Source organism: Massilia mucilaginosa (assembly GCF_011682145.1).
GTDB classification, from domain to species: domain Bacteria; phylum Pseudomonadota; class Gammaproteobacteria; order Burkholderiales; family Burkholderiaceae_D; genus Telluria_A; species Telluria_A mucilaginosa.
This window is the reverse complement of record NZ_WHJH01000002.1, coordinates 225,026-309,204: the sequence shown is the minus strand read 5'-3', so window position 1 is coordinate 309,204 and position 84,179 is coordinate 225,026. Positions and strand designations below refer to the sequence as shown.

65 protein-coding genes, 1 other RNA gene and 1 pseudogene (1 of these 67 cut by a window edge) are annotated in these 84,179 nt (G+C 64.1%); 14 read left to right on the top strand and 53 right to left on the bottom strand.

Going from position 1 to position 84,179, the window contains the following annotated elements:
- Positions 1 to 273: 273 nt before the first annotated feature.
- The 14 genes and pseudogenes from F2P45_RS03875 to puuE form a co-directional block, all read right to left on the bottom strand.
- Positions 274 to 477, bottom strand: coding sequence for a hypothetical protein (locus F2P45_RS03875; RefSeq protein ID WP_166870680.1), 204 nt, complete (start codon positions 475 to 477; stop codon positions 274 to 276).
- A 202-nt stretch (positions 478 to 679) separates the two neighbouring features.
- Positions 680 to 2,772 (bottom strand): annotated as a pseudogene (locus tag F2P45_RS37195) (peptidase domain-containing ABC transporter).
- Positions 2,773 to 2,876: 104 nt separating this feature from the next.
- Positions 2,877 to 4,178 (bottom strand): HlyD family secretion protein, encoded by a 1,302-nt coding sequence (locus F2P45_RS03865; RefSeq protein WP_166870677.1) that lies wholly within the window; start codon positions 4,176 to 4,178, stop codon positions 2,877 to 2,879.
- Between the two features lie 233 nt (positions 4,179 to 4,411).
- The gene (locus F2P45_RS03860; RefSeq protein WP_166870675.1) at positions 4,412 to 5,242 is read right to left on the bottom strand and encodes a MipA/OmpV family protein; all 831 of its coding nucleotides are present in this window, start codon (positions 5,240 to 5,242) and stop codon (positions 4,412 to 4,414) included.
- Between the two features lie 24 nt (positions 5,243 to 5,266).
- A complete protein-coding gene (locus tag F2P45_RS03855) occupies positions 5,267 to 6,319 on the bottom strand; it encodes a S1/P1 nuclease (protein ID WP_166870727.1) in 1,053 nt (350 codons plus the stop codon).
- Complete coding sequence (locus F2P45_RS03850; RefSeq protein WP_166870673.1) at positions 6,319 to 7,533, bottom strand: phospholipase D-like domain-containing protein; 1,215 nt, start codon at positions 7,531 to 7,533, stop codon at positions 6,319 to 6,321. Before F2P45_RS03850 ends, F2P45_RS03855 begins: the two co-directional genes overlap by 1 nt.
- Positions 7,530 to 9,218 carry a bifunctional metallophosphatase/5'-nucleotidase gene (locus tag F2P45_RS03845; RefSeq protein WP_166870671.1) on the bottom strand — a complete coding sequence of 563 codons (1,689 nt, stop codon included), beginning with the start codon at positions 9,216 to 9,218 and terminating at the stop codon, positions 7,530 to 7,532. Before F2P45_RS03845 ends, F2P45_RS03850 begins: the two co-directional genes overlap by 4 nt.
- Positions 9,219 to 9,354: 136 nt before the next feature.
- Complete coding sequence (locus F2P45_RS03840) at positions 9,355 to 12,777, bottom strand: TonB-dependent receptor (protein WP_166870669.1); 3,423 nt, start codon at positions 12,775 to 12,777, stop codon at positions 9,355 to 9,357.
- 663 nt (positions 12,778 to 13,440) lie between these two features.
- Positions 13,441 to 14,940: an amidohydrolase family protein gene (locus tag F2P45_RS03835; RefSeq protein WP_166870667.1), complete on the bottom strand. Its 1,500-nt coding sequence runs from the start codon at positions 14,938 to 14,940 to the stop codon at positions 13,441 to 13,443.
- Positions 14,941 to 15,050: 110 nt separating this feature from the next.
- Positions 15,051 to 16,370 (bottom strand): guanine deaminase, encoded by a 1,320-nt coding sequence (gene guaD, locus F2P45_RS03830; RefSeq protein ID WP_166870666.1) that lies wholly within the window; start codon positions 16,368 to 16,370, stop codon positions 15,051 to 15,053.
- A complete protein-coding gene (xdhC, locus tag F2P45_RS03825) occupies positions 16,370 to 17,383 on the bottom strand; it encodes a xanthine dehydrogenase accessory protein XdhC (protein ID WP_166870664.1) in 1,014 nt (337 codons plus the stop codon). Before xdhC ends, guaD begins: the two co-directional genes overlap by 1 nt.
- Positions 17,383 to 19,719: a xanthine dehydrogenase molybdopterin binding subunit gene (xdhB, locus tag F2P45_RS03820; RefSeq protein WP_166870662.1), complete on the bottom strand. Its 2,337-nt coding sequence runs from the start codon at positions 19,717 to 19,719 to the stop codon at positions 17,383 to 17,385. The genes xdhC and xdhB overlap by 1 nt, the downstream gene beginning before the upstream one ends.
- A 10-nt stretch (positions 19,720 to 19,729) precedes the next feature.
- Positions 19,730 to 21,199, bottom strand: a complete 1,470-nt coding sequence (gene xdhA / locus F2P45_RS03815; protein ID WP_166870659.1) for a xanthine dehydrogenase small subunit — start codon at positions 21,197 to 21,199, stop codon at positions 19,730 to 19,732.
- 92 nt (positions 21,200 to 21,291) lie between these two features.
- Positions 21,292 to 22,224 carry an allantoinase PuuE gene (puuE, locus tag F2P45_RS03810; protein ID WP_166870657.1) on the bottom strand — a complete coding sequence of 311 codons (933 nt, stop codon included), beginning with the start codon at positions 22,222 to 22,224 and terminating at the stop codon, positions 21,292 to 21,294.
- Positions 22,225 to 22,345: 121 nt separating this feature from the next.
- Between puuE and uraH the strand changes: the two genes are divergently transcribed.
- From uraH to F2P45_RS03785, 5 genes are all read left to right on the top strand, one after another.
- Entirely contained in the window at positions 22,346 to 22,699 is a 354-nt protein-coding gene (gene uraH, locus F2P45_RS03805) for a hydroxyisourate hydrolase (protein ID WP_166870655.1), read from the top strand.
- Positions 22,700 to 22,766: 67 nt separating this feature from the next.
- Positions 22,767 to 23,327, top strand: coding sequence for an ATP-dependent Clp protease proteolytic subunit (locus F2P45_RS03800; protein WP_166870653.1), 561 nt, complete (start codon positions 22,767 to 22,769; stop codon positions 23,325 to 23,327).
- 187 nt (positions 23,328 to 23,514) lie between these two features.
- On the top strand, positions 23,515 to 24,795 hold the full coding sequence (locus F2P45_RS03795) for an HlyC/CorC family transporter (protein ID WP_166870651.1): 1,281 nt from the start codon (positions 23,515 to 23,517) through the stop codon (positions 24,793 to 24,795).
- A 223-nt stretch (positions 24,796 to 25,018) separates the two neighbouring features.
- Positions 25,019 to 26,746 carry a type IV-A pilus assembly ATPase PilB gene (gene pilB, locus F2P45_RS03790; protein WP_166870649.1) on the top strand — a complete coding sequence of 576 codons (1,728 nt, stop codon included), beginning with the start codon at positions 25,019 to 25,021 and terminating at the stop codon, positions 26,744 to 26,746.
- An 11-nt stretch (positions 26,747 to 26,757) separates the two neighbouring features.
- A complete protein-coding gene (locus F2P45_RS03785) occupies positions 26,758 to 27,984 on the top strand; it encodes a type II secretion system F family protein (protein ID WP_166870647.1) in 1,227 nt (408 codons plus the stop codon).
- Between the two features lie 190 nt (positions 27,985 to 28,174).
- Here the strand turns inward: F2P45_RS03785 and F2P45_RS03780 are convergent, their stop codons facing one another.
- From F2P45_RS03780 to F2P45_RS03770, 3 genes are all read right to left on the bottom strand, one after another.
- Positions 28,175 to 28,495, bottom strand: a complete 321-nt coding sequence (locus tag F2P45_RS03780) for a type II toxin-antitoxin system RelE/ParE family toxin (RefSeq protein WP_166870645.1) — start codon at positions 28,493 to 28,495, stop codon at positions 28,175 to 28,177.
- Complete coding sequence (locus F2P45_RS03775) at positions 28,492 to 28,782, bottom strand: type II toxin-antitoxin system Phd/YefM family antitoxin (protein WP_166870643.1); 291 nt, start codon at positions 28,780 to 28,782, stop codon at positions 28,492 to 28,494. Before F2P45_RS03775 ends, F2P45_RS03780 begins: the two co-directional genes overlap by 4 nt.
- A 69-nt stretch (positions 28,783 to 28,851) precedes the next feature.
- Positions 28,852 to 29,970 (bottom strand): acyltransferase family protein, encoded by a 1,119-nt coding sequence (locus tag F2P45_RS03770; RefSeq protein ID WP_166870641.1) that lies wholly within the window; start codon positions 29,968 to 29,970, stop codon positions 28,852 to 28,854.
- Between the two features lie 185 nt (positions 29,971 to 30,155).
- Here F2P45_RS03770 and F2P45_RS03765 point away from each other — a divergent pair, with 185 nt between their 5' ends.
- The 5 genes from F2P45_RS03765 to F2P45_RS03745 all read left to right on the top strand — a co-directional run bounded on the left by F2P45_RS03765 (position 30,156) and on the right by F2P45_RS03745 (position 33,978).
- Positions 30,156 to 31,049 carry a prepilin peptidase gene (locus F2P45_RS03765; protein WP_166870639.1) on the top strand — a complete coding sequence of 298 codons (894 nt, stop codon included), beginning with the start codon at positions 30,156 to 30,158 and terminating at the stop codon, positions 31,047 to 31,049.
- Entirely contained in the window at positions 31,050 to 31,694 is a 645-nt protein-coding gene (gene coaE, locus F2P45_RS03760) for a dephospho-CoA kinase (protein ID WP_166870637.1), read from the top strand.
- 79 nt (positions 31,695 to 31,773) lie between these two features.
- Positions 31,774 to 32,529 (top strand): cell division protein ZapD, encoded by a 756-nt coding sequence (gene zapD / locus F2P45_RS03755; protein ID WP_166870635.1) that lies wholly within the window; start codon positions 31,774 to 31,776, stop codon positions 32,527 to 32,529.
- Positions 32,530 to 32,543: 14 nt separating this feature from the next.
- Positions 32,544 to 32,729 (top strand): DNA gyrase inhibitor YacG, encoded by a 186-nt coding sequence (gene yacG, locus F2P45_RS03750; protein WP_126074530.1) that lies wholly within the window; start codon positions 32,544 to 32,546, stop codon positions 32,727 to 32,729.
- Positions 32,730 to 32,826: 97 nt separating this feature from the next.
- Entirely contained in the window at positions 32,827 to 33,978 is a 1,152-nt protein-coding gene (locus F2P45_RS03745; protein ID WP_166870633.1) for a sensor histidine kinase, read from the top strand.
- 19 nt (positions 33,979 to 33,997) lie between these two features.
- Here F2P45_RS03745 and F2P45_RS03740 read toward each other — a convergent pair whose 3' ends face one another.
- Genes F2P45_RS03740 through argJ form a run of 4 tightly spaced genes read right to left on the bottom strand, consistent with a single transcriptional unit; the run spans position 33,998 to position 37,844 of the window.
- Positions 33,998 to 35,254: a D-amino acid dehydrogenase gene (locus F2P45_RS03740; RefSeq protein ID WP_166870631.1), complete on the bottom strand. Its 1,257-nt coding sequence runs from the start codon at positions 35,252 to 35,254 to the stop codon at positions 33,998 to 34,000.
- Between the two features lie 57 nt (positions 35,255 to 35,311).
- Complete coding sequence (locus tag F2P45_RS03735; RefSeq protein ID WP_166870629.1) at positions 35,312 to 35,722, bottom strand: NUDIX domain-containing protein; 411 nt, start codon at positions 35,720 to 35,722, stop codon at positions 35,312 to 35,314.
- Positions 35,719 to 36,597 carry an ATP-binding protein gene (locus F2P45_RS03730; protein ID WP_166870628.1) on the bottom strand — a complete coding sequence of 293 codons (879 nt, stop codon included), beginning with the start codon at positions 36,595 to 36,597 and terminating at the stop codon, positions 35,719 to 35,721. The genes F2P45_RS03735 and F2P45_RS03730 overlap by 4 nt, the downstream gene beginning before the upstream one ends.
- An 8-nt stretch (positions 36,598 to 36,605) precedes the next feature.
- Positions 36,606 to 37,844 carry a bifunctional glutamate N-acetyltransferase/amino-acid acetyltransferase ArgJ gene (gene argJ, locus F2P45_RS03725; protein WP_166870626.1) on the bottom strand — a complete coding sequence of 413 codons (1,239 nt, stop codon included), beginning with the start codon at positions 37,842 to 37,844 and terminating at the stop codon, positions 36,606 to 36,608.
- Positions 37,845 to 38,115: 271 nt separating this feature from the next.
- Here argJ and F2P45_RS03720 point away from each other — a divergent pair, with 271 nt between their 5' ends.
- Both F2P45_RS03720 and F2P45_RS03715 read left to right on the top strand, forming a co-directional pair.
- Positions 38,116 to 39,312, top strand: a complete 1,197-nt coding sequence (locus F2P45_RS03720; protein WP_166870624.1) for a hypothetical protein — start codon at positions 38,116 to 38,118, stop codon at positions 39,310 to 39,312.
- 51 nt (positions 39,313 to 39,363) lie between these two features.
- Positions 39,364 to 40,668 (top strand): DUF945 family protein, encoded by a 1,305-nt coding sequence (locus F2P45_RS03715; RefSeq protein WP_187367134.1) that lies wholly within the window; start codon positions 39,364 to 39,366, stop codon positions 40,666 to 40,668.
- Positions 40,669 to 40,792: 124 nt separating this feature from the next.
- Here the strand turns inward: F2P45_RS03715 and F2P45_RS03710 are convergent, their stop codons facing one another.
- From F2P45_RS03710 to secA, 5 genes are all read right to left on the bottom strand, one after another.
- Positions 40,793 to 41,149 (bottom strand): DUF192 domain-containing protein, encoded by a 357-nt coding sequence (locus F2P45_RS03710; RefSeq protein ID WP_223164669.1) that lies wholly within the window; start codon positions 41,147 to 41,149, stop codon positions 40,793 to 40,795.
- A gap of 73 nt (positions 41,150 to 41,222) precedes the next feature.
- Positions 41,223 to 41,510: a hypothetical protein gene (locus F2P45_RS03705; protein WP_166870623.1), complete on the bottom strand. Its 288-nt coding sequence runs from the start codon at positions 41,508 to 41,510 to the stop codon at positions 41,223 to 41,225.
- 136 nt (positions 41,511 to 41,646) lie between these two features.
- A complete protein-coding gene (locus tag F2P45_RS03700) occupies positions 41,647 to 42,426 on the bottom strand; it encodes a hypothetical protein (protein ID WP_166870621.1) in 780 nt (259 codons plus the stop codon).
- Positions 42,426 to 43,430 carry an OmpA family protein gene (locus tag F2P45_RS03695; RefSeq protein WP_166870620.1) on the bottom strand — a complete coding sequence of 335 codons (1,005 nt, stop codon included), beginning with the start codon at positions 43,428 to 43,430 and terminating at the stop codon, positions 42,426 to 42,428. The genes F2P45_RS03700 and F2P45_RS03695 overlap by 1 nt, the downstream gene beginning before the upstream one ends.
- Before the next feature lie 110 nt (positions 43,431 to 43,540).
- A complete protein-coding gene (secA, locus tag F2P45_RS03690) occupies positions 43,541 to 46,291 on the bottom strand; it encodes a preprotein translocase subunit SecA (RefSeq protein ID WP_166870618.1) in 2,751 nt (916 codons plus the stop codon).
- Between the two features lie 225 nt (positions 46,292 to 46,516).
- Here secA and F2P45_RS03685 point away from each other — a divergent pair, with 225 nt between their 5' ends.
- Positions 46,517 to 46,981 carry a DciA family protein gene (locus tag F2P45_RS03685; RefSeq protein WP_166870616.1) on the top strand — a complete coding sequence of 155 codons (465 nt, stop codon included), beginning with the start codon at positions 46,517 to 46,519 and terminating at the stop codon, positions 46,979 to 46,981.
- A 21-nt stretch (positions 46,982 to 47,002) separates the two neighbouring features.
- Here F2P45_RS03685 and lpxC read toward each other — a convergent pair whose 3' ends face one another.
- The 26 genes from lpxC to rnpB form a co-directional block, all read right to left on the bottom strand.
- Positions 47,003 to 47,938, bottom strand: a complete 936-nt coding sequence (gene lpxC, locus F2P45_RS03680) for a UDP-3-O-acyl-N-acetylglucosamine deacetylase (protein ID WP_166870615.1) — start codon at positions 47,936 to 47,938, stop codon at positions 47,003 to 47,005.
- A 53-nt stretch (positions 47,939 to 47,991) separates the two neighbouring features.
- Positions 47,992 to 48,870, bottom strand: a complete 879-nt coding sequence (locus F2P45_RS03675; RefSeq protein WP_229504901.1) for a DMT family transporter — start codon at positions 48,868 to 48,870, stop codon at positions 47,992 to 47,994.
- Positions 48,870 to 49,319 carry a GNAT family N-acetyltransferase gene (locus F2P45_RS03670; RefSeq protein ID WP_166870613.1) on the bottom strand — a complete coding sequence of 150 codons (450 nt, stop codon included), beginning with the start codon at positions 49,317 to 49,319 and terminating at the stop codon, positions 48,870 to 48,872. Before F2P45_RS03670 ends, F2P45_RS03675 begins: the two co-directional genes overlap by 1 nt.
- 58 nt (positions 49,320 to 49,377) lie before the next feature.
- A complete protein-coding gene (locus F2P45_RS03665; RefSeq protein ID WP_166870612.1) occupies positions 49,378 to 49,884 on the bottom strand; it encodes a peroxiredoxin in 507 nt (168 codons plus the stop codon).
- A gap of 86 nt (positions 49,885 to 49,970) precedes the next feature.
- On the bottom strand, positions 49,971 to 51,431 hold the full coding sequence (locus F2P45_RS03660) for a HEAT repeat domain-containing protein (protein WP_166870610.1): 1,461 nt from the start codon (positions 51,429 to 51,431) through the stop codon (positions 49,971 to 49,973).
- Between the two features lie 208 nt (positions 51,432 to 51,639).
- Positions 51,640 to 52,845: a cell division protein FtsZ gene (gene ftsZ / locus F2P45_RS03655; protein WP_166870608.1), complete on the bottom strand. Its 1,206-nt coding sequence runs from the start codon at positions 52,843 to 52,845 to the stop codon at positions 51,640 to 51,642.
- A 129-nt stretch (positions 52,846 to 52,974) separates the two neighbouring features.
- A complete protein-coding gene (ftsA, locus tag F2P45_RS03650) occupies positions 52,975 to 54,207 on the bottom strand; it encodes a cell division protein FtsA (RefSeq protein WP_054266460.1) in 1,233 nt (410 codons plus the stop codon).
- 10 nt (positions 54,208 to 54,217) lie between these two features.
- A complete protein-coding gene (locus F2P45_RS03645; protein ID WP_166870607.1) occupies positions 54,218 to 55,057 on the bottom strand; it encodes a cell division protein FtsQ/DivIB in 840 nt (279 codons plus the stop codon).
- A 7-nt stretch (positions 55,058 to 55,064) separates the two neighbouring features.
- Positions 55,065 to 56,033 carry a D-alanine--D-alanine ligase gene (locus F2P45_RS03640; RefSeq protein ID WP_166870605.1) on the bottom strand — a complete coding sequence of 323 codons (969 nt, stop codon included), beginning with the start codon at positions 56,031 to 56,033 and terminating at the stop codon, positions 55,065 to 55,067.
- A gap of 2 nt (positions 56,034 to 56,035) precedes the next feature.
- On the bottom strand, positions 56,036 to 57,427 hold the full coding sequence (gene murC, locus F2P45_RS03635) for a UDP-N-acetylmuramate--L-alanine ligase (protein WP_166870604.1): 1,392 nt from the start codon (positions 57,425 to 57,427) through the stop codon (positions 56,036 to 56,038).
- Positions 57,424 to 58,509, bottom strand: coding sequence for an undecaprenyldiphospho-muramoylpentapeptide beta-N-acetylglucosaminyltransferase (gene murG / locus F2P45_RS03630; protein WP_166870602.1), 1,086 nt, complete (start codon positions 58,507 to 58,509; stop codon positions 57,424 to 57,426). The genes murC and murG overlap by 4 nt, the downstream gene beginning before the upstream one ends.
- A complete protein-coding gene (ftsW, locus tag F2P45_RS03625; protein WP_166870601.1) occupies positions 58,506 to 59,717 on the bottom strand; it encodes a putative lipid II flippase FtsW in 1,212 nt (403 codons plus the stop codon). Before ftsW ends, murG begins: the two co-directional genes overlap by 4 nt.
- Complete coding sequence (murD, locus tag F2P45_RS03620) at positions 59,717 to 61,237, bottom strand: UDP-N-acetylmuramoyl-L-alanine--D-glutamate ligase (protein WP_166870599.1); 1,521 nt, start codon at positions 61,235 to 61,237, stop codon at positions 59,717 to 59,719. Before murD ends, ftsW begins: the two co-directional genes overlap by 1 nt.
- Entirely contained in the window at positions 61,237 to 62,406 is a 1,170-nt protein-coding gene (mraY, locus tag F2P45_RS03615) for a phospho-N-acetylmuramoyl-pentapeptide-transferase (RefSeq protein ID WP_166870597.1), read from the bottom strand. The genes murD and mraY overlap by 1 nt, the downstream gene beginning before the upstream one ends.
- 1 nt (position 62,407) lies before the next feature.
- The gene (locus tag F2P45_RS03610) at positions 62,408 to 63,793 is read right to left on the bottom strand and encodes a UDP-N-acetylmuramoyl-tripeptide--D-alanyl-D-alanine ligase (protein ID WP_166870595.1); all 1,386 of its coding nucleotides are present in this window, start codon (positions 63,791 to 63,793) and stop codon (positions 62,408 to 62,410) included.
- The gene (locus F2P45_RS03605) at positions 63,793 to 65,343 is read right to left on the bottom strand and encodes a UDP-N-acetylmuramoyl-L-alanyl-D-glutamate--2,6-diaminopimelate ligase (RefSeq protein ID WP_229504900.1); all 1,551 of its coding nucleotides are present in this window, start codon (positions 65,341 to 65,343) and stop codon (positions 63,793 to 63,795) included. Before F2P45_RS03605 ends, F2P45_RS03610 begins: the two co-directional genes overlap by 1 nt.
- Entirely contained in the window at positions 65,343 to 67,127 is a 1,785-nt protein-coding gene (locus tag F2P45_RS03600) for a peptidoglycan D,D-transpeptidase FtsI family protein (RefSeq protein ID WP_166870593.1), read from the bottom strand. The genes F2P45_RS03605 and F2P45_RS03600 overlap by 1 nt, the downstream gene beginning before the upstream one ends.
- Complete coding sequence (ftsL, locus tag F2P45_RS03595; RefSeq protein WP_166870591.1) at positions 67,124 to 67,396, bottom strand: cell division protein FtsL; 273 nt, start codon at positions 67,394 to 67,396, stop codon at positions 67,124 to 67,126. The genes F2P45_RS03600 and ftsL overlap by 4 nt, the downstream gene beginning before the upstream one ends.
- Complete coding sequence (rsmH, locus tag F2P45_RS03590) at positions 67,393 to 68,355, bottom strand: 16S rRNA (cytosine(1402)-N(4))-methyltransferase RsmH (RefSeq protein ID WP_166870717.1); 963 nt, start codon at positions 68,353 to 68,355, stop codon at positions 67,393 to 67,395. Before rsmH ends, ftsL begins: the two co-directional genes overlap by 4 nt.
- 12 nt (positions 68,356 to 68,367) lie before the next feature.
- Positions 68,368 to 68,796: a division/cell wall cluster transcriptional repressor MraZ gene (gene mraZ / locus F2P45_RS03585; protein WP_054266448.1), complete on the bottom strand. Its 429-nt coding sequence runs from the start codon at positions 68,794 to 68,796 to the stop codon at positions 68,368 to 68,370.
- Positions 68,797 to 69,204: 408 nt separating this feature from the next.
- The gene (locus F2P45_RS03580; protein ID WP_166870589.1) at positions 69,205 to 71,256 is read right to left on the bottom strand and encodes a putative Ig domain-containing protein; all 2,052 of its coding nucleotides are present in this window, start codon (positions 71,254 to 71,256) and stop codon (positions 69,205 to 69,207) included.
- Between the two features lie 223 nt (positions 71,257 to 71,479).
- Entirely contained in the window at positions 71,480 to 75,610 is a 4,131-nt protein-coding gene (locus F2P45_RS35995; protein WP_267877333.1) for a putative Ig domain-containing protein, read from the bottom strand.
- A 121-nt stretch (positions 75,611 to 75,731) separates the two neighbouring features.
- Positions 75,732 to 78,425, bottom strand: a complete 2,694-nt coding sequence (locus tag F2P45_RS36720) for a putative Ig domain-containing protein (RefSeq protein WP_308613292.1) — start codon at positions 78,423 to 78,425, stop codon at positions 75,732 to 75,734.
- Between the two features lie 298 nt (positions 78,426 to 78,723).
- Complete coding sequence (locus F2P45_RS03520; protein WP_166870587.1) at positions 78,724 to 79,089, bottom strand: putative Ig domain-containing protein; 366 nt, start codon at positions 79,087 to 79,089, stop codon at positions 78,724 to 78,726.
- On the bottom strand, positions 79,004 to 80,623 hold the full coding sequence (locus F2P45_RS03515; RefSeq protein WP_166870585.1) for a calcium-binding protein: 1,620 nt from the start codon (positions 80,621 to 80,623) through the stop codon (positions 79,004 to 79,006). Before F2P45_RS03515 ends, F2P45_RS03520 begins: the two co-directional genes overlap by 86 nt.
- Positions 80,624 to 80,869: 246 nt before the next feature.
- Positions 80,870 to 81,222: RNase P RNA component class A (rnpB, locus tag F2P45_RS03510), an RNA gene on the bottom strand.
- Positions 81,223 to 81,390: 168 nt separating this feature from the next.
- On the opposite strand from rnpB, the gene F2P45_RS03505 reads away from it, so the two are divergent.
- Positions 81,391 to 82,824, top strand: coding sequence for a pectate lyase family protein (locus F2P45_RS03505; protein WP_166870583.1), 1,434 nt, complete (start codon positions 81,391 to 81,393; stop codon positions 82,822 to 82,824).
- 96 nt (positions 82,825 to 82,920) lie between these two features.
- Here the strand turns inward: F2P45_RS03505 and F2P45_RS03500 are convergent, their stop codons facing one another.
- Positions 82,921 to 84,179, bottom strand: the 3' portion of a protein-coding gene (locus F2P45_RS03500) for a hemolysin family protein (protein ID WP_166870582.1). Its footprint extends 64 nt past the window's final position; 1,259 of the gene's 1,323 nt are visible here — the last part of the coding sequence; its start codon lies off the right edge, out of view — the gene reads right to left on this strand; the stop codon is at positions 82,921 to 82,923.

Below are 84,179 nucleotides of genomic sequence, written 5' to 3'. Positions count from 1 at the left end.
GGAACGGAGGACGCCCGCCGCGTTCGCGGCCGGGACGTGGAGCCGCTTCGTCAACCGCATCGGCAAGCGCGACGAAGTCGACATGCTGCTCCATCACCTTGAGCGCATCACCAAGCTTGTTCAGCTTGGCTTCGCGCTCTTGGTCGGCAAACAGACTCGTCTTGATCATGAAATTAGGTCAGCAACGTGGAGCCGCTATGATGCCACGGCTGCGGCGGTTTTTCGAGGTGCCCTACAGTCTTAATACCGGCAATACGCCGATATAGTGCCCAGTCAATTATGAGTTACATCGTACAGCCAGCAGCCCAAATCGCTTCCCCACTCATTTAGTTGCCCGACTGCCTCCCCAAACGCCGCGTAGAAACTATTGAGCGAACCTTCGCATCCAACGCCCGATGTAGATACCTTGCACTTGATACTCTTGGAACGACTTCCACCAATCATCTCTAGAATTTCAACATTGTCGATTACTTGCATGACTACTCCTTGACAGGTTTTTAAGTAGTGCCGAATTGCACGACTTAGTTTTTTCCGGTTAATTACCAGACGAATTAACCAAATTACCTCTAATCATAAGAAGAATAATATGGCATGCAATCCCGCTTACTTGTTATTATTATCTCCAATCTTGCCATTCTAATTATTGCAAAATCGTAAATTCATTAGATATTCTTTAAGATTAGATGACCAGAGGTGCTGGACGTAATTCATGCATCTTGCCGCCATTTATGCCAACAACCCGATCCGCAGAGTTGATCGTTTCCGGGCGGTGCGCCACCATGATGCGCGTCAGTGCCATTGCACTCAAGGCTGCATTGACGAGCTGTTCGTTTTGAATATCGAGGTGACTGGTCGCTTCATCCAAGGCCAGCACTTTGGGAGATTTGTATAACGCGCGTGCCAAGAGAATTCGCTGTTTCTGGCCGCCAGACAAACTACTCCCCATATCGCCGACTAGCGTCTGATACCCCATCGGCATGGCAGCGATTTCCTCGTGTACAGCCGCCAGACGAGCGCACCGCGCGACACCCGCGTATTCACATCTGCTGTCGAAAAAACTGATGTTGTCAATAATGGAACCTGCCAAGAGAACATCATCTTGCATGACTGTGCCGACGAGTTTTCGATAGGCCTGCAAACCAAGCTGCCGAATCGGAATTCCATCGACCATCACCTCCCCTTCGGTGGGCGCAAGCAGTCCGAGAAGTATCTTGCACATCGTGGTCTTGCCACATCCGCTGGGGCCGACCAATGCAACGCTCTGCCCCGCCGGTATGTGCAGATTCACGCCATCCAGAATCCACGGTTCGCCGTCCGCATAGCGAAATTTCACATCGCGCAGGGTGATGCTGGGAGAAATACGGCTTAGGTCACTCTCCCACGTGATCGTGGGCTCCGCCGGCTCAAGAACGATATCGGATAGACGCTCGGCGTGCAGCCCAAGCATCTTCAGATTGATCAACATATCCACGAGGCTGACCATACGACCTGCGAATGTCGCCGCGTAACTGATAAATGCCATCAACATACCCACCGTCAGCGCATTGCGCAGCACCAGCCCCGCCCCAATGTAGAAAACGATCAGTCCTTGCAAGCCGATGATGGTACTGTTCGCCGCCTTGATCAGAATGGTGAGTTTTTCGGTCCTGGCGTCGCGATTGACGACATCCTGTTTGAGGTTTTGCCAGCGCGCCTTGCGCTCGGTCTCCCGCCCGAACAACTTGAGAGGAACGATAGCCCGTACGGTTTCCACAAAATGCGTATTTTCTTTTGCAGCGAGGATCAGGCGTTCCTGCGATGCGATTCTGAGCGGCTGGTAAAAAATCCATCTCAATGCCGCGTACAGCGCGACGCTGATGACAACGATCAGGGTGAGCTCCGCGCTGTACATCAGCATCATCCCCAACGCCAGCAATGCCATCAAACCATCCAAGACACTCTCTACAAAAACGCTCGTCAAGGTTTGCTGGATTGCGGCGATACTTCCGAAACGCGACAGCACGTCACCCAAATGACGTTTTCGAAAAACACTGCCGGCAGGCTGATCAGATGCGAGAAAACACGGGCCGACCACTGCAGGCCGACGTCGATACTCCATCTCATCAACACCATGCTGCGCGCGACACCGATCAGCGTCTGCGTTATCAACAAGAGAGCAAAGCCGACCACCAATATCTGCAGCAACTGGTGATCGCCACTGACGATCACCTCATCGATAACGTATTGATTGAACAGGGGCGAAACAAGCGCAAACACTTCCAGCGCAAGTGCAAGTGCAAACACTTGCAATAAGGCCCGGCGCAATCCCACGACCGGGCCGGTCAGCTGTTTGATCGACATCTTCCGGGTCGCGTCTTGTTGCTCGAATTGCGCCGTCGGCAAAAGTTCCAGTGCGATTCCGGTAAAGTGGTCCGACACTTCAGTCATGGTGAGAATGCGTTCGCCGACGGCCGGATCGAGAATGACGACGGTAATGATGCCGCGCAGGCTGCGCTTGATTTTCTTCAGTACGACAAAGTGATTCAGGTCCCAGTGCAGAATGCAAGGGCACTTCAAGGCACCCAGCTCTTCCAGCGCCAGCCTTAAAGGCCGCGCTGCCAGATGCATCGAGCCAGCGTGGCGCATTAGTTGAGCCAGGCTCGCGCCCTTGAGACTGATCGAAAAGCGCCGTCGTAAATCCGCAAGGTCGATATGACTGCCGAAATGGCTGGCCACCATGGCGAGACACGCCAGGCCGCATTCGCTCGATTCGGTCTGCAGGATAGTTTTCATCTCCGGCTCCTTCGAATTGACTTAACGCTGCGCCGCCGCCAGCAAAGGGGCCGCGATCCATTCCCAAATGCGTCGCCGGTCCTGGACGATATCCGCTTCCAGCGTCATCCCGGCACGCAGTGGCTGCACCACGCCATAGACATCGATGCTCTGGCGCGACAACTGTACTTTGATTCGAAACAACGCTTCGTTGCTGTTGCCCCCGGCGTGCTTTGTTGAGCATTGCTTAATATCGTGCTGGCCAGCTGTGGGGGAAGATCAGCGGGCGCAAAGGGCGCCTTGCTGATATCGACGATGCGCCCCTGATGCAGGCCGAATTTCTGATAGGGATAGGCTTGGTAACGGATCAAGACTGTCTGGCCTGCGGCGACAAAACCGATCATCCGGCTAGGTGCGTAAAGCTGGACTTCCAGAAGTTCCGCTTTTTGCTTGTCGTTCGCCTGAGGTATCAACACTGCCAGGGACTGAGCCGCGGCGACCGGTTGCCCGGAGCGGTAGGTAATCGTCGCCACCACGCCTGTCTGCGGTGCAAGTATCAGGCTGGTTTTCCGGCTGTGATTTTCGGCTATCTCCTGGTCGACGACGGCCTCCGAACGCTGCAATTGACTCGTTACGTTGTCCAGCTCGCCCACGCTGGTGGTACGTTCGGTAGCCAGGTTCAGCTTGCTCGCTTGCAGTTGCAGCCTTGCTCTTGTAAGCGTACTCATTCTTGCGCCAAGATCAATCAGTTCTTCCTGCTTTTGCTGCGTCTGTGCTGCCGAAACGAAGCCACTGCCTTGCAAGGTTTCGTATTTGGCCAAGCTCGACTTTGCGAGGTCGAGGCGCCGCTGCGCTAACGCGATTTCCTGATCCAGTTCCAGCGTCTCCGCATTGACATTCACCAAGCGCTCATCGATGGCGGCCGCCTTTTCGCGATGCTGCGCCACGCGAGTACGACGCTCGGATGCCAACGTGTTTTTCTGAATTGTTAACTGTTGAGCCACCAGCATGGAAATTTCTCCGCTGCTTCCCTGGCGTTCCGTCGACACCTCGAACAGCGGCTGCCCGGCGATAACGGCTTGACCTTCGTTCACGAAGCTGCGGGTCAGAATTCCCGTGTTCATCGCGGAGATCGTCAAGCTTCCTCCGACAGGCAAGGTCATGCCTGTCACCCGTGCTTTTCTGGTCACGGTGCCAAAGAAAATGTAGGCAAGCAGGCACAACGCAATGACCAGGGCCAAGCCTGCCACGATTCTCGCCGACATGGGCTGGGCGAGCCGAATGGCACCCATCCACTGATTGGAATGCGCTTGCGCCACCTCCTTGCGGAAGAATGTGTCGTTGACGGCGGATTGATATTCGGGAGGGGCGGCCTGCGGTGCATCCGGCGAGGCGCTACTGAGCGTGTTCTGGCAAATGTTCGACATTAGACAAGTCTCACTTCACTGCAGGCAACGCGCGTCGCCTTGCAGTGACACGGATTGCGTGAAGAAACGGAGTCTTACAGCCTATCGAACAAGCAGTCTCATATAATGACTTAACGTAAGCTTTCCCGACAATAAACTTAATGTGAGCTAGCTTGCGGTAAAACAGAAACTCATTCGCAGAATCGTGTGCTCATCGCGCTGCTCCGAAAAGGTAGCTGTGCTGGCAAAGCGAATTAGTCCCCGGCAAGCCGCGTTGAACGGCGCAAGGTCCACGCAAACGCCACGCCGGCCGAAGCGCCCGACTTCTTCTGCATCAGCGGGCTGTCTTCGTTGGCGGCACCGGCGTAACTCTCCAGACGCACAAAGCCGAACACGCGCACGTCCTCGTTGATCATGCGCGACGCGCTTGCGCCCACCCGGGTCAGCATCAGCCCCGCGTCGGACCGGTAAGCCGGCCGCCAGGACGTGGCGTACTGCGGCTGCACTTCGTAGAAGTAGCGGTTCACTTTCTTGTCCCCGATGACGACGCCCGCGTTGGCGTCAAAAGTCCACAGGCCGTCGGCGCTGCGCATCTCGAGCACCACCTTCGGTTCGAACGTGAAGCCCTGCGTGCGCACGCCGGCGCGCGCTTCGATCACGGCGCGCAGCGGGATGTCGAGGCGGATCCGGCTCGACGCACTCGGCTCGGCGATGCGCACCTTCAGGCGCGGACCGAATTCGAGCAAGGTGCCCAGGTTGGGCATGCCGGAGCGCGCCGCCACGTCATCGGAGCGGGCCGGCAGCGAGGCCGCCAGGCCGACATCGAGTTCGACCGCCTCGCGCTTGACCAGGCGCGCGCCGATGCCGGATTGGTCGGCGCGAAACACCTTGCCCCGGTAGATCAGGAACGGCAGCAGCAAGCCGCGCGATGAGCGGTCGGCCGAGCCGGGGTAGGCCGGCGTGGACGCAAGGCCGCCAAGGACGCCGGCTTCCCACAGCGGGAGCGCTTTGCTGTCGGCGAGTGCGGCGCTGGCCGCAATGGGCAGCGTCAGGAGAACTGCGGCGAATTGTGCGGCTGGTTTCATGCGGATGCTCGCTGTGGATGGCAGTTACGGCCAGATGGTTTGCAGCAGCGACGCCAGGTGGTAGCCACCCTTGATCAGCTGCGTCTTGGCCAGCGCGGAACTTGGCACCGGGTAGTTCGATCCCATCTCCAGCCCGAAGGTGTAGTAGGTCTCGCCCTTGCGGTTGGTTTGCTTGCCGATGGCACCGGGCGTCACGTCCGAATACGCCAGCTTGGACGCGGCCAGCGCATCGTCGGCCCACTGGTACGGCCAGCTGGTGGCGTCGCCCGTGTTCATCGCCACCACCGGTTTGCCGTCGATGACCTTCTGCGCGAACTGCTCCGGGGTCTTGGTGCTGATGCGGCGCATCGCGTAGTCGACCACGGTACTGTCCCAGTACGAATGGAACGGCCGGGTCGTCCACTTCTGCGCGCCAGGCGGCAGCGGCTTGGCTTCGCCCTCGATCAGCTTCGCGCTCAGCGACGTGAGCTTGTCGTCGTCGAGCAGCAGGCTGTTGCCGCCGCGCGAATCGTAGATATTCAGGCTGTCGACATCCTCGTGCTTTTTCGGCACCACGAATTTGCCATCCTTGCTCACAAATGCCGCGCCCACGTGCAGCGGCTGGTGGATGTCGCCGGTCATGTGCGCCACCAGCAGCAAGGCCTGGCGTTTGGTCAGTTTGTTGGGATTGAGCGCCGGGTCGGTCTTGCCCTGCAAGACGGCGATGGCCTGCTTGAGCGTTTGCACGATGTCGACATCGGCCGTGCCCACTCCACCGTCATGATAGTGCTCGTTCTGGAACGGGATGTCGGTGTAGTGATACTCGTTGTGGCGCGGGTTGACCGCCGTGTAGGCGTTCATCTCGGCGGTCGGCGGCGTGTAGCCGGCGCCGCCCTTGGCGCTGTCGGCCCACACGGTGATCGATTCGAGGCTCTCGCCGGGCAGCAGCAAGGCCGCCACCTGTTTTTCGGCGTTGCTGCCCTTGATCAGTTTTTCGGCGATGGCGCCGACCGCGCGGTGCCCTTCAGCGCCCCAGGCCAGCGCTTCCGCCGACACGAAGGCGCCCGCGAGCGCTATTACACAAGCCAGTTTCTTCATCATTGAGTTCCCTTGTTCGGTTTTGGATAGTCTTTGCCAATCTCGATCGGCGCCGCGTACGACGAGCTCCATGCCTGCTCGTGCAGCGCGCCGAGGCGCTGCGCCATCTTCTCGTTGCGCAGCACGACTTCGAGATTGCGCGACTTGTCGAAGTAGCCGCCGGCCCAGTTGCTGGTGCCGACCCAGGCCAGCTTGCCGTCGATTGTCATGGTCTTGCTGTGGATGACGCGCGCGAACGGAATCGGCCCGCTCGACGCCACCGGCAAGGTGACGATGCGCACCTCCACGTTCGGCAGCAGCGCCAGGCTTTTGAGGTAGGCGATGCCGGGTTGGTCGGTGTTCCAGTTCGAGACCATCAGCTTGATTTTCACGCCGCGCCCAGCGGCCGCGCGCACCGCGTTGTCGATCACGCCGTAGTACGGACGCGTGTTGTCAGGCCCGTAGCCAAGCGGCGCGTAATCGAGCAGCTGGATGCGCACTTCGTGCTTCGCATCGGCCAGCAAGGCCGGCAGCACCACTTCGGAATCGGCCACGCCGGGCGGATTGTAGGCCGCCGGGCTGGCGACCAGTTGCGCAGCCTGCGGCGCCACACTCGCTGACACCGCGCGCGGCACCGCCAGCTTTGAAGCCAGCAGCGACTGCGCCTGCCAGTCGCGCTCGAACACGGCCTGCACCTGCGCCACCATGGCGGCGTCGGTGATCAGCAGGCCTGTCTCGTGGATGTGGGTAAACGCGCGCCAGTCGAAATTCTGGCTGCCGATAAACGCCGCCTTCTTGTCCACGGCGAGGTACTTGGCGTGGATGATGCCGGTGCCGGTCAGCTGCGCGTAATCGAGCACGCGCAGCTCCAGATTGGGGATCTTGCGCAGCCGCTCCAGCGTGCCCGGATCGGACAGGCCGATGCCTTTCTTGTCGAGCAAAAAGCGGATCGTCACGCCGCGCTTGCCGGCCGCTTCCAACCGCTCGACTACCTTGTCGAACGGCGTGCCGCCCTTGCTGATGGCGTAGAACTGGCCGATCACGATCTCGCTGCGCGCCTCGTCGAACAGTTGCGTCCACACGGACGTACTGCTGCGCAGGTCGGCGTTGACGAGCGTGGTTTCCACCGGCGCGGTGTGCACCAGTTCATAGCCGGGGATGGAAAAGCCGGCCTGCGCCTGCGGTCCAAGGACCAGCGCGAGCAGTGCGGCGAGGCCGCGCCGAAGGAGCGTCATTGGACCGTTCCGATGCGGCCCGGAGGCGTGTCGCTGCCGGCCGGCTTGCCCGCCTTGTCCCGCTGGACCAGGAACTGCACCACGGCGTCGATATCGCGGATCTGCGTGTCGCGCTTGTTGGCGGCGGCGGCAAAAGCGGGGAAGCTGTCGCCGCCTTCGGCCAGGAAGTTATTGCCGGCCACGCGATAGATGGCGGCGTCGTCGAGCGCCTTGCCGTTCAGGGTGACGCTGTCGCGCATCACCCGCTGCCCACGCGGCGCGTCCTTGTTCCAGCGGTAGCTGAAACCGTCCGACACCTGCAGCACCGAGACGCTGCTCGCGCCCGGGCGCGCCCACTGCTGTTCGAGCAGCGCGCGGATCTGGGCGCCGCTCATGTCCATGGCCACGATGGTGTTCCCGAACGGGAGTACGATCTGCACGTCGCCGTAGGTGGCGGTGAGACTGGCTTCGACGTCGAGATCCTGGCGCATGCCGCCCATGTTCATGAAGCCGATCTGCACGCCCTGCGACCTGGTGGCGGCCAGCACGGCGTCGGCGATCAGGCCACCGAGCACGGTTTCGCCGCCGGGGCTTTCCTTGCGGTGGATCGAACGAACGGCCACGCGCGCCACCGGTCGCGCCAGTGCCGCTTCGCTGCGTTCCTTCGCTTGCTTGAGAAATGCCGACACGCGCGCATCGGGTGGATATTCGCCCGGCTTCATGATCACGTTGCGCACCGCGATGTCGCCCACCGCGCCGCTGGCCGGATCAACCATCATCTTGATGCGCGAGAGGACGTGGCCGCCCATCTCGCCCTGGGTTACCACGCGCCCGTCCACCTTGCACTGGAAACCGGTGTGCGAGTGGCCGCTGACGATCACGCGAATGGCCGGATCGAGCTTCTTGACGATGTCCACGACCGGGCCTTTGAGGGCGCTGCAATCGGGTTTGTCGAACGGTTCGGGCGTGTGCCCGCCTTCGTGGATCAGCACCACAAACACCTGTGCACCTTCGGCGCGCATGGCCGGGATGACGCGGTTGATCGCGCTCGCTTCATCTTCGAACGTCAGGCCGACGATGCCCGAGGCCAGCACCACCGAGGCGGTGTTGCGCAGCACGGCGCCGATCAGGCCAACCTTGACGCCCTTGACGTCTTCGATCCGGTAGGCCGGCAGGAACGGCTTGCCGGTGGCGTCGTCGATCACGTTGGCGGCTAGGTAAGTGAAGCCGGCGCCGCGGAAGTCCTTGCTGAACTGGCAGGCCTTTTCGGGACGCACCGATTCGCAGCCGCCGCGCTGCTGGCGCAGCAGTTCGGCGCGGCCGTTGTCGAATTCGTGATTGCCGACCGAGGAGATGCGCATGCCGGCCATGCTTAATGCTTCGAGCGCCGGTTCGTCGGCCCACATCGACGACATGGCGGGCGAGGCGCCAATCAGGTCGCCGGCGCCGACGAACAGCAGCTCCTTGTCTTCGCGGCGCCAGGCCTGGACGGCGGCGGCGATGGTGTCGATGCCGCCCGCCTGCGCGGTTTGCTGGCCGCTGGCGTGGATGCTGTTGTACTGGAATTTGGTGGCGTCGAGGTGGCCGTGGAAGTCGTTCAGCGCAACCAGGTTGATCTCGATCGGGGCCGTCGGGCGCGTGGCGCAGCCCGCCGACAGGAAGGCCGCGGCGAGCGCGGCGCAAAGGGGCCTTGAGAATAGTGTCATAGGTAGTAGGATAACCGAAGAGCGCAGCCCGCAGCGGACGCCAGGCCCTCTGGAATGTATCGGGAATGTATCGCGCGGGACGAAAAAAAACGGCCAGTGTCGCCACCGGCCGTTCCTCGAATTACTCAGCTATGCATCAGAATTCGTACTTGACGGTCGCCTGGATGGCCCACTGCGATTCGCCCTTGGTCTGGCGAACGTCGAGCGATTCGACGTTGTCGCGTACTTTGTAGATGTACTTGCCATTCGCATCGAGACCGACGTAGTCGACGAAGCTGCGCGCCTGGGCGCCGGCGCCCTGGAAGGCGACTTCATTGATACGGCCCCATTTCTTGTTCAGCAGGTTGCCGACGTTGAAGAAGTCGAGGCTGAACACGGCCTTGTTCTTGGCGAACAGGCCTGGCAGCTCCTGGGCAATGCGCATGTCGAAGCTGTTGGTCCATGGCGAGAAGTCCGTGTTACGGCCAACCACGCCGCCAGCGGCTTTCTTCAGCACGCTGTTGCTGTTGACCACGCTCCAGAACTTGTCTTCGTTGACAGTGCTGCCTGGCTTGTCGCCGTGGAACACCACCTCGCCCGAACCTGGCGCCGACGGGATGTACATCAGGTCGTTACCACCGGAGCCGTCGCCGTTCAAGTCGTTGTTGACGGTCCAGCTGTATGGCTTGCCCGAACGGCCTTCGTAGAACATGCCGAAGCGCGTCTTGTAGGCGCCGAAGAAGTTCTTCTGGAAGTTGACGATCGCGTTCACGCGGTTCTTGACCAGGTAGCTCGAATTGGCGTTGACTTCTTCGTTCGGATTGAATACCGAACGGCCGGTGAAGTTCGAGTTCGAGGTCGACGAGGTCAGTGGCGAAACTTCCTTGGCGTCCGTGTAGGTGTACGCCATCGACCAGCCCAGGCCCGAGGTCATCGGACGGCTGATCGACATGGTGGCCATGCCGCTGCCGCCCTTGTCGGTTTTTTGCGCCAGCAGCACGTTGGCGAACGATTCGTTGCTCAGTGCCTTGTTACGCAGGCCGCCGCAGGTGGCGCCGCTGTTGATCACGTTGCCGGTTGCGCTCCAGCACAAGGGGTTGTAACCCTGGCTGGTGTAGAACAGGTCGCGGCCGTCGCTGCCCTTGCGGGTGGCGGCGCCGAGGTTCAAGTTCTGGTAGTAGATCGCGTCCTTGGACTTCACGTGCAGGTATTCCGCGGAAAAGACCAGGCCGTACCATGGCAGTTCCATGTCGAAGGCGACGTTGGCTTTCCACACCGACGGCTGGCGCAAGCCTTGCGCCAGGATGTCGACGTTGGCCGCAGGCGCGGTCACGCCGGCGAAGTTGGTTTTTTGCTGGTCCGGATCGGCGCTGAAGATCGTCGCGCCGTTGCAACCTGCAAAGTTACCGGTGCCGCAACCGACGGTGGTGGTGGCCACGCCAGGATTCGAGAACGGGTTCGACAGCCATACAGCGGCGGCGTTACCCTGGAACAGCCCGGCGCCACCGCGGATTTGCATCTTGCGGGTGGTGTCGAGGTTGTAGTTGATGCCGAAACGCGGCTGTATCAGGTTCTGGCCGTCGAAGGTGTTGGTGTTGTCCAGGCCATAACCGCCGCGTTCGCGCGCGCCGGTCAGCACATTGCCTTCGATTTTCGCCGCGGCGATGGCGTTGTTGCGGCGCGGACGGTCGCTGATGCGGGCGGCATCGAGACGTACGCCGGCGGTCACGGTCAGGCGTGGGCTGATGGTCCAGGTATCCTGCACAAACGCGCCGTAGTTTTTCAGCGAGAAGTCGGCGACAGCGTCGGCCAGGTTCACGCCAGGTGCGGCAACCTGCACCTGGTACGAGCTTGGACGGCCTTTGCTGAAGTTTTCCAGGATCGCCTGTTCAACCTGGGCCGGGGTGGCGCTGCCGCAGGTGATCGCGCCGAAGCTGTAAGTCCAGGTATTGCTGCTGTTCTGGCAGCTGAACGAGTAGTTGCCGAAAATGTTTTGCTGGAAGGCGTTGTAGACCTTGTTATTGGTGTAGTCGGTGCCGAACTTGACTTCGTGATCGCCCAGGGCCCAGTTTGCGCCCAGGTAGATGTCGTCGGTCTTGGTGCCGAGAACGTTGCGGTGACGGCTGTTTTCGGTACCGAAGTTGAGCGAGCGGTTGGTGGTCGGCACCGATGCCGGCGTACCGTCCGGATTACGGCCGGACATCGACAGGCTGATCGACGGCAGGCGCGAGTTCAGGGTCGGCACGCTGTCGTAGTCGCGCTGCGATACCTTGAATTCGGTCGAGAAGTTCGGGGTCCAGTCCGAGGTCAGCTGGGCGACGAAGGTTTCGATCGACTTGTCTTGCGCATACCACTGCGAGTTGAGCGACAGGCCGGTGGCGGAAATGCCGGCGAATTGCGGCTCGGACTGCGAGGTCTTCGAGTAGCGGAACATGGCGCGGTGGTCGTCGTTGATGTTCCAGTCGACCTTGACCAGCGCATCTTCCACGTTCAGCTTGGCGCCGCTCGGTACATCGGTGGTGCCGGCATTGATGCCGAACCTGTCCTTGGCGATGCTCTGCGCGTTCGAAATGAACGCTGGCGTGAGGCCGACGTTGGTCAGCGAGCTGCCCAGCGGGCCGAAGGCCGGCGCGGCGCGGCTCGATTCGAGCTTTTCGTAGTTGGCGAAAATGAACAGCTTGTCCTGGATCAGCGGGCCGCCCAGCGTGAAGCCGGCGGTGGTGTCCTTGGACGATGGCGGCGCGTAGTAGGTGTTGTTGGCGTTGTTGTAGCGGTCGCCGGACATCTTGTCGTTACGGAACACGTAATAGACGCTGCCCTTGAGGGTGTTGGTGCCGGACTTGGTGACGGCATTGATGTTGCCGCCGGTATAGCCCTTTTGCGTGACGTCGTAGTTGGCGACATTGACCTGCACGGTCTGGATCGCTTCGATCGAGATCGGCTGCTTGGCAGTCGGGCTGCCGTTCGCTTCCAGGCCGAAGGTGTCGTTCACGGCCACGCCGTCGATGGTCAGCGAGTTGTAGCGCGAGTTCTGGCCGGCCACGGAGATTTCGCCGCGTTCCTTGTCGGTCTGCGCCACGCGCGGGTCGGCACGGGCGTAGTCTTGCAGGTTGCGCTGGATCGATGCCTGGGTGGCGATTTCGGTCGAGCCCAGGCTGGTGCCGGAACCCATGTTCGATTTCGAGAATTTTTCCGAACGGGCAGCCGAACCGGCGATGGTCACGGTCTGCATCGGCGCGCCCAGGGTGGCGTCGACCGATGCGGTCTCGGCCAGCTGGATGAACACGCCTTCGCGTTTTTCGGTGATGCCGTCTTTGGTGATGATGATCGTGTACGGACCGCCCGAACGCAGGCCGCGTGCCACATAGCGCCCTTCGCCATCGGTGACGACATTGCTGACGGAACCGGATTCGGCGTGGACGATGGATACGGTCGCGCCGCTGGCCGGCTTGCCGTCGGCGGCGGAAATGCGCCCGCCGATGGCCGACGTGGTGTTCTGCGCCATGGCCGGCAAGGTCGCCAGCGCGATCGATAGCGCCAGCGCCAGCTTGGTGACCTGCATCCGATTATGTTTGATCATTGTGTAACCCCAAAAAAAGACATGTTATGGTGAAAGGCGGCGAAGCCTTTCCTCTGTACTTTGTTGCAAATCTGCGCTGGCGGCGCGGATGGCGCCGCCACGAAAAACCAGTCGACGCCATGCTGAGCCGTCGTTATTGCTGTCCTTCAGGTCCGTCGAGCGAGCGCGCCCGACCGCGACAATGTCCTGCGCAGCGCGCAAGTCTACTGATTGAATATGTCACCAGCATGACCAAGTGGCGACTGGCAAGATTGCTTCGTGGATCATCCTCAGGCAACTATGCAGCAGTGGCGGCGCGGCTGACAAATACCATTTCGTTTATGCATTTATATATCGATCATATAAATTCGTGCATAAAGTAGTGCTAGATGGGGTTCCTGAGGCGTGTTTCCGGGCTTGTGGCCTTGGCGGGATTATAAATCCTACGTTCTGAGGTGAAATCCTTTCATACAGAATTTCGACAAACGTTTGTCCGGACACGCAAATGTGTAGCGGGACGGCCACACACTTTCCATTACGTAAATCATTTTTTACAACAAAATCGGGGAAGTTTGGGCTAACTCAAGATGGCACGACGGATTTGTGCGGAGTTTGGGAGACGGATGGGGGGAAACGGCAGAACGCCGTCGTCTCCGGCAGTGCCGGAGACGACGGGGAGACAGCTCAGCGGGCGCGCGGCCTGGCGCTGGCGGCCGCAGGCCAGGATGCGACCTGCGCTTCAAAGCGCGCAAAGCGCTCGTCGAGCTGGCGCGTCAGGCGCAGCTTTTCCTGCTGCGGCAAAAAGGCGTAGCGCACGCCGTTGTACGAGACCTTCTTGATTTCGGCGTACGAGGGCTGGTAGCGGCTGGCGAACAGCGTGTATTCCTGCGACAGGTTGTGGCGCGTGACGCCCGAATCGTCGGTCGAAATCACGTACGGCACGCCGAACTTGCGGTACAAGGTCACCGGGTGATTGGCGCCCTGGATGCCGGAAATGAAGGCATTGCTGGTCAGGTTGATCTCGACCGGAATATCCTTCTCGCGCATGGTCTTCATGATCGCGATCGCATTCGACTCGTGCGCCAGGTCGATGCCATGCCCGATCCGGTCGGCGCCGGCCACGTTCAGGGCCTGCTCGATGTGGAACTTGAGTCCTTCCGGCGGCACGTCGCCCAGCGCCAGCTCGCCCGCGTGCAGCGACAGCTTCACTTTCGGATACTGGGTTTTCAGGAAGCGGAACATCTTCATGTGCAGTTCATAATCGCGCATCGACGGCGCCAGGCTTTCCTGGCCGACGATATTGACGCCGACGATCAAGTCGCTCTGGCTGGCGGCCTTGAAGCCGGCCAGCATCGACGAGAACACCAGCGACGGATTGACCAGGCGCAGTACATACGCCTGGTAGCGCATCGTGAACTGCTCGTCGTCGATGTTTTCGTGGTTGGTCTTGATGCGGGCGACGTAGTCTTCCAGGCCCTTGTTGAAGGCCGGGTCCTTGTCGAGTTTTTCCATCCAGCCGCGCATGGCGGCGGTGAGCGCGGCATCGTCGGCGGCCTTCCACATGGCAGTGTCGGCGTCGCTGTTGCCGGTCATCGGCGCGAGCTTGAACATGGTTTCGATGTAGCCGACGTTTTCGGCGATGGCGCGCTTTTTCAGCTCCCGCAAGCCTTCGTTGAAATTATCATTCGAGACCGGGCCGAAGAAGCCGAAGGTCTGGAAGAACTGGCGGTCCGGCGGCGGCTGGATCGCGCCATGGTTGTAAAAGTCCTTGCTCGACCAGCGCTGCAGCAGTTCGCGGTAGGTGAAGTCGTCGGCCAGCACCTCGGCCGACGACAGGCAGGTGCGCTCGCCAGCGGGCAGCGCGCGCTGGGCGGCGATGACGGCCTTGTCGGTTTCGATGCGGTAGGTCTGCTTGTTGACGCACAGGCCCTGCTTGTCGAGGAAGTCGACGTATTGTTCGGCGTAGACGGAACCCGAGTAATGGTGGTGCAGGTCGGCGCCCTTGGGCATCTGCGAGAAGAACAGGGTCAGTTCGGACAGCTTCGGCTCGGCGCCGGCGATCAGGCCAGCCAGGTGGCGCGCGGTGGCCGCTTCGTTGGCCTTGGACGTGGCGGTCGGTGGCGCGGCATACGCGCTGGCGGCCAGGGCCAGGGCGATCAACAGGCTGCTCGTTTTTCGGATCATGGGTTCTTCTTCTCTAGTCGTTGAGTAACGCCGTCGTCCCCGCGCAGGCGGGGATCCATAGCACCTCTGCGCATCGGTGGTATGGACCCCCGCCTGCGCGGGGGCGACGGCTATAGGTCTGTGGCCCGCTCATGCACCTTGCGGCCAGCCGCATAGGTCGCACCCACGCACCGGTCGTCGCCCAGCAGCGCCAGCGCGAACAGCAGTTCCTCGAGATTGTTACAACGCTCCGTGCGGCGCGCCAGCAAAGGCGTCGCTTTCGGGTCGAGCACGATGAAATCGGCTTCCGCCCCCGCCACGAAACTGCCGATGGTCCCTTCGAGTTGCATGCTGCGCGCCGCGCCCAGCGTCGCCAGGTAAAACATGCGCGCGGCCGGCAGGTAGCTGCCTTTCAATCGCGCTACTTTATAGGCTTCATTCATAGTTTGCAACATCGAGAACGATGTCCCCGCCCCCACGTCGGTCGCCAGCGACAGCGAGACCCGCGCCGCGTCGGCCTTTTCAAAATCGAACAAACCGCTGCCGAGGAAGAAGTTGGAGGTCGGGCAGATCGCCGCCGCCGACCCGGTTTCGGCCATGCGCGCAAAGTCGGCGTCGTCGAGCCAGATGCAGTGGCCGAACATGGCGCGCTCGCGCATCAGCCCATAGTGGTCGTACACGTCCAGATAGCTGCGCGCGTCCGGAAACAGCGACTTGACCCAGCTGCACTCGTCCGCGTTTTCCGACACGTGGGTCTGGATATACGTGTCCGGATACGCCGCCGCCAGCTCGCCCGTCAAGCGCAGCTGCGCTTCGGTGGACGTGGGCGCGAAGCGCGGGGTGATCGCGTACATGGCGCGGCCCTTGTTGTGCCATTTCTTGATCAGGTCCTCGCTGTCGCGCACCCCGCCCTCGGCGGTATCGCGCAGGAACTCGGGGCAGTTGCGGTCCATGAGCACCTTCCCGGCCGCCATGCGCAGGTTGCGTGCCGCGCTGGCTTCAAAGAACGCGTCGACCGATTCGCGGTGCACGGTGCAGTACACCATGGCCGTGGTGGTCCCGCAGCGCAGCAGCTCGTCGAGGAAGAAGTCGGCCACTTCGCGCGCGTGCGCCGGGTCGCCGAACTGGCGCTCGGTCGGGAAAGTATAGGTTTCCAGCCAGGGCAGCAGGCCCGGCGCCGGCGAGGCGATCATGTCGGTCTGCGGGAAATGCAGGTGGGTGTCGATAAAGCCCGGCATGATCACCTTGCCGCGATAATCGACCACCCGCACGCCGTCCGGCAGCGTTGCAAACAGCTGCGCGTAGTCGCCGGCCGCCTGGACTTTGCCGTCGGCGACGATCAAGAGGCCATCTTCGTGCCACAGGCAGGCATCCTTGCTGAAGGCCGGGTCGGCGTGAAAATGCAGCAAGCTGGCTCGGTAGGCTTGCACGGTGCTTGGTACGATGGACATCAGATTCTTTCGGTGATTGCGGCCGACGGTATTGCCATGATGCGCTTGAACGCGCTGGGCGTCTGTTGCATGGCTTCCCACACGGTCAGTAATTGCGCGCAGACAGAAGCGGCGATCACCGCCGGCGCTTTGTTGGTGATGCCGGCCAGCCCGATCGGGCAGACCATTGTATCGATCCGCGCCGCGTCCACGCCGCGCGCAAGCAGGCGGTGTTCGAACTGGCGGCGCTTGGTTTTCGATCCGATCAGGCCGAACCAGCCCACGTCAGGCCGCGCCATGATCGCCTCCGTCAGGCGCTGGTCGAGCGCGTGGCTGTGGGTCATGACGAGGTAGCTGGCATTGGCCGGCGCGGCCGCCACCAGCGCTTCCGGCACGTCGGTCGCCTCCACGGTCACGTTTTCCGGCACCTGCCGGGGGAACATGTCGTCGCGCTCATCGACCCAGGTGACGGTGCATGGCAGGTGCGCCAGTGCGCGCACGATGGCCGTGCCCACGTGACCGGCGCCGAACAGCACCAGATGCGCGCGCGGCGCGATTACCGGGTCGACCAGCCAGCGCCGCCCGTCCGGTTCCTGCATGACGTAGGCGCCGCGGTCGCGCGCGAATACCGGCGGATGCGCGCCTGCCAGCTTACGCCCGTCGCCGTCGAACAGCGCGGTCTCCGGCGCGCCGTCGATGGCGATCACGCGCCAGCTGTCATCCTGGCGGCGCTGGCCGAGCAACGCCGCCTGCGCCGCATCGAACAGCTCGAACGAGAGGTGCACCACCCCGCCGCAGCACTGGCCCAGGCTCGGGCCGAGCGCATAGCGTTCGAAGTGGCGCGCGCGGCCACCCTTCAGCATGGCGCGCGCGGTCTCGATGGCGCGGTGTTCCAGATGGCCGCCGCCGATGGTGTCGACCACACGGGTCGCGTCGACCAGCATTTTGGCGCCGCATTCGCGCGGGCCGGAGCCTTCGACGATGGCCACGGTCACCAGAATGGCGGGACCGGCGGCGCTGAGCCAGTCGTCCATCACGCCGCCTTGAGCGCCGCTTCGACAGCGGAAATGGATTTGAGGATTTCTTCGCTGGTGGCCGGCGCGTTCAGCGGCGGCTGGATCTTGTGCCCGCCGACGCTGGAAATCGCATCGCGGATGGCGAAAAACACCGAGAACGGCAGCAGCAGCGGCGGCTCGCCCACAGCCTTGGAGCGGTGGATGCTGTCTTCGACGTTGCGGTTATCGAACAGGCGCACGCGGAAGTCTTCCGGGCAATCGGATACGCCCGGGATCTTGTAAGTCGACGGTGCGTGCGTCATGAGTTTGCCGGCCGGGTTCCACCACAGTTCTTCGGTGGTGAGCCAGCCCATGCCCTGGATGAAGGCGCCTTCGACCTGGCCGATGTCGATGGCCGGGTTGAGCGATTTGCCGGCATCGTACAGCGCGTCGGCGCGCAGCAGCTTCCATTCGCCGGTGAGCGTATCGACCACCACTTCGGCCACGGCGGCGCCGTAGGCGTAGTACGAGAACGGCCGGCCGTTCATGGTTTTCGGGTCCCAGTGCAGGCCGGGCGTGGCGTAAAAGCCGTCGGACCACAGCTGCACGCGCGCCAGGTAGGCTTTTTGCACCAGCACCGGGAAGGCGACTTCATGGCCGTTGACGTACACCGTGTCGCCAGCGAACACCACCTCGCCCGCCGCGCCGCCATACAGCTTGACCGCGTAGTCGGCCAGGCGCTCGCGGATCTGGCGTGCCGCGTCCTGGGCCGCCTTGCCGTTCAAGTCGGCGCCGGTCGATGCGGCCGTGGCCGAGGTGTTCGAGACCTTGCTGGTGTCGGTGGCGGTGGCGCGCACGTTGACGATGTCCACGCCCAGTTCATGCGCGACAACCTGCATGACCTTGGTGTTGATGCCCTGCCCCATTTCGGTGCCGCCGTGGTTGACGATGATCGAGCCATCGACGTACACGTGCACCAGCGCGCCGGCCTGGTTCAGGTGCGTGACGTTGAAAGCGATGCCGAATTTGACGGGCGTGAGCGCCAGGCCTTTCTTGAGCACCGGGCTGGCGTCGTTGAAAGCGTTGATTGCCGCGCGGCGGGCGCGGTACTCGCTGGTCTGTTCCAGTTCGGCGGACAGCGCGTGGATCACGTTGTCGACCACCACCTGGCCGTACGGCGTGACGTTGCGATCGTCGCGGCCGTAGAAGTTGAGGCGCCGGATATCGAGCGCATCGCGTCCGAGCGCGCGCGCGATGTCGTCGATCACGTATTCGATGGCGATCGCGCCCTGCGGGCCGCCGAAGCCGCGGAAGGCGGTATTCGATTGCGTGTTGGTCTTGCCGCAGGCGGCACGGATGTCGACGTCGGACAAATAGTAGGTGTTGTCGAAATGGCAGACCGCGCGCGTGGCCACAGGCCCCGACAGGTCGGCCGAATAGCCGGCGCGGGTGACCATGTCGACCTTGGCGGCGACGATGCGGCCGTCGTCGTCGTAGCCGACTTCGTATTCGTAATGGAAGCAGTGGCGCTTGCCGGTGACGAGCATGTCGTCGTCGCGGTCGGCGCGCAGCTTGACCGGGCGTTTGAGTCTGGACGCGGCGATGGCCGAGGCGGCCGCCCACAGCGCCGATTGCGACTCCTTGCCGCCGAAACCACCGCCCATGCGGCGGCATTCGACGACGATGTTATGCGAGTGCAGGCCGAGCGCATGCGCCACCACGTGCTGCATTTCGCTCGGGTGCTGGGTCGAGCAGAGCACCAGCATGCCCTTGTCTTCTTTTGGAATGGCGTACGAAATCTGCCCTTCCAGGTAGAACTGCTCCTGCCCGCCCACATACAGTTCGCCCTTGACCGAGCGCGGCGCCTTCTCGAAGGCGGACTGGTAGTCGCCACGGGCCAGGCGCATCGGCGGCAGCACGTACGATTGCGCGGCGCGCGCCGCTTGCGGCGTGAGGATCGCGGGCAGTTCTTCGTAGGTGACGTGGCCCAGGCGCGCGGCGCGCCGTGCATGGTCGTGGGTGTCGGCGACGACGATGAAGATCGGCTGGCCGACGTACATGACCAGGCCATCGGCCAGGATCGGGTCGTCGTGGATGATCGGGCCGCAGTCGTTGGTGCCGGGGATGTCGGCCACCGTCAGCACGGCCACCACGCCGGCGCTGGCGCGCACGGCATCGAGGTCGATGGCGGTGATCCTGGCGTGCGCCTTGGAAGACAAGCCAAGCGCCGCGTGCAGGGTGCCCTGCACTTCCGGAATGTCGTCGGTGTAGGTGGCCTGGCCGAGCACGTGCAGCGCAGCCGATTCGTGCGCGCGCGAGACGCCCACGCCGGTCCACGCCGCCGCTTTGAGCGCTGGGGTAGCTGCGTCGTTCATGGTGTTCTCCTTACGCGCGCACGGCAAAGGCGTTGACGGCATCTGCCGCCAGCGGGTTGTGTTGACGGGTCTCGAACCAGAAGCGGCGCAGCAGATTCTGCGCAGTCTTCATGCGGTATTCGCTCGACGCCCGCATGTCCGACAGCGGCGCGTAATCCTGCGCCAGCATGGCCATGGCGGCATCGACGGTGGCCTCGCTCCACGGCTGGCCGAGCAGCAGCGCTTCGGTCTGCGCGGCGCGCTTGGGCGTGGCGGCCATGCCGCCGAAGGCGATCCGTGCCTCAAGCACCGCATCGCCGTCGAAGCGCAGCGCAAACGCGGCGCACACCGCGGAAATGTCCTGGTCGAAGCGCTTGGCCAGTTTGTAGGTGCGGAACTGCACGCCATCGCGCGGCAGCGGCACGCGCACGGCCTGGACGAATTCGCCGGGCTGCAAATCTTTCTTCTGGTAGCCGAGGTACAGGTCTTCCAGCGCCAGCTCGCGTTCGCCGGCGGCGCCGCGCAGCACCACGCGCGCGCCTAAAGCGATCAGCCACGGCATCGAGTCGCCAATAGGCGAGCCGTTGGCGACGTTGCCACCCAGGGTGCCGGCGTTGCGGATCGGGAGCGAGGCGAAACGCTGCCACATGCTTGAGAGTTCGGCCGGATAGTGCGCGCTAACCGCCTTGTAGGCTTCTTCCAGGGTGACGCCGGCGCCGATGTCGATCATGCCGTCGCGCTGCGTAACGTGCTTGAGGGCGTCGACGTTGCCGAGATAGATGATGTCGCCCAGCTCGCGCATCTGCTTGGTGACCCACAGGCCGATGTCGGTGGAACCGGCCAGCAGCACGGCACCTGGCTTGCCGGCGCGGATGCGTACCAGTTCATCGAGCGTGCGCGGGGCGAAGAACGATGCGCCGCCGGCACTGTAGGTGGCCATGGCGCCGCGCTGCAAGGGCGCCAGCTGGGCGGCCAGCGCGGCGCGGTCGAAACTCACGGCCGGCAGTTCGCCCATGCGTTTGGCGGCGTCGATGATCGGGCGGTAGCCGGTGCAGCGGCACAGGTTGCCCGAAAGCGCGTCGTCGATCTGGCAGCGGCTTGGCTGGCAACCTTCCTGTTTGAGGTACATGCCCCACAGGGACATGACGAAACCGGGCGTGCAAAAGCCGCACTGGGAGCCGTGGCATTCGACCATGGCCTGCTGCACCGGATGCAGCAGGCCATTCGGCTGCTGGACATCTTCGACTGTAAACAGGGCCTTGCCGTCCAACGTGGGCGTGAGCTGGATGCAGGAGTTCACCGCCTTCATCTCGACCTGGCCGTCGGCGCCGAGCGACGCGACGACAACCGTGCAGGCGCCGCAGTCGCCTTCGGCGCAGCCTTCCTTGGTGCCGGTGCAGTGCAGGTCCTCGCGCAAATGCTGGAGGATGGTCTGCGTCGGCGCGGCATGGGTCACTTCGCGCACGGCGCCCTGATAGTAGAAACGGATCGGTGTTGACATTCTTGCCTCGGCTTTATCCCAGTATGCAAGGTTAACACCCATGGCATCCGCAATTATATCTATTTGCAGATGTGGCTTATCAGCAAAAAGCACTAGTAAGGGTGGGCCGCCTTCCAGTGTTCGGCAATATCGATGCGGCGCGTGATCCAGACCTTGTCGTGACTTTGCACGTAATCGAGAAAGCGCGCCAGCGCCGCCGCCCGCCCCGGACGGCCCACGATGCGGCAATGCAGGCCGATGGAGAGCATTTTCGGCTGGTTCAGGCCATCCGGATCGCCCTCCGCATACAGCACGTCGAAGGCGTCTTTCAGATAATCGAAGAACTGGGTGCCCGAGTTGAAACCCTGCATGGCGGCGAAGCGCATGTCGTTGGTGTCGAGCGTGTACGGTACCACCAGGTGCGGCGTGACGCCGCCCGCGTGCTCGACCCGCTGCCAGAACGGCAGGTCGTCGCCGTAGTGGTCGGCGTCGTAGGCAAAGCCGCCATGCTCGACCACCAGGCGGCGCGTGTTGGGCGAGTCGCGCCCGGTGTACCAGCCCAGCGGGGCGGACCCGGTCAGTTCGCGCATGATCCGCACCGCTTCAGCCATGTGGGCGCGTTCGGTCGCTTCGTCCACGTTCTGGTAGGAGATCCACTTCAGGCCGTGGCAGGCGATTTCGTGGCCGAGTTGCCCGAACGCGGCCACCGCCTCCGGGTTGCGCTTGAGCGCCATGGCCACGCCGAACACGGTCAGCGGCAGCTTGCGCTCTTCAAACATGCGCAGCAGGCGCCACAAGCCGGCGCGCGAACCGTATTCGTAGAGCGATTCCATGCTCATGTGGCGCATGGGAAAGGCCGCGGCGCCGATGATTTCGGACAGAAAGGTTTCGGAGGCGGCGTCGCCATGCAGCACATTGTTTTCGCCGCCCTCTTCGTAGTTGAGCACGAATTGCAGCGCCACCCGCGCCTGGCCCGGCCATTGCGGATGGGGCGGCGTGCGCCCGTAGCCGGTCAGGTCGCGTGGATAGTTGTCGTAAGTCGTCATGGGCAGGCTCGGGATGGAAACAGGTGCATGGAGGGTATAGTCCCCATCATATAGTGGCGTTCGCATGCCGGTATATGATCAGCCGGATAACATGCCTCATTTTGATCATATAGGAAGGATTATGGGAAAACTTAGTACGCACGTGCTTGACACGACGCAAGGCAAACCCGGGAACGGCGTGGTAGTCGAACTGTACGCGGTCACGCCCGGCGCGCGCACCCTGATCAAGACCGTCACCACCAACCGCGACGGCAGGATCGACACGCCCCTGCTCGAAGGCGATGCCATGCTGGCCGGGCGCTACGAACTGGTGTTTGCCGCCGGCGACTATTTTGCCGCCCAGGGCGTGACGCTGCCGGAACCGCGCTTCATCGACCAGGTGACCCTGGCCTTCGGCATCGCCGATCCGACCCAGAATTATCATGTGCCGCTGGTGGTGACGCCGTGGTCGTATTCGACTTACCGGGGCAGCTGAACGTCGAACAGAACCGTGCAGCCGGCAAAAACTTGCTATTCTTGGGCAGAAAGCTCCAGGAGAGAAAATGTCACTGCACATCGTTCACTTTATCGGCCCGATCAATCACAGCGCGGTGTGCAGCGTCCGCAACCTCTGCCTGCAAGCGCTGCAAAGCGGCGCCAGCGAGATCGAGCTGCACATGTCGACCGAAGGCGGCAACATGACCGCCGGCTTCGCGCTGTACTTCTTCCTCAAGTCGCTGCCCCTGCCGCTGACCACCCACAATATCGGCAGCGTCGAATCGGTCGGCGTGGTGATTTTCCTCGCCGGCGGCAAGCGCTATGCATGTCCGGGCACGCGCTTCCTGGTCCATCCACTGCACTGGGGCTTCGGTAGCCTGGTCGCGGCCGATCATTCGCGCGTGAGCGAGTGGCGCGACTGCCTCGATTTCGATGCCGAGCGCTATGCCTGCATTTTCGAGGAAGCAACCAGGGCGGCCGGGGTGCAGGATGATATCCGTACCAATCTGTTCGGCAACGCGCGCATCTACGACGCCACGCAGGCGGTGGCAGCAGGCATCATCCACAAGGCGGTGCAGGCGCGCCTGCCGGGCGCGGGGACGACCTCGCACTGGTGGAACGGCTGAGGTCATGAAAAGTTGCCGCACTACGTGACGCACTACGTGGCGCACATAACTCTGGTCAAACTTGCACGGAAACGGACCTTGACTTAAAATCAGCAGCTCTGCGGTTGCCGTTGCGGCGACCCACCATTCTGGGCTTGGCCCACTCAAGATGCTCCCCTGCTCTTCTACCACTGCCGCACGCTGACCCTTGGATACCGTGTCACCCTGGGTGCTTGTCGCCGCGCTGGTCTTCCTGATCCTGTGTTCGGCCTTTTTCGCCATGGCGGAAACGGCGCTCATGGCCGCCAACAAATTTCGCCTGCGCAGCCTGGCCAAGCGCGGCCATCGCGGCGCCCTCACCACCTTGTGGCTGCTGGAGCGCACCGACAAGCTGCTCTCGCTGATCCTGATCGCCAATACCCTGGTCAACGCCATGGCGACGGTGCTGGCGACCGCGATTGCGATTGTGCTGTTCGGCTATGAAGAGAGCGTGATCGTGATCGCCATCGCGCTGCTGGTGTTCGTGCTGATTGTGTTCGCCGAAATCGCGCCCAAGTTCATCGGCGCCACCTATCCCGAAACCATCTCCCTGATCGCCAGTACCCTGCTGAAACCGCTGATGGCGGTGGCCAAGCCGCTGATCTGGTTCGTCAACCTGTTTGTGCGCCTGTTCCTCACCATTTTGCGCGTCAAGCCGGCCGACAGCGCCGCCCAGAACCGCGTCTCGCCCGACGAATTGCGCGCCATCGTGCTCGAAGGCGGCAATTTCATTCCACAAAAGCATAAAAGCATCCTGCTCAACCTGTTCGACCTGGACACCACCTCGATCGAAGACATCATGACCCCGCGCGCCCAGATCGAGGCGCTCAACCTGGCCGTGCCGGTCGCCGAGCTCAAGGCCCAGCTGACCCGCTGCTATCACAACAAGCTGCCGGTGTATGAAGGCGAGATCAACCACATCATCGGCATCCTGCACGTGCGCCATGCGATCGCCCTGCTCAACGAGGAAGACGAACTGACCATCGGCCATTTCCGTGGACTCCTTACAACACCGTACTTCATTCCGCAGGACACCAGCGTCTTTACTCAGCTACAATATTTTCAAGAAAACAAAGAACGCCTCGGCATCATCGTCGACGAGTACGGCGAAGTGCAGGGCCTGGTCACACTCGACGATATCATCGAGGAAATGATCGGCGACTTCACCACCTCGGCGCCCGGTACGGCCCCCGGCGACAATGTCGGCTGGGATGCGCGCGGCGAATGTTTATTGCAAGGCACGGCGCCCCTGCGCGAGATCAATAAACGCCTGGGGCTGGCGTTTCCGCTGGACGGCCCCAAGACCGTCAACGGACTCATGCTGGAGCAATTGCAGGAAATTCCCGAGGGCCCGATCAGCCTGAAAATCGGCAACGTGGCGATCGAAGTCATCCAGGTGCAAAACCAGGCGATCAAGGTCGTCAAGCTGACCCGCCCGCCGGCGCGCTGAGACAGTCCCTAATCAGACTGTCACCAACAATTCCACTCCAGCCACAGAAGTTCTAAATGGCAACGCAACGTTCCATTTTGCCTACGTGGTATGGTTGCCTCCCCCATGCAGCAAACACTTTACAAATGTGATGCTCGGAGGCATGATCCAAGGCAGTTCGCCGCAACAGTCATTACTGGACGGCGCTTTGTCGTTTCCCGTACTCTTAAAACCAAGCGCGCATATGGCTGCAGTCCTCCCCAACACGACCCCCGGAACCCCGATGCCGGGCCTGGCCCGCGCCTTGATGCAGGCGGGCCGCCTGAGCGCGCAGCAAGCCGATTCGCTGCACAAGAAATCGCTGGCGGACAAGAGTCCCTTCATCGATACGCTACTGCTGACGGGCACCTTCGACTCGCGCACCCTGGCCGCCTTTTGCGCGGAAACCTTCGGCTACCCGCTGATGGACTTGCAGAGCTTTAATGTCGACGCCCTGCCGGCCAACGCCATCGACGGCAAGCTGATGCAGAGCCAGCGCGTGATCGCCCTGGCCAAGCGCGGCAACAAGATGTCGGTGGCGATTTCCGACCCGACCAATATCCAGGCACTCGACCAGATCAAGTTCCAGAGCGAAGCGTCGGTCGAGCCGGTGATCGTGCTGCACGACGTGCTGCTGGCGCTGCTGGCCAACCTGGGCCGCAACGCCGAAACCAGTCTCGCCGACATGGTGGGCGACCAGGAAGAAATCCAGTTCGGCGAGGACGACGCGCCGGCCCCGGTGGTCGACCAGGGCGCGGCCGACATCGAAGACGCGCCGATCGTCAAGTTCCTCAACAAGATCCTGACGGACGCGATCAACCTGGGCGCGTCCGATATCCACTTCGAACCGTTCGAAAAATTCTACCGCATCCGCCTGCGCGTGGACGGCATGCTGCGCGAGCATGCGCAGCCGCCGATCACCATCCGCGACAAGCTGGTCTCGCGCATCAAGGTGCTCTCCAAGCTCGACATCTCCGAAAAACGCGTGCCGCAGGATGGCCGCATGCGCCTGATCCTGTCGCCGACCAAGGCGATCGACTTCCGGGTCAGCACCTGCCCCACCCTGTTCGGCGAAAAGACCGTCATGCGTATTCTCGACGCCACCCAGGCCCAGATGGGCATCGACGCGCTCGGCTACGATCCGGACCAGAAGGAATTGCTGCTCGAAGCGATCCAGCGCCCGTACGGCATGGTGCTGGTGACCGGCCCGACCGGTTCCGGCAAGACGGTGTCGCTGTACACCTGCCTGAACGTGATCAACAAGCCGGGCATCAATATTTCGACCGCGGAAGACCCGGCCGAGATCAACTTGCCCGGCGTGAACCAGGTCAACATCAACGACCGCTCCGGCCTGACCTTCCCGGTCGCGCTCAAGTCCTTCCTGCGCCAGGATCCGGACATCATCATGGTCGGCGAGATCCGCGACCTGGAAACGGCCGACATCGCCATCAAGGCGGCGCAAACGGGCCACATGGTGTTCTCGACCCTGCACACCAACGATGCGCCGTCGACCCTGACGCGCCTGATGAACATGGGCGTGGCGCCGTTCAACATCGCCTCGTCGGTGATCATGATCACGGCGCAGCGCCTGGCGCGGCGCCTGTGCACCTGCAAGAAACCGGTCGAGACCAGCCGCGAAATCCTGCTCGCGGCCGGCTTCAAGGACGACGAGCTGGAAGGCGGCTGGAAGCCCTACGGTCCGGTCGGCTGCGACCGCTGCATGGGCGGCGGCTACAAGGGACGGGTTGGTATCTACCAGATCATGCCGATTACCCCGGCGATCGAAAAAATCATTCTGGCGCACGGCAATTCGATGGAAATCGCCGCGCAATCGGAGCTGGAGGGCGTCAAATCGCTGCGCCGCTCCGGCCTGATGAAAGTAAAGCAAGGCTTGACCAGTCTTGAAGAAGTTCTCGGCTGCACCAACGAATAGGAAAATACAGTATGGCACTCGCTCAAACCAAAACCGCCGCCGCCGTCAAGGAGTCGGTCTACGCCTGGGAAGGCAAGGACAAGACCGGCAAGACCGTGCGCGGCGAACTGCGCGCCGGGGGCGAAGCCGTGGTCAACGTGACCTTGCGGCGCCAGGGTGTGATGGTGACCAAGGTAAAGAAAAAGCGCTATCGCAGCGGTAAGAAAATCACCGACAAGGACATTTCCCTGTTCACCCGCCAGCTGGCCACGATGATGAAGGCCGGCGTGCCGCTGCTGCAATCGTTCGACATCGTCGGCAAGGGCCACTCGAATCCATCGATGTCCAAGCTGATCATGGAACTGCGCGGCGACATCGAAACCGGTACCAGCCTGAACAATGCTTTCCGCAAGTATCCGCTCTACTTCGACCCGCTGTTCTGCAACCTGGTCGGCGCCGGCGAACAGGCCGGTATTCTGGAAGACCTGCTCACGCGCCTGGCGATCTACAAGGAAAAGACCCTGGCCATCAAGGCCAAGATCAAGTCCGCGCTGATCTATCCGGTGTCGATCCTGGGGATCGCGTTCATCGTCACGGCCGTGATCATGATCTGGGTGGTGCCGGCGTTCAAGACCGTGTTCGAGAGCTTCGGCGCCAACTTGCCGACCCCGACCGTCATCGTGATGGATATTTCGGACTTCTTTGTCTCGTACTGGTGGGCGATTTTCGGCTCCCTGTTCGCCGGCCTGTACTTCTTCTTCCAGGCCTGGCAGCGCTCGGCCAAGATGCAGCGTTTCATGGACCTGACCCTGCTCAAGGCGCCGATCTTCGGCTCGGTGATCCGCAAGGCGGCGATCGCGCGCTGGACCCGCACCCTGGCCACCATGTTCGCGGCCGGCGTGCCGCTGGTCGAAGCGCTCGACTCGGTCGGCGGCGCCGCCGGCAATGCCCTGTACATGGAAGCGACCAAGAAAATCCAGAACGAGGTCAGCACCGGTACCAGCCTGACCGTGGCGATGCAGAACGCCAATGTGTTCCCGCCGATGGTCACCCAGATGGTGGCCATCGGGGAAGAATCGGGCGCGCTCGATTCGATGCTGGCCAAGGTGGCCGGCTTCTTCGAAGATGAAGTCGACGAAGCGGTCGCGTCCCTGGCCTCGCTGATGGAACCGCTGATCATGGTGATCCTGGGCGTGCTCATCGGCGGCCTGGTCGTCGCCATGTACCTGCCGATCTTCAAACTGGGCGCGGTGGTGTAATCGCCCGGCCGCAGGCACGCGCGCTTTCATGTGCGTGTGCCTGCCATCGTGTGCAGCGACTTTGCAGCAGGTGCTCATTCATTTGGAGTGCCTCTGCATTATTGCAATGTGGTTTCTGGCGCCTGGCGCAAAATGCTGCAGGCACTACAGTCAGTTCCAAAAGAAAAACCCTCACTTGGAGGGTCTTGTATCAAGGTCTGAGCATCCGGTCTACCAGATGGGCCAAGAAGTCCCGTTGTGTTGGGAGAAACATTCGGACATAGATCGTATCGCCCTTGACTTCATAAATTACCGTTACGCCTTCGACCATTCTTTGTCTGACGACCAACTCTAAAGTTGCACACTCATCCGGAACAACACCGGCCAGAGGATACTGCTTCATTTGTGCAAACAGATCGTTGAAGGATTGCTTGAACTGGTCAAATCGCGCAGCGGAATGCGTGTTCTTAAACCCCGCTCTTATCTCATTAAAATCAGTTCTGGCACTATCAAGAACAATAATTTTAGTCATTCGTCCCTATCCATCTCGTCCAGGAAATCGTCCTCCGAAACAAACTTGCCTTCTGCGATTTCTTTGGTGCCGAGTGCAAGCAACTTCATGAACGACATTCGCTCTTCGTTCAACTTCCTCTGCTCGATAGCCTCTTTATAGCTCTTGATACTGATGACCACCATCTTCGCTTCGCCGTTCTGGGTGATGATCATGGGACCTGTGTCCTCTTCGTCAAATTGTCGGACGATCTCGGTCGTGTGGGACTTGAGGTAGGAGATTGGCTTGATTCGGTCAGTGATATCCATCGTGCGTTCCTGGTTGGATGCAGACTAATGGACTAATTATAGTCCGAATTTAATCCACTTCAACGTCTGTCAACGCATGGGCGAGTCTCCCGAGCCCCACGGCGAATTTTGCAGGGCGATGCCGCTGCGCCGCATCAGCCAGCGGCGCAGCGGCGCGTCGACGCGCTGGTCCAGCAGCCAGCACAGCGGCAACAGCACGCCGGCGAAGACCAGCCCGGCCATGGCCATGAGCGCGGGCGACGGCGCTGCCAGCAGCTGGACCAGCGCGCCGTTGACCAGCCTCCCCAGCGGCACATGCAACACATACAGCGGATACGAGATGGCGCCCAGCAGCGCGCAGGCCCGCGCCGCGCGGCCCGACACCCGGCAGCCCATCGCCAGGTAAATCAGCATGGGAAAGGCCAGGGTCACGGCCGCGAGATCGAACCAGGGGCGCAGCGGCGCCGGCGGGCGCGCCAGCAGCACGGCCAGCAAACCGGCCAGCACCAGCGTGCCGCACAGCCAGGCTCTAGCGCCGTGGCGCAGCGGCGCCCGGCAGCCGCTGTTGAAATAGCGTAGCAGCGCAACGCCGGCAAAAAATCCGTAGCCCACCCGGCACAGGCCGACGTACATGGTGGCGGGCGAATAGCCGCCGTGCAGGCCCTGGCCGGGCGCCGCCTGCAAGGCCAGCGCCAGGCCCAGCGCCGAGGCCAGCATGAGGGCCGCCAGCAGCGCGCTGCCCAGATAGCGCAGCACGGCCGCATACGCCAGGTTCGCGCCCAGCTCGAAGAACAGGGACCAGGCCGGCGAATTGAGCGGAAACAGGTTCGGCTCCGACAGCAGCGGCAGCAGCAGCGCGGCGGCCAGCAGCACCAGCGGCAGGGGCGTCGCCAGCGAGGGCGGCAGCAGTCCCAGCAGCGCGGCGGCGACCGGAATCAAGCCGATCAGGCTGCCCAGCAGGTAGAGCGGATACAGGCGGATCAGACGCAGCAGCGCGAAACGGGCCGGCGCCAGGCCGCCGCGCAGGCGCGCCTCGTAGGCGTTGGCCACCACCACGCCGCTGAGCACGAAGAACAGATCGACCGCCAGATAACTCTGCGGAATGGTCCACTCGCCCCAAAAGTAGCCGGTATGGCGCCACATGACAATCAGCGCGGCCACCCCGCGCAATCCATCGAGCAAGTGGAAGTAGTGCTCTTTGGTAACCATAGGGACCTCGAACCGATACGCATGCGGACCTCCAGTATCGGTGGGCGCCGCCGCTGGCTATCCAAATGCGACAAGATCGGCCTTGCGCCCGGTCAGAAGGCCATCGTCCTTCCCCAAAGCGGGTGAAACCCCCTAAAATAGATTGTTGTACAGAACTGCTTGATCAATTCATAACGTGGAGCATCATGCTACCGGAAACACTTTTGTTCGCCGTCCCCGGCTCCCTGGGCCCGGCCCTCGTCGCCGGCCTGTTCGGTCTGCTGATCGGCAGCTTCCTGAATGTCGTCATCTACCGTCTCCCCAAGATGATGGAGCGCGACTATAACGATTACCTTGCGGGCGAATTCGGCTGCGGCTGCGGCACCCGCAAGGCGCATGCCGACACCTTCAACCTGATGGTGCCGCGCTCGGCCTGCCCGCATTGCGGACACCAGATCGGTGCGCTGGAAAACATCCCGGTGATCAGCTACCTGATGTTGGGCGGCAAGTGCAAAGGCTGCAAGGCCCCGATTTCGCCGCGTTATCCGATCATCGAACTGGCGACGGGCCTGCTGTCGGCCCTGCTGGTGTGGACCTTCGGCAGCGGGTATGCCGGGCTGGCGACGCTGGTGTTCCTGTACCTGCTGATCGCGATGACCTTCATCGACGCCGACACCCAGCTGCTGCCCGACGAGCTGACCTATCCGCTGCTGTGGATCGGCCTGCTGCTCAATACGCAGGCCCTGTTCGTACCGCTGCAGGACGCCGTCATCGGCGCGGCGGTCGGTTACCTGGCGCTCTGGTCGGTGGCGACCCTGTACGAGAAGCTGCGCGGCCAGGTCGGCATGGGCCACGGCGACTTCAAGCTGCTGGCCGCGCTCGGCGCCTGGATGGGCTGGAGCGTGCTGCCGAGCGTGATCCTGATTTCGTCGGCAGTCGGCTCGGTGGTCGGCATCTGCCTGATCGTGTTCGGCGGGCGCGAGCGCAATGTGAAGATTCCCTTCGGCCCTTACCTGGCGGCCGCCGGCCTGATCGTGATGCTGTACGGCAAACAGATCGCCGCCGTGACCGATGTCGTGGTCAAGCACTGGGTCCAGTAAGTGAACAGCGCGTCACATAGCGCGTCGCATGGCGGCAAGTTCAGCGTCGGCCTGACCGGCGGCATCGGCTGCGGCAAGACGGCCGTCTCGGACCGCTTCGCCGCGCTGGGCGCGAGCATCATCGATACCGATCTCATCGCGCACAGCTTGAGCGCCCCCGGTGGCGCCGCCATGGATGCCCTGCTGCACGAGTTCGGCCCGGCCTTCGTGACCGCCGACGGCGCCCTCGACCGCGTGCGCATGCGCGAGCTGGTGTTTTCCGACCCGGCCGCCAAGGCGCGCCTGGAAGCGATCCTGCATCCGCGCATCCGCGCCGCCACCGCCGCGGCGGCCCTGGTCGCGCGCGGACCCTATCTGATCTACGTGGTGCCGCTGCTGGTCGAGTCCGGCGGCTGGCGCGAGCGGGTCGACCGCGTGCTGGTCATCGATTGCCCAGAGGAAATGCAAATCGCGCGCGTGATGCGCCGCAACGCCATGAGCGAAGCCCAGGTGCGCGCCATCATGGCCACCCAGGCCAGCCGCGCCGAACGGCTGGCGGCGGCCGACGACGTGGTCAGCAACGATGGCGGCCTGGAGGCCCTGGACCGTCAAATTGCTCTATTGCATGCCCAATATCTGGCATTTTGCGGGAGAATGGCACGATAACCGGTGCGGCGTTTGTAATTTTGCGTCGCTTGGTTCAGAATCACGGGATTCTTCTCCTGCCATGTAAAGGGATGTCATTTTGATCGTCTACGAATACCCTTTCAACGAGCGCATACGCACGTTGTTGCGGCTGGAAGACCTGTATGAGAAGTTCAAGTTCTTTGTGCACCAGGAACATGCAATGCAGCATCACGTCGCCCTGGCCACCATTTTCGACATGCTCGAAGTGGCCGGCCGCGCCGATCTCAAGAGCGACCTGCTGCAGGAACTCGAACGCCAGAAGCAAAGCTTGCTGAGCTACCGGTCCAATCCGAACGTGGCCGCCGACATGCTCGACGCCGTCCTGCTCGAAGTCGAAACCGTCAGCGCCGCGCTGGTCGCGGCCCAGGGCAAGACCGGCCAGAACGTGCGCGACAACGAATGGCTGATGAGCATTCGCGGCCGCACCATCATTCCCGGCGGTGCCTGCGAATTCGACCTGCCGTCCTACTACGCCTGGCAAAAGCGCCCGGCCGAACAGCGCTTCAACGACATCGTCAACTGGTTCGCCCCGCTGGCGCCCCTGTTCGACGCCCTGGCCCTGGTGCTGCGCCTGCTGCGCGACTCGGGCGGCCCGGTCAAGATGATCGCCATCGCCGGCAGCTACCAGCAAATGCTCCAAGGCAAGGTCTACCAGATGCTGCGCCTGACCATGGATGAGGCGATGGGGGCGATCCCCGAGATTTCCGCCAACAAGTACATGTTGTGGGTGCGTTTCACCACGCAGGGCGGGGATCTGAAACCCAAGCCGCTGGAAGAAGACGTCCCGTTCGAGCTCACGCTCTGTAATTTTTAACCATTGATGTTGCCATGACCGTCGTCAGCTGCCCCACCTGTGCCAAAAAGGTCGAATGGACCGAGGCCAACAAGTTCCGCCCCTTCTGTTCCGAACGCTGCAAACAGATCGACCTGGGCGCCTGGGCCGAAGAGAAATACACCATCCCCGGCGCCGCCCCGTCCGACCCTCTGCTCGACGACGACAACCTGCCGCAGTAGCGTCGCGTTCGCCACAGCGGCGCCAAAGCGCTTACAATGGGGGACCTTCCCCACCTTGCAAAGGATGCAACACCATGTCAATGCCACGGGCATCCCGATGAGACTCGACCGTTTCATCAAAGAGCGCATGGAAGAAATCCTCACCGAGTGGCAGGCGTTCGCCCAGACCCTGCTGCCGGCGGCCAGCCAGATGACCGACCTGGCACTGCGCGACCACGCGCGCCAGATCCTGCAGGCGATCGCGCTCGACATCGAAACCTCGCAGAATCCGCAGCAGCAGATCGCCAAGTCGCAGGGCCGCGCGCCCGACACCGACGACGGCGAAAGCGCGGCCTCGATCCACGGCGCGCTGCGCCAGGCCAGCAACTTTTCCCTGCTCCAGCTGAGCGCCGAATTCCGCGCCCTGCGCGCCACCGTGCTGCGCCTGTGGCTGCCGCAGGTCCGACGCATGACCTCCGACGTGGCCGACGAAATGGTGCGCTTTAACGAAGCCATCGACCAGGCCCTGGCCGAATCGGTGGTGACCTATTCGGCGCGCGCCGACCACATGCGCGAACTGTTCCTGGCCATTCTCGGGCACGACCTGCGCGCGCCGCTGTCGAGCATGTCGATGGCGGGCGACCTGCTCAGCCGCAAACAGGTCGACCCGGCCCAGGCCGCCGAAATCGGCGCCAGGGTCAAGCGCGGTTCCCGCCTGATGAGCAGCATGGTCGACGACCTGATCGGCTACACCCGCACCCAGCTCGGCGGCGGCATGCCGACCGTGCTGCGCGAGGTCGATCTGGGCGACGTCTGCCGCGCCGCGCTGGCCGACGCCCACGCCACCCATCCGGCCACCCGTTTCGAGATCGAGGCCGACCAGGACATCCAAGGCCAGTACGACGCCGTGCGCCTGCACCAGCTGCTGACCAACCTGATGGTCAACGCCGCCCAGTACGGCACGCGCGGCACCGCCGTGCGCATCGTCGCGCGCGCCCATCCCGACGCGGTGACGGTGGCTGTGACCAATGACGGCCCGGTGATTCCGCCCTCGGCGCTGGAGAGCATTTTCAGCCCGCTGATTCAATTGCCCGGCGACGGCGAAGCCGAGGAACGGCCGCGCACCAGCCTGGGACTGGGTTTGTTCGTCGCGCGCGAAATCGCGGTGGCGCATGGCGGCACCCTGACGGTGAGCTCCAGCGCGGAGTGCGGCACCACGTTCACGGCGCACTTGCCGCGCGCGCCGAAGGCGCAGCTGGCCAACGCCTGAGCCGGCGCCGGCGGGGGCGTCAAGCCCCGTAGCGGCTCATGAACAAGCCTTCGGTATCGATCTCGGGCGCGCGTCCCGACACCAGGTCGGCCAGCACCCGCGCCGAACCGCACGACATGGTCCAGCCCAGGGTGCCGTGTCCGGTATTGAGAAACAGGTTGCGATAGCGGGTCGGCCCGATCACCGGGGTGCCGTCCGGTGTCATCGGACGCAGTCCGCACCAGAAGGTGGCCTTCTCCACATCGCCCCCGCCCGGAAACAGCTCGCTCACCGCATGCACCAGGGTGGCGCGGCGCGCGTCGTGCAGGCGCAGGTCGTAGCCGGCGATTTCGGCCGTGCCGCCCACCCGGATCCGCTCGCCCAGGCGCGTGATGCCGACCTTGTAGGTTTCTTCCATGATGGTCGACTCGGGCGCGCTGGCGGCGTCGACGATCGGCAAGGTGATCGAATAGCCCTTGACCGGATACACCGGTATCTTGATCCCCAAAGGCGCCAGCATCAGCGGCGAATAGCTCCCCAGCGCCATCACGAAGGCATCGGCCTTGAGTTCCCCCAGCGAGGTATCGACCGCCGTGACGGCGCCGCCCTCGTGCAGCAGGCGGCGGATCTGGACGCCGTTGCGGAAAACCACGCCCGCCTCAAGCGCCATCCGCGCCAGCGCCTGGGTGAACTTGAAGCAGTCGCCGGTTTCGTCGCCCGGCAGGTGCAGGCCGCCGACGATCTTGCCGCGCACCCGCGCCAGCGCCGGCTCCACCGCTTCGCAGCCGAGCGCGTCGAGCAGCGCATGCGGCACGCCGTAGCGCTGGAGGACCGCGATGTCGTCCTGCGCTTCATCGAGCTGGCGCGGATTGCGGAACACCTGCAAGGTACCCTTGCTGCGGTGGTCGTAGGCGATCCCGGTCTCCTTGCGCAGCGCAATGAGCGAATCGCGGCTGTACTCGGCCAGGCGCACCATGCGGCTCTTGTTGACGGCGTAGCTGGCCGGATTGCAGTTGCCCAGCATCTGGAACAGCCAGCGCCACATGCGCGGATCGAACGAAGGGCGGATCACCAGCGGGCTGTGTTGCATGGCCAGCCAGCGCAGGGCTTTCATCGGGATGCCCGGCGCGGCCCACGGCGCGGCCATGCCCGACGAGACTTCGCCGGCGTTGGCGAAACTCGTTTCCAGCGCGGCGCCGTCCTGGCGCTCGATGACAGTCACTTCGTGGCCGGCCCTGGCCAGAAAATAGGCCGACGTGGTACCGACCACGCCACTACCGAGCACAATAATTTTCACGGACTTCCTTGCGGTGCGTTGGTTTGCCGGAGCGGCAAAATACGGTGGCGAAAAAGCTTACGGGTAGCGCACCTGGTCGAGGCAGGCGAGCAGCGGAATGGTGGCCGGCAGCAGCGGCGAGACGCCGACCACGCCCTGCCACGCAAAGGCCTGCCCTTCCAGGCTTTGCGGTTCGCCCCGCCACTCGCGGCTGATAAAGAAGTGCAGGCGCACATGCGCGTGTTCGTACACGTGCTCGACCCCGCACCATTCGCTCGCGCTCAGGATATGAACGCCAAGCTCCTCGACGAATTCGCGTTTGAGCGCGTCGAGCAGGGCTTCGCCGCTTTCCACTTTCCCACCAGGGAATTCCCAATAGCCGTCGTACGGTTTGCCGGCCGGACGCTGGCCAAGCAGCACGTCGCCATTCGGTTTCATCAAAATGCCGACCGCGACATCGATCGGTTTTTTGGTCTTGATGTCGTTCATTCCGGCAGCCTTCCCGCGTAGTCGCGCGCGAACTGCCACGCCACCCGGCCCGAGCGCGAACCGCGCAGCAGAGCCCATTGCAGCGCTTCCGGGCGAGCTGCTTCGATCTGCTGCGCGCTGCAGCCGAAACTGGCCAGCCAGTGCGCCGCGATGTCGAGGTAGTCGTCCTGCTTGAACGGATAGAACGACAGCCACAGGCCGAAGCGCTCGGACAGCGAAATGCGCTCTTCCACCGTTTCGCCCGGATGCAGGTCGCCGTCGGCACCATGCTTGTAGCTGGCGTTGTCGCTGGTTTTTTCCGGCAGCAGGTGGCGCCGGTTCGAGGTGGCGTAGATCAGCACATTGTCCGACTGCGCCGCGATACTGCCGTCGAGCGCCACCTTGAGCGCCTTGTAACCGGCCTCGCCTTCTTCGAACGAGAGGTCGTCGCAAAAGATGATGAAGCGCTCGGGACGTCCCGCCACCAGGTCGACGATATCGGGTAGTTCGGCCAGGTCGGCCTTGTCGACTTCGATCAGGCGCAGGCCGTCGGCGGCGAATTCGTTCAAACACGCCTTGATCAGCGACGACTTGCCGGTCCCGCGCGCGCCGGTCAGCAGCACGTTGTTGGCCGGGCGCCCCTGCACGAACTGGCGCGTGTTGCGCTCGATCTGCTGCTTTTGCGGCCCCACGTTATGCAGGTCCGACAGCGCGATGGTCGCCGCGTGCTGCACCGGCTGCAGGTAATTGACGTTGCTGCCGGGGCGCTTGCGCCAGCGGAAAGCGACACCAAGGCGCCAGTCGGGCTCGCGCGGGCAGGCCGGCGGCAGCACCGCCTCGACCCGCTGCAGCAGGGCCTCGGCGCGGCGCAGGAATTGTTCGAGTGGCGTCGTCAAGGCGCGACTCAGGAACGGTAGTCGGCGTTGATGGTCACGTACTCGTGCGACAGGTCGCAGGTCCAGACGGTGGCGCTGTGGGCGCCGCGCCCGAGGCGCACGCGCACCGTGATTTCGCTCTTTTGCATCACGCGCTGGCCGTCCGCTTCCTGGTAGGCCGGATTGCGCCCGCCGCTTTTGGCCACCAGCACATCGTCGAGGTAGAGATCGAGGCGGGTCACGTCGAGGTCGTCCACGCCGGCGTAGCCGATCGCGCACAGGATGCGGCCCAGGTTCGGGTCGGACGCGAAGAACGCGGTTTTCACCAGCGGCGAATGGGCGATCGAGTAGGCGATCTTGCGGCACTCTTCCATGTTGCCGCCCTCTTCCACCGTGACGGTGATGAACTTGGTGGCGCCTTCGCCGTCGCGGATGATCATCTGCGCCAGCGAACGGGCGATGTCGGTCACCGCGGTTTTCAGTTCGGCGTACTCGGTCGAATCGGTGTTGGCAATGGCCAGGCTGCCGGTGCCGGTGGCGATCAGCATGAAGGAATCGTTGGTCGAGGTGTCGCCGTCGATGGTGATGCAGTTGAACGAATGGTCGGCCGCGTGCTTGACCAGTTCATTCAAGACCTCTTGCGAGACCTTGGCGTCGATCGCCAGGTAGCCGAGCATGGTGGCCATGTTCGGGCGGATCATGCCGGCCCCTTTGCTGATGCCGGTCATGGTCACGCTGTGGCCGCAGATGTCGACCGTGCGCGAGGCCGCCTTCGGCTGGGTGTCGGTGGTCATGATCGCCTCGGCGGCGTTGAACCAGTTGTCGGCTTTCAGGTTGCCGATGGCGGCCGGCAGCGCGCCGACGACTTTGTCGACCGGCAGCGGCTCGAGGATCACGCCGGTCGAAAACGGCAGGATCTGGTGCGGCTCGCAGGCGAGCAGCTTGGCCAGCGCGGCGCAGGTGGCGTTGGCGCTGGCAAGACCGGTCTCGCCGGTGCCGGCGTTGGCGTTGCCGGTGTTGACCACCAGCGCGCGGATCGGCGCGCCGCCGGCGGCCACCGCCGCCAGATTGGCTTTGCTGACCTGCACCGGCGCGGCGCAGAAACGGTTGGTGGTGAACACGCCGGCCACGGTGGCCGTGTCGGCCAGCTTCATCACCAGGATGTCCTTGCGGTTGGGCTTCTTGATGCCGGCTTCGGCAAAACCGATCTCGATCCCGTTGACGGGCTTCAGGTCGGCGGCGACGGGCAGAGGGGAATTAACGGCCATGGCGGATTCTCTAGCAGTGAAGTGGGAAGCCGCTATTGTAACGCTTGAAACGATATGCGGGATGCAACTGCAACGCACCCGCCCCGTCAAGCTGGATGGCAGCTAAAGCAATATTGAAATACCAGGCACGGCCAGGAAGCGGATATGGGTTCTTTCGCCATCAGCCACACTGATCTCTTGCGTTTTCGCAGACCGCAAAGAGTTGCACACTGTCATTATTTCCCTGCCATGGATGCGGTTCATGGCGCCATCCGGCCTTGAAAGGGACATCATGACGACATTTGCGCGCATTTCCCGGGGCACCCGCTCCTTCTTCGCACTGGCCTGCCTGTCGGCGGCCTTGTGCAGCCATGCCGCCGCCCCGGCCGCAACGGACAATCCGCCGGCGGATGCGGAAACGCGCGTGCACGAAGCGATCAGGCAGGAAACCGCGCGCTATCTGATGGCGGGCGACTTCCAGCGTCTCGAAGCGCTGTACCGCACCCTGAACCACGCCGGCCAGCGCACCCCGAGCGGGCTGTGGAAACTGGCCATCTTCTACAACCAGCTGCGCCGCTTCGGCACCCAGACCACCGACACGGATTATTGGGAGGCGGTGGAAGAGCAGGCGCGCGAATGGCAGGCCGGCTATCCGAAGTCGGTGCCGGCACGCCTGTTCGGCGTGTACCTGCAACTGGGCCGGCTGCACGTGGCGCGCGGCAGCGGCTTGTTCAGCAAGCTGCCGGAACAGCAGCGCGACGCCGTCTCGTACGGCGCCGAGGTGGCCATGCGCATACTGGAAAAAACCCGTCTCATGGCCGCCAGGGCCAACGATCCGGAATGGCACCGCGCCATGCTCAGCGTGGCGCCGTACGTGGACGGCATGTCCGCCGCCGGCTACCGCAAGAAGGTGCGCGAGGCGCTGGCGCGCCATCCGAACTATCACGCGGCCTATTTCACCGCGGCGCTGTACTCGCACCCGCGCTGGGGCGGCACGCCCGATGGCGTGGCGCGTCTGGCCCACGACGCCAGCCATGCCGCCGGCAAGGAGCAGCCGTCGATGTATGCGCGCATCTACTGGTTCATGGACCAGACCGAATATCACGGGCGCCTGTTCGACGCCGGGCGCGCCGACTGGCCGACCATGCGCGCCAGCTTCGACCACCTGGTCAGGCTGTATCCGGCCGCGTGGAACCTGAACGCATTCGCCTACTTTGCCTGCATGGCCAGGGATTACGCAGCCATGGACGCGATCCTGGCACGCATCGGCAGCGACCTGATCCCCGACGTGTGGGGCGACGATGGCGAGGCGACGCAGGCGCGCTGCGCGGCGCACCGGGCGCCAGGCGCGCCGGTCAACGTCATCCAGGCGGCGCTGCCGGGAGCGTGGAGCGGACTGAACGGAACGCCTCGCCAACTGGCGCAGGCCATGCCGGCCGTCCAATATGTTGCATATTCACCAGCACAGAAAATGCTTAATGACAAGTAAACACATTTGCCCGATAATGCTGAACATTATCTATTTGCCAATCTATTCCCAGTGAAAAAACTTCTCCTGTGCACGGCCCTGCTGGCCTCCTTCCCGGCCATGGCCGCCAACGCGACCGACAGCGCCAAGGCGCCCGCCGCCAAGATCGCGTCGAACATGGCCGAGGCCATGGAATCGGCCACATTCGAACTGGAACAGAGTTTCGGTATGGCCAAGGGCAATCCGATTCCCATCCTGGACAAGCTGGCGGTCTACGAGTTCAGCCCGCCGACCGCCGAGAAGCTGAAAAAAGTCTTCGGTTCGGCGCGTCCATACACGCTCACGCGCACGCCGGCCGCAGGCGGCATGATCGCTTTCGATTTCTCGGTGCCCGCGCACAATTACGCCGTCGTGAACGAACAAAGCTGGTCGTGGAGCGCGCTCAAGCTCAATATGCTCAGCGACGCGGCCGGCCGTACCCTGACCAGCACCGGCAGCTGGCCAGTGTTCGTGCTCGACAGTAAATCGGGCAAGATGACCGTCAACAACATCACCCTGGAAGGCAAGCAGACGCGCAACAGCGACGACGTCTGGATCGGCGCGGCGCGGGCCGATGCCAAGTCGATCGAGGTCAGCGGCAAGGACAAACCGTTCAGCATGAAGATGGAGAAGCTGTCGGTAACGTCCGTGGTTGAGCCGAACGGCAAGGACTACGACCTCGGTAGCGACTTGCGCATCGAGCTGATCACGGTCCTGGACGAAAAAATCGATGACTTGCGCGCATCCATGCGCATGAGCAAGCTCGACCTGAAAGCGTTCGAGCAATTAAGCAGTGATATCAGGAAAAAGACCAAGCCCGGCGCCGAGCCGAAGCTGGACGATTTCGGCCCGCAGATCAAGGCCTTCGCCAAGGGCATGTCGGCGCGCGGCACGGCCATCGAGCTGACCGAGATGAGCGTCGGCTACCTGGGTCACCGCGCGCTGTTGAAAGGCCGCTTCTCGCTGGGCAAGACGGTCGAGAAGGACTTCAAAACGACCGCCGCGCTGATCAAGAAAATGGATGCGCGCTTCGAGCTGCGCGTGCCGCTCGCGCTGGTGGCTGCCGTGACGCGCAAGATGACGGTGTCGCAGGCGGCCAAGCAGGCCGAAACGCCATCGCCCGAAGCGATCGACGCCACCGTCAAGTCGACCACCGACGTGTATGTGAACATGGCCGTCGATGCGGGCTATGCGCGGCTCGAGGGCGACGTGCTGGTGTCGATGCTCGACTACAAGGCGGGCCAGCTGAGCGTCAACGGCAAGGCCATCGCCCTGCCGGCCGGCGCGGGCAAGAAGCCGGCCGCCGGCGCCAGGAAACCGGCACGCCGCAGCAAGTGATCACCGGCTAAGCCCGAACAAGCCGCACGCAAGCGTCGCATCAAGCGGCGGCCATCGTCCGATGGCCGCCGCGTCCCCCTCTCCCCCGCGCCACGGCCGCTGTCGCTCCTGTTGCGTGCGCGGATCATCGAACCACGTCCAGACGGTGGTTCGCCAGCCTGGCCAGACGCTGCCCCACTGTCAGCCCGGCCCGCAACGCGCCACCGCCGGCCAGTTCAAGGCAGGCGTGCGCGCGCCGCATGGCCCTGACGCGCCACGGCTTGACGCCGCGGTGGATCGCAAGGATCAGGCCATCGCTGTCGAGAAACACGACATCGATCGCAAAGCGCATGAAGAAGGTGTGCATGTTGGAACAGGGCGCCAGCAACAGAGCCTCGTCCGGCGCCAGCGCGCGCCGCCCCAGCAAGCCGGCCAGGCGTGCGCCGAACGAGCGCGCCACCTTGATTCGCATGCCACGCACGTCGATGTAGTCATTATCCATGTTCATTTCTCCGGCTTGCCGCGGGCGGAAAGGACGCTGCGGGCGCCCCATGGCGTCCGCAGCCTCGTTCCTTTCAGTAAGTGCCCACCCGGCGCGACTTGGCCAGGCTAGGCTGAGGCGGCGCTACGGCAGCCAGATTGCGGTTCGAATTGGACCACACCTGCATGCACTCGGCACCGGTCCAGCTGGTCGCGTCGGGACAGACGCAATTGGTCCCTGCAAGATGGCTGTTGGCAGGACATGGCTTGTCCGAGCGCTGGACGATCAGCCCCGCCCCTCCCGGCATCTGGCGCGGCGTGCTCCAGACCGACGCAAGCAACAAGCCTGCAAACACGGCGACGGCGACAAAGATAGCTTTCATGATGTCCTCCTGATTGGCGGTGAAACCTCACCATTGCAGGAAGCGTCCCAGCTATTGTTGCGCTTCATCAACTCTTCATTTTTTACCCATAAGCAATTCCGCAAACGTGGCGCCCGCGCGACGCCGCCACCCCGCCTCAGCCGCCGCCAGCGGCCGCGCAGCTGTTTCCGATGCGCGTCCAGCGCACCCGCTGGCGTGCCTGCGTGGCCACCGACTTGCCCGACTTCGCCATCGCCGCGCGCACGGCCTCCGCCTCCCTGGGCGTCTTCGCATTGCGCAGCGCTTTTGCAAATTCGACATTCAGCGCCACCTGCTTTTCCGCCAGCTCGCGTTGCAAGCGCGGCAAATCAAGCAGCTGCTGCGCCGCCCTGGCGCGCGCTTCCGGCGTCTTGCCCTGTGCCGCCTCACGTTCGAGCACGGGGCGCATCCACCCCATGTCGGCCGCCGGATCGCTGGCCCGCGTGGCGCTGACGGTGTCGTAGTCCCACGTGACCTTGTCGATGCGCCGGATCGTCAGCGTCACCACCGCCGCCGGGCAGTTCGCGGTGTGCACCAGCACCCCATCGGCGCCCACCTGGCTCGATTGATCGGGGCACGACGCCAGCGCCACCGCCGACGAATACAGCGCGTCCGACGTCCTGCGCGGCCGGATGCAATGCGTCACCGGTCCCTTGCCTTCATAAACCTTCTCGCCCGAGTCGGCCCCGGCCACCCGTTCGCGCCGCACGATATCGCCGCTTGCGCCATCGACGCGCGTATCGACACGGTTGGCCGGCGCCGGTGCCGGCATGCTGCTGGTCGACGCCGAATCGAGCCGGTACAAGCCGGCCGGCGGCAAAATTTGTTCGATCGCCGGCGCGGCCGCGGCCACGCCGCCTGCCAGCAAGGTCGCAAGCATCACTGCCCGGGCCAGCATCAGCGCACCACCATTTCCACGCGGCGGTTACGCGCGCGTCCGTCGTCGCCGGTATTGCTGGCCGCCGGCGCCAGGTTGGCCACGCCATGCGGCTGCAGGCGCGCCGCCGCGATCCCGTACTGCCCGCTCAAGGCATCGGCCACCGCCTGCGCGCGCTTGCGCGACAGCCCAAGATTGGCCTCGACCGCGCCCTGGTTATCCGTATGCCCGACGATGAACACATTCATGCCCGGGTCGTTCTTGAGCGACCTGGCCATCTGTTCGAGCGTGTCCTTCGACTCCGGCTTGATCACCGCCTTGTTGGTGTCGAACAGAATGCCGTACAGGGCGATGCGGCCATCCTTCCTGAGCGCCGCGCCGATCGCGCTGGCGTCGACCGTCACCTTGCCCTGCTCCACACTGGCCGATTCGATCACCTGCATGAACTGCTGCGCGCGGCCCTTGCTGGCATCGCTCTCCTCGCCGGTACGCAGCGCGATCTGCACGTTCACCGTGCCATCCGGCGTCTGCTTGCGCGCGTGGATGTAGTGGAAGCCCGGCTTGTATTCGAAGATGCGGATGATGTACGGGTCGCTCCCGCCGTCGCCGGTCCAATGCACGCCCCGGGGCCAGCGCACCATGGTCGACTGGACCCGATCCTTTTCGCACTGGGCCGTCTCGCACTGGTACAGCGTCTCGAAGCCGGCCTCGCGCAGCGCCGCCTGGTAGTTGCGGAAGATTTCCAGCGACCCGCGCCCGACCGGCCCGAAGTACATCCGGTTCGAGACCTTCCCTTCCACGGCCAGCTGCACCGGTCCGCCTTTGCCGGCGACCAGGGTGCGCGCGGTCGCATGGTTTTCCGCGCCATGCAGGTACAGGGTCGATCCGGCGTAGCGCGACACCAGCGGGTGATCGGTCGCCCCGGCACGGTCGGTGTCATACCTGCCTGCCTGCGACAAGGACGATGCCAGCGTCAGCGCGATCGTCATCGCTGCGAGGGCGCCGCGGTTGACTGGAACGGTCATGAAAATCTCCTTATGGGATGGCGATATGGCCGCGCCAAAGACCGCGCAGCCGTAAAAAAGGGGAGGCGGAACATCACGTTCTGCCTCCCCTGTCGGTCATGCCGGGCGCTTTATGCGAGCTTGCCGTGGCATGCCTTGTACTTCTTGCCGCTGCCGCAAGGGCATGGGTCGTTGCGGCCGACCTTCGGTCCGAGCATCTCGTCTTCGCCAGGCGCGCCGAGGGGCGCCAGCAAGTCTTCCGGCGCGGTATCCGGATTGAAGTCCGCGTGCTGGTAGCTGACGTTTTCGACGTGCGACTGGTGCATCGCCGCCTCGGCCGCGTCGATCTCTTCGCGCGACTGGATCCGTACCGTCATGATCATGCGGATCACTTCGTTCTTGATCATGTCCAGCATCGATCCGAACAGCTCGAACGCTTCGCGCTTGTACTCCTGCTTCGGGTTCTTCTGCGCATAGCCGCGCAGGTGGATACCCTGGCGCAGGTGGTCCAAAGCCGCCAGGTGTTCGCGCCAGTGGCTGTCCACGCTTTGCAGCATGACGTTGCGCTCGAAGCCGCCGAACGACTCCTTGCCGACAATCGCGATCTTGCTGTCGTACGAAGCGTCGGCAGCGGCCAGCACGCGCTCGCGGATGTCGTCGTCGGTCATGCTGGTATCGGTGGCCAGCATCTGCGCCAGCGGCACGTTGAGCTGCCATTCGGTGGCCAGGGTCGTTTCGAGGCCGGCGATGTCCCACTGCTCTTCGACCGATTCTTCCGGCACGTAGGCATGCACCACGTCGGTGAACACACCGGCGCGCAGCGAGGCAATCAGTTCGGCGATGTCGGTCGTTTCCAGCAGTTCGTTACGCTGGGTGTAGATCACCTTGCGCTGGTCGTTGGCCACGTCGTCGTATTCGAGCAGCTGTTTGCGGATATCGAAGTTGCGTGCCTCGACCTTGCGCTGGGCCGATTCGATCGAGCGCGAAACGATGCCCGCTTCAATCGGTTCGCCTTCCGGCATTTTCAGGCGGTCCATGATGGCGCGCACGCGGTCGCCCGCGAAGATGCGCAGCAGCGCGTCGTCGAGCGACAGGTAGAAGCGCGACGACCCCGGGTCGCCCTGGCGGCCGGAACGGCCACGCAGCTGGTTGTCGACGCGGCGCGATTCGTGGCGCTCGGTGCCGATGATGTGCAGGCCGCCGGCGCCCACCACGTGTTCGTTGAGCGACTTCCACTCGCTGCGGATCTTTTCGGCCTGGGCCGCCTTGTCGGCGTCCGACAGCGCGGCATTGGCTTCAATGATCTGGATCTGCTTCTCGACGTTACCGCCCAGGACGATGTCGGTACCACGGCCGGCCATGTTGGTGGCGATGGTGATCATCTTCGGACGGCCCGCCTGGGCGATGATTTCGGCCTCGCGCGCATGCTGCTTCGCATTGAGGACGTTGTGCGCCAGCTTGGCCTTGTCGAGTATCCCCGACAGCATCTCGGAGTTTTCGATCGAGGTGGTACCCACCAGCACCGGCTGCCCGCGCTCGTAGCAATCGCGGATATCGATCAGCATCGCGTTGTATTTCTCGGCCGAGGACTTGTACACCTGGTCCTGGCGGTCCTTGCGCTGCGACGGGCGGTTGGGCGGAATGACCACGGTCTCGAGACCGTAGATTTCCTGGAATTCGTACGCTTCGGTGTCGGCCGTGCCGGTCATGCCGGACAGCTTGCCGTACATGCGGAAGTAGTTCTGGAACGTGATCGAGGCCAGGGTCTGGTTCTCGTTCTGGATGCGCACGCCCTCTTTCGCTTCGACCGCCTGGTGCAGGCCGTCGGACCAGCGGCGCCCGGTCATCAGGCGGCCGGTGAATTCGTCGACGATCACCACTTCATCGTTCTGCACCACGTAATGCTGATCCTTGTGGTACAGCGCGTGCGCGCGCAGGGCCGCGTACAGGTGGTGGATCAGGGTGATGTGGGCGGCGTCGTAGAGCGAGGCGCCTTCCGGCAGCAGGCCCATTTTGGTCAGCATCGCCTCGGCGTTCTCGTGACCGCGTTCGGTCAGCAGCACGGTGTGCGCTTTTTCGTCCTTGGTGTAGTCGCCAGGGACCGAGACCACGCCCTTGCCGTCCGGCGTATCTTCGCCGATCTGCAGGGTCAGCATGGCCGGCAGCGAGTTAATCTGGTGATACAGCTCGGTGTGGTTTTCCGCCTGGCCCGAGATGATCAGCGGCGTACGCGCTTCATCGATCAGGATCGAGTCGACTTCATCGACCACCGCGAAATTGAGGCTGCGCTGAACGCGCTCGCTGGCCTCGAACACCATATTGTCGCGCAGGTAGTCGAAACCGAATTCGTTGTTGGTGCCGTAGGTGATGTCGGAGGCGTAGGCGGCCTGCTTGACGCCGTGGTCCATCTGCGACAGGTTGATGCCGGTGGAGAGGCCCAGCCAGCCGTACAGGCGCCCCATCCACTCGGCATCGCGCTGGGCCAGGTAGTCGTTGACCGTGATGACGTGCACGCCCTTGCCGGACAGCGCGTTCAGGTAGGTCGGCAGGGTCGCCATCAGCGTCTTGCCCTCGCCGGTGCCCATCTCGGCGATTTTGCCGTAATGGAGGACCATCCCGCCGATCATCTGCACATCGAAGTGGCGCATCTTGAGCACCCGCTTGGCCGCTTCGCGGCACACCGCGAATGCTTCCGGCAGCAGCTGGTCGAGCGTTTCGCCCTTCGCGACGCGATCCTTGAACTGCGGCGTCTTCGCTTGGAGTTCAGCGTCCGACAGCTTTTCGATCTGTGGCTCGAGCGCGTTAATCTCGCGCACGGTTTTTTGATATTGCTTGAGCAGCCGCTGGTTGCGGCTACCGAAAATCTGGGTCAGTAATGACATGCTTGAATTCTTGAAAAAAACGCCGCAAAAAGAAGCCGCAATGATAGCAAAAACATATCACCCAACGGCCGACTATGCAAAAAAGACTGTGATTTTATCATGCGATACGGCCACACTTGGGGATATTGGCCCGGAACTCAAGGGACAGGGGCAAAACAAAGTTAATAAAATGACTCCGGGACGCGCTGGTGGCGGGGCGCCGCGCGCTGTGCTATGTTGCGCCTTATGCATATCTACGGAACCAAGACGCGCCGCACCTCGATTGTCGCTACCGATTTTCTCAAGCGTAACGACAAAATGGCGGCCCTGCTGCCGACGGCGATGCGCATGGCCAGCCTGCAAAGCGACTGCGCCAGGGCGCTGCCGCCCATGTTCGGCAACTGCGACGTGCTCTCGTTCGAAGACGCGCGCCTGGTGCTGGCCGTGCCCAGTTCGGCCGTCGCCGCCAAGCTCAAACAGCAGCTGCCCAAGCTGCAGGGGGCGCTGCAACAGCGCGGCTGGCATATCGACGAGATCAAACTGAAGGTGCAGGTCACGCGCAGCATTCCCCAGGTGGTGCACACGCACCAGCTGATCCTGCCCGGCACGGCGCGCTCGGCGTTCGAAGCGCTCGGCGACGCGCTGCCGAAAACAAAGGCCAACGCCACCCTGATCGCCGCCGTCAAGGCGATGGCGGCGCGCCAGCGCTAGCGCGGTGCGCGATGGCGGCGTCTAGGTAAGCGCCCACTCGCGCGCCATCTGGCGCACGTACGAGGCCGGAGCCGTGCCGGGTTTATCGAACGCGACAATTTCGTAGGCATCCGGATGCTTGAGCAGTTCGAGCAGCAGCAGGTTGTTGAGCGCATGGCCCGACTTGTGCGCCTCGTACCCTGCCAGCAGCGGGTGCCCGACCAGGTACAGGTCGCCGATCGCATCGAGGATCTTGTGGCGCACGAATTCGTCGTCGTAGCGCAGGCCATCGGAATTGAGGATGCGGTACTCGTCCATCACGATCGCGTTTTCGAGCGAACCGCCGCGCGCCAGGCCCATGCCGCGCAGGCTTTCCACGTCCTGCATGAAGCCGAAGGTGCGCGCGCGCGCCACGTCGTGCACGTACGAGACGTCGCCGAAGTCGACGAACGCGCGCTGGGTCGTGCCATCGACCGCCGGATGATTGAATTCGATGAAAAAATCGAGCTTGAAGCCGTCGTACGGGGTCAGGCGCGCCCATTTTTCGTTGGCGCCGCTGCCCTGGCGCACTTCCACGTCTTTCAGCACGCGGATGAATTTTTTCGCCGCGCCCTGCTCCTGCACGCCCGCCTGTTGCAGCAAAAAGACGAACGACGAGGCCGAGCCGTCCATGATCGGAATCTCTTCGGCCGACACGTCCACGTACAGGTTATCGATCCCGAGCCCGGCGCAGGCCGACATCAGGTGCTCCACGGTGGACACGCGCGCGTCGTCCTTGACCAGCACCGACGCCATGCGGGTATCGCCCACCACGCCGGCACTGGCCGGAAACTCCACCACCGGGTCCAGGTCGACGCGGCGGAACACGATGCCGGTGTCGATCGCGGCCGGGCGCAGGGTCAGCTCGACCTTGGTCCCGGAGTGCAGCCCCACGCCGACGGTGCGCACCAGTTGTTTGACGGTTCTTTGTTTTAACATCCGGCGATTATAGCGAACTTGATGGGCGGGCGCTGCCGGGTTCTTCCGATCGATTACGGATGCTCGGCCTGGGCGTGCGCGCGCTCGTGCCGCACCAGGTAGATGCCGCTGCCGATGATGATGGCCGCGCCGATCAGGGTGTACTGGTCGGGCAGGGTGCGCCACAGGAGCCAGTCCAGCCCCACGCCCCAGGCCAGTCCCGAATACTCGAACGGCGCCACGCGCGAAGCCTCGCCCGAGTTGAACGCTTCGGTCACCGCCAGCTGGCCCAGGAAGCCGCTGAGCGACAGGCCGCACAGCAGCCACACATCGGCGCTGCGCACCGCCACCCAGTTGGGCGCGGCCAGGGTGGTGGCGCCAATGGCCAGGAACACCATCAGCCACAGCACCATGTGCTCGGCGCGGTCGGTGCGCCCGACGATGCGGGTAGTAATCGCCGACACCGCGTAGCACAGTGCCGCGCCCAGCACCGCCAGCCCGCCCAGGGTCAGCATGCCCGCCCCGCTCGGGCGCAGCACCACCAGCACCCCGCCCAGGCCGACCGCAATGGCGACCCAGCGCGCCAGGTTGACGCTCTCTTTCAGGAACACCACCGACAAGGCGGTGATCAGCGCGGGTGCGATGAAGAAGATCGAATACGCTTCGGCCAGCGACAGATTGCGCAGGCCGAAGGCGAACAGCCCAAGCATGGTGATGCTCAGGGCCGCGCGCAGCAGGTGCAGCGGCCAGCGTACCTGCAGGGCGCTGGCGAACGCGCCGCGCCAGAGCACGTACGCGAACACCAGCGGCAGCGACGACAGGCCGCGCATGGCGGCCACCTGCAGCGCCGGATAATGCGCCGACAGCAGCTTCATCACCGTGTCCATCAGCGAGAACATGGCCACCGCGATCAGCATCGCGTAGATGGCGCGCAGATTTCCGCTACGCGCCATCACAGGCGCTTGACCATGAACAGGCTCAGTGGATCGGGCTGATAGTCGCCGAACGGCGCGCAGCGGATAAAGCCGTCGCGCTCATACAGGCCGATGGCTTCCGGCTGGCTGATACCCGCTTCGAGCATCAACGCGGGCAGGCCGGCGGCCGCCGCATGGCGCGCAATCTCGCCCAGCAGCTTGCCGCCCACGCCCTTGCCACGGCTGGCCGGTTCGACGTACATGCGTTTGACTTCGCCGTAGCCGCCGCGGTCGACGCAGGCGCCGCAGCCAAGCGCGCGGCCTTGCTCATCGCGCGCGACCAGGAACACCACCCCGCGCTGGCAGAGCGAGTCGACGTCCATCAGGTGGTTGCTCTCGGGCGGATAAAGATCGGCAAAATAGGCGTCCAGCCGTGCGAGCATGGCGATGACGTCGCTCTGGCGTGGTGTTTCGGTTCGAATATGCATGGCGATGTAAAAAACGGCGCCGCGGCGCCGTTTGTGCGACTGAGGTGGCAGATAGGTATTAAGCGACTTGCTTTAGCAGCGTTTCGGCGTTCGACACTTCAAAAGCGCCGCCCTGCTCCACGTTCAACTGCTTGACCACGCCATCTTCGACCAGCAGCGAGTAGCGCTGCGAGCGCGTGCCCATGCCGAACTTGGAGAAGTCGGCGTCCAGGCCGAGTGCCTTGCTGTAGGCGGCGTTACCGTCGGCCATCATGCGCACGATGCCGGTGGCCTTCTGGTCGCGGCCCCAGGCGCCCATGACGAAAGCGTCATTGACCGAGATGCACCAGATTTCGTCGACGCCCTTGGCTTTGAGTTCGTCGGCCAGCTTGACGTAGCCCGGCACGTGCTGTGCGGAGCAGGTCGGGGTGTAGGCGCCCGGCAGGCCGAAGATCGCGATCTTCTTGCCCTTGACCAGATCAGCTACCTGGAAGGTGTTGGGGCCGAGCGAGCAGCCTTCGGTTTCGGTCTCGACGAATTCAGAGAGGGTGCCTTCCGGCAGGCGGTCGCCGATTTTAATAGTCATTCGAGGCTCCATAATGTTGGGTTGATAAGACGGCTAGTATGCCTGATCCTTGCCGATCCTGCAGGCGTGCGCCCGCCGCACGCGCCTCAGCGGGGGCCGAGGGCGTGTGCCAGCGCCGCGGCGCGCCGCCGCACCCTGGCGTCGGGATGGGCCGCAAAGGCCGCGAACGACGAACGCGCGGGCCGGAATGCCTCGAACAGCCTGCAAATGCCGGAATCGGGCTGCGCGCAATATGGATTCACATTCTGCCAGGCGTCGGTGCGGAGAATCCACCCGTCGTTCAAGTGCTCGCCCACGTCCAGCAAGGCCAGGACCGCGCTGCGCCGTACCGCCAGCTCGGGGTCGCGCAGCGAACGCACCAGCCGCACGACCGCCTTGCGGGTGACCTCCGGATCGCGTGGACGGATCGTTTGCGCGCGCGCCAGGGCACGCAGCGCCTCGCCGCGCACGGCAGGGTCGCGATGCCGTCCGAGGCGGTTCAAGCTGCGCTCCAGCGCGGCGTGACGACGCGCCACGCGCCAGCGTTGCAGGATGATTTCCGCCCGGGCGCGCAGCGCGGATTCGGCGTCATCCGGCTGATCGACCGCGTAGTCCGATTCGCGCACCGGCGTCAACGCCAGCTGCGCGCGGATCGCCGCGCTGTCGCCGCCGCCGATGGCGGCGCGCAGATAATCGAGGCTGTCGTACACCGGCAGCGTGGCCGGATCGAGCGTGATGCGGTGGCTAACGCTGCGATGCCAGCCATCGTCAACTTCCAGGAAGGCGACGACAGCGCCGGAGTCGATCGTCAGCGGCACGCCGGCGTCGAGGGCAATCGTGCGCACCTGGTCGCCCAGCCCGAAGAACGACGCATCGGTCAGCAAGGGAAAGTCGACCGGGTCGGGCGAACCCGGCATGGGGCCGGGCTGCGTGTCAGTACGCAGCAACAGCGACAGCATCAGATGGCGATACGGCTGCGCCTGCGCGGGAAGCGCATATCTCAATTCCTGCCTGGCCGGCCGGCTGGCGCTCGGATAACACGGATCGGCATGGATGACCGTTTCCAGATGCGCGCCCGGCAGGGGCACCAGATCGACGGCAGCGCTTCGCATCTCGACCACTGCCGGGTCGATATGCACCCGTACCACCTGCGCGCCGCGCCGGATCGCGTACGTCTTGCCGGGCTCGAAGCCGGCGCGCGGCTCGACCCGGAACAGCGTCGCCTTGCGCTGGTTGACCTCGCGCATGGCCGCCAGCATGCGTAAGCGGCCGGGCGCCGCCAGCGGCCGCACGCGCAGCGCCAGGCCGGCCTGGCCGCCCTCCTCGTCGATCGTGAAGGCGCTGGCGTCGAGCGCGGAAGTCGACTGATAGACGACGCCCGCCGCGTTGGCGGGCAGGTGCACCGGCGCGCGTGGCGCGAGGGCGCGCGTGACAAAACCATCCTGCGGCTTGATCTGGTCGACCCGCACCTCATACGCCACCGAGCAGGCCGGCGCCGGCGGGCAGGCCAGGCACAGGATGGCGACGGCACCGCACATCGTTTTACCTGGAAAGAGTTCCTGCGTCATGTTTTTACCTGCCTTAAGTCCGCCGCGGTGCCAGGTCTGACGTTCGGACACGACCTCATCACTTGAGCGCCCGGTTCGATAGCTCGGAATTGTTCAGCTCGTGTCCGAATGTCAGACCTGACACCGCCGGGACAGACACCGCCGGGACAGCGCCGGCGCGCAAAAAAGCCGGGGCTCGCCCCGGCTTGTCATCAGGCTTGCTGCCCGATCAATCGGCTTGCTTGCGCAGGAACGCCGGGATGTCGTAGGTTTCCACGCCATTGCGCTGCATCGCCTGGACCTGCTCGGAGGCCTGCTCGCGGCGCCACACGGCTGGCTGCTTCATGCCTTCCATCGCGTGGCCGCTGGCCGAGCCGGAACCCATCGACACGCCCACCGTCGCGCCCACACCGCCGGCCGACATGGCCGGGCCGTTGTGGGTACCGGTGCGCAGCATCGGCTGCTGCACCAGCTGCATGGCCTTCTTGGCCTTGCCCAGGCCCGTCGCCACCACCGTCACGCGGATGTCGTCGCCCATTTCGTCGTCGTACGCGATACCCTGCGCGATCGACGCATCCGGCGCCGCAAACGCGCGCACGGCCGCCATGACTTCCTTGATCTCTTTACCCTTGAGACCACGGCTGGCGGTGACGTTGACCAGCACGCCGCGCGCGCCCGACAGGTCGATCCCGTCGAGCAGCGGCGAAGCGACTGCCTGCTCGGCCGCGATGCGCGCGCGATCGACTCCGCTGGCGGTCGCGGTGCCCATCATGGCCTTGCCCTGCTCGCCCATGATGGTCTTGACGTCGTTGAAGTCGACGTTGATGTGGCCCGGCACGTTGATGATCTCGGCGATACCGGCCACCGCGTTGTTGAGCACATCGTCGGCGTGGCGCATCCACTCGATCATCGATTCATCTTCGTAGATCTCTTCGAGCTTTTCGTTGAGGATGATGATCAGGGAGTCGACGTGCAGCGACAGTTCTTCGAGCCCGCTCTCGGCCACGTCCATGCACTTCTGGCCTTCGTACGAGAACGGCTTCGAGACCACGGCCACCGTCAGCGCACCGAGCGACTTGGCGATTTCGGCCACGATCGGAGCGGCGCCGGTACCGGTGCCGCCGCCCATGCCCGCCGCGATAAAGACCATGTGCGCGCCGCGCAGCGCGTCTTCGATGCGCGCACGCGATTCTTCGGCCAGCTGGCGGCCGACGGTCGGCTTCATGCCGGCGCCCAGGCCAGACTCGCCGATCTGGATGATGTTGTGCGCGCTGGACTTGGCCAGCGCCTGCGAATCGGTATTGGCCGCGATGAACTCAACGCCCGACACGCCCTTGTTGATCATGTGCTGAACCGCATTGCCACCTGCTCCGCCGACGCCGACGACCTTGATGACGGTTCCTAGTGCTGCGTTATCGACCATATCAAACTCCATGATGAACTCCTAATCAAAGTGCGGTTTCCAAGCGCCAGGACTCATAGTGGTATGAAACCTGGAGATTGAAAACTGCGTTAACCGTTAAATAACAAGAACCCGTGTGCGTATCGTTCCAACCGTACCGATTTAAAAATTCCCTAAAAACCATTCCTTCATGCGCTGCCAGACCGCTTTCACCGAGCCATCCTGGCGCGTCACGATATGCCCGCGCAGATACTGCTTCTTCGCTTCGAGCAGCAGCCCGAGCACGGTCGCGTAGCGCGGACTGCGCACCACGTCGGCCAGCTGGCCGCGATAGTCCGGCGTGCCAAGGCGCGCCGGCTTGAGGAAAATATCTTCCGCCATTTCGACCATGCCGGGCATGATCGCGGTGCCGCCGGTGAGCACGATGCCCGACGACAGAACCCCTTCGTAACCCGATTCGCGCACCACCTGGTGCACCATCGCGAACAATTCTTCGACGCGCGGTTCGATCACCGCCGCCAGCGCCTGGCGCGACAGGTTGCGCGGTCCGCGGTCGCCCAGTCCCGGCACTTCGAGCGATTCGTGCGGATCGGCCAGCACCTGCTTGGCCACGCCGTAGCGGATCTTGATCTCTTCGGCTTCGGAGGTCGGCGTGCGCAGCGCCATCGCGATGTCGTTGGTGATCTGGTCGCCGGCGATCGGAATGACCGCCGTATGCCGGATCGCGCCGTCGGAAAACACCGCAATGTCGGTGGTGCCGCCGCCAATGTCGATCAGCACCACGCCCAGTTCCTTTTCGTCGAGCGTGAGCACCGCGTCGGCCGAGGCCATCGGCTGCAAAATCAGGTCCGATACTTCAAGACCGCAGCGGCGAACGCACTTTACAATGTTTTGTACCGCCGACACCGCACCGGTGACAATATGCACCCGCACTTCCAGGCGGATGCCGCTCATGCCGATCGGTTCGCGCACGTCTTCCTGGCTGTCGACGATGAATTCCTGCGGCACCGTGTGCAGCAACTGCTGGTCGGTCGGGATGTTGACCGCCTTGGCCGTTTCGATCACGCGCGCCACGTCGGTGGCGGTGACTTCCTTGTCCTTGATCGCGACCATGCCGCTCGAATTGAACGAGCGGATATGGCTGCCGGCGATGCCGGCGTAGACATTGCGGATCTTGCAGTCGGCCATCAGCTCGGCTTCTTCGAGCGCGCGCTGGATCGATTCGACGGTCGCCTCGATATTGACGACCACCCCTTTTTTCAGTCCGCGCGACTCGTGCTGACCCAGTCCGATCACCTCGTGGCGGCCGTCGGACATGACCTCGGCCACCACCGCCACCACTTTCGAGGTGCCGATATCGAGGCCGACGATCAGGTTTTTCGCGTCTTTTGTCATGTGCTGTCGCCTACTGTCTTTGCTTGATTTTGCTGCTGGTTGATGTGCTGTTCGGTTTTACTGCTTTTTTTGGCGCGGCCTTCACAGGCTTGTGCGGATCTTCGGGCAGTACCAGGGCGGCGGCGGAAAGCGCCAGGCCGTTCTGATAGCGCATGTCGATCGTATCGATGCCGTCCTGCAGGCGGCTGGCCAGTTGCGGATAAATCCCCACCAGCCGCTGCACCCGCTGCTTGAGCGTCGTCTTGTCCTGCTCCCGTCCGAGCGCCACGATCATGCCGTTATCGAGTTTCACGGTCCACGCGTAGCGGTTCGACAGGTCCAGCTTTTCCGGCACCAGCGAAATCGGCGCAAACATCGCGCGCAACTCCAGGAAGCGTGCCAGCACTTCCTTCTCGCTGCCTTCCGGCCCGTCCAGCGCCGGCAGCGGATGGTCCTCGTCCGCCTCGGCCAGATTGGCGGTAAAGACATCGCCCTTGACCGACAACAGGCGCCCGTCCTCGCCCCAGGTGCCGAGCGCTTCGTGCTCCTCGACTTCCACGATCAGCTGGTCCGGCCACTCGCGCCGCACCGTGGCCCGCCTGACCCAGGGCACCGCTTCGAAGGCGGTGCGTACCTGTTCCAGGTTGGTCGTGAAAAAATTTCCCTTGATGCGGCCCACCACGCCGGCGCGCAAGGTGAGCTTGTTCACATGCTGCAGTTCCGTTCCGTGCACGCTGTCGACCCGCACCGTGCGCAGGGTGAACATGGGCAGCTGCGACAGCCACCACACGCCCGACGCCAGGCAGGCGATCACCACGGCGGCCATCAAGCCGCTCGCGGTTGCGTTCAAAGAGCGTACGTCATGCCACATTACTGTATTAACCCTGGCCCTGGGCCATTTTCAAGCGTGCCGAACGAACAATCTCGACACACAGGTCTTCATAGCTGATACCCAGCGCGCGCGCCGCCATCGGCACCAGCGAGTGACTGGTCATGCCCGGCGAGGTATTGACCTCGATCAGGAACGGCTTGTTGTCGCTGGCGCGCAGCAGCACATCGACCCTGCCCCAGCCTTCGCAATCGATGGCGCGGTAGGCTTCCACCGCCAGGCGCGATACTTCCGCGCTGGTCGCTTCGTCCAGCTGCGCCGGGCAAAAATACTTGGTGTCGTCGGTGAAGTACTTGTTCTGGTAGTCGTAGTTCCCGCCCGGCGCCACGATTTCGACGATCGGCAGCGCGCGCGCCTGCGCGCCGCGGCCCAGCACCGCCACCGTCAGTTCGCGCCCGCTGACGAATTCCTCGGCCAGCACCACTTCGTCGAAGCCGGCCGCCACGTCGTAAGCCGGTTTCAGTTCCGCCGCGGCGCGCACCTTGGTGATGCCCATGCTCGAGCCTTCGTGCGGCGGCTTGACGATCAGCGGCAGGCCAAGCTGCGCCACCACCTGCGCCAGGTCGGTGCCGGCGTCGAGCGAGGCGTAGCGCGGCGTCGGCAGGCCGCGCATCAGCCAGATCATCTTGGTGTAGATCTTGTCCATGCCGATCGCGCACGCCATCACGCCGCTGCCGGTGTAGGGAATGCCGAGCTGTTCGAGCGCGCCCTGCAGGCTGCCGTCTTCGCCGAAGCGGCCGTGCAGCGCGATGAACACGCGGTCGAATTCCTGGGCCGCCAGGTCGGCGATGCTGCGCTCGCCGGTGTCGAACAGATGGGCGTCGATGCCCTTGCTTTGCAGCGCGGCGTGCACGCCGTTGCCGGACATGATCGAGACGTCGCGTTCGGCCGAACGGCCGCCGAACAGCACGCCGACCTTGCCCAGTGCGGCGGCGTCGCCGGAATTGAATGCACTCATGCTCAAGCCTCCACGGGGTTAACCAGTTTATTCGGAATGCCGCTGATCGAGCCGGCGCCCATGGTGATCACGACGTCGCCGTCGCGCACCACGTTCATGATGGCAGCCGGCATGTCGGCAATCGCCTCGACAAAAATCGGCTCGACCTTGCCGCCCACGCGCAGCGCGTGCGCCAGCGCGCGGCCATCGGCGGCCACCACATGCGCTTCGCCGGCGGCGTAGACTTCGGACAGCAGCAGCACGTCGGGCGTGGCCAGCACCTTCACAAAATCTTCGAACAGGTCGCGCGTGCGCGAATAGCGGTGCGGCTGGAAGGCCAGTACCAGGCGCCGGCCCGGGTAGGCGCCGCGCGCCGCCGCCAGGGTCACTTCGGTCTCGACCGGGTGGTGGCCGAAGTCGTCCACCAATGCAAAGCTGCCGCCGCCCGGAATCGCGATGTCGCCGTAGCGCGTGAAGCGCCGGCCCACACCGTGGAACTCGGCCAGGCCCTGCTGGGTCGCACTGTCGTCGATGCCGATTTCGCGTGCGATGGCGATCGCCGAGCAGGCATTCTGCACATTATGCATGCCGGGCTGGTTGAGGATGAACTGTGTATCCGGATAGCCTTCCTGGACCACCGTGAAATGCATCTGCAGGCCGATGGCGGACGCGTTGATGGCGCGTACCTGGGCCGCTTCGGAAAAGCCGTAAGTGGTGATCGGCTTGGTCACGAACGGAATGATGTCGCGCACGTGCTGGTCGTCGATGCACAGCATCACGCGGCCGTAAAACGGCAGGCGGTGGGTGAAGTGCACGAAGGCCTGCTTGAGCTTTTCGAAATCGTGCTCGTAGGTTTCCATGTGATCGGCGTCGATATTGGTGATCACTTCGATCATCGGCGTCAGGTTCAGGAACGAGGCGTCCGATTCGTCGGCTTCGGCCACGATGTATTCGCCGGTGCCCAGCTTGGCGTTGGCGCCGGCGCTGTTCAGGCGGCCGCCGATCACAAACGTGGGATCGAGTCCGCCCTGGGCCAGCACCGAGGCCACCAGGCTGGTGGTGGTGGTCTTGCCGTGGGTGCCGGCAATGGCGATGCCGCGCTTCAAGCGCATCAATTCACCGAGCATAATCGCGCGCGGCACAATGGGAATCTGCGCTGCGCGCGCCGCCACCACTTCCGGGTTGTCGTCCTTGACGGCGGTCGAGGTAACCACGGCGTCGGCGCCGAGGATATTGTCGGCCGCGTGGCCGAGCATCACCTGCGCGCCCAGGCTGGCCAGGCGCTGGGTGGCCGCGTTGCTGCCCAGGTCCGAGCCGGACACGCTGTAGCCGAGGTTGAGCAGCACTTCGGCGATGCCGCTCATGCCGCTGCCGCCGATGCCGACGAAGTGAATGTTCTTGATTTTATGTTTCATGTTCTGTTTGCCGTTCCTGCCAGTTGTTCGAGTACGTCTGCGATTGCTTCATTGGCGTTGCGCTTGCCGACCGCCAGCGCGGCCTCGGCCATGGCGCGGCAGGCGTCGCGACTCAGCCCTTGCAGCAGCTGGGCCACGCGCTGCGCGCTCAATTCCGTCTGCGGCAAATGAATCGCCGCCTTCTGCTTGTCCATCCACTGCGCGTTGTCGCGCTGGTGGCTGGTGGTGCTGGCCACGAACGGCACCAGCACGCTGGCCACGCCCGCCGCCGTCAGTTCCGACACCGTGATCGCGCCGGCGCGGCAGATCACCACGTCGGCCGCGGCGTAGGCGCCGGCCATGTCGTCGATGAAGTCGACCACGTCGGCCGTCACGCCGGCTTTGGCGTACGCTTCGCGCAGCGCGTCGATATTCTTCTTGCCCGACTGGTGCGTCACGCGCGGACGCTGCTCTTCCGGCAGCAGCGCCAGCGCGGCCGGCACGCTCTCGTTCAATACCTTGGCACCGAGGCTGCCGCCGACCACCAGGATGCGCAGCGCGCCGGTGCGGGCCGCGAAGCGCTCCTGCGGCGCGGTCATGGCCAGGATTTCCTTGCGCACCGGGTTGCCGGTGACGATGGCCTTGGCGGCGGCACTGCCGAAATCGGCGGGAAAGCCGAACATCACTTTTTTGGCCAGCGGCGCCAGCGTCTTGTTCGACAGCAGCAGCGCGGCGTCGGCGTTGACCAGTGCCAGCGGCACGCCGGCCGCGCGCGCCATCATTCCGCCCGGGACGCACACATAGCCGCCCATGCCAAGCACCACGTCGGGCTTGCGCTGCTTGATGAAGCGGCGGCAGGCCAGAAAGCTCGCGGCCATCTTGAAGGCGCCGCTCACGCTGTGTTTCAGTCCCTTGCCGCGCATGCCCGAAAAATCGATGCTGTCGATGGCGATGCCGTTCTTCGGCACCAGCTCCTGCTCCATGCCGTGCGAGGTACCCAGCCAGCTGACGTCCCAGCCGCGCTGGCGCATGGTCTGCGCGATCGCGATCCCCGGGAAGATATGCCCGCCGGTGCCGGCCGCCATGATCATCAAACGCTTCATGGCCGTCCACCCCTCATCAACACACGGTTCTCATAATCGATACGCAGCAAAATCGCCAGTCCCACACAGTTAATCAATACGCCCGAGCCGCCGTAACTCATGAGCGGCAAGGTCAGTCCCTTGGTCGGCAGCAGGCCCAGGTTCACGCCCATGTTAATGAAGGTCTGCACGCCGATCCAGATGCCGATGCCCTTGGCCACCAGGCCGGCGAAGGTCTGGTCGATGGCGATGGCCTGCCGGCCGATGTCGAAGGCGCGCTTGACCAGCCAGTAGAACATGGCGATGACGACCAGCACGCCGGCCAGGCCCAGTTCTTCGCCGATCACCGCCATCAGGAAGTCGGTGTGCGCTTCGGGCAGGTAGTGCAGCTTTTCGACGCTGGCGCCCAGGCCCACGCCGAACCATTCGCCACGCCCGAAAGCGATCAGCGAGTGCGTCAGCTGATACGCCTTGTCGAGCGAATTGCCCTCGGCCCAGGGGTTCAGGTAAGCGAACATGCGCGCGCGCCGGAATGGCGAGAAGAAGATGATGGCGGCGAAAATGGTCACCAGCAGCGCCCCGATGCCGCCGAACCAGACCGCGTTGATCCCGCCCAGGAACAGGATGCCCATGGCGATGCAGACGATCACGCCGAACGCGCCCAGGTCGGGTTCGAGCAGCAGCAGCAGGCCCACCAGGCCGATCGCGCCGGCCATCGGCAGGAAGCCCTTGGTCAGCTTGTGCATGTATTCCTGCTTGCGCACCGTGTAGTCGGCGGCATACAGCACGGCGGCGATCTTCATCACTTCCGACGGCTGCAGCTTGAAAAATTTGAGGTCCAGCCAGCGCTGCGCGCCGTTGACCGAAAAGCCCACGTGCGGCACCAGCACCAGTACCAGCAAGACCAGGCTGCCCACGAACAGGGGGGAGGCGTAGCGCTGCCAGAGCGCGACCGGAATGCGGAACACGAAGTACCCGGCCAGCATCGAGACCATGATGAAAATCGCCTGGCGCTGCACGAAGTAGGTGGTCTTGTAATTGGCGTACTTGGGCGAATCGGGCAGCGCGATCGAGGCCGAGTACACCATCACCATCCCGAACAGCATCAGCAGCACGGTGACCCAGACCAGCAGCTGGTCGTATTCCATCATTTTCGACGGGCGTGTGCGGTCCCCGGACAATGCGTCCGAAGCCGAGCCGGCGAATTTGAATGGAAACTGGAAGGCCATCAGAGATCCTGTCCCTTGTCGAGCGCCAGCTCGCGCACGGCGTCGACGAACACCTGGGCGCGGTGGCCGTAGCCGGTGAACATGTCGAAGCTGGCGCAGGCCGGCGAGAGCAGCACCGCGTCGCCCGGCTGCGCCAGCGCGGAGGCGCGCCGCACGGCTTCGGGCAGGGTGTCGCAGTCGATCACATCGACACCGGACGGCTCGATGGCCGCGCGCAGCAGCGGCGCGTCGCGCCCGATCAGCAGCACCACGCGCACGTAGCGCGAGCACGGTTCGGCCAGCGGTTCGAATTGCTGGCCCTTGCCGTCGCCCCCGGCGATCAGCACGATCTTTTGCGACTCGCCGCCGAAGGCCTTGCCCAGGCCGCTCAAGGCAGCCACGGTGGCGCCCACATTGGTGCCCTTGCTGTCGTCGTAATAGTCGATGGCGTCGATGGCGGCCACCAGTTCGACCCGGTGCGGTTCGCCCTGGTAGTCGCGCAGGCCATGCAGCAGCGGCGCGAACGGCAGGCCGATGGCGCGGCACAGGGCCAGCGCGGCCAGCGCGTTGGCGGCGTTGTGCAGGCCGCGGATGCGCAGCGCGTCGGCCGGCATCAGGCGGCTGATCGTGCACGGCACCACTTCGACCGGGTCGCTTTTCTTGCGCTTCTTTTCGCTTTCTTCACCGGCCACGGCCACGGTCAGCCACAGCACGCCGCGTTCGTTGTGCAGGCCGAAGCTGTCGGCGTCCTGCGGCTCGCCGGTGCCGAAGGTGCGCACCACGCTGCCTTGGGCGGCCATGCGCATCACCGCCGCATCGTCGCGATTGAGCACGCGAACCGTCGCCGGGCCGAAAATGCGCGCCTTGTCAAGACCGTAGGCATCCATGTTGCCGTGCCAGTCGAGATGGTCCTGGGTGATGTTCAGGACCGTGGCGGCATCGGCGTTAAGGCTGAAAGTGGAATGCAGCTGGAAGCTGGACAACTCGAGAATCCAGGCTTGCGGCAGAGCGCTTTCCGCCCCCGCGCCGTCGAGTACTTCGCGCAGCACGTCGAGCGCCGCCGGGCTGATATTGCCGGCCACGCGGGTCGACAGGCCGGCGCGCTGGCACAGCAAACCGGTCAGGCTGGTGACGGTGGTCTTGCCGTTGGTGCCGGTAATGGCAATGACTTTCGGCGCATACGCGCGTTCTTCTTTCAACGCCGCCAGGGCCTGGGCGAACAGTTCGATCTCGCCCCAGACCGGAATGGCGCGCGCGCCAGCCGCCGGCAGGATGCTGGCCAGTTCGCGCTCGGGCGCCAGGCCCGGGCTGACCGCCACGAAGTCGATCGTATCGAGCAGTGCTTCTCCCAACTCGCCGCCGATGAACTCTGCATCCGGCACGGCGTCTTTCAATGCCTGCAGGCGTTGCGGGGCTTCGCGCGTGTCGGCCACGCGCACGCGCGCACCGCAGCGCGCCAGCCACTGCGCCATGGCGAGACCGGACTCGCCCAGTCCGAGGACCAGGGCGTGCTTGCCGGCGTATTGTTCGAGGTGGTTCATCAGCGCAGCTTCAGGGTGGACAGGCCGACCAGCACCAGCATCATCGTGATAATCCAGAAGCGCACGACGACCTGGGTCTCTTTCCAGCCTTTTTGTTCGAAGTGATGGTGCAAAGGCGCCATCAGGAACACGCGGCGGCCAGTGCCGTAACGCTTCTTGGTGTACTTGAACCAGCTGACCTGGATGATCACCGAGACCGTTTCGGCCACGAACACGCCGCCCATGATGAACAGCACGATCTCCTGGCGCACGATGACGGCAATGGTGCCGAGCGCGCCGCCGAGCGCCAGCGCGCCGACGTCGCCCATGAACATCTGGGCCGGATGCGCGTTATACCAGAGAAAAGCCAGGCCCGCGCCGGCCATCGCGCCGCAGAAAATCAACAGCTCGCCCGCGCCGGGAATGTGCGGGATGAACAGGTATTTGGAGTATGTGGCGCTGCCGGTCAGGTAGGCGAACAGGCCGAGGGCCGAGCCGACCATCACGGTCGGCATGATCGCCAGGCCATCGAGGCCGTCGGTGAAGTTGACCGCATTGCTGGTGCCGACGATGACGCAGTAGGTCAGCGCGATGAAGCCCCACACGCCGAGCGGATAGCTGACGGTTTTCACGAACGGCACGATCAAGTCGGCCTTGGGCGGCAGGTCGAGCGAAAAGCCCGACTGCACCCACGCGTAGAACAGGTCCCACACCTTGCCCGGCGTTGGCGCCGACACCGAGAACGCCAGGTACAGCGAGGCGGCGATGCCGATCAGCGACATCCAGAAGTATTTTTCGCCCGAGCGCATGCCTTCCGGGTCCTGGTAGACCACCTTGCGGTAGTCGTCGGCCCAGCCGATGGCGCCAAAGCCGAGGGTCACCACCAGCACCGGCCACACCAGGCGGTTCGACAGGTCGCACCACAGCAGGGTCGAGACGCCAATGGCGATCAGGATCAGCACACCGCCCATGGTCGGGGTGCCGTGTTTTTTCAGGTGCGTCTGCGGACCGTCCGGGCGCACTGCCTGGCCGACTTTCATCGAGGTCAGTTTGCGGATCACGGCCGGACCGGCGACGAGGCCGATCAGTACCGCCGTGATGGTGGCGAATACCGCGCGGAAGGTGATGAAGTTGAAGATTCGCAGAGGACCGAGTTCGTCCTGGAACATTTGTGCGAGCCAGAGCAGCATGTTAGTGGGCTTCCTTACTTGTGTTGTGTGATCCGGCCAGGTGAGCGACGACCCGTTCCATTTTCATGAAACGCGATCCCTTCACCAGTACAGTCGCGTCAGAGGTGCTGCCCAATTGTGTATCGAGTGCTGCCAATAATTCGTCGAACTGCGTGTAATGCTGCGCGCCCGAGGCGGCCATGTGGCGGGTCAGCTCGCCGGTGACGAGCACCGACCCGATGCCGCGCGCAGCCGCGTAGGCGCCGATTTCTTCGTGAAACTCGCGGCCCTGGGTGCCGACTTCGCCCATATCGCCCAGCACCAGGATGCGCGGCGCGGCGGACTGCGCCAGCACGTCGATGGCGGCGCGCACCGAATCCGGGTTGGCGTTGTAGGTGTCGTCGATGACGGTGGCGCCGCAGGCGGCATGCTTGCGTTGCAGGCGTCCGCTGACCGGCTCGAAGGCGGCCAGGCCGCGCGCCACGGCGTCCGGCGCAATGCCGGCGGCGATGGCGCAGGCGATCGCCGCGAGCGCGTTGCGCACATTGTGCAGGCCGGCCGCGGCCAGCTTGACGTTGAAGCTGCGCAGCGGCGCGCCGTCCATGCGCACGCTCACATCGAGTTCGCTGCCGAAATCGGTGGCGCGATGCGCGCAGCTGACGTTGCAAGCGGGGTCGAAGCCGAAGCTGACAACCTGGCGGCCGGCCGCCATGCCTTGCCACAGCGCGGTGTATTCGTCGTCGCCGGGGAAGACGGCCACGCCGTCCTGCGCCAGGCCGGCCAGTACGGCGCCGTTTTCGCGTGCCACCGCTTCCACGGTGTGCATGAATTCCTGGTGCTCGCGCTGGGCGTTGTTCACCAGGCCGATGGTCGGCGCGGCAATCGCGGCCAGGCGCGCGATTTCGCCCGGGTGGTTCATGCCCAGTTCGATCACGGCAGCCTTGTGTTCGGCGCCAAGGCGCATCAAGGTGAGCGGCACGCCGATTTCGTTATTCAGATTGCCGCGCGTGGCCAGGCGCGCGTCTTCCGACAGGCCGGCCGCCAGGATCGCGGCGATCATTTCCTTGACCGTGGTCTTGCCGTTACTGCCGGTGACGCCGATCACGGGAATGCCATATTGCGCGCGCCAGTGGTTGGCGATGCCGCCCAGGGCCACCAGCGTATCGGGCACCACGATGGCGGGCAGGGTCCAGCCGTCCGGCAGGCTTTCCACCACCACGGCAGCGGCGCCGCCGGCCGCCACTTGCGCCAGGAAGTCGTGGGCGTCGAAGGTCTCGCCGCGCAGGGCGACGAACAGCGCACCAGGACCGGCGCTGCGGCTGTCGGTCGAGACGCTGCCAAAGGTGGCGTCGGCCGTCATGCGCGCGCCGGGAATGGACGCGGCCAGTTGTGCGAGCGTGCCGTGCATCAGTTGGTCCTCATCATGGTCACGCGCGCGGCCAGCGCCAGCGCGGCGTGGTCGGCGTCGGAAAACGGCATCTTGCGGCCCTTGATTTCCTGGTACGGTTCATGGCCTTTACCGGCCAGCAGGATCACGTCCGGCTTGGCCGCGTGCTTGACGGCCGACAGGATCGCGGCGGCGCGGTCTTCGATCGCCTGGAAGCGCGACGCCGGATGGGCCGCGTCCATGCCGGCGACGATCTGGCGGATGATGGCGGCCGGATCTTCGCTGCGCGGATTGTCGCTGGTGACCAGCACGTGTTCGGCGATCTGCGCAATCGCGCCCATTTGCGGGCGTTTGCCCGGATCGCGGTCGCCGCCGCAGCCGAACACGCACCACAATTGGCCGCCGCGTTCGTGCGCGACCTGGCGCAGCGCACCGAGGGTTTGCTCCAGCGCGTCCGGGGTGTGGGCGTAGTCGATGACCACCATCGGCGCATCCTGGCCGCCGATCTGCTGCATGCGGCCCGGCGCTGGCGTGAGCGCTTCGATGGCGTCGAGCGCGGCGCGCAAGGCCACGCCCTTGGCCAGCAGTGCACCGAGCACCGCCAGCGCATTGCTGATATTGAAGTGGCCCACCAGTTTGGTCTTGACCTGGGCGCCGCCGAGCGGCGAATCGAGATGGAATTCGGTACCCGCGTGGCGGCTGCGGAACTGCGAGGCGCGCAGCATGGTCACACCGGCGATGTCGGGCTGGGTGGCCACGTCGCGCAGGGTGTAGCCGGTCACGCAAGGGGCGCCGGGCCGGGATACGAGTTGGTTGACCAGGCGTTGTCCTGCCGGGTCGTCAAGGTTAAGCACTGCTGTTTTCAATCCTGGCCACGCGAACAGCTTTGCTTTCGCCGCTTCGTAGCTTTCCATGGTGCCGTGATAATCGAGATGATCGCGCGTCAGGTTGGTAAACAACGCAACGTCGAAATGCATGCCCAGGGTACGGCCTTGCCCGAGCCCGATGGAGCTTACCTCAATCGCCAGCGCGGTGGCGCCCGCATCGCGCACGCCGGCCAGTTTTTCGGCCAGCAGCACCGCGTCGGGCGTCGTGTAGCCGGTGACGTCGTACTCGACTTCACCGCGGCCGCTGAACAGGCCCACGCCGAGCGTGCCGATGACGGCGGCCGTCTCGCCCAGGCGCGCGAAGGCCTGGCCGAGCCAGACCGCGCACGAGGTCTTGCCGTTGGTGCCGGTCACGCCGACGGTAAACATGGCGCTGTCGGGCATCCGATAGCAGGCGTGCGCGATCGGGCCGGCCTGCGCTTTGAGGTCGGCCACGGCCAGGTGCGGCACGCTCCAGGCGTCGTTCCAGGCAAAGTCGCGATCGTCGTACACGATGGCGGCGGCGCCCTGCTCGATGGCCTTGGCAATGTAGGCGCGGCCGTCGGCGGCGTCGCCCGGATAGGCGAAGAAGACATCGCCCGGCTTGACGCGGCGCGAGTCGGACACCACCCTGGCGCCAGCGGCGGCCTGGGCGATCCAGGTGCAGACCTGCTGCGGATTCAAGGACGGCATTATTTGTGTCATTACATCACCTCCCCGGAGCCATCGTTCGGCGCGACGATTTCTGTCACATCCGAATCGGGCGGAATATTCAGTGCGCGCAGCGCGTTGGCGGCCAGCGCGGCAAACGTCGGCGCCGCCACGATGCCGCCGAAGTGGCCGATGGCGGTCGGTTCGTCGATCATGACGGCGATGATGAAGCGCGGGTTCGACATCGGCACCATGCCGACAAAGGACCCGATGTACTTGCGCGGAATCGCGTACTTGCCGTTTTCGACCTTGTAGGCGGTACCGGTCTTGCCGCCCACGCGGTAGCCGGCCACGCGCGCCTGCTTGGCCGTGCCGTGGGCGCCCGAGACCACCAGTTCGAGCATCTCGCGCATCTGGCGCGCGGTTTTCGGCTTGATGATCTGGCGCCCGACCGGTGGCTCGGTGGTTTTCTGGAACGACAGCGGAATGGTGTCGCCGTCGCGCGCGAACATCATGTAGCCGCGCGCCAGCTGCAGCAGCGAGACCGAGATGCCGTTCCCGTAGCTCATGGTGGCCTGCTCCACCGGCCGCCACGATTTATACGGACGCACGCGCCCGGCCACCGCGCCCGGGAAGCCGAACTTGGGCTGCTGGCCGAAACCGACTTCGGTAAACATCTCCCACATTTCGCGCGGCGGCATCGACAGCGCGAGTTTCGAGGTGCCGATATTGGACGACATTTCGACGATCTCGGAGACCGTGATCACGCCGTGCGGCTTGGTGTCGGAAATCGGCGCGCCATTGATCACGAAGCGCCCGGCACCGGTATCGATGCGGGTAGTCGGCGTGACGCGCCCGCTGTCGAGCGCCAGCGCCACGGTAAACGGTTTCAGGGTCGAACCCGGCTCGAAGGTGTCGGTGATGACGCGGTTGCGCAGCTGCGCGCCGGTCAGGCCCTTGCGGTCGTTCGGGTCGTAGGTCGGCCAGTTGGCCAGCGCCAGCACTTCGCCGGTTTTCACGTCCAGCACCACGGCGGCGCCGGCCTTGGCCTTGAACTTGGCCACGGCTTCCTTGACCTGGGTAAAAGCGATGTATTGCAGCTTGCTGTCGACCGACAGGGTCAGGTCCTTGCCGTCGTGCGGCTCTTTCGACAGGCCCACGTCTTCGACGATCTGGCCGAGGCGGTCCTTGATCACGCGGCGGCTGCCGGTGGTGCCCACCAGGTTCTTTTGCTGCGCCAGTTCCATGCTTTCCTGGCCGGCGTCTTCGACGTTGGTAAAGCCCACCAGGTGGGTCGCGATTTCGCCCTGCGGGTAAAAGCGCTTGTATTCCTTGCGCGTGTCGAGGCCCTTGATGCCGAGTTTGGCGATCTGGTCGATCACCGGCATTTCGACCTGGCGCTTGAGGTACACGAAGGTGCGGTCGGAATCGAGTTTTTTGCGCAGCGCGGCGTCGCTCATGTCGAGCAGCCCGGCCAGCGCGCGCAGTTTTTCCGGCGGCGACTCGAGCACGTCTTCGGGAATCGCCCACACCGCCTTGACCGGCACCGAGGACGCCAGCACCTGGCCGTTGCGGTCGAGGATGCGCCCGCGCGTGGCCGGCAGTTCGATGGTGCGCTCGTAGCGGTTCTTGCCCTGGCCGATCAGGAATTCGTTGGACACGGTTTGCAGCCACATGGCGCGCCCGGCCAGCGCCACAAAGGAGGCGAACAGCACGAACAGCACGACGCGCGAACGCCAGGTGGGCAGGCTGACCGCCAGCACCGGGCTTTTCGAGAACGATACGCCTTTCGAGGCCGCTACGCGCGCGCCTGCCGCACCATTGTTACCGCGTTTCATTGCGCCCCTTCCGTCAGGTACTGTGTGCGCGCCGGGGTCAGCGGCGTCATGTCGAGTTTGTCGCGCGCGATCTGTTCGATGCGCGCGTTGGTGCCCAGGGTCGACTGGTCGAGCTGCAATTGGGCCCAGTCGATGTCGAGCTGGCGCGCCTGGTGTTCGAGCTTGCCCAGCTCGATGAACAGGTTGCGCGCCTGGAACTGGGCGTTCACCAGCGACAAAGCGCAGCCGACCAGCAGCGCGGCGAGCACGATGTTGATCTTGCCGTTCACGGCACGCTCCGGGCCGGCAAGCGTTCGGCCACCCGCATCACGGCCGAGCGCGCGCGCGGATTGCCGGCGATCTCGGCGTCGGACGGCTTCATCTTGGCAATCAGCTTCATCAGCGGCTGCGGCAGGTCGACCGCGCGGATCGGCAGGCGGCGGTCGGGCTGCTCGACCTTGACTTTGCTGGCCAGGAACTGCTTGACCATGCGGTCTTCCAGCGAATGGAAGCTGATGATGGCCATGCGCGCACCGGGCGCGAGCATGGCGTAGGCCGCGCTCAAGCCTGTTTCAAGGTCTTCAAGCTCTTTATTGATGAAAATCCGGATAGCCTGAAAGGTCCGTGTGGCCGGATCCTTGCCCTTCTCCCGGGTTTTAACCGCGTTTGCCACGATGCCGGCAAGCTGTCGTGTGCTTGAAATTGGTTCGACTGCCCGGCGAGCAACAATCGCCTTTGCAATCTGAAAAGCAAACCGTTCTTCCCCATAATCGCGAATCACCCTTTCCAATTGTTGTTCAGTCTCGCTGGCCAGCCAGTCGGCGGCGGAAACGCCGCGCGTGGTGTCCATGCGCATGTCGAGCGGGCCATCGTTGCGGAAGCTGAAACCGCGCGCGGCGTCGTCCACCTGCGGCGAGGAAATGCCGAGGTCGAGCAGGATGCCATCGACCTGCGCCACGCCGCGCGCGGCCAGGGCCTGCCGCATGGTGGCGAAACTGTCGTGCACGATCTCGAAGCGCGGATCGCCGATCTGGCCGGCCGTGGCAATCGCCTGCAAGTCCTTGTCGAACGCAAACAGGCGCCCGTTCGGCCCCAGCCGCGACAGGATCAAGCGGCTGTGTCCACCGCGACCGAAGGTCCCGTCTATATAAGTGCCATCGGCGCGTACGCCCGTCAGGTCGAGCGCGTCGACCGCTTCGTCCAGCAACACCGTCCGGTGCTGAAATTCCGGCACCGCCACCACATTCATCATCGGCGCGCCTTAGAAAGAGAAATTGGATAAGACATCGGGCATGCCACCGGCGACGGCGGCTTGCTCGTCTTCGGCCAGTTTGGCGGCATCCCAGATTTCGAAATGGCTGCCCATGCCAAGCAGCATGACCTCACGGGTGAGGCCGACAGCGCTGCGCAGCTCGGGCGAGATCAGGATACGCCCGGCGGAATCGAGCTCGACATCGCATGCATTGCCGAGGAAAATACGCTGCCACGCGCGCGCCGACATCGGCCAGGCGGCGATCTGCTCGCGGTGCGATTCCCACACCGGACGCGGAAAAAACAGCAGGCACCCGTGCGGGTGGCGGGTAAGCGTGAGGCGGCCTTCGCACTGGACTGCGAGTGCGTCGCGATGCTTGGCGGGAATGGACATCCTGCCTTTCGCATCGAGATTGATTGCGGACGCGCCTTGAAACACGAGTTACCTACTTTGAAAAGTTATTATGAAGTCGGTGTTTTGGCGCCAGGAGCATGGATTTCCTCCCACAAAACTACACTTTTTCACACAGTTGCCCACTTTAGATGAAGCCATCTGGACGGTCAAGCGCTTTCAATCGTGCTAAAAGGGAATTTTGTTAATGAAGTCAAGGACTTAGCGCATTACCTTGAAGGATCTTCAAAGCAAAATATGTCGAAAAATTAGAGACTTAGGCAGTACACTGAATGTTCAACCTCATCTATACACATGGGTTTGCCGGACACAACAAGACTTAAAATAATTACATCTGCTTACTTTTGCGCAACGGATGAGTAATTTGTCCGGTGTGTGGACGATGGAGTGTGATAGGAAGCCCGCGGCGGGCCAGCGCCGCGGGCAAACAGCGGATCAGGACAGCAGCGGCGAGCCGTCGTTCAGGCTGGCAGGATCGAGGAGCAGTTGCCCGGCAGTGCCGAAAGCAGCGCTGCCGACGATGCCGATTGCGGTTGTCATTCCGATATTCGACAGCGAGCCGTTGAGTGCATACTGGTAAGCCAAGTCGCCGCCGATGGCCGCCGTGTCGCTGCCGCCCAGGTGAAATTGCTCCAGGGTAGTCCAGATACTCCATGCGGTCGCACCGCTCGCGCGGATTTCATCGAAGCGCGCCATCAGCGCCCGGAAATCGAATTGCTCGACCTTGTTGTCGGTAATCGGGCTCAGCGCTTGCGGGTTGTAATCCCATGATGCCGCAGTCACCATCTGCAAGGTGGCGACGCCGGTATGGTACGCAGAGGCATACCAGCCCTTGAAGGTGATCTGGTCCGCAGTGCCGGACGACAGCACCAGATCGCTGCCGGACTTGCGCAGCACCAGGTCGGCGTAGGTGAGGCCGCCGCCGAGCGACAGTGTATCGCCCAGGAGTGAGTCGCCCATCGCCACGGTATCGCGGCCGTCGCCACGGTTGAAAGCGATCACCGCGCCGCCGCCCATGATGGTGTCGGCGCCGGCGCCGCCAATCGCCATCCGGACGTCGTCGCCGCCGAGCAGGCGATCGTCGCCCGACCCGCCATCTTGCAGCAGCCGCCCCCCGCCCGTGGACAACAGGGCATCGTTGCCCGCGCCGCCCTGGAGGAGACTGGTACCGGAGCCGCCGTCGAGAAGATCGTTGCCGTTTCCGCCGTTCAGGTAATCGTCATGGGCCATGCCGAATAACTGGTCATCGCCATCGAGTCCCCACAAACGGTCGCTGTTCGAACGGCCGCTCAGCCTGTCGGCCTGTGGCGTGCCGAATTGCTCAGTTTGCGCCGGCTCCGTCACCGTCAAGAAGAAGCTGGAACTGGCGTTCGCACCACCGCTGTCGGTGAAGATGATCTTGATGGGTATATGTTCCGTGGAGGGCCAGGGAGCGACGCCGCTCAAGGTCCGGCTGGCCGCATCGAAGTGCAGCCAGGATGGCAGCGCGTCGACACGCATCACCCCGGCGCCGTCGTCGTCCGCGTCGCTGAACAAGGTGGAGGGCAACACCAGGCTGAAAGGAAGTTCCGCCTCGGCTTGCTGGTCCTGCATCGGCGTGCCCGGCCTCGGGAAGGCGTTGCGTTCTTCAATATTGACGAGGTAATCGGCGCTGACGGACAATCCCGTGGGGTCCGTGGCCGTGAGGACAAGCGCATACTTGCCGGCGTCATGATGGGACGGGCTTATTGACAATTCGTCCTTGTTGCTGTCGAGGTTAATCCACGCGGAATGCGCGCTACCATCCTTCATGCGCAAGTCGTAACGAAGCACTTCGCTATCAAAATCCAAAAAATTATGGACGAACGAACTTCCCCCAAACTGGCCTTCCGGTATGTCAAACTCGAAGACAGGCCGGAATACGACGGGTGCATTCATGATCAGGTCGGCCAATCTGACGGCCGTATTGTCGGCAAAATAGAGCATGATCCCATCGGCTCCCCCGATCCCGCTGTACTGGCTTTCAATCACGAAAGCATCGCTCGCTCCATTGGCATTTGCGTAAGTAAAACGCATGGAACTGCTGCCTATGACCGGAGCGATATCGCTGGCCGCGATGCCAGGCCCAAATTTGAAATCGAGTCCGTACGCTGGCGAGATGATACGATCAACCCCATCGCCTTTGTTGAAAAAATACCTGGTCATGAAGTCACTACGGGAACTCAGGAAAACATCGTCGCCAGGCCCGCCATCAACCCAATTGACTCCGTGCCCCGCATCGATGACATCGTTTCCATCTCCCCCTGACAAATAGTCGTGGCCGTCCAGCCCCGTCAAGGTATCGTCACCCGCGCCGCCAGCGAGCGTGTCGTCGCCGCTGCCGCCGCTCAGAATGTCGCTCCCATCGGTGCCGTGGAGATCGAGGCCAGCGCCGTCGCTCCATGGACTTCCCGGTTGCCCCCAATTCGGATTTAGAACAAGCATATTCCCGTCTCGAATCACATTCATCACATTTCCATTTCTTTAAGGCAAATGTTTCTTTTATAGAAGTGTTTTACGTGCGTCAATTTATGCCGCCCTGGTAGCGCTATCCGCGCTGTCCGGTAGTGCCATGCGCAACCGCGCGAATGGCGCTCGCACCGGCACCGGCCATGCAGCCGTCGAAGACGTAAAAATGCCATTCCGAGGGCGCGAACCCAGGGAATGGCTGCAAATGCCCGGTAGACCTGGCTTAGTACAGCAATGGCGAGCCGTCGTTCAGGCTGGATGCGGGCACGAATTCCTGCGTCGCACTGCCGAAACCGCTGCTGCCGACAATGGCGATCGCCACCGCCGCGCCGACATTGGCAAGGTTACCCTTGAGTGCATACTGGTAAGCCAGGTCGCCGCCGATGGCCGCCGTGTCGCTGCCGCCGATGGAAAATTGCTCCAGGCTTGCCCCAAAGCGCCAGGTGCTTCCCGAAGCGGACCGGATCTGGTCGAATTGGGCGATCAAGGCCATGAAATCGAAGGCTTCCACCTTGTTATCTTGGATCGGGCTGCTTGCGCCGGGGAGGTAGTCCGCCGATCCCGCCGTCACCATCTGCAACACGGCGACGCTGGCGTGGTCCGGCTTCGCGTACCAGCTCTTGAAGGTGATCTGGTCGCCGGCGCCAGCCGACAGGATCAGGTCGGCGCCGGACTTGCGCAGCGCCAGGTCGGCATACGCGATGCCGTCGCCAAGCGAGACGACATTGTCCGCACCCACCGATACGCCGACCGTGTCCATGCCATTGCCGCGATTGAACACGATCAGGTCGGCGCCCGCCCCGGTGGCGATGTTGTCGGCGCCCTTGCCGCCAAAAAACAGCTCGCTGCCGTCGCCGCCGCTCAGGCGGTCGGCCCCGGCGCCGCCGTCGAGCAGGTTGGCATGGCCGGCCGTATCCGTCAGGGTATCGTTGCCCGCCCCACCCTGCAGCAGGTCGACCCCGTCCAGGCCATGCAGCTGGTTGGCGCCCACATTGCCCTTGAGCAGGTTGTCGAGCCCGTTGCCACGGCCGTTGACCGCCGCGCTGCCCGTCAAGGTCAGGATCTCGACATGCACCGGCAGGGTCTGGCCGGCCGCGCTGCCGATCTGGTCCAGGCCCGCGTCGGCCTCTTCGGTCACGACATCCTGGGCATCGACCAGGTAGCGGTCGTTGCCCGCGCCGCCAGCCAGCGTGTCCCTGCCGGCGCCGCCGTCGAGCACATCGTTGCCCAGATGACCGTACAGCCGGTCGTTGCCGCCCAGGCCGGCCAGGTGGTCGTCATTCGACTTGCCATGCAGGATGTCGGCCTGCGCTGTGCCGCGCAGCGCGATGCTGCCGGCCGCGGCCACGTTCAGATTGAAGCTGGTGCTGGCGCTGGCGCCGCCGCTGTCGGTCCAGGTGACGTCGATGGCGAGCGCGCCGGCGCCGGGCGTGGCCGGGGTGCCGCTCAGGGTGCGGCTGGGCGCATCGAAGCTCAGCCAGTCCGGCAGCGCGCCGACTGTCATGACGCCGGCGCCGTCGTCATCCTCGTCGACGAACAGGTCGGACGGCAGGACCAGGCTGAAGGGGCGCTGTTCTTCGACCGTCTGGTCGGCCATGGGCGTGCCGACCACCGGCGCGACCGGAAGGTCGTCCACTTGCAGCATGAAACCGGTGCTGGCCGACTGGCCCGAACTATCGGTCGCGGTGAGGATCAGCCTGATATCGCCGGCGTCGCGATACCCCGGACTGAGCTGCATGACGCGGGCCTCGGCATCGAAGCTGAGCCAGGCGGGAAGCGCGCCGCCCTGTTCCGTGCGCAGGTCGTAGCGCAGCACATCGCCGGCATCGACATCCACAAACGCATCGTCGGGGATGGTCAGCGCGATGCTGTAGCCTTCCAGCATCGCAACGCCGTTCATGCCAGCTTGCACCTCCGGCGCATGGCGGATGAAAGCGGACAACGGCTTGACCGTGTTGTCGGCGAAGCGGACGTTGACGGCATCCGCCTGCGTTGCGCTGCGCGCAAGCAGCACCACGCGATCGACGGCGCCGTCGCTCCCGGCATAGGCAAACGCCATCGATGCGGCAAGATTGACCGGCACGATGTCGCTGGCCACGATGCCCGGCCCGAACGCGATCACCGTGCCATTGCCCGGGTTGAGGAGCGTGTCGCTGCCGTCGCCTTGATTGAACACAAACGTATCGCGGGCGCTCGGCGTCGTGCGCAGGATATCGTCGCCGCGCCCGCCATGGAACAGGTTCAAGCCGCTGCCGCCCTGCAGATCGTCGTTGCCGTCGCCACCCCACAAGGTATCGTTGCCGCCGGCGCCGTCCAGGGTATCGTTACCGCCCTTGCCTTCCAGTACGTCGTTCGCTGCGGTGCCTTTCAGGAGGTTGTCGCCGCCATCCCCGATCATGGTGCGTGCGCCGAACGACTCGGCGCTCCAGAAGGTGCCGTCGGCAAAGCCAATGCCGCTCAGCGGCGCCGGCGCGACATCCTTGCCCTGCCAGGACGCCACCGTGATGCGCTCGCTGCCGATGGCGACGATGAGGTCGGCGTTGCCCGAGGCGGCGTTGGGCACGATGGCGAGCGACACATCGTCCGGCGCGATTCCGGCGGCGAACTCGATCACATTGCTGGCACCGGCCTGGCGGGCGGCGCCGGCGATCAGGTCGCGCCCATCGCCCCGGCTGAACAGATAGGTATTCTTGCCGTGCGCATCGAGGAAGGTATCGTCGCCGCTGCCGCCCTGCAGAACGTCGTTGCCGCGGCCGCCATCGAGCGTATCGTTGCCGCCGCCACCGCGCACGGTGTCGTTGCCGTCGGCGCCATCGAGCACATCGTTGCCTTCCATGCCGTCGAGGATGTCGAGCGAGGGGCCGCCCCTCAGGGTGTTGTCGCCGACATCGCCGTGCAGCAACTTGCTGAGCAAGACGTCGCCGTCCCATTCCGCGCCGTCAGCGAAGCGCAGCAGCACCGGCATGGCCCGGTTGGCGCCCGCAGCCAAGGTATCGAACGGCAGGCGCGCCACGGCGCCGGTGCCGTCGATGGACACTTCCAGCATGCCGTCGCGCAAGGCCACGCTCAGGTCGCCCGGCCGCACATCGGCGTCGAGCAGCAGGATGTGCTTGCCGGCCGGCGCAGCGCTCACGCGGTAGATGCCGGCATCGCGTCCGAAGGCGTACAGATTGACGCCGGCGCCGCCGTCGAGGTCGGCATTGCCCGGGCCGGCGTCGAGCAAGTCGTTGCCCTCGCCGCCGAGCAGGGTATCGTTGCCGTCGCCGCCGAACAGCAGGTCGCTGCCGGCGCCGCCGTCGAGCAGGTCGTGACCGCCGCCGCCGTCGATCAGGTCGTTACGCGTGCTGCCGGCCAGTTGATCGTCGCCGCTGCTGCCGGGCAGGCGCATGCCGTGCGGCTCGTCCAGCGCGGCACGGATCAGCGCCTGGTCCATGACCACGCCATCGGCCAGGACGATGCGCAGGCTGGCTGCGATGGCCGAGGCGTCGGCATGGAAATAGCGCGCCACGTGCAGCGTTTGGCCGCCATTGTTGACAGCGACGATCAGGTCCTCGCCGGAGCGAGCGAACGTCAGTGCGCCGGACAACTGGCCGGGCATGTCGATGATGGTTCCCCGCAGTCCCGCCCCGGGATGCAGGTCGAGCGTGTCGTGCCCCCAGTTCCCGCTGAAACGGTAGGTGTCCACGCCAGCGCCGCCGGCGAGCAGGTCGTCGCCTTCGCCGCCCTCGAACAGGTCGTGGCCCGCGCCGCCGCGCAAGGTATCGTTGCCGGCGCCGCCGCGCAGCCAGCCATCCTCGACGGCCGTGAGCAGATCGTCGCCGGCCCCGCCATCGAGGTGGCGGCCGAGCGCCACGTTGTTGCCGCCATCGAGCACCAGCACGGGATCGAGCCGGGCCAGCACATCCTCGTAACGCCAGGCGCTGCCGTCGGCAAAGCGGATCTCGCCGAGGCGCAAGGGCTGTCCCGCCAGGGCCGCCTGGTCGCCGGTGGAGGTGACGAAATAGCCGGCCACCGTGACCCGGTCGTCGCTGCCGCGCATGCGCAGTTCGAGCGCGTCGCCGCTGCGGGCTAGCACGATGTCGGCTGCGCCGATGCCGTCGCCGAAGCGCAGCACGTCCTGGGCCTGCGGCCCGTTGTCGCTGGTGGTGACCGTGTCCTGTCCGTCGCCGCGGCCGAAGACATAGGTATTTTTTCCGCTGCCGCCGTTCAGCCTGTCGTCGCCGGCCCCGCCGACCAGGGTGTCGTCGCCGCCACCGCCCAGCAGCAGGTCGCCATCGCCTTGTCCGTAGAGTATTTCGTCGCCATCGCCGCCGATGATGACGACAGGAGGTGAATTATCGCGTTGCGTTGCCATCTGCGTATCCGTTCTATGAAGAAAAGCAACTTCTGGCCGGGCTCGGCCGAAGTGATTGCTGGTGCTCGCCATTCCCGTGCACAACGCGCGGGAATGGCTGTTGATGAAGGTTCTGCGTGGATTAGTACAGCAGCGGCGAGCCGTCGGTCAGGCTGGCGCCGGGCAAGAATTCCTGCACCACAGCGCCGAAGCCGCTATTGCCGACAATGGCGATTGCCGCCGCCGCACTGATCGTGGCCAGGTTGCCGTTGAGCCCGTACTGGTAAGCCAGGTCGCCGCCGATGGCCGCCGTGTCGCTGCCGCCGCGATGGCATTGCTCGAGCGTGGTCCACGCGCTCCAGGCCGTCGCGCCGTTGGCCAGCGCCTGGTCGAAGCGCGCCACCATGGCGAGGAAGTCGAACTGCTCGACCTTGCTGTCGTTGATCGGACTCAGCGCGCCAGGATGGTAGTCGGTGGATGCGGCGGTGATTACTTGCAAGGTGCCGATGCTGGCGTTGCCCGCCCCCGCGTACCAGCTTTTGAAGATGAGCTTCTCCGCCGCGCCGGTGGTCAGGACCAGATCGTTGCCGGACTTGCTCAGCAGCAGGTCGGCATAGCCGATGCCGCCGCCCAGCGACAGGGTATTGTCGGCGCCGCCCGTGCCGATCACGGTATCGACGCCATCGCCCCGGTTGAAGGCGATCATGTCCTGGCCGCCGCCGGTGGTGATGAAGTCCGGGCCCTTGCCGCCGCTGAACAGGTCGTTGCCGCCGCCACCCACCAGCCGGTCGAGGCCGGCCCCGCCGTCGAGCAGGCTGGCGCGTCCCGCCGCATCGGTGAGTCCGTCATTGCCGGCGCCGCCCTGCAGCAGGTCGATGCCGTCCAGGCCGTCCAGCAGATTGACGCCGGCATTGCCTTTCAATAGGTTGTGGGCGTCATTGCCGCTGCCGTTGAGCGCACCCGTGCCAACCAGAGTCAGCAGTTCAACGCCGGCGGGCAGGGTCAGGCTGATGCTCGATGTAACATGGTCGAGACTGCCCCAGCCGGTGTCGACGATGACGTCGCCGGCGTCGTCGACGCTATAGCTGTCGTTGCCGTCGCCGCCAGCGAGCGTGTCCTTGCCGGCACCGCCGTCGAGGGTGTCGTTGCCCTCCATGCCAGTGAGGACGTCGTCGCCGGCCAGCCCGCGCAGGCTGTCGTGATTCGACTTGCCGGTCAGCGCATCCGCCGCCGCCGTGCCCGTCAGCGTCACGCTGGCGGCGCGCGTCACAGTCAGGTTGAATTCGGTCAGGGCAAAGCTGCCGCTGCTGTCGATCCAGAACGGCGTCAGGCGCGTTTCACCGGCATGATGCAGCTTGGGGGTGCCGCTCAGGGTACGGGTGGCGCTGTCGAAGCTGAGCCAGTCGGGCATGTCCAGCACGGTCATGAGGCCGGCGCCGTCGTCATCCACATCGCGAAACAGGTCGACGGGAAGAACCAGGCTGAACGGCACCGAGTCTTCGGTCGTCAGATCGGGCAGGTCGATATTGACCATCGGGGCCGTATTTTGCCCCCCCAGCGCCAGTTCGCGGACTACACCGCTGTCGAGCACGGTGCCATCCGCAAATGTGAAGGTGAGCGCCGGCAACCGGGTGGCGCCGGCTCCCACATCGCCTTCAATGCGCAAGAGCATTTTTCCCTCTGAACTCAGATCGTCCTTGAGCGACACGAACAAGGCGCTCAAATCGGATGGATCCGCCACGATGCGCAGATCGGACAGCGCGATACCCGGGCCGAAGACAACGTTGGCCTTCGCTTGCGGTCCTTGCAGCTTGAGGTCATCGAGGCCCGAGTCGCGCCCGAACAATACCGTGGCCACGCCGTCGAGCGAGATGCGGTCAACGCCCGGGCCGGCATCGATGGTGTCGCCCGCGCCGCCGGCCAGGGTATCGTCGCCACTGCCGCCGATCAGCACATCCGCGCCCGCGCCGCCGCTCAGCCGGTCGCGGCCGCCCATGCCATTCAACAGCTCGCCCCTGTCGCTTGCCGTGAAGTCGTCACCACCTTCATCGCCAATCCAGGCATAGCCGGAAGGCACATTGGCCAGTTCGGCGATGCGCTCGCCGTTCCATACGCTGCTGTCGGCAAAACGGATCCGGAGGTCACGGTGCGACAGCTCGAAGAAGCCGCTCATGGTCAGGGCATCGGCGCTTCCTTTCAGCGCAACGATCAGGTCCTTGCCATCCCGGCTGAGCTGGACGGCGCCGGGCACGATGCCGGCCGCCAGCGCGATTGTCTTGCTTGCCATTCCGTACCGCGCCGCCGACAGCACGGTGTCGCGCCCGTCTCCGCGTCCGAATTCGATGGTGTCATAACCGGTCCCGCTATCGAGCAGGTCGTCGCCGGCGCCGCCGGCAAGGACATCGTCGCCCGCGCCGGCGTCGAGCTTGTCGTTGCCGGTGCCGCCGCGCAGCACGTCCGCGCCGCTGCCGCCGTGCAAGGTGTCATTGCCGCTGCCGCCGCTCAGCAGATTCGCATCGACGACGCTCCAGATCTCGTCGTTGCCGCCGCCCGCGTCGAGCGGCATGAGGGTCTCCACGACGTTGTCGCCATCGTCGAGCTGCGTCAACGACTTGGTCGACAGCAAGGTCCGGGCCAGCACCGCTTGCGCATCCCAGCGCATGCCATTGGCAAAGCGGATTTCTTCGATGAGATGGGGCTGTTCGATTTGTGTCACGCCCACCGACTTGACGAAGTAGGCGTCGATGGTCATGTGGTGGCCACCGCTGCGGTCGGCGATGAGCAGATCGTCATCGCGGCGCTGGAAGATCACATCGTCCGGGTTTCGGTCAAGCATCCACAGAACATCATGGGTGCCGGACTTGATGGTATAGCGAGGCGGAATTTGCTGAAGACCGTGCCCATATACGTAAACTTGATTGACGCCAACAGGAAGACCGTTCATACACATTGCTTTCGATAAATGTTTAGAACATTTGTTTTATAGAAATATAGATTGATTGTCAATATGCTGTGAAGAAATTGACCGTGATGTGAGCAAGCTGTTGCACGCGGGAGCGGCGGCGCAGCTGGAACGGGGTGGGGGAAAAGCCATTCCCGAGCGGGAATGGCTGTGGATGAAGGAACTGCCTGGATTAGAACAGCAGCGGCGAGCCGTCGTTCAGGGTGGCGGCGTCGGGCGAGGCGTGCGACGCCGCGCCGGGCCCGGCACTGCCGATAATGCCGATGACGGGCGCCTGCACCACCAGGCCGACACTGCTGCTGGCACGCAAGCCTGTGCTGTCGGTCAGGGTCACCGTCAGCGTCGCCGCGCCGGCATCGGCGGCGCCCGGCGTGCCGCCCAACACGCCAGTGACAGGGTCGAAGCCCAGCCAGGCCGGCAAGCCGTCGACGCTGATCTTGCCGGCGCCATCGTCATCGGCGTCGTGGAACAGCGACGATGGCAATTCCAGGATGAACGGCAGCGCAACCTCGGCCCGCTGGCCTGCGCTGCAGCGCATCCTGGTCCCACACCGTGCCATCGGCAAACTGGATTTTCACCGGATAACGCGGCATCGCCACGCCGTCGCTGAACTCGGTCTCAACCTGGAAAAGCGCCTTGGCCGCGCTGCCGGCAATGGCGATCTCGACCATGCCATCCACCTGCGCGACACTGAGGTCTTCCGGCTGCACATCGCCGGCGACCAGCAGCGTTTGGCTGCCATTGCCGTTCAGCCCGATCTGATACGTGCCGGCAAGGCGGCCAAAGCGATACACATTGCTGCCCTCGCCGCCGAACAGACGGGCGTCACCCGGACCGGCGTCCAGGATATCGTCGCCCGGCCCGCCGGCAAGGTCGTCGGTTCCATTACCTCCCAGCAAAACATCATTGCCGTAGTCGCCGTTCAGCATATCGTCGCCGTCGCCGCCGTCGATCACGGTATCGCGGAAGTACGGCGGGGCCCAGATCGTGTCATTCCCCGGCGTGCCTGTGAGCACGCGCAGCGGGTCTGCCTCCAGCGCCCCGGCCACCGCCGCCGCATCCAGGCTGACGCCATCGGCCAGCGCGATGCGCATTCTGCCGGCCAGTCCGCTCTGGGTATCGAAATAGCCGGTCACGGCGATGCTCTCGGCACTACCCTTGACGCCGATCAGCAGGTCGTTGCCAGTTCCGTCGCCGGAGCGCGCGAAGCTCAGCGCCGACGCCGTCGTGCCGGGCAGCTCAAGCAGCGACTGGGCGGAGTTCGGGTACTCCGGCAAGGCGATCGTATCCTGCCCCCACATGCCGATGAAGCGATAGGTATTCATGCCGCTGTGGCCGTGCAGCATATCGTTGCCCGTACCGCCGTCGAGCACGTTATCGGCGTAGCCGCCGTGCAGGGTGTCGTTGCCGGCACCGCCGAACAGCAGTACCTCGCTGCCATTGCCGGTCAGGAAGTCATCCCCGCCCTGGCCGTCGAGCGCGCTGCCGCTGGCGCGATTGTCCGCGTCGCCAAGCATCTCGACCGGACTGAGCTGGCGCAGCAAGTCTTCCACGCTCCAGCTGCTGCCGTCGGCAAAACGGATCTCCTGGAGCTGGAACAGCTTTTCCACGTCGCCAGTGACGCTGCTGTTACGGAAGTAATCAATAACGGTGACGCTGTCATTGCTGTCGCGGATGGTCAGCAACAGCGCACTCCACGGTGTGCGGGTGGCCACAATGTCGGCGGGGGCGATCCGGTCGCCGAACTGGAGTACGCTGTAGTGCTTGAGCCCGGTTTCACCGAACTGGGTGCCACGCAGCCATATTTCATCCTGGCCATCGCCACGGTTGATGACATAGACGTTGTTCCCGGCATTGCCGGAAAGGGTATCGTTGCCTGCGCCGCCCACCAGCGTATCGTTGCCTTTCCCACCGTCCAGACGGTCATTGCCGCCAAGTCCGTAGATATAGTTGTCTTCTGCGTTAGCGGAAAAACGATCGTTCCATTCCGTGCCGCGATAGATGCTTGCCATGTGAAAAAGTCCATGAAGTTGGTGAACTTTTGTTTTATAGAAATGTTTAATTTCAGTCAATATTTTCCATACATTTGGCTTGGGCCGGGCTGTCGCATGTCGCTGTCCGGCACATGACCGGTCATGGCAGACGCAAGCATGACGTCGGCACGATGACGGGCCCGTCAATGCGCGTGAAATGGGAATCGACAGAGAACCTCGGCCGCACCGTCCATCGGTGGGCGGCGTGCGCGGGGTTGCATGAAGGCGGCTGCCGCGTACAGCATGCGGAATGCCTCGCCGGCGCCTTGCGCGCCGGAGTATTCAGTGTGAAGCAGGCCGATAGGCCGGATTTTGTTACGGCGACTACCCTTGCAGGCATTCGCTATGACAGCCATTCCTCTAGGCGCAGAATTACTCCTGCGCTCAAGCTCCCTACCCGCACGCTCCGCGAGCCGCCTCAACGCGTGCCTATTTGGGATTGCTCCAGGTGGAGGTTACCGCGTTTCACCGTAACTTAATACGCTCGTCTCTGTGGCCCTATTCCTCGCCTTATACTCCCCGGCTTGCGCCGGTCGGCTTTCAGCGGACGGCCATTAACCGTCACCCTGCTCTATGGAGTCCGGACCTTCCTCCCGCCGACGCATTACGCGCCAGCCAGCGACTGTCTGACCTGCTTCACCGCGCCATTGTACCGCGCCACGGCACACAGGACCAAGTTTCCGCGCTTTCCCCAACAAGCCATATCGTTTTCAGTATCGATCATGCGAAAAAAGTGATCGCAGCTGCGTTACCCGGCATACATACAAACTATTACAATATCGACAATTTTTAAAAAGGAAACTTTAATGAAACTGTTACCTCTTGCCGCACTGATCAGCACCACCCTGTTCGCCAGCTCCGCCGCCCACGCCGCCGACTGGCCGACCAGCTTTTCGAAATGCGCCGCCCAGGGCGGTACCTGCGACATCGGCACTGCCAAGCGCCAGGTGTCGTTCGGCATCAAGAACAAGTGGGTGCTCAAGTCGCTCAGCGGCAAAGTGGCCTGCACCGCCGCCACCTTCGGCAGCGATCCGTATCCGGGCGTCGACAAGAAATGCGCGGTAGGCCCGCTGGACGGCGGCACCACGCCGCCGGTTACCCCACCGGTGACGCCGCCGGTCACCCCGCCAGCCGGCACCGATCCGCTCACGCAAGCGGCGCCGGCAACCGGCTGGGCCAGCCACAGCAGCGGTACCCGCGGCGGCGCGGCGGCGACACAGAAAGAGATCTACCTGGTCAGCTCGCCGTCACAGTTGCTGGCGGCGCTCAAGGCCCAGGCCGGCAAGCCGGCACAGATCAAGGTCTACGGCACCATCGACATGACGGCCAGCGACAACGGCGGCGCTTTCAAGAGCGCCAGCGACCAGGGCGCGCGCAGCCTGATTTCGATTCCGTCGAACACCACCCTGATCGGCGTGGGCAGCGACGCGCGCATCGTCAACGGCCGCATCATGATCAAGGGCGTCGATAACGTTATCGTACGCAACCTGACCATCGCCAATCCGTGCGACATCGCGCCGAAATGGGACCCGCAGGACGGTAGCAGCGGCAACTGGAACTCCGAATACGACGGCCTGAATGTCGACAAGTCGACCCACGTCTGGATCGACCACGACACCTTCACCGATGCGCCGCGCACCGATGATCAGTTCCCGCAAGAAAACGGCAAACTCAAGCAGTGCCACGATGGCGCACTCGATGTCAAGAACGGGTCCGACTACGTGACCGTGTCGAACAATGTGTTCGAACTGCACGAGAAAAACACCCTGATCGGCTCGTCCGACAGCACCACCGCCGACGACGGCCACCTGACCGTGACCTTCCACGGCAACCGCTACAAGCAGGTGACCAGCCGCGCCCCGCGCGTGCGTTTCGGCAAAGTTCACGTGTACAACAATTACTACGAGGGCGACCGCAACGCCAAGCTGTACGCGCACCACTACAGCATCGGCGTGGGCTACAAGGCCAAGATCGTGTCGCAGAACAATGCCTTCGACATCATCGGCGCCACCGACTGCGGCGACGTGGTCGAAGCTTCGGGTTCGTCGAGCAAGACCGGCGCCATCGTCGACAGCGGTTCGCTGCTGAACGGCGCGGCGCTGGGCCTGGGCGGCGCCAGCTGCAAGTTCAGCACCGCGGTCGGCTGGACCCTGCCGTACACGCCAGCCTTGCTCGACACCGCCAAGGTGCGCGAATCGGTGCTGCGCAATGCGGGCGCCGGCAAGCTCAGCGTCAGGTAATCCAGGAACGTCCCGCATCGCGCCGCAGCCCGCCCCCGGCTGCGGCGTCGAGTGCAGCATCTGCGCGCGCCGCGCCGGCGCCGCATCAGTACATCATCACACCCTGGCCGGCACCGCGCCGCCGGCCTCTTCCAGCGGCGTCACCAGCACCCGGTCGATCCGGTGCCTGTCCATATCCACCACCTCGAAACGATAGCGTTCCCACACAAAACGGTCGGACGCGGCCGGCACATGCCCGAGTTGCTCCAGCACGAAGCCGGCCAGGGTTCGATACGCTCCGCTCGCCTCGCCCGGCAGCGCCTGATCGACCGCGAGCACCTCGCGCAGGCGCGGCAGGGGCATGGCGCCGTCGAGCAGCCAGCTGCCGTCCTCGCGCCGCACCGCGTCCGCCTCGCTCCCTTCATCGCCCGGCAGCGCGCCGATCAGGGCCGCCATCAGGTCGACCAGGGTCACCATGCCCTTGAGCTCACCATGCTCGTCGACCACCAGCGCCAGCTCGGCTTTCTGCTGGCGCAACTGTTCCAGCAAGCCGCGCGCGCTCACCGTCTGCGGCACCAGCGGCGCCGGACGCATGGCCGCGCCGGGATCGATGGCCTCGAACGCGCCATGCGCGACCGCCTGGGCGAACAGCTCGCCGGCGTCGACCACGCCCAGCACCTGCGAAGCGTCGCCGCGCACCACCGGAAAGCGGCTCAACGGGCTGGCCGCGATGCGCGCCAGGTTGGCGCCGCGCTCGCCGTCGAGGTCGATCAGCTGCAGCGCGGCGCGCGGCGTCATCAGCGCATCGAGGCGCAGATCGTCCAGGCGCAGGGCGCGCGCGGCGATGTCCGATTCGGTCTTGTCGAGCACGCCCGCGTCGGCACCCTCGCGCAGCATGCCGCTGATCTCGTCGGCGGTGGGGGCGCTGTCGGGCGCGCGCCCCATGCCCAGCACGCGCATGATCAGGTCGCTCAAGGCCGAGAGCACGTTCACGAGCGGCGCCATGGCGCGCGCGAGCGCCCGCAGCGGCGGCGCGATGAGGGCCGCCACGGCTTCCGGATACTGGATCGCGATGCGCTTGGGCACCAGCTCGCCGAGCAGGATCGACACCAGCGTCATGCCGGCCACCACCAGCGCCAGCGCCACCTGGCGCGCATGGGGTGCCAGCGGCGGCAGCGTGGCCAGGTGCGGCGCCAGGCGATCGGTCAGCGAGGCTTCGCCGAAAGCGCCATTAAAAATCGCAATCAGGGTAATGCCGACCTGCACCGTGGACAGGAAGGCGCTTGGGTCGTCGGCCAGCTGCATGGCGGTGCGCGCCCCGCCCCGGCCGTCGGCGGCCATTTTTTCGAGGCGGACGCGCTTGGCCGACACCAGCG

Bases quoted from the DNA above. Each gene is read 5' to 3' on its own strand.
- F2P45_RS03670 (WP_166870613.1), bottom strand. From the start codon at position 49,319: ATGCATATTCGAACCGAAACACCACGCCAGAGCGACGTCATCGCCATG.
- ftsZ (WP_166870608.1), bottom strand. From the start codon at position 52,845: ATGGAGTTTGATATGGTCGATAACGCAGCACTAGGAACCGTCATCAAG.
- F2P45_RS03640 (WP_166870605.1), bottom strand. From the start codon at position 56,033: ATGAGTGCATTCAATTCCGGCGACGCCGCCGCACTGGGCAAGGTCGGC.
- F2P45_RS03645 (WP_166870607.1), bottom strand. From the start codon at position 55,057: ATGTGGCATGACGTACGCTCTTTGAACGCAACCGCGAGCGGCTTGATG.
- F2P45_RS03855 (WP_166870727.1), bottom strand. From the start codon at position 6,319: ATGAAGAAACTGGCTTGTGTAATAGCGCTCGCGGGCGCCTTCGTGTCG.
- F2P45_RS03875 (WP_166870680.1), bottom strand. From the start codon at position 477: ATGCAAGTAATCGACAATGTTGAAATTCTAGAGATGATTGGTGGAAGT.
- F2P45_RS03710 (WP_223164669.1), bottom strand. From the start codon at position 41,149: ATGGATAATGACTACATCGACGTGCGTGGCATGCGAATCAAGGTGGCG.
- F2P45_RS03705 (WP_166870623.1), bottom strand. From the start codon at position 41,510: ATGAAAGCTATCTTTGTCGCCGTCGCCGTGTTTGCAGGCTTGTTGCTT.
- F2P45_RS03695 (WP_166870620.1), bottom strand. From the start codon at position 43,430: ATGACCGTTCCAGTCAACCGCGGCGCCCTCGCAGCGATGACGATCGCG.
- F2P45_RS03835 (WP_166870667.1), bottom strand. From the start codon at position 14,940: ATGATCCGAAAAACGAGCAGCCTGTTGATCGCCCTGGCCCTGGCCGCC.
- F2P45_RS03860 (WP_166870675.1), bottom strand. From the start codon at position 5,242: ATGAAACCAGCCGCACAATTCGCCGCAGTTCTCCTGACGCTGCCCATT.
- rsmH (WP_166870717.1), bottom strand. From the start codon at position 68,355: ATGAATGTGGTGGCGGTGCCGGAATTTCAGCACCGGACGGTGTTGCTG.
- F2P45_RS03665 (WP_166870612.1), bottom strand. From the start codon at position 49,884: ATGACTATTAAAATCGGCGACCGCCTGCCGGAAGGCACCCTCTCTGAA.
- F2P45_RS36720 (WP_308613292.1), bottom strand. From the start codon at position 78,425: ATGCTTGACCGAAACCCGGACGATGTGATCTTCCAGCGCCGCGATGAC.
- pilB (WP_166870649.1), top strand. From the start codon at position 25,019: ATGGCTGCAGTCCTCCCCAACACGACCCCCGGAACCCCGATGCCGGGC.
- F2P45_RS03520 (WP_166870587.1), bottom strand. From the start codon at position 79,089: ATGCGCTGCAGCGCAGGCCAGCGGGCCGAGGTTGCGCTGCCGTTCATC.
- F2P45_RS03610 (WP_166870595.1), bottom strand. From the start codon at position 63,793: ATGCACGGCACGCTCGCACAACTGGCCGCGTCCATTCCCGGCGCGCGC.
- secA (WP_166870618.1), bottom strand. From the start codon at position 46,291: ATGTCATTACTGACCCAGATTTTCGGTAGCCGCAACCAGCGGCTGCTC.
- xdhC (WP_166870664.1), bottom strand. From the start codon at position 17,383: ATGGACGACTGGCTCAGCGCCGCCGGTCCCGCCATTCTGGTGACCGTG.
- uraH (WP_166870655.1), top strand. From the start codon at position 22,346: ATGGGAAAACTTAGTACGCACGTGCTTGACACGACGCAAGGCAAACCC.
- F2P45_RS03580 (WP_166870589.1), bottom strand. From the start codon at position 71,256: ATGAATGTGATTCGAGACGGGAATATGCTTGTTCTAAATCCGAATTGG.
- guaD (WP_166870666.1), bottom strand. From the start codon at position 16,370: ATGTCCATCGTACCAAGCACCGTGCAAGCCTACCGAGCCAGCTTGCTG.
- F2P45_RS03840 (WP_166870669.1), bottom strand. From the start codon at position 12,777: ATGATCAAACATAATCGGATGCAGGTCACCAAGCTGGCGCTGGCGCTA.
- F2P45_RS35995 (WP_267877333.1), bottom strand. From the start codon at position 75,610: ATGGCAACGCAACGCGATAATTCACCTCCTGTCGTCATCATCGGCGGC.
- xdhA (WP_166870659.1), bottom strand. From the start codon at position 21,199: ATGTCAACACCGATCCGTTTCTACTATCAGGGCGCCGTGCGCGAAGTG.
- xdhB (WP_166870662.1), bottom strand. From the start codon at position 19,719: ATGAACGACGCAGCTACCCCAGCGCTCAAAGCGGCGGCGTGGACCGGC.
- yacG (WP_126074530.1), top strand. From the start codon at position 32,544: ATGACCGTCGTCAGCTGCCCCACCTGTGCCAAAAAGGTCGAATGGACC.
- F2P45_RS03770 (WP_166870641.1), bottom strand. From the start codon at position 29,970: ATGGTTACCAAAGAGCACTACTTCCACTTGCTCGATGGATTGCGCGGG.
- mraY (WP_166870597.1), bottom strand. From the start codon at position 62,406: ATGCTGCTCTGGCTCGCACAAATGTTCCAGGACGAACTCGGTCCTCTG.
- F2P45_RS03685 (WP_166870616.1), top strand. From the start codon at position 46,517: ATGCATATCTACGGAACCAAGACGCGCCGCACCTCGATTGTCGCTACC.
- F2P45_RS03780 (WP_166870645.1), bottom strand. From the start codon at position 28,495: ATGACTAAAATTATTGTTCTTGATAGTGCCAGAACTGATTTTAATGAG.
- F2P45_RS03850 (WP_166870673.1), bottom strand. From the start codon at position 7,533: ATGACGCTCCTTCGGCGCGGCCTCGCCGCACTGCTCGCGCTGGTCCTT.
- murG (WP_166870602.1), bottom strand. From the start codon at position 58,509: ATGAAGCGTTTGATGATCATGGCGGCCGGCACCGGCGGGCATATCTTC.
- F2P45_RS03775 (WP_166870643.1), bottom strand. From the start codon at position 28,782: ATGGATATCACTGACCGAATCAAGCCAATCTCCTACCTCAAGTCCCAC.
- F2P45_RS03700 (WP_166870621.1), bottom strand. From the start codon at position 42,426: ATGCTGGCCCGGGCAGTGATGCTTGCGACCTTGCTGGCAGGCGGCGTG.
- F2P45_RS03765 (WP_166870639.1), top strand. From the start codon at position 30,156: ATGCTACCGGAAACACTTTTGTTCGCCGTCCCCGGCTCCCTGGGCCCG.
- puuE (WP_166870657.1), bottom strand. From the start codon at position 22,224: ATGACGACTTACGACAACTATCCACGCGACCTGACCGGCTACGGGCGC.
- ftsW (WP_166870601.1), bottom strand. From the start codon at position 59,717: ATGGCCTTCCAGTTTCCATTCAAATTCGCCGGCTCGGCTTCGGACGCA.
- F2P45_RS03605 (WP_229504900.1), bottom strand. From the start codon at position 65,343: ATGACACAAATAATGCCGTCCTTGAATCCGCAGCAGGTCTGCACCTGG.
- F2P45_RS03745 (WP_166870633.1), top strand. From the start codon at position 32,827: ATGAGACTCGACCGTTTCATCAAAGAGCGCATGGAAGAAATCCTCACC.
- F2P45_RS03800 (WP_166870653.1), top strand. From the start codon at position 22,767: ATGTCACTGCACATCGTTCACTTTATCGGCCCGATCAATCACAGCGCG.
- murC (WP_166870604.1), bottom strand. From the start codon at position 57,427: ATGAAACATAAAATCAAGAACATTCACTTCGTCGGCATCGGCGGCAGC.
- F2P45_RS03675 (WP_229504901.1), bottom strand. From the start codon at position 48,870: ATGGCGCGTAGCGGAAATCTGCGCGCCATCTACGCGATGCTGATCGCG.
- murD (WP_166870599.1), bottom strand. From the start codon at position 61,237: ATGAACCACCTCGAACAATACGCCGGCAAGCACGCCCTGGTCCTCGGA.
- F2P45_RS03865 (WP_166870677.1), bottom strand. From the start codon at position 4,178: ATGTCGAACATTTGCCAGAACACGCTCAGTAGCGCCTCGCCGGATGCA.
- F2P45_RS03600 (WP_166870593.1), bottom strand. From the start codon at position 67,127: ATGAAACGCGGTAACAATGGTGCGGCAGGCGCGCGCGTAGCGGCCTCG.
- argJ (WP_166870626.1), bottom strand. From the start codon at position 37,844: ATGGCCGTTAATTCCCCTCTGCCCGTCGCCGCCGACCTGAAGCCCGTC.
- F2P45_RS03660 (WP_166870610.1), bottom strand. From the start codon at position 51,431: ATGACGCAGGAACTCTTTCCAGGTAAAACGATGTGCGGTGCCGTCGCC.
- F2P45_RS03720 (WP_166870624.1), top strand. From the start codon at position 38,116: ATGACGACATTTGCGCGCATTTCCCGGGGCACCCGCTCCTTCTTCGCA.
- ftsA (WP_054266460.1), bottom strand. From the start codon at position 54,207: ATGACAAAAGACGCGAAAAACCTGATCGTCGGCCTCGATATCGGCACC.
- lpxC (WP_166870615.1), bottom strand. From the start codon at position 47,938: ATGTTAAAACAAAGAACCGTCAAACAACTGGTGCGCACCGTCGGCGTG.
- F2P45_RS03735 (WP_166870629.1), bottom strand. From the start codon at position 35,722: ATGAACGACATCAAGACCAAAAAACCGATCGATGTCGCGGTCGGCATT.
- F2P45_RS03505 (WP_166870583.1), top strand. From the start codon at position 81,391: ATGAAACTGTTACCTCTTGCCGCACTGATCAGCACCACCCTGTTCGCC.
- F2P45_RS03845 (WP_166870671.1), bottom strand. From the start codon at position 9,218: ATGACACTATTCTCAAGGCCCCTTTGCGCCGCGCTCGCCGCGGCCTTC.
- F2P45_RS03785 (WP_166870647.1), top strand. From the start codon at position 26,758: ATGGCACTCGCTCAAACCAAAACCGCCGCCGCCGTCAAGGAGTCGGTC.